Annotated in this window: 81 protein-coding genes and 1 riboswitch (1 of these 82 only partly in view); of the genes, 33 read left to right on the top strand and 48 right to left on the bottom strand. The window is 71.8% G+C overall.

Annotation, left to right across the window (positions count from 1 at the left end):
- From B9W62_RS12045 to B9W62_RS12025, 4 genes are all read left to right on the top strand, one after another.
- A protein-coding gene (locus B9W62_RS12045; protein ID WP_179235445.1) for a tetratricopeptide repeat protein crosses the window boundary here: on the top strand, positions 1 to 893 show its 3' portion. It extends 85 nt beyond the left edge of the window; 893 of the gene's 978 nt are visible here — the last part of the coding sequence; its start codon lies beyond the left edge, outside the window; its stop codon occupies positions 891 to 893.
- Between the two features lie 652 nt (positions 894 to 1,545).
- Positions 1,546 to 2,178 carry a DUF6230 family protein gene (locus B9W62_RS12035; RefSeq protein ID WP_087807176.1) on the top strand — a complete coding sequence of 211 codons (633 nt, stop codon included), beginning with the start codon at positions 1,546 to 1,548 and terminating at the stop codon, positions 2,176 to 2,178.
- 117 nt (positions 2,179 to 2,295) lie between these two features.
- Positions 2,296 to 2,949 (top strand): DUF6114 domain-containing protein, encoded by a 654-nt coding sequence (locus tag B9W62_RS12030; protein ID WP_087807175.1) that lies wholly within the window; start codon positions 2,296 to 2,298, stop codon positions 2,947 to 2,949.
- Positions 2,939 to 4,348, top strand: coding sequence for a hypothetical protein (locus tag B9W62_RS12025; protein WP_179235444.1), 1,410 nt, complete (start codon positions 2,939 to 2,941; stop codon positions 4,346 to 4,348). Before B9W62_RS12030 ends, B9W62_RS12025 begins: the two co-directional genes overlap by 11 nt.
- Positions 4,349 to 4,450: 102 nt before the next feature.
- On the opposite strand, the gene pyk is transcribed toward B9W62_RS12025, so the two are convergent.
- The 3 genes from pyk to pta all read right to left on the bottom strand — a co-directional run bounded on the left by pyk (position 4,451) and on the right by pta (position 9,269).
- Positions 4,451 to 5,881, bottom strand: coding sequence for a pyruvate kinase (pyk, locus tag B9W62_RS12020; RefSeq protein WP_087807174.1), 1,431 nt, complete (start codon positions 5,879 to 5,881; stop codon positions 4,451 to 4,453).
- 74 nt (positions 5,882 to 5,955) lie between these two features.
- Positions 5,956 to 7,179 carry an acetate kinase gene (locus tag B9W62_RS12015; RefSeq protein WP_087807173.1) on the bottom strand — a complete coding sequence of 408 codons (1,224 nt, stop codon included), beginning with the start codon at positions 7,177 to 7,179 and terminating at the stop codon, positions 5,956 to 5,958.
- Positions 7,176 to 9,269, bottom strand: coding sequence for a phosphate acetyltransferase (pta, locus tag B9W62_RS12010; RefSeq protein ID WP_087807172.1), 2,094 nt, complete (start codon positions 9,267 to 9,269; stop codon positions 7,176 to 7,178). Before pta ends, B9W62_RS12015 begins: the two co-directional genes overlap by 4 nt.
- Before the next feature lie 198 nt (positions 9,270 to 9,467).
- Here pta and B9W62_RS12005 point away from each other — a divergent pair, with 198 nt between their 5' ends.
- The gene (locus B9W62_RS12005; RefSeq protein ID WP_052840620.1) at positions 9,468 to 10,493 is read left to right on the top strand and encodes an ATP-dependent 6-phosphofructokinase; all 1,026 of its coding nucleotides are present in this window, start codon (positions 9,468 to 9,470) and stop codon (positions 10,491 to 10,493) included.
- Between the two features lie 35 nt (positions 10,494 to 10,528).
- Here B9W62_RS12005 and B9W62_RS12000 read toward each other — a convergent pair whose 3' ends face one another.
- From B9W62_RS12000 to B9W62_RS39580, 5 genes are all read right to left on the bottom strand, one after another.
- Positions 10,529 to 11,242 carry a helix-turn-helix domain-containing protein gene (locus B9W62_RS12000; protein ID WP_087807171.1) on the bottom strand — a complete coding sequence of 238 codons (714 nt, stop codon included), beginning with the start codon at positions 11,240 to 11,242 and terminating at the stop codon, positions 10,529 to 10,531.
- Between the two features lie 131 nt (positions 11,243 to 11,373).
- Positions 11,374 to 12,264 (bottom strand): carbohydrate ABC transporter permease, encoded by an 891-nt coding sequence (locus B9W62_RS11995; RefSeq protein ID WP_087807170.1) that lies wholly within the window; start codon positions 12,262 to 12,264, stop codon positions 11,374 to 11,376.
- A gap of 1 nt (position 12,265) precedes the next feature.
- Complete coding sequence (locus tag B9W62_RS11990) at positions 12,266 to 13,207, bottom strand: carbohydrate ABC transporter permease (protein WP_087807169.1); 942 nt, start codon at positions 13,205 to 13,207, stop codon at positions 12,266 to 12,268.
- Positions 13,204 to 14,580, bottom strand: coding sequence for an extracellular solute-binding protein (locus B9W62_RS11985; RefSeq protein WP_179235443.1), 1,377 nt, complete (start codon positions 14,578 to 14,580; stop codon positions 13,204 to 13,206). Before B9W62_RS11985 ends, B9W62_RS11990 begins: the two co-directional genes overlap by 4 nt.
- Positions 14,581 to 14,672: 92 nt before the next feature.
- Positions 14,673 to 14,882 carry a hypothetical protein gene (locus tag B9W62_RS39580; protein WP_107424199.1) on the bottom strand — a complete coding sequence of 70 codons (210 nt, stop codon included), beginning with the start codon at positions 14,880 to 14,882 and terminating at the stop codon, positions 14,673 to 14,675.
- Positions 14,883 to 15,075: 193 nt separating this feature from the next.
- On the opposite strand from B9W62_RS39580, the gene B9W62_RS11975 reads away from it, so the two are divergent.
- Entirely contained in the window at positions 15,076 to 15,615 is a 540-nt protein-coding gene (locus tag B9W62_RS11975) for a hypothetical protein (RefSeq protein WP_087807168.1), read from the top strand.
- Between the two features lie 22 nt (positions 15,616 to 15,637).
- On the opposite strand, the gene B9W62_RS11970 is transcribed toward B9W62_RS11975, so the two are convergent.
- A complete protein-coding gene (locus B9W62_RS11970) occupies positions 15,638 to 16,330 on the bottom strand; it encodes a response regulator (RefSeq protein ID WP_087807167.1) in 693 nt (230 codons plus the stop codon).
- Entirely contained in the window at positions 16,327 to 18,000 is a 1,674-nt protein-coding gene (locus B9W62_RS11965; protein ID WP_087807166.1) for a sensor histidine kinase, read from the bottom strand. Before B9W62_RS11965 ends, B9W62_RS11970 begins: the two co-directional genes overlap by 4 nt.
- A gap of 154 nt (positions 18,001 to 18,154) precedes the next feature.
- Here B9W62_RS11965 and B9W62_RS11960 point away from each other — a divergent pair, with 154 nt between their 5' ends.
- The 4 genes from B9W62_RS11960 to B9W62_RS11945 all read left to right on the top strand — a co-directional run bounded on the left by B9W62_RS11960 (position 18,155) and on the right by B9W62_RS11945 (position 22,848).
- The gene (locus B9W62_RS11960) at positions 18,155 to 19,555 is read left to right on the top strand and encodes a cation:dicarboxylate symporter family transporter (protein WP_087807165.1); all 1,401 of its coding nucleotides are present in this window, start codon (positions 18,155 to 18,157) and stop codon (positions 19,553 to 19,555) included.
- Positions 19,556 to 19,708: 153 nt separating this feature from the next.
- The gene (locus tag B9W62_RS11955; protein WP_087807164.1) at positions 19,709 to 20,107 is read left to right on the top strand and encodes a MerR family transcriptional regulator; all 399 of its coding nucleotides are present in this window, start codon (positions 19,709 to 19,711) and stop codon (positions 20,105 to 20,107) included.
- A gap of 11 nt (positions 20,108 to 20,118) precedes the next feature.
- Positions 20,119 to 20,433, top strand: a complete 315-nt coding sequence (locus tag B9W62_RS11950) for a thioredoxin (protein WP_087807163.1) — start codon at positions 20,119 to 20,121, stop codon at positions 20,431 to 20,433.
- 147 nt (positions 20,434 to 20,580) lie between these two features.
- Positions 20,581 to 22,848 (top strand): HelD family protein, encoded by a 2,268-nt coding sequence (locus B9W62_RS11945; RefSeq protein ID WP_087807162.1) that lies wholly within the window; start codon positions 20,581 to 20,583, stop codon positions 22,846 to 22,848.
- A 16-nt stretch (positions 22,849 to 22,864) separates the two neighbouring features.
- Here B9W62_RS11945 and glgB read toward each other — a convergent pair whose 3' ends face one another.
- The 4 genes from glgB to B9W62_RS11925 form a co-directional block, all read right to left on the bottom strand.
- On the bottom strand, positions 22,865 to 25,369 hold the full coding sequence (glgB, locus tag B9W62_RS11940; RefSeq protein ID WP_179235442.1) for a 1,4-alpha-glucan branching enzyme: 2,505 nt from the start codon (positions 25,367 to 25,369) through the stop codon (positions 22,865 to 22,867).
- 40 nt (positions 25,370 to 25,409) lie between these two features.
- The gene (locus B9W62_RS11935) at positions 25,410 to 26,804 is read right to left on the bottom strand and encodes a maltokinase N-terminal cap-like domain-containing protein (RefSeq protein ID WP_087807161.1); all 1,395 of its coding nucleotides are present in this window, start codon (positions 26,802 to 26,804) and stop codon (positions 25,410 to 25,412) included.
- Between the two features lie 96 nt (positions 26,805 to 26,900).
- Positions 26,901 to 28,601 carry a maltose alpha-D-glucosyltransferase gene (gene treS, locus B9W62_RS11930; protein WP_087807160.1) on the bottom strand — a complete coding sequence of 567 codons (1,701 nt, stop codon included), beginning with the start codon at positions 28,599 to 28,601 and terminating at the stop codon, positions 26,901 to 26,903.
- Positions 28,598 to 30,670, bottom strand: a complete 2,073-nt coding sequence (locus B9W62_RS11925) for an alpha-1,4-glucan--maltose-1-phosphate maltosyltransferase (protein ID WP_256976286.1) — start codon at positions 30,668 to 30,670, stop codon at positions 28,598 to 28,600. Before B9W62_RS11925 ends, treS begins: the two co-directional genes overlap by 4 nt.
- Positions 30,671 to 31,038: 368 nt before the next feature.
- Here B9W62_RS11925 and B9W62_RS11920 point away from each other — a divergent pair, with 368 nt between their 5' ends.
- On the top strand, positions 31,039 to 33,657 hold the full coding sequence (locus tag B9W62_RS11920) for a glycosyltransferase family 1 protein (RefSeq protein ID WP_087807159.1): 2,619 nt from the start codon (positions 31,039 to 31,041) through the stop codon (positions 33,655 to 33,657).
- Between the two features lie 40 nt (positions 33,658 to 33,697).
- On the opposite strand, the gene B9W62_RS11915 is transcribed toward B9W62_RS11920, so the two are convergent.
- From B9W62_RS11915 to B9W62_RS11885, 7 genes are all read right to left on the bottom strand, one after another.
- Entirely contained in the window at positions 33,698 to 34,207 is a 510-nt protein-coding gene (locus B9W62_RS11915; RefSeq protein ID WP_087807158.1) for a DUF1990 family protein, read from the bottom strand.
- 80 nt (positions 34,208 to 34,287) lie between these two features.
- A complete protein-coding gene (locus tag B9W62_RS11910; protein ID WP_087807157.1) occupies positions 34,288 to 35,937 on the bottom strand; it encodes a M4 family metallopeptidase in 1,650 nt (549 codons plus the stop codon).
- A gap of 322 nt (positions 35,938 to 36,259) precedes the next feature.
- Positions 36,260 to 38,314, bottom strand: a complete 2,055-nt coding sequence (locus B9W62_RS11905) for a M4 family metallopeptidase (protein ID WP_179235441.1) — start codon at positions 38,312 to 38,314, stop codon at positions 36,260 to 36,262.
- 293 nt (positions 38,315 to 38,607) lie between these two features.
- The gene (locus tag B9W62_RS11900; protein ID WP_087807155.1) at positions 38,608 to 40,359 is read right to left on the bottom strand and encodes an ABC transporter ATP-binding protein; all 1,752 of its coding nucleotides are present in this window, start codon (positions 40,357 to 40,359) and stop codon (positions 38,608 to 38,610) included.
- Positions 40,356 to 42,194 (bottom strand): ABC transporter ATP-binding protein, encoded by a 1,839-nt coding sequence (locus B9W62_RS11895; RefSeq protein WP_087807154.1) that lies wholly within the window; start codon positions 42,192 to 42,194, stop codon positions 40,356 to 40,358. Before B9W62_RS11895 ends, B9W62_RS11900 begins: the two co-directional genes overlap by 4 nt.
- Positions 42,191 to 44,071: an ABC transporter ATP-binding protein gene (locus B9W62_RS11890; protein ID WP_087807153.1), complete on the bottom strand. Its 1,881-nt coding sequence runs from the start codon at positions 44,069 to 44,071 to the stop codon at positions 42,191 to 42,193. Before B9W62_RS11890 ends, B9W62_RS11895 begins: the two co-directional genes overlap by 4 nt.
- Entirely contained in the window at positions 44,068 to 45,936 is a 1,869-nt protein-coding gene (locus tag B9W62_RS11885; RefSeq protein WP_087807152.1) for an ABC transporter ATP-binding protein, read from the bottom strand. Before B9W62_RS11885 ends, B9W62_RS11890 begins: the two co-directional genes overlap by 4 nt.
- Before the next feature lie 171 nt (positions 45,937 to 46,107).
- Between B9W62_RS11885 and B9W62_RS11880 the strand changes: the two genes are divergently transcribed.
- From B9W62_RS11880 to B9W62_RS11865, 4 genes are read left to right on the top strand one after another with little or no spacing between them, the layout of a single operon-like run.
- On the top strand, positions 46,108 to 47,010 hold the full coding sequence (locus tag B9W62_RS11880) for an ABC transporter ATP-binding protein (protein ID WP_179235440.1): 903 nt from the start codon (positions 46,108 to 46,110) through the stop codon (positions 47,008 to 47,010).
- A complete protein-coding gene (locus tag B9W62_RS11875; protein ID WP_087807150.1) occupies positions 47,007 to 47,756 on the top strand; it encodes an ABC transporter permease in 750 nt (249 codons plus the stop codon). The genes B9W62_RS11880 and B9W62_RS11875 overlap by 4 nt, the downstream gene beginning before the upstream one ends.
- A gap of 26 nt (positions 47,757 to 47,782) precedes the next feature.
- Complete coding sequence (locus B9W62_RS11870) at positions 47,783 to 49,036, top strand: sensor histidine kinase (RefSeq protein WP_256976285.1); 1,254 nt, start codon at positions 47,783 to 47,785, stop codon at positions 49,034 to 49,036.
- On the top strand, positions 49,026 to 49,745 hold the full coding sequence (locus tag B9W62_RS11865; protein WP_306426451.1) for a response regulator: 720 nt from the start codon (positions 49,026 to 49,028) through the stop codon (positions 49,743 to 49,745). The genes B9W62_RS11870 and B9W62_RS11865 overlap by 11 nt, the downstream gene beginning before the upstream one ends.
- Before the next feature lie 39 nt (positions 49,746 to 49,784).
- On the opposite strand, the gene glgX is transcribed toward B9W62_RS11865, so the two are convergent.
- Entirely contained in the window at positions 49,785 to 52,103 is a 2,319-nt protein-coding gene (glgX, locus tag B9W62_RS11860; RefSeq protein ID WP_087807148.1) for a glycogen debranching protein GlgX, read from the bottom strand.
- A gap of 155 nt (positions 52,104 to 52,258) precedes the next feature.
- Between glgX and B9W62_RS11855 the strand changes: the two genes are divergently transcribed.
- From B9W62_RS11855 to B9W62_RS11835, 5 genes are all read left to right on the top strand, one after another.
- On the top strand, positions 52,259 to 53,497 hold the full coding sequence (locus B9W62_RS11855; protein WP_087807147.1) for a L,D-transpeptidase: 1,239 nt from the start codon (positions 52,259 to 52,261) through the stop codon (positions 53,495 to 53,497).
- A gap of 154 nt (positions 53,498 to 53,651) precedes the next feature.
- Positions 53,652 to 54,854, top strand: coding sequence for a L,D-transpeptidase (locus B9W62_RS11850; RefSeq protein ID WP_087807146.1), 1,203 nt, complete (start codon positions 53,652 to 53,654; stop codon positions 54,852 to 54,854).
- Between the two features lie 56 nt (positions 54,855 to 54,910).
- On the top strand, positions 54,911 to 55,678 hold the full coding sequence (locus B9W62_RS11845) for an enoyl-CoA hydratase/isomerase family protein (RefSeq protein WP_087807145.1): 768 nt from the start codon (positions 54,911 to 54,913) through the stop codon (positions 55,676 to 55,678).
- Between the two features lie 305 nt (positions 55,679 to 55,983).
- Positions 55,984 to 56,487 (top strand): ATP-binding protein, encoded by a 504-nt coding sequence (locus B9W62_RS11840; protein ID WP_161378199.1) that lies wholly within the window; start codon positions 55,984 to 55,986, stop codon positions 56,485 to 56,487.
- Positions 56,488 to 56,584: 97 nt separating this feature from the next.
- Positions 56,585 to 57,199 (top strand): ADP-ribosyltransferase, encoded by a 615-nt coding sequence (locus B9W62_RS11835; RefSeq protein ID WP_087807143.1) that lies wholly within the window; start codon positions 56,585 to 56,587, stop codon positions 57,197 to 57,199.
- A gap of 16 nt (positions 57,200 to 57,215) precedes the next feature.
- Here B9W62_RS11835 and B9W62_RS11830 read toward each other — a convergent pair whose 3' ends face one another.
- Entirely contained in the window at positions 57,216 to 57,872 is a 657-nt protein-coding gene (locus B9W62_RS11830; RefSeq protein WP_087807142.1) for a GNAT family N-acetyltransferase, read from the bottom strand.
- A gap of 48 nt (positions 57,873 to 57,920) precedes the next feature.
- On the opposite strand from B9W62_RS11830, the gene B9W62_RS40685 reads away from it, so the two are divergent.
- The 3 genes from B9W62_RS40685 (at position 57,921) to B9W62_RS41210 (ending at position 59,195) form a co-directional block, all read left to right on the top strand.
- On the top strand, positions 57,921 to 58,061 hold the full coding sequence (locus tag B9W62_RS40685; protein ID WP_256976283.1) for a hypothetical protein: 141 nt from the start codon (positions 57,921 to 57,923) through the stop codon (positions 58,059 to 58,061).
- A gap of 48 nt (positions 58,062 to 58,109) precedes the next feature.
- Entirely contained in the window at positions 58,110 to 58,322 is a 213-nt protein-coding gene (locus B9W62_RS11825; protein WP_087807141.1) for an EF-hand domain-containing protein, read from the top strand.
- Positions 58,323 to 58,748: 426 nt separating this feature from the next.
- Positions 58,749 to 59,195 (top strand): endonuclease domain-containing protein, encoded by a 447-nt coding sequence (locus B9W62_RS41210; RefSeq protein ID WP_087807140.1) that lies wholly within the window; start codon positions 58,749 to 58,751, stop codon positions 59,193 to 59,195.
- A 5-nt stretch (positions 59,196 to 59,200) separates the two neighbouring features.
- Here B9W62_RS41210 and B9W62_RS11815 read toward each other — a convergent pair whose 3' ends face one another.
- Entirely contained in the window at positions 59,201 to 59,758 is a 558-nt protein-coding gene (locus tag B9W62_RS11815) for a glycoside hydrolase family 25 protein (RefSeq protein ID WP_087807139.1), read from the bottom strand.
- Between the two features lie 179 nt (positions 59,759 to 59,937).
- Between B9W62_RS11815 and B9W62_RS11810 the strand changes: the two genes are divergently transcribed.
- Positions 59,938 to 60,672, top strand: coding sequence for a D-Ala-D-Ala carboxypeptidase family metallohydrolase (locus B9W62_RS11810; protein WP_087807138.1), 735 nt, complete (start codon positions 59,938 to 59,940; stop codon positions 60,670 to 60,672).
- Between the two features lie 78 nt (positions 60,673 to 60,750).
- On the opposite strand, the gene B9W62_RS11805 is transcribed toward B9W62_RS11810, so the two are convergent.
- A complete protein-coding gene (locus B9W62_RS11805; RefSeq protein WP_087807137.1) occupies positions 60,751 to 62,169 on the bottom strand; it encodes an MFS transporter in 1,419 nt (472 codons plus the stop codon).
- A gap of 11 nt (positions 62,170 to 62,180) precedes the next feature.
- Positions 62,181 to 62,435 carry a hypothetical protein gene (locus B9W62_RS39930; RefSeq protein ID WP_143665459.1) on the bottom strand — a complete coding sequence of 85 codons (255 nt, stop codon included), beginning with the start codon at positions 62,433 to 62,435 and terminating at the stop codon, positions 62,181 to 62,183.
- Positions 62,436 to 62,621: 186 nt separating this feature from the next.
- Between B9W62_RS39930 and B9W62_RS11800 the strand changes: the two genes are divergently transcribed.
- Positions 62,622 to 65,612 (top strand): AfsR/SARP family transcriptional regulator, encoded by a 2,991-nt coding sequence (locus B9W62_RS11800; RefSeq protein WP_087807136.1) that lies wholly within the window; start codon positions 62,622 to 62,624, stop codon positions 65,610 to 65,612.
- A gap of 220 nt (positions 65,613 to 65,832) precedes the next feature.
- Here the strand turns inward: B9W62_RS11800 and B9W62_RS11795 are convergent, their stop codons facing one another.
- The 22 genes from B9W62_RS11795 to gcvT form a co-directional block, all read right to left on the bottom strand.
- The gene (locus B9W62_RS11795) at positions 65,833 to 67,572 is read right to left on the bottom strand and encodes an AfsR/SARP family transcriptional regulator (RefSeq protein WP_373433681.1); all 1,740 of its coding nucleotides are present in this window, start codon (positions 67,570 to 67,572) and stop codon (positions 65,833 to 65,835) included.
- A 282-nt stretch (positions 67,573 to 67,854) separates the two neighbouring features.
- Positions 67,855 to 70,698 (bottom strand): non-ribosomal peptide synthetase, encoded by a 2,844-nt coding sequence (locus B9W62_RS11790; protein WP_087807134.1) that lies wholly within the window; start codon positions 70,696 to 70,698, stop codon positions 67,855 to 67,857.
- Positions 70,695 to 81,641, bottom strand: a complete 10,947-nt coding sequence (locus tag B9W62_RS11785; protein WP_087807133.1) for a non-ribosomal peptide synthetase — start codon at positions 81,639 to 81,641, stop codon at positions 70,695 to 70,697. The genes B9W62_RS11790 and B9W62_RS11785 overlap by 4 nt, the downstream gene beginning before the upstream one ends.
- Positions 81,642 to 81,721: 80 nt before the next feature.
- Positions 81,722 to 81,937, bottom strand: coding sequence for an MbtH family protein (locus B9W62_RS11780; RefSeq protein ID WP_087807132.1), 216 nt, complete (start codon positions 81,935 to 81,937; stop codon positions 81,722 to 81,724).
- A gap of 264 nt (positions 81,938 to 82,201) precedes the next feature.
- Positions 82,202 to 84,691 (bottom strand): ABC transporter permease, encoded by a 2,490-nt coding sequence (locus tag B9W62_RS11775; RefSeq protein WP_179235438.1) that lies wholly within the window; start codon positions 84,689 to 84,691, stop codon positions 82,202 to 82,204.
- Positions 84,688 to 85,458, bottom strand: coding sequence for an ABC transporter ATP-binding protein (locus B9W62_RS11770; RefSeq protein ID WP_087807131.1), 771 nt, complete (start codon positions 85,456 to 85,458; stop codon positions 84,688 to 84,690). Before B9W62_RS11770 ends, B9W62_RS11775 begins: the two co-directional genes overlap by 4 nt.
- The gene (locus B9W62_RS11765) at positions 85,451 to 86,851 is read right to left on the bottom strand and encodes an MFS transporter (RefSeq protein WP_179235437.1); all 1,401 of its coding nucleotides are present in this window, start codon (positions 86,849 to 86,851) and stop codon (positions 85,451 to 85,453) included. The genes B9W62_RS11770 and B9W62_RS11765 overlap by 8 nt, the downstream gene beginning before the upstream one ends.
- On the bottom strand, positions 86,848 to 87,765 hold the full coding sequence (locus B9W62_RS11760) for an ornithine carbamoyltransferase (protein WP_087807129.1): 918 nt from the start codon (positions 87,763 to 87,765) through the stop codon (positions 86,848 to 86,850). The genes B9W62_RS11765 and B9W62_RS11760 overlap by 4 nt, the downstream gene beginning before the upstream one ends.
- A 22-nt stretch (positions 87,766 to 87,787) precedes the next feature.
- Positions 87,788 to 92,656 (bottom strand): non-ribosomal peptide synthetase, encoded by a 4,869-nt coding sequence (locus B9W62_RS11755; RefSeq protein ID WP_087807128.1) that lies wholly within the window; start codon positions 92,654 to 92,656, stop codon positions 87,788 to 87,790.
- 86 nt (positions 92,657 to 92,742) lie between these two features.
- Positions 92,743 to 93,765 carry a 2,3-diaminopropionate biosynthesis protein SbnB gene (sbnB, locus tag B9W62_RS11750; protein WP_087807127.1) on the bottom strand — a complete coding sequence of 341 codons (1,023 nt, stop codon included), beginning with the start codon at positions 93,763 to 93,765 and terminating at the stop codon, positions 92,743 to 92,745.
- Positions 93,759 to 94,772, bottom strand: coding sequence for a 2,3-diaminopropionate biosynthesis protein SbnA (gene sbnA, locus B9W62_RS11745; RefSeq protein ID WP_087807126.1), 1,014 nt, complete (start codon positions 94,770 to 94,772; stop codon positions 93,759 to 93,761). Before sbnA ends, sbnB begins: the two co-directional genes overlap by 7 nt.
- Positions 94,769 to 96,166: a condensation domain-containing protein gene (locus B9W62_RS11740; RefSeq protein WP_087807125.1), complete on the bottom strand. Its 1,398-nt coding sequence runs from the start codon at positions 96,164 to 96,166 to the stop codon at positions 94,769 to 94,771. The genes sbnA and B9W62_RS11740 overlap by 4 nt, the downstream gene beginning before the upstream one ends.
- 3 nt (positions 96,167 to 96,169) lie before the next feature.
- Positions 96,170 to 96,418, bottom strand: a complete 249-nt coding sequence (locus tag B9W62_RS11735) for an acyl carrier protein (RefSeq protein WP_087807124.1) — start codon at positions 96,416 to 96,418, stop codon at positions 96,170 to 96,172.
- 64 nt (positions 96,419 to 96,482) lie between these two features.
- A complete protein-coding gene (locus tag B9W62_RS11730; protein WP_087807123.1) occupies positions 96,483 to 97,439 on the bottom strand; it encodes a beta-ketoacyl-ACP synthase III in 957 nt (318 codons plus the stop codon).
- A 72-nt stretch (positions 97,440 to 97,511) separates the two neighbouring features.
- Entirely contained in the window at positions 97,512 to 98,486 is a 975-nt protein-coding gene (locus B9W62_RS11725; RefSeq protein ID WP_087807122.1) for a TauD/TfdA family dioxygenase, read from the bottom strand.
- 66 nt (positions 98,487 to 98,552) lie between these two features.
- Positions 98,553 to 99,488, bottom strand: coding sequence for a TauD/TfdA family dioxygenase (locus tag B9W62_RS11720; RefSeq protein ID WP_087807121.1), 936 nt, complete (start codon positions 99,486 to 99,488; stop codon positions 98,553 to 98,555).
- 51 nt (positions 99,489 to 99,539) lie between these two features.
- The gene (locus B9W62_RS11715; protein WP_218781986.1) at positions 99,540 to 100,307 is read right to left on the bottom strand and encodes a thioesterase II family protein; all 768 of its coding nucleotides are present in this window, start codon (positions 100,305 to 100,307) and stop codon (positions 99,540 to 99,542) included.
- On the bottom strand, positions 100,304 to 101,071 hold the full coding sequence (fabG, locus tag B9W62_RS11710) for a 3-oxoacyl-[acyl-carrier-protein] reductase (protein WP_087811861.1): 768 nt from the start codon (positions 101,069 to 101,071) through the stop codon (positions 100,304 to 100,306). The genes B9W62_RS11715 and fabG overlap by 4 nt, the downstream gene beginning before the upstream one ends.
- Positions 101,072 to 101,382: 311 nt before the next feature.
- The gene (locus tag B9W62_RS11705) at positions 101,383 to 102,750 is read right to left on the bottom strand and encodes an L-serine ammonia-lyase (RefSeq protein WP_087807120.1); all 1,368 of its coding nucleotides are present in this window, start codon (positions 102,748 to 102,750) and stop codon (positions 101,383 to 101,385) included.
- Positions 102,751 to 102,850: 100 nt separating this feature from the next.
- Positions 102,851 to 104,113 (bottom strand): serine hydroxymethyltransferase, encoded by a 1,263-nt coding sequence (glyA, locus tag B9W62_RS11700; protein ID WP_054102037.1) that lies wholly within the window; start codon positions 104,111 to 104,113, stop codon positions 102,851 to 102,853.
- Between the two features lie 14 nt (positions 104,114 to 104,127).
- Positions 104,128 to 104,505: a glycine cleavage system protein GcvH gene (gene gcvH / locus B9W62_RS11695; RefSeq protein WP_087807119.1), complete on the bottom strand. Its 378-nt coding sequence runs from the start codon at positions 104,503 to 104,505 to the stop codon at positions 104,128 to 104,130.
- A 108-nt stretch (positions 104,506 to 104,613) separates the two neighbouring features.
- The gene (gene gcvT / locus B9W62_RS11690; protein WP_087807118.1) at positions 104,614 to 105,747 is read right to left on the bottom strand and encodes a glycine cleavage system aminomethyltransferase GcvT; all 1,134 of its coding nucleotides are present in this window, start codon (positions 105,745 to 105,747) and stop codon (positions 104,614 to 104,616) included.
- Between the two features lie 155 nt (positions 105,748 to 105,902).
- A riboswitch (glycine riboswitch) is annotated at positions 105,903 to 105,996 on the bottom strand.
- Between the two features lie 178 nt (positions 105,997 to 106,174).
- Here gcvT and B9W62_RS11685 point away from each other — a divergent pair.
- The 8 genes from B9W62_RS11685 to B9W62_RS11650 form a co-directional block, all read left to right on the top strand.
- Positions 106,175 to 106,843, top strand: coding sequence for an AAA family ATPase (locus tag B9W62_RS11685; RefSeq protein ID WP_087807117.1), 669 nt, complete (start codon positions 106,175 to 106,177; stop codon positions 106,841 to 106,843).
- Between the two features lie 79 nt (positions 106,844 to 106,922).
- Positions 106,923 to 107,690, top strand: coding sequence for an enhanced serine sensitivity protein SseB (locus tag B9W62_RS11680; RefSeq protein ID WP_087807116.1), 768 nt, complete (start codon positions 106,923 to 106,925; stop codon positions 107,688 to 107,690).
- A 193-nt stretch (positions 107,691 to 107,883) separates the two neighbouring features.
- Positions 107,884 to 108,681, top strand: a complete 798-nt coding sequence (locus B9W62_RS11675) for an enhanced serine sensitivity protein SseB C-terminal domain-containing protein (RefSeq protein ID WP_087807115.1) — start codon at positions 107,884 to 107,886, stop codon at positions 108,679 to 108,681.
- A gap of 326 nt (positions 108,682 to 109,007) precedes the next feature.
- Positions 109,008 to 110,015, top strand: coding sequence for an ABC transporter permease (locus tag B9W62_RS11670; protein ID WP_087807114.1), 1,008 nt, complete (start codon positions 109,008 to 109,010; stop codon positions 110,013 to 110,015).
- Between the two features lie 71 nt (positions 110,016 to 110,086).
- Positions 110,087 to 111,889: an ABC transporter substrate-binding protein gene (locus B9W62_RS11665; protein WP_087807113.1), complete on the top strand. Its 1,803-nt coding sequence runs from the start codon at positions 110,087 to 110,089 to the stop codon at positions 111,887 to 111,889.
- 108 nt (positions 111,890 to 111,997) lie between these two features.
- Positions 111,998 to 112,996 carry an ABC transporter permease gene (locus B9W62_RS11660; protein WP_087807112.1) on the top strand — a complete coding sequence of 333 codons (999 nt, stop codon included), beginning with the start codon at positions 111,998 to 112,000 and terminating at the stop codon, positions 112,994 to 112,996.
- Positions 112,993 to 114,090, top strand: a complete 1,098-nt coding sequence (locus tag B9W62_RS11655; protein WP_087807111.1) for an ABC transporter ATP-binding protein — start codon at positions 112,993 to 112,995, stop codon at positions 114,088 to 114,090. The genes B9W62_RS11660 and B9W62_RS11655 overlap by 4 nt, the downstream gene beginning before the upstream one ends.
- A 23-nt stretch (positions 114,091 to 114,113) precedes the next feature.
- The coding region (locus B9W62_RS11650; RefSeq protein ID WP_256976282.1) for an ABC transporter ATP-binding protein at positions 114,114 to 115,343 on the top strand (1,230 nt) is incomplete at its 3' end.

Raw genomic sequence — 115,343 nt, 5'->3', positions numbered from 1 at the left:
AGGCGCGCGCCGAGGCGGCCCGGACCGGCGGCGCGGGCGCCGTCTCCCCGGCCGACCTCGTCATCGACGTCGACGAGGCCGGCTTCGAGAGCGAGGTTTTGCAGCGGTCCACCGAGGTCCCGGTCGTCATCGACTTCTGGGCCGAGTGGTGCGAGCCCTGCAAGCAGTTGAGCCCGGTCCTGGAGCGGCTCGCCGTCGAGTACAACGGGCGCTTCCTCCTCGCCAAGATCGACGTCGACGCCAACCAGATGCTCATGCAGCAGTTCGGCGTCCAGGGCATCCCCGCCGTGTTCGCGGTCGTCGCCGGACAGGCGCTGCCCCTCTTCCAGGGGGCCGCGGGCGAGCAGCAGATCCGCCAGACCCTGGACCAGCTGGTGCAGGTCGGCGAGGAGCGGTTCGGCCTGACCGGTCTCGTCGTCGACCCCGAGGCGGAGCCGGGCGCCGAGCGGCCCGCCGCCCCCGAGCGTCCGGCCGGTCCGCACGACGCGGCCCTCGATGCCGCCGTGCAGGCGATGGACGCGGGCGACCTGGGCGGTGCCGTCCAGGCCTACAAGAACGTGCTGGCCGAGGAGCCGGGTAACACGGAGGCCAAACTGGGCCTGGCCCAGGCCGAGTTGCTCCAGCGGGTGCAGGACGCCGATCCGCAGAAGGTCCGTCAGGAGGCGGCCGACAAGCCGGGCGACGCCCAGGCGCAGATCGCCGCCGCCGACCTGGACCTGGTGGGCGGCCACGTGGAGGACGCCTTCGGGCGCCTCATCGACACGGTGCGCGTCACGGCGGGCGACGACCGGGACGCCGTACGGCTGCGGCTGCTGGAGCTGTTCGAGGTGGTCGGCGCCGACGACCCGCGGGTGGCCGCGGCGCGCCGGGCGCTCGCCCGCGCCCTGTTCTAGGCCGCTTCCGGTCCGGCGCCCCCGATCGGTGGTCTAAACGCCGTGGACGTGTTGCGCGTGTGAAGGAGCTGTCGAAGAGGCGTCACTGCGGCCGCGCTTTGCCAAAACTTGGTAATCGCGGCCGCTGTTACTGCCAGTAAGTCAGTGGCGCCGATCTGTCGGACTCTGTCCATCGATCAATAGTTTTGTTCCGCCCTCAGGGCACACCCAGCGTCGCCGTTCGGGCCCGGTGCGTCGTCCCGCAGTCGCCCGCCCGCTACTAGCCAGTAACGAACCCCCTTGTGTCGACGGCGAGAATGCACCACGATCGGCGACGCTCGGTCCATTCCCGTACCCCGACAGCCGGTCGGGTGGCGGGGGTTCCTGGGTCCCCACCGAGCAGGGTCGGCGGCAGTGATGCCGGCCCTTGGGCAGGGGGGTCTTCGCTCATCCGGCGAAGCCTGTCCAGCAGGGTTGTGCGTGATGCGTGTCAGGCGCGACCAGTGGTTGTCGCTCGGGGGTGATCGCCGGTTATTCGGGCGCGTTGTACGTGCCGCCGAGTGCGGGCGCTCTCCTTCCCGAGGACGTAGCACTTCTCCCATCCCTGCCAGACCGGACCGCCGAACCGGCGGTCGGCCGAGGCCAGGAGATGTACGTCCGAGAAGGAGGAAATATGGAGTCCCAGGTGCGTGGCGGGACCAGATGGAAGCGGTTCGCTGTGGTGATGGTGCCCAGCGTCGCCGCCACGGCTGCGATAGGCGTCGCGCTCGCGCAGGGCGCTCTTGCCGCGTCGTTCAGCGTGTCGGGTCAGTCGTTCAAGGTGACGGCGGACCGCCTCGACGGCACCGGCTTTATGCAGTACGGCGCGATCGACTCGGGCTACACGCTGAAGGGCGAGAAGACGGCTCACCCCGTCGCGGTCTCGGCGTTCAAGTCCGCGCAGATCAAGAACATGTGCCAGTCCGTGGTCACCCCGGACATCCCGCTGATCGGTTCGGTCAGCCTCATGCTGAAGGCCGGCGGTGGCGACACCCCGGTCAAGGCGGAGAACCTGTACATCGACGTCGAGGACCTCGAGGCCGATGCCACGTTCCGCGGCATCGACATCGGTGTGGCCGCCAAGGACGCCAACAAGGGTCCCGGCATCAAGAAGGGCGACACCACCAACCCCTTCGGGTTCTCGCAGCAGGCCGACTCGGCCACGCTGACCGGTGTGAAGCAGACGGCGTGGGCGACCACCGCCGGAACCTTCAAGCTCAGCGGTCTGAAGATGTCGCTGTCCAAGGGTGTCAAGGAGTGCTACTAAGCACTCGCTGACGGGCGGGGGAGCCGGTGGCGCCCCCGCCCGTCCACTCTCCGGCCGCGCCTTCACACGCGGCCCGCATCTCCACCACAGCAAAGCCGTACCAGGGAGCTGTTTTCCATGAGCGCCGAGACTCCTGCCGCAGCCGGCCAGTTCACCCGCCGGAGGCTGCAGTTCCGTGCCTGGCGAGGCGCGCGGCCGTTCTGGGCCGGACTGTTCGTCGCGCTCGGCGGACTCCCCATCGCCTACTTCCCGTACGCGAACCTCCAGATCGGCCACCTGACGCTGGCGATGTCCACCACCGCGGGCGCCGGGTCCCTGATCATCGGCGTGCTGCTGATCGTCCTGGGCATCAGCCTGTGGTTCCAGAAGCACGTCCGGGTCTTCGCGGGCGTCGCGGCGATCCTGCTGGCGCTGGTGTCCCTCCCCGTGTCCAACCTCGGCGGATTCCTCATCGGCTTCCTGTTCGCGATGGTCGGCGGGGCCATGGCCGTGTCGTGGGTGCCGGGCGAGCCGCCGCGGGCCGAGCCGCCGCTGGAGGGCAAGGGCACGGACGGCGCGCCCGAGGGCGCGGTCCCCGGTACCGCGGCCGACGGCACCGCGTTCCCCGGCTTCCCGGAGCCCGGGACCCAGGCGTCCGGCCCCGCGGTGCCGGGACCGCGGGGCGGGCTGGACGACGGGGAACCCTCCCAGGCCTTCACGGCACCGGGGGCGCACGATCTGTCAGGAACGAGCCCGGCCAACGGGGCGAACGGGAGGCACAGTGCCGGCTGACGAGGTGACCCGCGGGACTGACGTGGAGTCGTCCCGTGTGAGAACCGGGCCGCGCCACGCGGCACCCAAGAAGCCGTTGTTCACCAGGTTCCACATGCCGGCCGGCAAGGCGATCGCCATCGCGGCGATGCCCACGGCCGTCCTCATGGGGATGGGGTTCACGCCGACGCTCGCCCTCGCCGACGGCAACGACGCGGCGCCGCCCTCCAACAGCCTGACGGCCGACGAGTACAAGGACTGCGTGGCGGCCCTGGAGGACGCCGAGAAGGACCCGTCCGAGTCGCCCACCCCCTCGCCCTCGGCGAGTGACGGGGCCGAGGACGGCAAGGACGACGCGAAGGAGCCCGACCCCTCGGCCTCCACCGGGGACACCGGCGCGGACGCGGGCGAGGACACCGGCTCGGACCAGGGCGACTCCTCTTCGTCGGATTCAGGTTCCGACGACAAGGGCGCCAAGGACGAGCAGGACGCCCCCGCCCCGAGCCCCTCCGCGTCGCAGAGCCAGGAGGCGTCCGGTCAGAGCGCCGCGGAGCCCTCGCCCTCCGAGTCGGAGGACAAGGGCGGGCTGCTGGACGGCCTCGGCGACGCCATCGAGGGCATCTTCACCGGCGGCAAGAAGGCCGAGGAGAGCCCGAGCCCCACGCCGACCCCGTCGGCGTCCGAGAGCGCGGGCGACGCGTCCGACGCGCTGAAGGACACGACCGACACGGTCACCGACACCGCGAAGGACACCGTCGAGGGCGCGACCGACACGGCGTCGAAGGCGGCCGAGGACACCAAGGAGACGGTGGACAAGGCGGCCGAGGCGGCCAAGGAGGCGGCTCAGAAGGCGAAGGAGGACGCGGCGAAGGCCGAGAAGGACGCCACCGCCACGCCCAGCCCCAGCGCCTCCGAGAGCGCCGACGAGGCCGCCAAGGACGCCGACGACTGCCCGGTCGCCACCGACGCGGAGGGCGGCGTCGACAACCCGCTGCCGCTGCCCGACGACCCGTGGTACCTCAACGCCAGCTCGCTGCTGCTGAAGGGCGCCTCCTACAAGGGCGTCGTCGAGGTGAGGACGGCCAACGGCACCACCAAGAAGGTGCTGAAGTACGTCATCTCCAACGGCACCGACATCGGCGACCTGCACCAGACGGTGAAGGACGAGCAGGCCGGCAAGACGTACCACGTGCAGGCGGCCGAGGGCTCCACGTCCACGATCCGCGACGGCGAGACGGTGATGTACACCGAGAGCATCTCCGGCAACCTGCTGGGGCTGATCCCGATCACCTTCGACCCGGAGCACCCGCCGCCGCTGGACATCCCGCTGATCTACTTCACCAAGGTGACGGTCGTGCAGGCCGGCCAGTTCGGCGGCACGCTCCACATCCCGGGGCTGCACCAGTACACGACCGACTGAGCGGGCCCGCGCGCTCCCTCGCTCGGAGCCGGAGAACGCACGAGGGCGCCCCCTGTCGCAGGGGGCGCCCTCGACGCCGTACGGCCGCCGGGTGCGGGGCGGTCAGCCGCGCCGCGTCTCGCCCAGGTGGAGGACCCGCACCATGTTGGTGGTGCCGGACACGCCGGGGGGCGAACCGGCGGTGATCACGACGGTGTCGCCGTCGCTGAACCGGCCGAGGCGGGCCGTCTCCTGGTCCACCAGGTCCACCATCTCGTCCGTGGTGTTCACGAACGGCACCACGTGCGGCTCCACTCCCCAGCTGAGCGCCAGCTGGTTGCGGGTGGACTCGTCGGTGGTGAAGGCGAGGATCGGCTGGGCCGCGCGATAGCGGGAGAGCCGGCGGGCGGTGTCGCCGGACTGGGTGAAGGCGACCAGGCCCTTGCCGCCCAGGAAGTCGGCGATCTCGGCGGCCGCACGGGCCACCGAACCGCCCTGCGTACGCGGCTTCTTGCCCGGCACCAGCGGCTGGAGGCCCTTGGAGAGCAGCTCCTGCTCGGCAGCCGTGACGATCTTCGACATCGTCTTGACGGTCTCGATCGGGTAGGCGCCCACGCTCGACTCGGCGGACAGCATGACCGCGTCGGCGCCGTCCAGGATCGCGTTGGCCACGTCGGAGGCCTCGGCGCGGGTCGGCCGGGAGTTGGTGATCATCGACTCCATCATCTGGGTCGCCACGATCACCGGCTTGGCGTTGCGCCGGCACAGCTCGATCAGGCGCTTCTGCACCATGGGGACCTTCTCGAGCGGGTACTCGACGGCCAGGTCGCCACGAGCGACCATCACGCCGTCGAACGCCATCACGACGTCCTCCATGTTGTCGACCGCCTGGGGCTTCTCCACCTTGGCGATCACCGGGACCCGGCGGCCCTCCTCGTCCATGACGCGGTGCACGTCGGCGACGTCCTTGGCGTCCCGGACGAAGGAGAGGGCGACCAGGTCGCAGCCCATGCGCAGCGCGAACCGGAGGTCCTCGACGTCCTTCTCGCTCAGCGCGGGGACGTTGACCGCCGCGCCGGGCAGGTTGATGCCCTTGTGGTCGGAGATGACACCGCCCTCGATGACGATCGTCTTCACCTGCGGACCGTCGACCTCGGTGACCTTCAGCTCGACGTTGCCGTCGTTGATGAGCACCTGGTCGCCCTTGGTGACGTCACCGGGCAGGCCCTTGTAGGTCGTGCCGCAGATCGTCCGGTCGCCCGGGACGTCCTCGGCGGTGATGGTGAACTCGTCACCGCGCACCAGCTCGACGGGACCCTCCGAGAAGGTCTCCAGGCGGATCTTCGGGCCCTGGAGGTCGGCGAGGACACCGATGGCGCGGCCGGTCTCCTTGGCGGCGGCCCGGACCCGGTCGTACCGCCCCTGGTGCTCGGCGTGGGTGCCGTGGCTGAAGTTGAAGCGGGCCACGTTCATGCCGGCTTCGATCAGCGTGACGAGCTGCTCGTGGGAGTCGACCGCGGGGCCGAGAGTACAGACGATTTTCGAACGGCGCATGGGTGCCATCCTATCGGTTTGTTTCGGCGCGGAATATTCCGTCTGGCGGAAAATACAAAAGGGCGGGATGCCGCTCAGGTGAGATTCGGATTCCCCGATTCATTTACCAGCGCGTAGGTCTGTGTCGCGATCTCCATTTCCTCGTCCGTCGGTACCACCGCCACCGCCACCCGCGCCCCCGCGGGCGAGATCAGCCGGGCCTCGTCGCCGCGTACGCCGTTCAGCTCGCCGTCGACGGCCAGGCCGAGCCCCTCCAGGCCCGCCACGGCCGCTTCCCGCACCGGCGCCGAGTTCTCCCCGACCCCGGCCGTGAACGCCACCGCGTCCACCCGTCCGAGAACGGCGTAATAGGCGCCGATGTACTTCTTCAGCCGGTGGATGTAGATGTCGAAGGCCAGCCCCGCCTGCTCGTCGCCCTCGTCCACCCGGCGGCGGATCTCCCGCATGTCGTTGTCACCGCACAGACCGAACAGGCCGCTCCTCTTGTTGAGGAGAGTGTCGATCTCGTCGGCGGACATTCCGCCAACACGCATCAAATGGAAGATGACGGCCGGGTCCATGTCTCCCGAGCGCGTACCCATCACGAGCCCCTCCAAAGGCGTCAGCCCCATGGAGGTGTCCACACACCGTCCGCCCCGCACCGCCGAGGCGGACGCCCCGTTGCCCAGGTGCAGCACGATCACGTTCACGTCCTCGGGTGCCCGGCCGAGCAGCCGCGCGGTCTCCCGGGAGACGTACGCGTGCGAGGTGCCGTGGAAGCCGTAGCGGCGGATGCGGTACCGGTCGGCGATCTTCGGGTCGATCGCGTAGCGCGCCGCGGACTCCGGCATCGTCGTGTGGAACGCGGTGTCGAAGACCGCCACCTGGGGCAGGTCGGGACGGAGCGCCTGCGCGGTGCGGATGCCGGTGAGGTTGGCCGGGTTGTGCAGCGGCGCGACCGGGATCAGCCGTTCGATCTCCGTGAGCACGTTCTCGTCGACGAGGGTGGGCTCGCTGAAGAACTCGCCGCCGTGCACCACCCGGTGCCCGATCGCGGCCAGCTCCGGGGAGTCCAGGCCCAGGCCGTCCCGGCCCAGCTCGGCGGCGACCGCCTTCAGGGCAGCCTCGTGGTCGGCGATCGGGCCCTCCTGCTCCCGGGTGTCGCCGGCGGCCACGAGGGTGTGCCGCAGCCGCGACGTCCGCTCGCCGATCCGCTCGACCAGCCCGGCCGCCAGCCGCTCTCCGTCGCGCATGTCGATCAGCTGGTACTTCACCGACGAGGAGCCGGAGTTGAGGACGAGGACACGCGTGGAGCTCACTGGGCGGACGCCTTCTCGGTCGGGGACTGCTGGGCCTGGATCGCCGTGATGGCGACGGTGTTGACGATGTCCTGCACGAGCGCGCCCCGGGACAGGTCGTTGACCGGCTTGCGCAGCCCCTGGAGCACCGGGCCGACCGCGATGGCACCGGCCGAGCGCTGCACCGCCTTGTACGTGTTGTTGCCGGTGTTCAGGTCGGGGAAGATCAGCACGCTTGCCTGACCGGCGACCGCCGAGCCGGGCAGCTTGGTCGCGGCCACCGACGGCTCCACCGCCGCGTCGTACTGGATCGGCCCCTCGATGCGCAGGTCGGGGCGGCGCGAGCGGACCAGCTCGGTGGCCTCGCGCACCTTGTCGACGTCCGCGCCCGAACCGGACGTGCCGGTCGAGTACGACAGCATCGCGATCCGCGGCTCCACCCCGAACTGCGCCGCCGTCGACGCCGACTGGGCGGCGATGTCGGCGAGCTGCGCCGCGTCCGGGTCCGGATTGACCGCGCAGTCGCCGTACACCAGCACCTTGTCGGCCAGGCACATGAAGAAGACGGAGGAGACGATGGCGGCGTCCGGCTTGGTCTTGATGATCTCGAAGGCCGGGCGGATGGTCGCCGCCGTCGAGTGCACGGACCCCGACACCATGCCGTCGGCGAAGCCTTCCTGCACCATCAGCGTGCCGAAGTAGTTCACGTCGGAGACCACGTCGTACGCCAGCTCCACGGTCACGCCCTTGTGGGCGCGCAGGGCCGCGTACTTCTCGGCGAAGGAGTCGCGCAGCTCGCTGGCGGCCGGGTCGATCAGCTCGGCCCCGGCCAGGTCGATGCCGAGGTCCGCGGCCTTCTTGCGGATCTGCTCGACCGGGCCGAGCAGCGTCAGCTCGCACACGCCCCGGCGCAGCAGCACCTCCGCCGCGTGCAGCACCCGCTCCTCGGTGCCCTCCGGCAGGACGACCCGGCGCAGGTCGGAGCGGGCCTGCTCCAGCAGCTTGTGCTCGAACATCATCGGCGTGACGCGGTCGCTGCTGGGTGCCGAGACCCGCCGGTTCAGCTCGGCGGTGTCGACGTACCGCTCGAAGAGGCCGAGGGCGGTCTCCGCCTTGCGCGGGGTGGCCGCGCCCAGCTTGCCCTCCAGGGAGAACAGCCGCTCGGCGGTGGGGAAGCTGTTGCCGGTGACCGAGAGCACCGGGGTGCCCGGGGCCAGCCGGGCGGCGAGGGTGAGGATGCCCTCGCCCGGCACCTCGTTCAGGGTCAGCAGCACGCCGGCTATCGGCGGGGTGCCGGCGCTGTGCGCGGCCAGCGTGCCGATCACCAGGTCGGCACGGTCGCCGGGGGTGATCACCAGGCAGCCCGGGGTCAGCGCGGCCAGCAGGTTGGGCAGCATCGCCCCGCCGAAGACGAAGTCCAGCGCGTCGCGGGCGAGCCCGGAGTCGTCGCCCAGGACCACCTCGGCACCCAGGGCGTGCGCGATCTGCGAGACCGTCGGCGCGGACAGGGCGGGCTCGTCCGGCACCACCCAGCACGGCACCGGCAGCCGGTGCGCGAGCCGCTCGGCGATCTCGTCCCGGTCCTCGCGCGCCACCCGGTTGGTCACCATGGCCAGCACGTCGCAGCCCAGGCCGTCGTAGGCGCGGAAGGCGTTGTGGGTCTCGGCCAGCACCGACTCGGCACTCTGCTTGCGGCCCCCGACCACGGGAAGCACCGAGGCGCCGAACTCGTTGGCGAGCCGCGCGTTCAGCGACAGCTCGTCCGGGAACTGGGTGTCGGCGTAGTCGGTGCCGAGCACCAGCACGACGTCGTAGTCCCGCGCGACCAGGTGGAACCGGTCGACCAGCGCGGACACCAGCTCGTCCACGCCCTGCTCGGCCTGGAGGAGGGAGGCCTCCTGGTAGTCCATGCCGTAGACCGTCGCCGGGTCCTGCGAGAGCCGGTAGCGGGAGCGCAGCAGCTCGAAGAGCCGGTCGGGCCCGTCGTGCACCAGGGGACGGAAGACGCCGACCCGGTCGACCTGCCGGGTCAGGAGTTCCATGACCCCCAGTTCGACGACCTGGCGGCCGTCGCCGCGGTCGATACCGGTCACGTACACGCTGCGCGTCACGCGTGCTCTCCGTTTCGTAGGGGTGTGCGTTTCGTCGGGCTGAGGGGGTGAGCTGAGGGGCGGGCGGAGGGTGGGCGGAACCCTCTTGACAGTACCTCCGGCGACGGTTAGGGCGCCCGTCAGCGTCCGCCGCCGCCCGGGCCGTGGAACAATTGGATCGGCTCACCGGTGTCAACAGCGAGCAGGAGACACAGCACGATGCGTATCGGAGTTCTCACCGCAGGCGGCGACTGCCCCGGCCTGAACGCAGTGATCCGGTCGGTCGTGCACCGAGCGGTCGACAACTACGGCGACGAGGTCATCGGCTTCGAGGACGGCTACGCCGGGCTGCTGGACGGCCGTTACCGCACCCTCGACCTCAACGCGGTCAGCGGCATCCTGGCCCGCGGCGGCACCATCCTCGGCTCCTCCCGCCTGGAGCGCGACCGGCTCCGCGAGGCCTGCGAGAACGCCTCGGACATGATCCAGAACTTCGGCATCGACGCCCTGATCCCGATCGGCGGCGAGGGCACGCTCACCGCGGCCCGGATGCTGTCCGACGCGGGCCTGCCGGTGGTCGGCGTGCCGAAGACCATCGACAACGACATCTCCTCCACCGACCGCACCTTCGGCTTCGACACCGCCGTCGGCGTGGCCACGGAGGCGATGGACCGCCTCAAGACCACCGCCGAGTCCCACCAGCGCGTGATGGTCGTCGAGGTCATGGGCCGGCACGCCGGCTGGATCGCCCTGGAGTCCGGCATGGCCGCCGGCGCCCACGGCATCTGCCTGCCCGAGCGCCCCTTCGACCCCGCCGACCTGGTCAAGATGGTCGAGGAGCGCTTCGCCCGCGGCAAGAAGTTCGCCGTCGTCTGCGTCGCCGAGGGCGCCCACCCCGCCGAGGGCTCCATGGACTACGGCAAGGGCGCCATCGACAAGTTCGGCCACGAGCGCTTCCAGGGCATCGGCACCGCGCTCGCCTTCGAACTGGAGCGCAGGCTCGGCAAGGAGGCCAAGCCGGTCATCCTCGGCCACGTCCAGCGCGGCGGCGTGCCCACCGCGTACGACCGCGTCCTCGCCACCCGCTTCGGCTGGCACGCGGTGGAGGCCGCGCACCGGGGCGACTTCGGCCGGATGACGGCGCTGCGCGGCACCGACGTCGTGATGGTGCCGCTGGCCGAGGCGGTCACCGAGCTGAAGACGGTCCCGAAGGACCGGATGGACGAGGCGGAGTCGGTCTTCTAGACACCGGACCCGCACTTCTGGACGTCTGACCCGCTCTACGGGTGCTTCTCGACCGCCGACCAGAAGTGGTCCACGATCCGGTCGAGGAAGTCCCGGCCCGCGGCGCTGGAGTCGGCCGCGCCGCCGCCCCAGCTGAGGGTGGCGGTCATCCGCCCCTGGTAGTCCTGGTGCAGCACCTGGAGGACGTTCTCCAGCACGCGCCGGTCCAGCGGCGCCAGCTTGGCGATCGGGCGCACACAGCCCTGCCAGCGCGTGGTCACCGCACTCGTCAGCAGGTCGGCCAGCTTCTCCTCACGCCCCGTGACGGTCACGAAGTCGGGCAGCGTGAGGCCGAGCACGTCGGCGAGCTGGGCCGACTGGCGGTCGGTGCCGCGCCAGTCGTCCGCCTCCTCCATCCGCAGGTACGCGGGGAGACCGAGCCCGACCGCACGGGCCACGTCCTCGGGTGCCAGGCCGCGGGCGACGCGGTGCTCGCGCAGGGACTGCGGCCGCCCGATCAGCTCACCGGGCGAGCACCACAGCACCCCGGCGAGCGCGGTCAGCTCCGCGCCCTCGGGAGCGGCAGCCCCCCGCTCCCAGGCGACGACGAGGTCGGGGGTGACGTACGGCAGCCCGTACGAGACCCGTATGCCGTGGGCGACGTGCTCGGGCCCCATGTTGAGGGCGGCACGCAGCCGACGGGCGGCGAGGGCGTTGAACGGGGGGCCCGACTGGCTCGGGCCGGGTGAGGGTCGGCGCACGCGCCACACCGTAGGGGTCCCGGGCGGCGCTGACTACGGGCTGTTCGGCCAGCGATACGGATTGTAGGAACGTACGGGAGCGCGTGATCCCGGGTGCGCCCCCATCCCCTACCCCCTACTCCCTGCCCCTGCCCCCGCCTCTACCCCTTCACCGCCCCGCCCAGCGCGAAGCCGCCGCCCAGCCGCCGGGAGATCAGCACGTACAGCAGCACGACCGGCGTCGAGTAGACGATCGAGAACGCCGCCAGCTGTCCGTACGCCACCATGCCCCGGTTGCCGAAGAAGTCGTTGATGCTGACCGAGGCGGGCATCTGGTCCGGGGAGAGCAGCAGCATGAAGGGGACGAAGAAGTTCCCCCACATCATCACGAACGAGAACACGGTCACCACGGCCACCCCGGGCCCCATCAGCGGCAGCACGATCCGCAGCAGCGACTGGAACGACGACGCCCCGTCCGTCCACGCCGCCTCCTCCAGCTCCTTCGGCACCCCGTCCATGAAGTTCTTCATCAGCCAGATCGCGAAGGGCAGCTGCGAGGCGGCGAAGAAGAAGATCGTCCCCTGCATGGTGTCGATCATGTTGACCCGTACGAACAGGGCGTAGACCGGCACCATGATCGCGGTGATGGGGAGGCTGGTCGCGAACAGGATGGTCAGCAGGAACGGCCGGTTCAGCCGCGACCGGAAGCGGGAGAGCGGATACGCCGCGAGCGCCGCGCACACCACCGTCAGCAGCGTCGCCCCGCCGCACAGGATCAGGCTGTTGAGCAGCGGGGTGAAGGTGATCTCCGGGGTGAGGATCGCGTCGAAATTGTCCAGCGTGACCCCGTCGGGCACCTTCACCCGCAGGCTCGCGTGCGGGTCCAGGGCGGACAGCACCACCCAGGCCAGCGGCAGCACGAAGGCCGCGGCCACCACCAGCAGCCCGGCGTCGGCGGCGGCGCGGCGCCGGTCGCGCCGCGCGGCGGGGGTCGTACGGCGGGCGGCCCGGGACGTTGGAGAAGCCGGGCGAGGCGCGAGGGTGTCCGTCATCTCAGACCTCCGTCCGCAGCAGGCGCAGGTACACGACCGAGAACAGCGAGCCGATCAGCAACAGCAGCAGCGCCACCGCCGTGCCGTACCCGATCAGGCTGTTCTGGAAGGCCTGCTCGTACATGAACAGCGGCAGCGTCTGGCTCTTGCCGCTCGGCCCGCCCCGCGTCATCACCCAGATCAGCCCGAAGACCGACAGGGTCTGGAGCGTGTTGAGCATGAGGTTGGTGCCGATGGAACGCCGGATCATCGGCAGCGTGATGTGCCACATCCGGCGCCAGCCGCTCGCGCCGTCGACCTCGGCGGCCTCGGTGACCTCCTTGGGGATCTCGTTCAGCGCGGCCGAGTACACCAGCATCGAGAAGGCCGTGCCCCGCCACACGTTGGCGAAGGACACCGCCAGGATCGGCAGCGTGAACAGCCAGTTCTGGGAGGGCAGGTGGAGCCAGTCCAGGATGGCGTTCAGGGTGCCCTCGCGCCGGAAGAAGGCGTAGAGCAGGAAGCCCGCCACCACCTCCGGCAGCACCCAGGCCGTGACAACGATGCCACCGGTGAGCGTGCGGACCGGCTTCGACGCCCGCTGCATCAGCGAGGCCAGGGCGAGCCCCAGCGTGTTCTGCCCGATCAGCGAGGACAGCACGGTGAACACCAGGGTCAGCCATACGGCGTTGAGGAACGCCTCGTCCTGGAAGGCGCGGGTGAAGTTGTCGAACCCGACGAAGGACTCCTGGGCCTGCCCGGTGAGCTGGAGGTCGGTGAAGGCGATGACGACGCAGTAGACGATCGGGCCGGCGAGGAAGAGCACCAGCAGGACGACGGCGGGGGAGACGGGCAGGGCGCGGAAGAGGGAGCGGCGAACGCTGCCGGACCGGGTGCCGGAGGCCGGAGGCGCGGGCGCCTTCCGCACCTTGGGTCCGGCGTGCTCCGGCGCGGTGGCCGTCACTTGCTCACCACCTGGTTGCCGGTCGCCTCCTTGAGCGCCTCGTCGTAGCCGCGCGCCGCCTCCTCGACCGACTTGTCACCGGTCGTCACACCCTCCATCGCCTCCTGGATGGCGACGGACACCTTCGGGTACGCCGGGTAGGCGGGCCGGTAGTGGGTGTCGGCGACGAGGTCGGTGAAGAACTTGATGCCGGGCTGGGCGTCGACGTAGGCGGGATCCTTCGCGACGTCCTCACGGACCGCGATGCCGGAGTTGGCGACGTACCACTTCTGGGCGTTGGCCTTGGTCTGCATCGTCTTGATGAACTCGAAGGCCAGGTCGGGGTTGCCGGCCTTGTCCGGGATGGACCAGGTCCACCCGCCGGACATGCTGACCCGGCCGGGAGCCTGCCCGTTCTGCGTGGGCATGGCGGCGAGGCCCAGCTCCTTCGACCACTCGGGCCACTCGTGCCCGCTGCCCTCCAGCCAGTCCTGCGGCAGCCAGGAGCCGTCGAGCGCGATCCCGAGCTTGCCCTGCGGCAGCAGCTCACCGCGGATCTTGGTGGAGAAGTTGGGGTCGAGCGCGTCGGAGACCTCGGGGCCGAGCTTCTCCTTGTACACGGTCTCGACGAAGGAGAGGGAGTCCTTGAACCCCTGCCCCGCCGTGATCCACTTCTTGCCGCCCTTGTCGTACAGCGGGTCGCCGCCGCCGTCCCCCGTGCCGTACAGCAGCATCTCGAAGCCCTGCATGGTGGCCATCTCGCCGGCGGGCTTGCCCGTGTAGACGTTGATCGGCGTGACGCCCGGCACCTTCTCCTTGATGGTGCGGGCGGCGTCGAGGACCTCGTCCCAGGTCTTCGGCTGCCAGTCGGCGGGCAGCCCGGCCTTGGCGAACACGTCCTTGCTGAACCACAGGCCCCGGGTGTCCGTCCCGTCCGGCACGCCGTACGTCTTGCCGTCCTCGCCCTTGGCCGCCGCCTTCGCGGTGTCGATGAACTGGTCCCAGTCCTTCCACTCGGCCAGGTAGTCGTCGAGCGGCTTCAGGTACCCGCTGGTGATGTCGGAGTTGATGAGGAAGGTGTCCTCGTAGACCAGGTCCGGCGCGGTCTTGGGGGAGCGGAGCATCTGCTGGAGCTTGGTGTAGTACTCCGAGTCCGGCGCCTTGATCGGCACCAGCTCGACCTTCTTCCCCGGGTTGGCCTTCTCGAACTGCTTCTTGATGTCGCCGAGGTAGGTGTCCATCACCTTGATGGAGTTGTCCGTCGACTGCTTGAAGGAGACCTTCACCGTGTCCGGATCACTGCCGGAGCCGCTTGAGCAGGCGGCGAGCGAGGTGGAGGCGAGCGCGGTGAGGGTGAACAGGGCGGTGAACCGGACGGTGGGACGCACGGGCATGACCTCCTACGGGCACACGACACTGTGGCCTGGACGGCTGCGTGGCGAACGTAAGAGGAATGGTCTAGTCAGGTCAATGAGTGTGCGCGGGATTACCCCTGGAGGAGGTGATCGGCCTTGCCGGCCTTGATCTCGCGGATGAGGGCGCGGAGGGCTCCGCCGGTGTCGGTGAGGTAGCGGCCCTCCTGCCCGGCGACGGCGATGTAGGCGTTGCCTCGGGGGTCGGAGCTGTCGGGCGCGAAGGAATGGATGGGGTCGCGCGAGTCCTCGGGACTGAGTGTGTGGCTCTGCCACCAGCCCATGTGCGTCCGGTACTTGGCGAGCCGGGCTTCGGAGTGAGTGAACTCGGCGCCTGCGCCTGCCGTTTCACGCCGGGAGACGGGGTGTGCGTGTCGCTGAGCGGCGTGTGTGGGCGGTGGTGCCTCGGGACGGGGCTGGGCGGTACGTGGGGTGTCGGGCATAGTCGTCTGCCATCACCTGAGAGAAGGGAACAGCGTGCCCGAACAGGACGTCACCGTAGGTCAGTTGCTGCTCGCCGAGTACGAGAGTGTGAAGGGTGAGCAGAAGGCGAGGATCGGTTTCCGGGACAACCTCCTCTACGTGACACTGGCCGTCGTGGCCGCCGTCATCGCCGCCACGGCGCAGGCGAAGCAGCCCTCGATGCTGCTGGCGTTGCCGCCGGTGTGCGTCGTGCTCGGGTGGACGTACCTCGTCAACGACGAGAAGATCACGGCGATCGGGCTCTACGTCCGGGACGATCTGGGCCCCCGGCTGGCCGAGCTCGCGGGAAGCGGCGGCGGTTTCACGACCTTCGGGTGGGAGGCGTACCACCGGAGGGACTCGCGGCGCCGGTCCCGCAAGGCGGTCCAGACCGTCATCGACCTGACGGCGTTCTGCGCGGTGCCGTTGGCGGCGCTGGTCGTCTTCTGGTCGAACGGGGACGCCGGTGGACTGCTCATCGGGCTCTCGGTCCTGGAGGCGCTTGTCCTGGCGGGGCTCGCCGCACAGATCCTCTGGTACGCGAAAGCGGCCTGAACGGACCCCCGGGCGGCGCGGCTCACCGCCCCCGCACCCACCGGTACACCAACTCCGGCCGCCCCACCTGCCCGTACTGCGGGCTCCGGCCCGCCCGGCCCGCGTCGACCAGGTGCTCCAGGTAACGCCGGGCCGTGATGCGGGAGATGCCCACCGCCTCGGCGACCCCGGCCGCCGTGAGGCCCTCGGACGAGCCGCGCAGGGCGCCCGTCACGCGTTCCAGGGTCGGGCCGCTCAGGCCCTTGGGCAGGGCCGCGGGGCCGGGGGCGCGGAGGGTGGCCAGGGCGCGGTCCACCTCGTCCTGGCCGCTGGCCTCCCCAGCGGTGCCGCGGAACTCCGCGTAGCGGACCAGGCGGTCGCGCAGGGTGGCGAAGGTGAAGGGCTTCAGGACGTACTGGACGACGCCCAGCGACACCCCCTCGCGCACCATCGTCAGGTCCCGTGCCGACGTCACCGCTATCACGTCCGTGTGGTGTCCCGCCGCGCGCAGTGACCGGGCGAGCTGGAGTCCGTGCACGTCCGGGAGGTGCAGGTCGAGCAGGAGCAGGTCCACCGGCGTGCGGTCCAGCATGCGGCGGGCCTCCGCACCGGTGTGCGCCTTGCCGACCGCGACGAACCCCGGGACCCGGCCGACGTACATCACGTGCGCGTCGGCGGCGACCGGGTCGTCCTCGACGACCAGGACGCGGATGGGGTGCGCGTCGGGGGTGCTCACTCCGCACCCCCGGTCCCCGGTCTGCTGCCCGTCACCGCCGCCGGGGCCGCTCCGCCGCCCCCGGCATCGCCCAGTGGCAGCCGGGCCTCGAAGCGGGCGCCGCCGCCCTCCGCCTCCGTGACGGTCAGGGTGCCGTCGTGCCGCCGTACCGCCTGCCGGACCAGGGCGAGACCCAGGCCGCGGCCGCCCTCGCCGGCCGGCTTGGTCGAGTAGCCCCGCTGGAAGACCAGGTCGGCGTGGGCCGGATCGACCCCGGCTCCGGTGTCCGACACGCGCAGTACCAACTCTGAGCCGCCGGCGCCGGAATCCTCCGTGTACGCCGCCACCGTCACCCGCGACGGCACCGCCCCCTGCGCCGCGTCCACCGCGTTGTCCACCAGGTTGCCCAGGATCGTCACCAGGTCCCGGGCGGGCAGCGACGGCGGCAGCAGTCCGTCGTCCAGTCGGCTGTCCTGCGACACCACCAGCTCCACTCCCCGCTCGTTGGCCTGCGCCGTCTTGCCCAGCAGCAGCGCCGCGAGCACCGGCTCGCTCACCGCCGCCACCACCTGGTCGGTGAGGGCCTGCGCCAGCTCCAGCTCCGCCGTCGCGAACTCCACGGCCTCCTCCGCCCGCCCCAGCTCGATCAGCGAGACGACCGTGTGCAGCCGGTTCGCCGCCTCGTGCGCCTGCGAGCGCAGCGCCTGCGTGAATCCGCGCTCCGAGTTCAGCTCGCCCGTCAGCGACTGCAACTCCGTCACGTCCCGCAGCGTCACCACCGTGCCACGGCGCTCACCACCGGAGACCGGCGAGGTGTTCACCACCAGCACCCGCTCCGCCGCCAGGTGCACCTCGTCCACCCGCGGCTCCGAGGCCAGCAGCGCCCCCGTCAGCTGCGAGGGCAGCCCCAGGTCCGCCACCGAGGCGCCGACCACGTCAGAGCGCACGCCCAGCAGCTCCCGTCCGCCGTCGTTGATCAGCGCGACACGGTACTGCCCGTCCAGCATCAGCAGCCCCTCCCGCACCGCGTGCAGCGCCGCCTGATGGTAGTCGTGCATCCGGCTCAGCTCGTCCGCGTTCATGCCGTGCGTGTGCCGGCGCAGCCGCGCGTTGATCACGTACGTGCCGACCGCACCGAGCAGCAGCGCCCCGGCCGCCACCCCCGACAGCGCCGTGAGCTGCTCCTGGGCCCGCTTGCTGATCTCCTCGACCTTGATCCCGGCGGAGACGAGACCGACGATGCGGCCGTCGTCCGTGATCGGGGTGACCGCCCGGACCGAGGGGCCGAGCGTGCCCGTGTAGGTCTCGGTGAAGGTCTGGCCCCGCTGCGCACGCTCGATGTGGCCCTGGAAGGGATGGCCGATTTGCCTCGGGTCGGGGTGGGTCCAGCGGATGCCCCCGAAATCCATGATCGTCACGAAGTCCACGTCCGTGTCCCGCATCACCCGCACCGCGTAGGGCTGGAGGCGCGCCGTCGGGTCCGGGGTGCGGATCGCCTCCGCCACGGACGGCGAGTCGGCGATCGCCAGCGACACCGCCCTGGCCTGGCGCCCGGCCGCCTCCTCCGCCTGCCCCCGGTCGCTGATGTAGCTGAACAGCGCGTACCCGACCACGACGACCGCTATGAGTACGGCCTGCATGGCGAAGAGCTGCCCCGCCAGGCTGCGGGGTCTCGGGACGCGGAGGTGCATGCCGCCAGTCTCTCTCCTGGCTGGATTGTGAACTAAATGAACGCAAGGGTGACCGCGCTCACACACCGGGAGATAGTCACCCCGTCCCCGCTACACACCCCCGGACGTGAGCCGCACGCCGGTGATGCCGACGACGTCGTCAAGGAGGGCCGCCGTGACCAGCAAAGCCGCTACGGCACCTGCCGCACCCAAAGCCAAGCGCGACCGCACGCACTATCTCTACATCGCCGTGATCATCGCGGTCGCCCTCGGTATCGCCGTCGGTCTGATCGCGCCGGACTTCGCCACCGAGCTGAAGCCGCTCGGCACCGGCTTCGTGAACCTGATCAAGATGATGATCTCGCCGATCATCTTCTGCACGATCGTGCTGGGCATCGGCTCGGTCCGCAAGGCCGCCAAGGTCGGCGCGGTCGGCGGTATCGCCCTGGGCTACTTCCTGGTGATGTCGCTGGTGGCGCTCGCCATCGGTCTGATCGTCGGCAACATCCTGGACCCGGGCACGGGCCTCGCGGTCACCGACGCCGTCAAGGAGACCGGCCAGGCACAGGTCGACGCGGAGGCCAAGGGCACCGTCGACTTCCTGATGGGCATCATCCCGACCACCATCGTCTCGGCGTTCACCGCGGGCGAGGTGCTCCAGACCCTGCTCATCGCCCTGCTCTGCGGCTTCGCGCTCCAGGCCATGGGCTCCGCCGGGCAGCCCGTCCTGCGCGGCATCGAGCACATCCAGCGGCTGGTCTTCCGCGTCCTGGCCATGATCATGTGGGCCGCCCCGATCGGTGCCTTCGGCGCCATCGCCGCCGTCACCGGCTCGGCCGGCGTCGACGCCCTCAAGAGCCTGGCCGTGCTGATGCTCGGCTTCTACGTGACCTGCGTCCTCTTCCTCTTCCTGGTGCTCGGCACGGTGCTGCGCGTCGTGGCCGGGATCAACGTCTTCTCGCTCTTCAAGTACCTGGGCCGCGAGTTCCTGCTGATCCTGTCCACCTCCTCCTCCGAGTCGGCGCTGCCGCGCCTCATCGCGAAGATGGAGCACCTGGGCGTCAGCAAGCCGGTGGTCGGCATCACCGTCCCGACCGGCTACTCGTTCAACCTCGACGGCACCATGATCTACATGACCATGGCCTCGCTGTTCATCTCGGACGCCATGGGTACGCCGATGTCGATCGGCGAGCAGATCCCGCTGCTGCTCTTCCTGCTGGTGGCCTCCAAGGGCGCCGCCGGTGTCTCCGGCGCAGGTCTCGCCACGCTGGCCGGCGGCCTCCAGTCGCACAAGCCCGCCCTGGTGGACGGCATCGGCCTGATCGTCGGCATCGACCGCTTCATGAGCGAGGCCCGCGCGCTGACCAACTTCGGGGGCAACGCCGTCGCCACCGTCCTCATCGGTACCTGGACCAAGGAGATCGACAAGGACCGGGTGAACGAGGTGCTCGCCGGCCGGGCCCCGTTCGACGAGAAGACGCTCCTGGACGACGGCCACGGCGCCGCCGACACGGACGGCGACGACACCCCGGACCTGCCCGAGCAGGGCGGCGAGAAGGAGCTGGCGCGGGCCTGACGCCCACCGGCTCGGGGTGCTCCCGCACACGCCGGGCGGCTGAGGTGCTCCCCCCGTTGCTCAGCCGCCCGGTCCCCCGAAGAAGCCCCGCGCCCTCCCCCCGGCGCGGGGCTTCTTGCCTTGACGTCCGCGTCAAGGCTTACGTTCGTCGGTATGCGAATCGGCGAGCTGGCCGCACGGGCCGGGACCACCACGCGGACGCTGCGGTACTACGAGGCACGGGGCCTGCTGCCCGCACGGCGGGGCGGCAACGGCTACCGGACCTACGACGAGGACGACCTGAGACTGCTGCGGCAGATCAGGACGCTCCAGGACTTCGGGTTCGACCTGGAGGAGACCCGCCCCTTCGTGGAGTGCCTGCGCGCCGGGCACCCCGAGGGCGACTCCTGCCCGGCGTCCCTGGTGGTCTACCGGCACAAGCTGGCCGAGCTGGACACGCTGATCGAGCAGCTCACGTCGGTGCGCGCGCAGGTCGCCGCGCAGCTGGCGCGGGCCGAGGCGGCGGCTCCGGGGGGTCCGGAGCCCAAGTGCGAACTGGGAGGACACGGATGAGTTCCAGTGGGGTGCCCGAGGTGACGGACGCGGATTTCGCGGCGGAGGTGATCGGTTCCGACCTGCCCGTGCTGGTGGAGTTCACCGCCGACTGGTGCCCGCCGTGCCGGCAGATGGCGCCGGTGCTCGGCGCCCTGGCCGAGGAGGAGGGCGACCGGCTGCGGGTGGTGCAGCTGAACGTCGACCGGAACCCGGCGACCACGAACGCGTACAAGGTGCTGTCGATGCCGACGTTCATCGTGTTCCGCGACGGTGAGCCGGTGAAGTCGATGGTGGGCTCCCGGCCCAAGCGGCGGCTCCTGGAGGAGCTGGCCGACGTGGTCTGACCGGCCCGGCACCCGGACGGGCACACGGACCGGCCGAGACGGAAAAAATCCCCCGAGCAATTGCGCTCGGGGGATTTCTCTGCGTATATTCGTTGATTCGTGACTTCAGGAAAAAGAGGTCGCGAAGAAGTTCAGTAGGCACAGTATATGCGGCCGGGAGTGGAATTGTCAAACACCGAATTTCCGGACAATGAATTGCTGCACGAGCAGGAATTCATCGACGGACTGTACGCGCGCGTGGACGCGCTGCGCGGCGACGCCGAGGACTCCGTGACCGACGCGCTCGCGCAGGGCAACACCCCGCAGCAGGCGCGCCTGGAGCGGGACATCCTGGTCGCCGAGCGCTCCGGGCTGCTCGCCGCGCTCAACGCGGTGGACGGCTCCCTCTGCTTCGGCCGGATCGACCTCACCTCCGGGCAGGGCCACCACATCGGCCGCATCGGCCTGCGCGCCGACGACGCCGAACGCACCCCCGTCCTCATCGACTGGCGGGCCGGTGTCGCCCGCCCCTTCTACCTGGCCACCGGCCACACCCCGATGGGGCTGCGCCGCCGCCGGCACATCACCAGCGAGGGCCGCACGGTCACCGCGCTGCACGACGAGATCCTCGACCTCGGCGACGAGACCCGCACCGGCCACGAGGACCCGTCCGGCGACGCCGTGCTGCTCGCCGCGCTGAACTCGGCGCGCACCGGCCGCATGGGCGACATCGTGCAGACCATCCAGGCCGACCAGGACCGCATCATCCGCGCCCCGCACCGCGGCGTCCTGGTCGTCGAGGGCGGCCCCGGCACCGGCAAGACCGCCGTCGCCCTGCACCGCGCCGCCTACCTCCTCTACGAGCACCGCGAACTGCTCGCCAAGCGCGCCGTCCTCATCGTCGGCCCCAACCCGGCCTTCCTCGGCTACATCGGCGAGGTGCTGCCCTCGCTGGGCGAGACCGGCGTGCTCCTCGCCACCGTCGGCGAGCTGTTCCCCGGGGTGAAGGCCACCGCCGCCGACACCCCCGAGGCGGCGGCCGTGAAGGGCCGGGCCGGCATGGCCGACGTGCTCGCCGAGGTGGTCCGCGACCGGCAGGCGCTGCCCGACCCGGTCATCGCGATCGAGCACGACCGCGAGATCCTCATGCTGGACGACGACCTGGTGAACGTCGCCCGCGAGCGCACCCGCGCCGCGAAGCTCCCGCACAACGCGTCCCGCGAGCACTTCGAGGGCCACATCCTCAACACCCTCACCGACATGGTCGCCGAGCGCATCGGCACCGACCCCTACGACGGCTCCAACCTCCTCGACCCGAGCGACATCACCCAGATCCGCGACGAACTCGCCGACAACCCCGAGGTCTGGTCCGCCATCGACCAGCTGTGGCCCCGGCTCACCCCGCACCGCCTGGTCGCCGACTTCCTCGCCGCCCCCGAGTCCTTCCTGCCCGCCGAGGACGCCGCCGCCGTCCGCCGCCCGGTCACCCGGCGCTGGACCGTCGCCGACGTGCCCCTGCTGGACGAGGCGGCCGAACTGCTCGGCGTGGACGACCGGATCGCCCGGACCCGCGCGGAACGCGAGCGCGAGGAGCAGATCGCGTACGCGCAGGGCGTGCTCGACGTGTCGTACGCGTCCCGCACCTACGAGTTCGAGGACAAGGACGAGGAGGACGCCGAGGTCCTGTCCGCGCACGACATCATCGACGCCGAGCGCTTCGCCGAACGCCAGGAGGAGGACGACCACCGCAGCGCCGCCGAACGCGCCGCGGCCGACCGCACCTGGGCGTTCGGGCACATCATCGTGGACGAGGCGCAGGAGCTGTCCCCGATGGCCTGGCGGCTGCTGATGCGGCGCTGCCCCACCCGCTCGATGACCCTGGTCGGCGACCCGGCGCAGACCGCGGAGGCGGCCGGCGTCGGCTCCTGGTCGAAGATCCTCGCCCCCTACGTCGAGGACCGCTGGGAGCACACCCGCCTGGGCGTCAACTACCGCACCCCGGCCGAGATCATGGACCTCGCGGCGGTCGTGGTCCGCGCCGAGGACCCGGAGTTCACGCCGCCGAGTTCGGTGCGCTCCACCGGCGTACGCCCCTGGGTCCGCGCGACCGGCGACCTCCCGGCCGCCGTGGCCGAGGCGGCCCGGGAGCTGACCCCCGACGAGGGCCGCCTCGCCGTCATCGCCCCGCGCGAGCTGCACCGGGTGCTCGCGCCGCGGCTCGACGGCGTGACCGCGGGCGCCGAGCCGGACCTCACCCACCGCGTCGTCCTGCTCGACCCGCGGCAGTCCAAGGGCCTGGAGTTCGACTCCGTCCTGGTCGTCGAACCGGGCCGCTACGGCACCAGCGACCTGTACGTCGCCCTCACCCGCGCCACCCAGCACCTCGGCGTCCTGCACAGCGAGCCGCTGCCGAAGGGGCTGGTGGGCGCGGACTGACCGACGGGCCGCCCGGTCAGGCCGGGCGCAGCCACACCGTCGCCAGGGGCGGCAGGGTCAGCCGGATGCTCGCCGGGCGGCCGTGCCACCCCTGGGGCTCCGGTTTGACCGGATCCGGGTTGACCACGTCGCCGCCGCCATAGCGGGCCGCGTCGGTGTTGAGCACCTCGTGCCAGGCCGGGACGTCGTCGGGGACGCCGAGGCGGTAGCCGGAGCGGACCACCGGGGCGAAGTTCGACACCGCGAGCAGCGGGGTGCCGTCGGCGTCCAGGCGCAGGAACGCCAGCACGTCGTCGTCGGCGGCGTCCCCGACCACCCAGGCGAACCCGGACGGGTGGGTGTCGCGCCGCCACAGCGCGGGCGTGCCCCGGTAGACGGTGTTCAGGTCCCGCACCAGGTCGCGCACGCCCCGGTGGTCCGCCGCCGCGCCGTACTCCGGGTCCAGCAGCCACCAGTCGGGGCCGTGCGCCTCCGACCACTCCGCGCCCTGCGCGAACTCCTGGCCCATGAAGAGGAGTTGCTTGCCGGGGTGGGCCCACATGTAGCCCAGGTACGCCCGCTCGTTGGCACGCTGCTGCCACCAGTCGCCGGGCATCTTCGACACCAGCGACTTCTTGCCGTGCACCACCTCGTCGTGGGATATCGGCAGCACGTAGTTCTCGCTGTACGCGTACACCATGGAGAAGGTCAGCTCGCCGTGGTGGTGGGCGCGGTGCACCGGCTCGCGGCTCATGTACTCCAGCGAGTCGTGCATCCACCCCATGTTCCACTTCAGCCCGAACCCCAGCCCGCCGAAGCCGCTCGGCCCCTTGTGGTGCGTGGCCCGCGTGACCCCGTCCCAGGCCGTCGACTCCTCCGCCACCGTCACGACGCCGGGCACCCGCCGGTACAGCGTCGCGTTCATCTCCTGGATGAACGCCACCGCGTCCAGGTTCTCCCGGCCGCCGTGCTCGTTCGGCGTCCACTGGCCCGGCTCGCGCGAGTAGTCCAGGTAGAGCATCGAGGCGACCGCGTCCACGCGCAGGCCGTCGATGTGGAACTCCTCGCACCAGTACACGGCGTTGGCGACCAGGAAGTTGCGCACCTCCCGGCGCCCGAAGTCGAACTCCAGCGTCCCCCAGTCCGGATGCGCCGCGCGCAGCGGGTCGGAGTGCTCGTACAGCGGGCGCCCGTCGAACTCGGCCAGCGCCCAGTCGTCGCGCGGGAAGTGCGCGGGCACCCAGTCCATCAGCACGCCGATCCCGGCCCGGTGCAGCCGGTCGATCAGGTACTTGAAGTCGTCGGGGTCGCCGAGCCGGGCCGTGGGCGCGTAGAAGCCGGTGACCTGGTAGCCCCAGGAACCGCCGAAGGGGTGCTCGGCGACCGGCATCAGCTCGACGTGGGTGAAGCCCAGGTCGGCGACGTAGGCCGGGAGCTGCTCCGCCAGCTCGCGGTAGGTCAGGCCGGGGCGCCAGGAGGGCAGGTGGACCTCGTACACGGACATCGGAGCCTCGTGCGCGGGCGCGTCCGCGCGGTGGGCCAGCCACTCCTGGTCGCCCCACGTGTAGTCCGAGGCGTGCACGACGGACGACGTGGCGGGAGGCACCTCCGTACGGCGGGCCAGCGGGTCGGCGCGGAAGGTGCGGGAGCCGTCGGGCCGGGTGATCTCGAACTTGTACAGCTCGCCCGCGCCGACACCAGGCAGGAACAGCTCCCACACCCCCGTCGAGCCGAGCGAGCGCATCGGGTGCCCGGTGCCGTCCCAGAAGTTGAAGCCGCCGGCCACCCGGACCCCGCGCGCGTTCGGCGCCCACACCGCGAACCGGGTGCCCGCCACCCCGTCGTGCGTCGCCGGGTGCGCGCCCAGCGCCCGCCACAGCTGCTCGTGCCGCCCCTCGCCGAGCAGGTGCAGGTCCAGCTCGCCCAGGGTGGGCAGGAAGCGGTAGGGGTCCTCGACCTCCTGTTCCGTCCCCTCGTAGGCCACGAGGAGCCGGTGCAGCGGTACCTCGCCCAGCGGCACGAGACCGGAGAAGAACCCGTCACCGTCGTCGTGCAGCTCGACCCGCAGCGTCCCGGACAGCACGGTCACCGCCAGGGCGTACGGCCGGAACGCGCGGAACGCGACCCCGCCGGGCACCCGGTGGGCGCCGAGCACCGCGTGCGGATCGTGGTGCGTGCCGGCGAGCAGCCGCTCCCGGTCACCGGCGTCCAGCGCGGGGGAGACGGCGACCTCGGCCCGGGGCGGGGCGGCGGCCTCCCGGGGCGCGGCCTGCTGCGTCGCGGTCCTCTCCGGGGCGGTCTTCGGCGTGCCCTTCTTCTTGGCTACGCCCTTCTGCGCGACGGCCTTCTGCGCGGCGCCCTTCTGCGCGACGGCTTTCTGGGCGGCGGCCTTCTTCGAGACGGCCTTCTTCGCGGCGGCCTTCTTCGAGACGGGCTTCTTCGCGACGGGCTTGTCGGCGGCCTTGGCCGTCTTCTTCCCGGCCGTCTTCTTCCCGGTCGTCTTCCTCGGTTCGGGGCCGCTGGACGAGGGGCGGGGGGTCACGGGTGGAGCCTCCTGGGCGAAGTGGGGGCGGGCGGGGGCGTCAGGCCGGCTCGGGTACGGACAGGCGGCGCACCGCCGCCAGGGGCACCGGGAGCCAGTCGGGACGGTGCCGGGCCTCGTACAGGACCTCGTAGACCGCCTTGTCCGTCTCGTAGGCGCGCAGCAGCACGGGATCGGTGCGCGGGTCCCGGCCGCCGCCCTCCGCGTACCCGGTGCAGTACGCGGCCCGGCAGGACTCGGCCCAGCCCGGCACGCGGACCTCGGCCGAGTGCGCGGCGTAGTCGAAGGAGCGCAGCATTCCCGCGACGTCCCGCACCACCGGCTGCGGCAGCCGGCGTTCGGCCAGGGGCTTCGCGGGCTCACCCTCGAAGTCGATCAGCGACCACTCGCCGTCGGGGGAGCGCAGGCACTGGCCGAGGTGCAGGTCGCCGTGGACGCGCTGGGCGGTCCAGGTGCGGCCCTCGGCGGCCAGGTCGGCCAGCGCAGTGAACGCCGTCCGCAGCGCGGGCGCGTACGACCGGAGCAGGGGCACGGCCCGCGCGGCCTCCTCCAGCCGCCCGTTCATGCCGTCGGCGAGCTGCCGCACCTGGGCCTGGCCGAGGGTGGCGGTCGGCAGCGCGCGGGCCAGCGCGGTGTGCACCTCGGCGGTGGCCCGCCCGAGCGCCCGTGCCTCGGCGGTGAAGTCCTCGCCCTTGGCCAGCTCGCGCAGCGCCAGCTCCCAGCCGTCGGTCGCGCCCTGAAGATAGGGCTGGAGCACGCCCAGCACCCAGGACCGCCCGGCCAGGTCGGCCACCATCCACCCCGCCGGTGCCGGTACCCGGGGGCAGCCCGCGCGGGCCAGGGCCAGCGGCAGCTCCAGGTCGGGGTTGACGCCGGGCACGATCCGCCGCAGCAACTTGAGGATGAACGTATCTCCGTACACGACCGAGGAGTTCGACTGCTCGGCGGTCATCAGCCGCGGTACCAGACCGGCGCGTATGTCGTCCTGCGGTGCCCGCTCGAAGCGCAGGCCCCCGATGCGGGCCCGGGTGCGCAGTGCCTCCAGCAGCACCTCGGCGGGGCGGGTGTCGTACAGGGCGTCGTAGGCGGTGCGTCCGGCCGCCGGGCCCTCGGCCACATGCCCGATCAGCGCGGGCGCGAGCCGGGGCGGCAGTGCCTCGCGGGTGCCTATCAGGAGCTGGTAGCAGTCGCCGGGCTCCTCGGCGGCGCCACCGGCCGGCGTGTACCGCTGGTGGGCGCGGACCAGCACGTGGTGCAGGCCGAGGCGGGAGTCGGCCGGAAGCAGTTCGGTGGCCGCGACCAGCGAGAAGCCGGTGACCGGGCGCCCCTTGCCGGCGAACCAGCGCTGCCGCGGCAGCCACTCCCGCAGCAGTGGATCAAGTGACGCAAGGAGGCCGGGCGGGCTCGTACCGGTGCGTATGACGGCTTCCGACATGTCGTCGCGTCCTTTCCCCGGATCGTCGGGGTGGTTACTGATGCGTGCCCCGGGCGGAGCGGCGGAAACCGCGCCGCCCGGGGACGGGGCCGGTATCTAGACGGCGTCCTTGCGCAGCCGGAACCAGTAGAAGCCGTGACCGCCCAGGGTCAGCAGGTACGGCAGGTCACCGACCGCCGGGAAGCGGACCCCGCCGAACAGCTCGACGGGATGACGCCCGCCGAAGGCACTGAGGTCCAGCTCCGTGGGCTGCGCGAACCGGGAGAAGTTGTGGACGCACAGCACCAGGTCGTCCCCGTACTCCCGCAGGAAGGCGAGGACGGCGGGGTTGGAGGAGGGCAGCTCGGTGTAGGTGCCGAGGCCGAAGGCCACGTTCTGCTTGCGGATCTCGATCATGCGGCGGGTCCAGTGCAGCAGCGAGGACGGCGACGCCATGGACGCCTCGACGTTCGTCACCTGGAAGCCGTAGACCGGGTCCATGATCGTGGGCAGGAAGAGGCGCCCCGGGTCGGACGACGAGAAGCCCGCGTTGCGGTCGGGCGTCCACTGCATGGGGGTGCGGACGGCGTCGCGGTCGCCGAGCCAGATGTTGTCGCCCATGCCGATCTCGTCGCCGTAGTAGAGGATCGGCGAGCCGGGCAGGGACAGCAGCAGGGCCGTGAACAGCTCGATCTGGTTGCGGTCGTTGTCGAGGAGCGGGGCCAGGCGCCGACGGATGCCGATGTTGGCGCGCATCCGCGGGTCCTTGGCGTACTCCGCGTACATGTAGTCGCGTTCCTCGTCGGTGACCATTTCCAGGGTCAGCTCGTCGTGGTTGCGCAGGAAGATGCCCCACTGGCAGCCGGACGGGATGGCCGGGGTCTTGGCGAGGATCTCGGATACCGGGTAGCGCGACTCCCTCCTGACCGCCATGAAGATGCGCGGCATGACCGGGAAGTGGAAGGCCATGTGGCACTCGTCGCCGCCCGCGGCGTAGTCGCCGAAGTAGTCGACCACGTCCTCCGGCCACTGATTGGCCTCCGCCAGCACCACCGTGTCCGGGTACTGCGCGTCGATCTCCTTGCGCACCCGCTTCAGGAAGTCGTGGGTGGCCGGGAGGTTCTCGCAGTTGGTGCCCTCCTCCTGGTAGAGGTACGGCACCGCGTCCAGCCGGAACCCGTCGATGCCCAGGTCCAGCCAGAACTTCAGCGCGGAGATCATCTCCTCCTGCACGGCCGGGTTCTCGTAGTTGAGGTCCGGCTGGTGGGAGAAGAACCGGTGCCAGTAGTACTGCTTGCGCACCGGGTCGTAGGTCCAGTTGGACGCCTCGGTGTCGACGAAGATGATCCGCGCGTCCTGGAACTGCTTGTCGTCGTCGGCCCAGACGTAGTAGTCGCCGTAGGGGCCGTCGGGGTTGGTGCGGGACTCCTGGAACCACGGGTGCTGGTCGCTGGTGTGGTTCATGACGAAGTCGATGATCACGCGCATGCCCCGCTGGTGGGCCGCGTCGACGAACTCCACGAAGTCGGCGAGGTCGCCGAACTCGGGCAGCACGGCCGTGTAGTCGGAGACGTCGTAGCCGCCGTCGCGCAGGGGCGACTTGAAGAAGGGCGGGAGCCAGAGGCAGTCCACGCCCAGCCATTGCAGGTAGTCCAGCTTGGCGGTGAGGCCCTTGAGGTCACCGACGCCGTCGCCGTTGCTGTCCTGGAAGGAGCGGACGAGGACCTCGTAGAAGACGGCTCGTTTGAACCAGTCCGGGTCCCGGTCCTTGGCAGGGGTGTCCTCGAAGGTGTCCGGCACGGGCTCGTTGACGATCATGTGGTGGGTGACCCTCCGATCTGCGGGTGGGACGGTCGCAGAACCGTGCAGACGTGCGCGGGCGTACGGCCCGGCTCCAGGCGCACATAGTTGGCCCTGCCCCAGTGGTAGGTCTCGCCGGTCAGCTCGTCGCGGACCGGCACCGACTCGTGCCAGTCCAGGCCGAGTTGCGGCATGTCCAACGAGACCGTCGCCTCCTGGGTGTGGCGGGGGTCGAGGTTCACGACCACCAGAACCGTGTTCGACCCCTGCCGCTTCGAGTAGGCGATCACCTCCTCCTTGTCCGTGGGGTGGAAGTGCAGATCGCGCAGTTGGTGAAGCGCCGGGCTCTCGCGCCGGATGGTGTTGAGGCGGGTGATGAGGGGGGCGATGGTGGTGCCCTCGCGGGCGGCGCGGGTCCAGTCGCGGGGGGTGAGCTGGTACTTCTCCGAGTCGAGGTATTCCTCGCTGCCGTCGCGCAGGGGGGTGTTCTCGCAGAGTTCGTAGCCGCTGTAGATGCCCCAGGTGGGGGAGAGGGTGGCGGCGAGGACGGCGCGGACCTCGAAGGCGGGGCGGCCGCCGTGCTGGAGGTAGGCGTGCAGGATGTCGGGGGTGTTGGTGAACAGGTTGGGCCGCATGTAGGCGGCGGCCTCCCCGGACAGTTCGGTGAGGTACTCGGTGAGTTCCTGTTTGGTGTTGCGCCAGGTGAAGTAGGTGTAGGACTGCTGGAAGCCGATCTGGGCGAGGGTGGCCATCATGGCGGGGCGGGTGAAGGCCTCGGCCAGGAAGATGACGTCGGGGTCGGTGCCGTTGATCTCGGCGATGACGCGTTCCCAGAAGGCGACGGGTTTGGTGTGGGGGTTGTCGACGCGGAAGATGCGCACGCCGTGGTCCATCCAGTGGCGCAGGATGCGGACGGTTTCGGCGTGGAGGCCGTCGGGGTCGGTGTCGAAGGCGACGGGGTAGATGTCCTGGTACTTCTTGGGCGGGTTCTCGGCGTGGGCGATCGAACCGTCGGGGCGGTGGTGGAACCAGTCGGGGTGTTTGTGGACCCAGGGGTGGTCGGGGGAGCACTGGAGGGCGAAGTCGAGGGCGATCTCCAGGCCGAGGTTCGCGGCTTCCCGTACGAAGTGGTCGAAGTCGTCGAGGGTGCCCAGGGCGGGGTGGATGCTGTCGTGGCCGCCTTCGGGGGAGCCGATGGCCCAGGGGACGCCGACGTCGTCGGCGGTGGCGGTGAGGGTGTTGTTGCGGCCTTTGCGGTGGGTGGTGCCGATGGGGTGGATCGGGGGGAGGTAGACGACGTCGAAGCCCATGGCGGCGATCGCGGGGAGGCGGCGGGCGGCGGTGCGGAAGGTGCCGTGCGGGGTGTCGGGGGTGCCTTCGGAGCGGGGGAAGAACTCGTACCAGGCGCCGTACAGGGCGCGTTCCCGCTCGACCAGCAGGGGCAGCGGCTCGGAGGAGGTGACCAGGTCCCGCAGGGGGTGGCGGGCCAGGACCGCGTCCACCTCCGGCGTCAACGCCGCCGCCAGCCGGGACGCGGTCGGCCGGTCCTCGTCCCGCAGCGCGTCGACGGCGGCCAGCAGCTCGCGCCGGTCCTCGCTCCCCGGTACCTCGGCGGCGGCCCGCTCGTACAGCCGGGCGCCCTCCTCCAGGACCAGTTCCGTGTCCATCCCCGCCGGGATCTTGATCCGCGCCGTGTGCCGCCAGGTGGTGACCGGATCGCTCCACGCCTCCACGGTGTACGACCACAGTCCCGTCCCGCCCGCGGTGACGGTGGCGCCCCAGCGGTCGGTGCCCGGGGCCAGCTCCCGCATCGGCGTCCAGGGACCCGGCCGGCCCCGCGGATCTCGTAGGACGACGTTGGCGGCCACCGCGTCGTGCCCCTCGCGGAACACGGTGGCGGAGACCTCGAACGACTCGCCGGTGACGGCCTTGGCCGGTCTGCGCCCCCGCTGGACGACCGGACGGACGTCCAGGACGGGGATGCGCCCGACGACCGTGGCGCTCCGCGCGGGGGACGGGCCGGCAGCCGGGGATGCCGGGGGTGCCGGAGAGGCGGGGGATGCTGACGTGTGGTGCGTGGCGGGCATGACCGCTCCTGTCCGCGTCAACTGGGTGGGCGGATGACTCTGGGGAGGTGGGTCCTGCGAGGTGCGTGCGGGGCGTACCGCAGGAGCCTTCCCACACTCTTCCGGTGGGCAATCCGGCACTTTGTTAACTACTCGCGCGTATGTCGACAACGCGGCACACACGGCGATCTGACCGTCGCTTTCCCGGATGCCGCTCCCGCAATCAGCGTTCGTCGCGACATGTGCAGCTTTCCGTGCGGGCCGAAGTGCCACAAGAAGGCCGAGGGGGAAAGATCCGGCCATATCGACACGCCGAGGGTGTCAGGTCTGTCCGGCGGATCAGGGCGAAGGCCCCAACAAGGGACACATCGCGCGGTAACGTCGTCCGGGTGAAGGCGATCCGTCGACTGACCGTCCGTCCCGTTCTCCCCGACCCCCTCCGGCCGCTCAGTGATCTGGCCCGCAATCTGCGCTGGTCCTGGCACCCGGAGACCCGCGACCTCTTCCAGTCCGTCGACCCCGAGTGCTGGACCGCGTCCGGCCGCGACCCGGTACGGCTGCTCGGCACCGTGCCGCCCGCGCGCCTCGCGGAGCTGGCCGGGGACCGGCGCTTCCTGCGCCGGCTCACCGCGGCGGCCGACGACCTCGACCACTACCTGAGCGGTGACCGCTGGTACCAGGCCCAGCCGGGCCGACTCCCGGCCGCCGTGGCCTACTTCTCGCCCGAGTTCGGCATCACCGCCGCACTGCCCCAGTACTCCGGCGGCCTCGGCATCCTGGCCGGCGACCACCTCAAGGCGGCCAGCGACCTGGGGGTGCCGCTCGTCGGCGTGGGCCTGCTCTACCGCCACGGCTACTTCCGCCAGTCCCTCTCCCGGGACGGCTGGCAGCAGGAGCACTACCCCGTCCTCGACCCCCACGAGCTGCCGCTGGCCCCCCTCAAGGAGCGCGACGGCACCGCGGCGCACATCGCCCTGGCGCTGCCCGGCGGCCGGGAGTTGCGGGCCCGGATCTGGCTGGCCCAGGTCGGCCGGGTGCCGCTGCTGCTGCTCGACTCCGACGTCGAGGAGAACGACCTCGGCGAACGCGGCGTCACCGACCGGCTCTACGGCGGCGGCAGCGAGCACCGGCTCCTCCAGGAGATGCTGCTCGGCATAGGAGGTGTCCGGGCGGTGCGCACGTACTGCCGGCTCACCGGCCACGCCGCGCCGGAGGTGTTCCACACCAACGAGGGCCACGCCGGCTTCCTCGGTCTGGAACGCATCGCCGAACTGTGCGACGAGGGGCTGGAGTTCGGTGCCGCCCTGGAGGCGGTGCGGGCCGGCACCGTCTTCACCACCCACACCCCCGTCCCGGCCGGTATCGACCGCTTCGACCGGGAGCTGGTCGCCCGCCACTTCGGCCCCGACTCCGAACTCCCGCGCATCGACGTCGAACGCGTCCTCAGGCTGGGCATGGAGACCTACCCCGGGGGCGAGCCGAACCTGTTCAACATGGCCGTGATGGGCCTGCGGCTGGCCCAGCGCGCCAACGGGGTCTCCCTGCTGCACGGCGGGGTCAGCCGGGGGATGTTCGCCGGACTCTGGCCCGGCTTCGACGCCGAGGAGGTGCCGATCACCTCCGTCACCAACGGCGTGCACGCCCCGACCTGGGTGGCCCCCGAGGTGTTCCGGCTCGGCGCCCGGCAGATCGGCGTGCAGCGGGCCGAGGACGCGCTGGCCGTCGGCGGCTCGGACCGCTGGGACTCGGTCGCCGACATCCCCGACCAGGACATCTGGGAGCTGCGCCGCACCCTGCGCGCCCAGCTCGTCGAGGAGGTGCGCGAGCGGCTGCGCGCCTCCTGGCGGCAGCGGGGCGCCGGGACGGCCGAGCTGGGCTGGATCGACGACGCCCTGGACCCGGACGTGCTCACCATCGGCTTCGCGCGGCGGGTCCCGTCGTACAAGCGGCTCACGCTGATGCTGCGCGACCGGGACCGGCTGATGGACCTGCTGCTCCACCCCGAGCGGCCGATCCAGATCGTCGTCGCGGGCAAGGCGCACCCGGCCGACGACGGCGGGAAGCGGCTGGTGCAGGAGCTGGTGCGGTTCACGGACGACCCGCGGGTGCGGCACCGCATCGTGTTCCTGCCGGACTACGGCATGGCGATGGCGCAGAAGCTCTACCCCGGCTGCGACATCTGGCTGAACAACCCGCTGCGGCCGCTGGAGGCGTGCGGCACCTCCGGGATGAAGGCGGCGCTCAACGGCTGCCTCAACCTGTCGGTCCTCGACGGCTGGTGGGACGAGTGGTACCAGCCGGACTTCGGCTGGGCGATCCCCACCGCCGACGGCGCGGGCACCGACCCGGACCGGCGCGACGCCATAGAGGCCAACGCCCTCTACGACCTGCTGGAGCAGCGGATCACCCCGCGCTTCTACGAGCGGGGCGCGAGCGGGCTGCCCGACCGGTGGCTGGAGATGGTGCGCCGGACCCTCAGCCTGCTCGGCCCGAAGGTGCTGGCCGGCCGCATGGTCCGCGAGTACGTCGAGCGGCTGTACGCCCCGGCCGCCGAGGCGCACCGCGCGATGGACCCGGACTCCGCGCGCGGGCTCGCCGAGTGGAAGGCGCGGGTGCGGGCGGCCTGGCCGGGGGTGAGCGTCGACCACGTGGAGACGTCCGCCGCCACCGCCGCCGCCGAACTCGGCGCCACGCTCGCGCTGCGGGTGCGGGTGCGCCTCGGCGACCTCGCGCCGGAGGACGTGGAGGTGCAGGCGGTCTCCGGCCGGGTGGACTCCGAGGACCGGATCACCGACGCGGCGAAGGTGCCGCTGAAACCGGTGGGCGGCCCCGACCTGGAGGGCCGCTGGGTGTACGAGGGCCCGCTCGCCCTGGACCGCACCGGTCCGTTCGGCTACACGGTCCGGGTGCTGCCCGCGCACCGGCTGCTGGCGTCCGGCACGGAGACCGGTCTGGTCGCCGTGCCCTCGGGCGACCTGGTGGAGGCGGCGGGCCTGCTGATGCGGTGAGCGCCGGGGCGGCGGCCGGGTGGCGGGCGACGAGGAGGGCTCAGTCCTCCTCGTCGCCGCCGCTCAGCCGCCGCAGTACGGTGCCGCACCGGCGGGCGTAGGCGTGCTGGAAGGCACGGGCCGCCGGTCCGCCGGCCTTGGCGTACCACTTGGCGGGGCGGCTGAAGGCGGACACCGTCAGCCACACGGTGCCGTCGCCGGTGCGGTCCACCACGAACGCCTCCTCGCCGGACTCCGGGTGGCCGGGCAGCGTGCCGTAGGCCCAGCCGGCCCGGCGCGGCTCCTCCAGGGTCCACACCACCCGGCAGGGCGCCTTGATCATGCCGGCGAGGGTGACGGTGACGTCCACGCCGGGCGCGGCGCGCTCCGCGCTCGCGTCGATGCCGACGCCCATCTCGCGGTGCATCTCCCAGGTGAGCACGGCCTCGACCGCCCGCCGGAAGACCGGTTCGCCCTCCCCGAGGCGGGTGCGTACGTGCATGGGGCGGAAGCCGGGCGGGCAGTGGCCCTGCTCGCGGGTGGCGCCGACGTCGTCGTACGTGAAGGACATGGGTCCCAAGGGTAGGGCGGCACCCGGGAACCGCTGGTTCCGGGTGCCGCCCCGCCGTGTTGTGCCGGTGTGTCCCGCGGTCAGCTCACGTTGATCGCGGTCCAGGCCGCGCCCACCGTCTTGTACTCGGTGCTGTCGGCGCCGTACAGGTCGGACGCCGCGCTCAGGGTCGCCGCGCGGGCGTCGGCGTAGTCGGTCGTCGAGGTCATGTACTCGGTCAGCGCCTTGTACCAGATGTGCAGGGCCTTGTCGCGGCCGATGCCCGTGACGGTGGAGCCGTCGTGGGTCGGGGAGTCGTAGTCCACCCCGTCGACCGTGCGTGCCCCGCTGCCCTCCGCCAGCAGGAAGAAGAAGTGGTTGGCGGGACCGGACGAGTAGTGCACGTCGACGCCGCCGAGACCGGAGTCCCAGTAGTCCTTGGAGGCGCCGTCCTTGCTGGGCTCGTCCATGTAGCGCAGCGGGGTGCCGTCCCCGTTGATGTCGATCTCCTCGCCGATGAGGTAGTCGCCCTTGTCGGCGGAGTTGTTCGCGAAGTACTCCACGCCGGTGCCGAAGATGTCGCTGGTCGCCTCGTTGAGTCCGCCGGACTCGCCGCTGTACTCGAGGCCCGCGGTGTTGGAGGTGACGCCGTGGCTCATCTCGTGCCCGGCCACGTCCAGCGAGGTCAGCGGGTTGGTGTTGCCCGTGCCGTCGCCGTACGTCATGCAGAAGCAGCTGTCCGACCAGAAGGCGTTGACGTAGTTGCTGCCGTAGTGGACGCGGGAGTAGGCCGCCTTGCCGTCGTTCCTGATGCCGCTGCGGCCGAAGCTCTCCTTGTAGAAGTCCCAGGTGACCTGCGCGCCGTAGGCGGCGTCGACGGCGGCGGTCTGGTCCTGCGGGTCGCTGGAGGCGGCGCCGGTGCCCCAGGTGTCGTCGGCGTCGGTGAAGAGGGTGCCGGTGCCGGAGGTCTTGCGGGCCAGGTTGTACGTCTTGTGGCCGCCGCGCCCGGTGTCGTACAGCTGGTACGACGAGCCCGACTTGGTGGTGCCCAGTTCGACCGTGCCCGAGTAGAGGCTCTTGCCGGAGCCGTTCTCGATGCCCTGGTACTCGTACAGCTTGGCGCCGGTGGCGGCGTCGGTGATGACGTGCAGTTCGTTCGGGGTGCCGTCGTCCTGGAGGCCGCCGACCACGGTCTCGTAGGCGAGGACGGGCCTGCCCTCGGCGGCCCAGATCACCTTGCGGGGCGCGGAGTCGGCCGCGGTCCTCGACGACCCGGCGTCCTCGGCGGCGGACAGCGCCTGCTGCTCGGCCTTGGCCGCCTTCACCTTCGGGGTGACGGTGGCCACCTTGATGGCGGCCTTGGTCGCCTTGGTGACGCCTCTGGTGGCGCCGGACTCCGAGCGGTGCACGACGAGGTCGCCGCCGAGGACGGGCAGGCCGTCGTAGGTGCGCTCGTAGCGGGTGTGCACGGAGCCGTCGCGGTCCTTGACCACGTCCTTGACGACCAGTTTCTCCTTGGCGCCGAGGCCGATCTGCCGGGCGGTGCCGGCCGCGTCGGCCTGCTGCTCCTGTATGAGCGCGCCGCGGGCGGAGGCCGACAGCAGGACGGGGGCGCCGGGCAGTGCCGACGGCGCGGTGCTGTCCGCGGCGGCGTTGCCCGCGGTCAGGCCGGTGGTGAGCATCGCTCCGGCGGCGACCGCGGTGGCGAGGGCCAGGGTGGTGCGCTTGTGGCGCGCGAAGAGGGAAGACACACAAGCTCCTTCGGTGGGGGGTACCGGACGGCGTGGGGTGTCCGGCCGGTTACTGCGAAGTGGTGCTGTGGGTGACGGAAGACTGACATCGAAGGCGCGTACATGTCAGGAGGACGTGATGATGTTGGCCGAAAATCGCTGTCCGGGTGTCTGTTGCGGGAATGTGAAGGCCGTGTGACCTCGGTCAAGCCGCAACAAGGCAGGCGTAAGTGCTTGGCAAAAAACGGCAGTCGGGGCGACATGGAGAGGGCGCCGCCCCGGAGGATTCGAACCTCCGGAACGGCGCCCTGTCGTGGGGTGGCGCACCCGCGGGCCGGCCGGCCTACGGGAAGGTGAGCCGCCAGGCGTCGATGTAGCCGGTGTCCGCCGGGCCCTGGTCCTGGACGCGCAGCTTCCAGGTGCCGTTGGCCGATTCGGAGGAGGCGTTGACCGTGTACGTCTCGTGCACGTCCGCCGCCGGGTCGTAGCCGCTGTTCTTCAGGCGGTACGTCGACCCGTCGGGCGCGACCAGGTCGATCTGGAGGTCACCGCGCCAGGTGTGCTCGATGTCCACGCCCACCTGAAGGTTGCTCGGCGCCTTGCCCGTGCGTCCGGAGACGGTGAGGGACGAGGTCACCGCGGACCCGTAGTCGGGGATGTTCACGTTCGTGGTGCTCTCGAACGTGGTGCCCTCGCCGGGCTCCTCGCCGCCGGGCCGCGAGCCGACGTTGATGCCCGCCCACGCGTTCGCCACCGCGGTGTACTCGGCGCTGTCGGTGCCGTACAGCTCACCGGCGGCCGCGAGGGTGCCGGTGCGGGCGCCCGCGTAGTTGGTGGTCGAGGTGAACTTGGTGGTCAGCGCGCGGAACCAGATCTTCTCCGCCTTGGCGCGGCCGATGCCGGTGACCGGGAGGCCGTCCGAGGTGGGCGAGTCGTAGGAGACACCGTTGATGGTCTTGGTGCCGCTGCCCTCGCTCAGCAGGTAGAAGAAGTGGTTGGCCGGGCCCGACGAGTAGTGGACGTCCACCCCGCCGATCCCCGAGTACCAGTAGTCCTTGGAGGCGCCGTCCTTGCTGGGCTCGTCCATGTAGCGCAGCGGGGTGCCGTCGCCGTTGATGTCGATCTCCTCGCCGATGAGGTAGTCACCGACGTCGGAGGAGTTGTTGGCGTAGAACTCGACCGCGGTCGCGAAGATGTCGGACGTGGCCTCGTTCAGACCGCCGGACTCGCCGCTGTAGTTGAGGCCCGCGGTGACGGAGGTGACGCCGTGGCTCATCTCGTGCGCGGCCACGTCGATGGACGTCAGCGGGTTGGCGTTGCCCGAGCCGTCGCCGTACGTCATGCAGAAGCAGCTGTCCTGCCAGAAGGCGTTGACGTAGTTGTTGCCGTAGTGGACCCGGGAGTAGGCGCCCACGCCGTCGCCGCGGATGCCGGAGCGGCCGTGCACGTTCTTGTAGTAGTCCCAGGTCAGCGCGGCGCCGTAGTGGGCGTCGGCGCCGGCGGTCTCCGCGTTGGAGGCGCTGCCGTTGCCCCACACGTCGTCGGAGCCGGAGAAGAGCGTCCCGGTGCCGGAGGTGCCGCGGTTGAGGTTGTACGTCTTGTGGTTGCCGCGGGCCGTGTCGGTCAGCGTGTACGACGACCCCGACTGCGCGGTGCCCAGCGTGACCGTGCCGCTGTACAGGGTGTTGCCGGTGCCGTTCTCGACGGCCTGGTACTCGTACAGCTTGGCGCCGGTGGCGGCGTCGGTGACGACGTGCAGCTCGTTCGGGGTGCCGTCCTCCTGGAGGCCGCCCACGACCGTCTCGTACGCCAGGACGGGGGTGCCGTTCGCCGCCCAGATCACCTTGCGCGGGGCGCGGTCGGCGTCCGGCTGCTCGGCCCCGGCGGCCTTCGCGGCCGACACCGCCTGCGACTCGGCCTTCGCGGCGGAGATCTTCGGCGTGACGGTCGCGGGCCTGATCGCCTTCGCGGCGGCCTTCACGACCTGCTCCGTCTTCCCCGCCTCACTGGACACCACGAGGTCGCCGCCGAGGACGGGCAGGCCGTCATAGGTGCGCTCGTAGCGGGTGTGCAGGGTGCCGTCGCGGTCCTTGAGCACGTCCCGGACGACCAGCTTCTCCTTGGCGCCCAGACCCAGCTCGTCGGCCGTCTTCGCCTTGGCGGCGTCGGCGTCGCGGATCAGCTCGGCGCGCTGGGACGGGCTGAGCTTGACCAGCTCGTTGCCCTTGGCCGGCGACGGGTCGGGGGCCGCCGTGGCGGTGCCGGACTGGACCGCCGTGGCGATCAGCGCGGCGACACCGGCCAGCGCGACGGCCGCGGCGCGCCGGTGCGTGGCGCGGCGGGAGGAGGCGGGGGAGGTGGTGTGGGAGGTGCGTCTGTGGGGAGTACTGCTGCTCAACACTGACTCCTTCTGCGCGGCCGCGGGTCGCGCGGCCAGGGGAGACCGGCCGGCGGGTGGCCGACCGGGCGGAACTGTGCGGTACGCAGAAACCACGTGCTACGAGCCGGCCGCCGCACAGCACTCGTGGGGAAGCAGTGGGGGCGCTGTGAAGGGCCGACGGAAGACTGGCAGGAGAAAGCGCTACTTGTCAGGGGCGCGTCACTAAGTTGGCTGGAAATGGTTCGTTGACCGGGCGTTCACGTTCGATAAACGGAATCGTTGCCGTGCCGGTCCCGTTACTGTCCGGCCAGTCAGTAACCGGAGGCCGGTTCCCCGTGCCAGGAACCCCACAGGGCCGCGTACGCCCCGCCCGCCGCCACCAGCGCGTCGTGCGTGCCCAGCTCGGTCACCAGACCGTCCTCCATCACCGCGACCCGGTCGGCGTCGTGCGCGGTGTGCAGGCGGTGCGCGATGGCGATGACCGTACGGCCCTTGAGCACCGCGGCCAGCGCCTGCTCCGTGTGCCGGGCCGTCGTCGGGTCCAGCAGGGCGGTCGCCTCGTCCAGGATCAGGGTGTGCGGGTCGGCCAGCACCACCCGGGCCAGGGCCAGTTGCTGGGCCTGCGAACCGTCCGGGGAATGGCCCTTCGCACCCAGCTCGGCACCGAGGCCCCCGGGCAGCTCCCGCACCCACCCCTCGGCGCCCACCGCGGCGAGCGCCGCCCACAACTCCTCGTCCCCGGCGGTGGGTTCGGCGATCAGGAGGTTGTCGCGGACGGTGCCAAGGAACACGTGGTGCTCCTGGGTGACCAGCACCACCTGACGCCGCAGCCGCTCCGGACCCAGGGCGACCACGGGCACCCCGCCCACCGTCACCGAGCCCCGGGTCGGCGCGTCGACGCCCGCCAGCAGCCGGCTCAGGGTGGTCTTGCCCGCCCCCGACGGCCCCACGACCGCCAGCCGTTCCCCCGGCCGCACGGTCAGGTCCACCCCGCGCAGCACCTCCCCGCCCCGGTCGTAGGCGTACCGCACCCCGGACACGTCGATGCGGTCGTCCACGGGCACCGCCGACTCGTCCGCCGTCGCCCGCGGGGCCCGCGCCAGTCCTTCCACCCGGGCGAAGGAGGCGGAACCGGCCTGCAACTGCTCGACCCGCATCAGCACCTCGTCGAGCGGTCCCGCCAGCTGCTGGAGATACACGGCGCAGGACACCACCGCGCCGAGGCTCGCCGAACCGTGCGCGTGCAGGACCCCGCCGAGCAGCAGCACGCCCGCCACGGGAAGGACGTAGGAGACGTCGACCGCCGGGAAGAACACACTGCGCAGGAACAGCGTCCGGAACCGGGTGCGCCGCGAGACCTCCAGCGCCCCGCGGTTCGTCGCGACGCGCCGCTCGGCCAGCCCGAACGCCTCGACCGTACGGGCGCCGGACACCGTGGCCGCCAGACTCTCCGCGACGTCCGAGTTGGCCGCGCCCTCGGCCAGGTAGGCCGCCCGCGCCCGGCGCAGGTACCAGCGCAGCGCCAGCCAGGCCGGCGTCAGCCCCAGCACCCCGACCAGGCCGAGCAGCGGGTCGAGCACGAACACCGCACCCGTGAGGAACAGCGCCTGCACCGCGTTGACCAGCAGCTCGGGACCGGCGTCGCGCAGCGTCGTGCCGACCGCGGTCACGTCCGCCGTACCGCGCGTCGTCAGGTCCCCGGTCCCCGCCCGCTCCACCACGGACGCGGGCAGCGCCAGCGCCCGCTCCACGTACCGCTCGCGCACCCGGGCCAGCGTCCGCTCCCCGAACCGGTGCCCCACGTACCGCGCCCAGCGGGCCAGCAGCAACTGCGCCAGCGAGCACAGCAGGATGGCGAGGGCCATCCGGTCCACGGCGTCCACCCCGCCCCCGCCGCGCACCTCGTCGACGATCCGGCCCAGCAGCCACGGACCGGCGAGACCGGCCAGCGCGGCTAGGGCGTTGAGACCCAGGACGACCGCGAAGGACCTCCGGTCGGTGCGCACGAGGTCGACCGCGGCCCGGCGGACGTCGGCGCCCTCGGCGACGGGCAGCTGTGTCATCGGGCCGGTTCCCCTTCTTCGGCGCCCTCGGTGTCCCCGGCGCCCTCGTCGTCCCGCGCGACCAGGGCGCGGTACCCCGGTTCGGTGTCCAGGAGTTCGCGGTGCGTGCCGGTGGCCGCGACCTTGCCGTCGACCAGGTGGTGCACGACGTCCGCGCGGTCGAGGAGCAGCGGTGAGGTGGCGGCGAGGACGGTGGTGCGGCCCCGGCGGGCCTGCTTGAGGCGGTCGGCCACGGTGGCTTCCGTGTGGGCGTCCAGGGCGGAGGTGGGTTCCGCGGCGAGGAGGATCTCGGGGTCGGTCAGGAGGGCGCGGGCCAGGCGGATGCGTTGGCGTTGTCCGCCGGACAGGTCGCGGGCCTGGGCCGCGACCGGGGTTTTCAGTCCGTCTGGGAGGGCGCGGATGATGTCTTCGGCGGCGGCCGCGTGGATGGCCTGGGTGAGGTGCGCCGACTCATCCGCCCGGGTGGGTGGTTGTGCGTCTGCGGGTGCGTTGTGGCTTGTCGCGCCCACGCGGCGGAGCCGCACATCGACACTGCCCGCGCCCCTGGCCGGCGTGTCCTCATCGCCTATGACAGCGCTCAGGGGGCCCGCGAAGAGGTCGGCCTCCGGGTCGGCGACCAGGATGCGCGACCGTACCTGTGTCAGCGGGATGTCGGCCAGGGGGATGTCTCCCCAGGTCGCGTCTGACGGGGTGTAGCGGCCCAGGCGGTCCAGGATCTCGGTGGCGTCGGACGGGCGGGAGGCGACCAGGGCGGTCAGGCGGCCGGGGGTGATCCGTACGCCCGAGGACGGGTCGTACAGCACCGAGGGTTCCGCGGGGGCGTCCCGGGTGCCTTCGTCCGGGGCCGGTTCCAGGCGCAGGAAGGCGACGACGCGGCGGGCGGCCACCACACCGCGGCTGAGCTGGTGGCCCATCTCGATGAGGAACGCCACCGGCCAGCCCAGCGCGACGACATAGCCGTACACCGAGACCAGCTCACCCACGCTGATGTGGCCCTGCGCGGCCTGGCGGGCGCCCAGCCAGGTCACCAGGGCCAGGAACAGCATCGGGAGCCCCACACCGAGGGCCTGGATCCAGCTGGTCACCGCGCCGACCCGGTAGCCCTGCTCGCGCAGCCGGCCCGAGTCCCGGTGGAAGGCGTCCGCGACCAGGCCCTTGCCGCCCAGCCCGTTCAGCACCCGCAGCCCGCCCGCGAGGTCGCCGATCCGCGCGGTCAGCACGGACTGCCGCTCGCGGTACTCGGCCTCCCTGCCCTGAAGCCGTCCCATGAGCGGGCCGAGGAGCACCCCGAGCACCGGCACCCCGAGCAGCACCACCAGGGCGAGCCGGGTCGACACCGACAGCATCAGCCCGCCGACCGCCGCGTAGGCGACGATCGCGCCGACGCCCGGTCCCACGGCCGTCAGGGAGGTGCTGATGGTCTGCACGTCGCCCACCCCGATGGTGACGACCTCACCGGTCCCCACCTGCCCGCGCAGCGTCGCGCCGAGCCGGGTGGCGTGCCCGACGACCACCTTGACCGTGCGGAAGTTGGCGTCCATCCGCACCTTCGTCATGGTGCGGTGCCGCAGCACGCCCAGCCACGCGTTGACCCCGCCGACGGCGACCATGGCGCCGGTCCAGCCCGCCAGCGCGCCCATGTCACCGGGCTCCAGGCCGTGGTCGACGGCGCGGGCCATCAGATACGGCGTCGCCGCCAGCAGCACCATCCAGACACTGGCCAGCACCGCCCCCGCCAGGCACCGGGGCCACTGCCGCCGCACCAGCCAGCCCAGGTACCGCCAGCCGCCCCGGCGGTCCGGAGTACCCGGGTCCTCGTACGCGTCGATCCTCACGCCAGACTGTCCCGCCACGCCCGGTGCAGATCCGCGAACCGGCCCGTACCGGCGATCAGTTCGTCCGGGGCGCCGTCCTCGACGATCCGGCCGTGCTCCATCACCAGCACCCGGTCGGCGATCTCCACCGTGGACAGCCGGTGCGCGATGACCACCGCCGTACGCCCCTTCAGCACCGTCGCCATCGCCCGCTGCACCGCCCGCTCCCCGGGGATGTCCAGCGAACTGGTCGCCTCGTCCAGGATCAGCACCGCCGGGTCCGCGAGCAGCGCCCGCGCGAACGCCACGAGCTGGCGCTGGCCGGCCGAGATACGGCCGCCCCGCTTGCGCACGTCCGTGTCGTAGCCGTCCGGCAGCGCGGCGATGAAGTCGTGGGCGCCGATCGCCTTCGCGGCCCGCTCGATCTCCTCCCGGGTCGCCTCCGGCCGGCCGATCGCGATGTTGTCGGCGACCGTGCCGGAGAACAGGAACGCCTCCTGCGTCACCATCACCACCCCGCGCCGCAGCTCCGGCACGGCCAGCTCGCGCAGGTCGGTGCCGTCCAGCAGGACCCGCCCGGCGGAGGGGTCGTAGAACCGGGCGAGCAGCTTGGCCAGCGTCGACTTGCCCGCACCGGTCGAGCCCACCACGGCGACCGTCTGCCCGGCCGGGAGCGTCAGCTCGAAGCGCGGCAGCACCTCGCCGCCGGTGCGGTAGCCGAAGCTCACCGCGTCGAAGACGACCTCGCGGCCGGGGTGCGCCGACTCCAGCGGCGGCAGCTCCTTCGGCGCGGCCGGCTCCGGCACCGACGGCGTCTGGGCCAGCAGCCCGGCGATCTTCTCCAGCGACGCGGCCGCCGACTGGTACGAGTTCAGGAACATGCCCAGCCGGTCGATCGGGTCGTACAGCCGGCGCAGGTACAGCACCGCCGCCGCCAGCACACCGAGCGCCAGCGTGCCGTCGGCGACCCGGTAGGCGCCCCACAGCACGATGCCCGCGACGGCCGTGTTGGCGACCAGGCGGGAACCCACCACGTAACGCGCCATCTCCAGCAGCGCGTCGCCGTTGGTCCGCTCGTGCCGGTGGTTCAGCACCGCGAAGTCGGCGTCGTTGGCGGCCTCCCGGCGGAAGGCGCGCACCGGCCGGATGCCGTTCATCGTCTCCACGAACTTCACGATCACCGCCGCGATCGCCGTGGACCGCTTCCGGTACACCCGCCCCGCGCGCCGCTGGTAGAGCCGCACCAGCGCGTACAGCGGCACGAACGACGCCACCGCCACGGCGCCCAGGCCCCAGTCCAGCCAGAGCAGCAGCGCGGCGATGTAGACGAAGGACAGGATGACCGTCACCAGCTCCTGGAGCCCCTCGTCGAGCAGCTCGCGCAGGGACTCCACGTCCGTGGTGGAACGGGAGATGAGGCGGCCCGAGGTGTAGCGCTCGTGGAAGTCGACGCTCAGCGCCTGCGCGTGCCGGAAGATACGGCCGCGCAGGTCGAGCAGCACGTCCTGGCTGACCCGGGCCGCCGCCGCGATGAAGGCGTACTGGAGACCGCCCGCCGCCAGCGCGCACAGCAGGTACCCGGCGCCGACCGCGACCAGCGGGCCGTGGTCGTCGTCCCGCAGCGCCGGCACGGCGTGGTCGATGGCGTACGCCACCAGCAGCGGACCCGCCTGCACGGCCGCCTGCTGGAGCAGCAGGAGGAAGACGGTGAGGGCGACGCGGGCCTTCATGGGAACCAGCAGGGAGCGCAGCAGGGCGCCGGTCGCGCCCGGCGGGCTGGGCAGGACGTCCTGGTCGAAGCCGTCGTCGGCGGTGCCGGCCGCCGCCCCGGCCGGGTCCCCGGGCCGCGGGTCCCGTGGCTGTTCCCGGTCCGGCGCGGTGGCCGTGGGCGCGGTCATCGGCCGTCCCCTTCCTGGGTTCCCCCGGCGTTCCCGGACCCGTCGAGCCCGGACATCAGATGGGCGTACTCGGGGCTGGTGCGCAGCAGTTCGTGATGGGTGCCGACGGCGGCGATGCGGCCCTCGGACAGCAGGGCGACGCGGTCGGCGAGCAGGACGGTGGAGGGGCGGTGGGCCACGATCAGCGCGGTGGTGTCCGCGAGGACCTGCCGCAGGGCGGCCTCCACGGCGGCCTCCGTGTGCACGTCCAGCGCGGACAGCGGGTCGTCCAGGACGAGGAACCTCGGTCTGCCGACCACCGCCCGCGCGAGCGCGAGGCGCTGACGCTGGCCGCCGGAGAGGCTCAGGCCCTGCTCGCCGACCTCGGTGCCGGTGCCCTGGGGGAGCGCGTGCGCGAAGTCGGCCTGCGCGACGGCGAGGGCCCGGTCCAGCTCCTCGTCGCCGGCGCCCGCACCGGCGCCCATCAGCACGTTCTCACCGACGGTGGCCGAGAAGAGGGTCGGCTCCTCGAAGGCCACGGCGACCATCGCGCGCAGCTCCTCGCGGGACAGGGCGGTGATGTCCTCGCCGTCCAGCGTGATCCGGCCCTCGGTCACCTCGTGCAGGCGCGGCACGAGCGCGGTCAGCGTCGTCTTGCCGCTGCCGGTGGCACCGACCAGGGCCATGGACTCGCCGGAACGGATGTGCAGGTCGACGTCCGTCAGGAGGGGCGGGGAGCCGGGGGCGGCGTCGGGATAGCGGAACCGCACGTGCTCGAACCGCAGCCCGCCCCCGCGCTCCCCGCCGCCCCGCACCGGCGCCGGGTCACCGGCGCGACCCCGCGTTTCGACCTCCGCGTCCATCACCTCGAAGTACCGGTCCGTGGCCGTCGCCGCCTCCTGGCTCATCGCCAGCAGGAAGCCGATGGACTCCACCGGCCACCGCAGGGCCAGCGCCGTGGACAGGAACGCCACCAGCGTCCCCGCCGACAGCGCCCCGTCGGCCACCTGCACCGACCCGACCACCAGCGCCGCCCCGATCGCCACCTCGGGCAGCGTCACGATGACCGCCCAGATGGCGGCCAGCAGCCGCGCCTTGCGCAGCTCCGTGCCGCGCAGCGTGTGGGAAAGCTCGTGGAAGGCACGGGCCTGGCTGCGGTGGCGGCCGAAGCCCTTGATGATCCGGATGCCGAGCACGCTCTCCTCGACCACGGTCGTCAGATCCCCGACCTGGTCCTGTGCGCGCCGCGCCACCGCCGAGTACTTCTTCTCGAAGATCCCGCAAGTGATCATCACCGGGATGGCGGGCCCCAGGACGACCAGCCCCAGCGTCCAGTCCTGGACCAGCATGATGCCCACGCCGATCAGGATCGTCACGCCGTTGACCAGCAGGAACGTCAGCGGAAAGGCGAGGAACATGCGGAGCAGCATCAGATCGGTCGTCCCGCGCGACAGCAACTGCCCCGAGGCCCAGCGATCGTGGAAGGCCACCGGCAGCCGTTGCAGATGCCGGTAGAGATCCGCCCGCATGCCCGCCTCGACGCCCGCCAGCGGCCTGGCCACCAGCCAACGCCGCAACCCGAACAGCAGCGCCTCCGCCAGCCCGAGGAGCAGCAGGTACAGCGCTCCGAGCCACACGCCCGCCGGATCGCGGTCGGCGACCGGTCCGTCCACCATCCACTTCAGGACGAGCGGGATCACCAGCCCCACGCAGGAGGCGAGGATCGCTATCACCGCGGCCGTCCCCAACCGCGCGCGCACCGGCCGTACATAGGGCCACAGCCGCAGCAGGGCACGTACGGTGGAACGCTTCTCGGCGGCGTCCGGTGCGGGGTCCGGGGCGGCGTCCGGGGCGAGATCCGTGGCGGGGGCAGGTTTCGTGGGCATCAGCAGCGAGCCTACGGTTTGCCACTGACAGTGCCCACCGAGTTTTCCGGCCCGCCCGGGGTCGTACGGAAGCCCCGCCGGGGTCGTACCGGCGCATCCACCGATCGGCTGATGCGCCTTCGAGCGCGTCGGCCGATGTGCCGGACCGGGGCCGGCCGGGACGCTGGTGCCATGCCCGTCATCGAAGTCACCGACCTGCACAAGTCCTACGGCGGCCGTCCCGTCGTCGACGGTGTGTCCTTCTGTGTCGAGGAGGGCGAGATCTTCGGCGTCCTCGGCCCCAACGGCGCCGGCAAGACCACCACCGTGGAGTGCGTCGAGGGACTGCGCGTCCCCGACGCGGGCCGGGTCCGGGTCACCGGCCTCGACCCCGTCGCCGACCACCGGCGGGTCGCCGAGGTCCTCGGCGCCCAGCTCCAGCAGAGCGAGATCCAGCCCAAGCTCACCGTCCGCGAGGCCCTCGAGCTGTACGCCGCCTTCTACCCGAAACCGGCCGACTGGCGTCCGCTCGCCGAGCGGCTCGACCTCGGCCCGATGCTGAACACCCGCTTCGCCAGGCTCTCCGGCGGCCAGAAGCAGCGCCTGTTCATCGCGCTCGCGCTGGTCGGCGACCCCCGCGTCGTCGTCCTGGACGAGCTGACCACCGGCCTCGACCCGCGCGCCCGCCGGGAGACCTGGCAGCTGATCGAGGACATCCGCGCGGGCGGCGTCACCGTGCTGCTGGTCACGCACTTCATGGAGGAGGCCCAGCGGCTGTGCGACCGGGTCGCGGTGATCGACCGGGGCCGCATCGCCGCGCTGGACACCCCGGCCGGACTGATCCGGCGCTCGGCGGGCGGCACCGTCATCAGCTTCACCCCGTCCGCGCCGCTGGACGAGGCGGACCTGCGGGCGCTGCCGGAACTCGCCTCCGCCGAGTACCGGGACGGCCGCGTCACCCTGTCCGGCACCGACGAGACCGTCAACGCCGTCATCACCCTGCTCGCCCGCACCCGCGTCACCGCCCACCAGCTCCGGGTCACCGACACCACGCTGGACGACGCCTTCCTGGACCTCACGGAGGCCACCGCATGACCACCGACGTCTTCGACACCGCGGTCCTGAGGACCGAGCTGCGCCTGTTCCGCCGCGAACCCGGCGCCCTGTTCTGGATGCTGGTGTTCCCGACCCTGCTGCTGGTGATCCTCGGCTCCATCCCCTCCTTCCGCGAGGCCGACCCCTCCTTCGACGGACTGCGCCCGGTCGACGCCTACGTACCGGTGGCCGTCCTGCTCGGACTGACCGTCGGCGGTCTCCAGGGCATGCCGCAGGTGCTCACCGGCTACCGGGAGCGCGGCATCCTGCGCCGGATGTCCGCCACCCCGGTGCGTCCGGCGGCGCTGCTGTCCGCGCAGATGGTGGTGTGCGGCGCGGGCGCCCTGGTCTCGGCGCTGCTCGCGCTCGCGGTCGGACGGCTCGCCTTCGGCGTGGGCCTGCCCGAGCAGCCCCTCGGCTACCTCCTGGCGCTGCTGCTCGCGGTGGCGGCCGCGCTCTCCCTGGGCGCCGTGCTCTCGGCGCTCTCCCGCACCACGAAGATCGCCGGTGCGCTCGGGTCGGCCGCGCTCTTCCCGGCGATGTTCTGCGCGGGGGTGTGGCTGCCGGTGCAGGCCATGCCGGACCTGCTGGCCCGCGTCGTCGGCTGGACCCCCTTCGGCGCGGCCGCGCAGGCCCTCAACGAGGCCGCCGCCGGAGACTGGCCCGGCTGGTCCCACCTGGCGGTGCTGGTGGCCTGGACGGTGCTGCTCACGTCGGCGGCCACGCGCTGGTTCCGCTGGGACTGAACGTGCCGATGGACGACACTGGCCCGATGACCGAAGCAGGCACCGTCGAGCGCCAGTGGACGGCGTTCCACCAGTGGGGGCCGTACGGCCTGCTCGCCGTCGGCACGGCCGTCGCCGCGGCCGCCTCCGACCTGGTCGGCATGACCGCGCCCGAGTGGTACCTGGCGGCCGCCCTGATCGCGGTCGCGGTCGGCGCGCAGCTGTGGTGGACGAGAACGGCCCGCAGCCGCCCCGGGCCGAACCTGGTGAGCGGGTGCCTCTACTTCGTGCGCTGCGCCGTCGCCTTCGTGCTGGCCTGGCTCAACCCGCTCTTCGGCTTCTACGCCTACGCCGGCTACTTCGGCGGGGACCGGCTCCTGACGCCCCGGCTGCTCAAGGCGGGGCTCTTCCTGACGGCCGTGACGATCGCGGGCTCGCAGTCGGGCGGGATGCCGCCGGACGACTCCACGGGGTGGATGCTGTTCGGCGCGATCCTCGCGGTCAACGTCGTGCTCCTCGTGGTGTTCGCCCGCCTCGCCGAGACGGAGGAGGCCCGCAGCCGCGCCCGGGTCCGGACCATCGCCGAACTGGAGCGCACCAACACCGCGCTCCAGCAGGCCCTCGACGAGAATGCCGCCCTTCACGCCCAGCTCCTCGTCCAGGCCCGGGAGGCCGGCGTCGCCGACGAACGCAGACGGCTGGCCGCCGAGATCCACGACACCCTCGCCCAGGGCCTGACCGGCATCATCGCCCAGCTCCAGGTCGTGGCGGCCGCCCCCGACCAGGACCTCGGCCGTGAGCACCTGGACCGGGCCCTCGCCCTGGCCCGGCACAGCCTCGGCGAGGCCCGTCGCTCCGTGCACAACCTGTCGCCGGTCGCGCTGGCCGACGACGGACTGCCCGACGCGCTGGAGAAGACGGTGGCCCAGTGGGGCGAAAGCACCGGCGTCCAGGCCCGGTTCACCGTCACCGGCACCGCCGAGCACCTCCACGACGAGGTCGCCGCCACGCTCCTGCGCATCGCCCAGGAGGCCCTGTCCAACACGGCCCGGCACGCCGCCGCCGACCGGGTCGGCGTCACCCTCTCCTACATGGGCGACGAGGTCACCCTCGACATCCGCGACGACGGCCGGGGCTTCGACCCGCTCACCCCGCGCGCGTGCAGCCCCGGCGGCGGCTTCGGCCTCGACGGCATGCGGGCCCGCGCCGAGCGCATCGCCGGTTCGCTCACGGTGGAGGCGGAACCGGGGCACGGCACGGCCGTCTCGGCTCGCGTACCGTTGGTCCGCCATGACCGATGACGCCACGACCGACGAGACCAGGACCGGCGAGAGCAGGACCGGCGAGACCGGGACCGGCGAGACCACGACCGGCGACGCCGTGATCTCGCTGCTCGTCGTCGACGACCACCCCGTCGTCCGCGACGGTCTGCGCGGCATGTTCGAGTCCGCGCCCGGTTTCCGGGTCCTCGGCGAGGCGGCGGGCGGCGCCGAGGCGCTGGAACGTGCCGCCGTGCTCGACCCCGACGTGATCCTCATGGACCTGCGGATGCCGGGCGGTTCGGGCGTGGACGCCATCCGGGAGCTGACCCGGCGCGGCGCCCGCGCGAAGGTCCTCGTCCTCACCACGTACGACACCGACTCCGACACCCTGCCCGCGATCGAGGCCGGCGCGACGGGCTACCTCCTCAAGGACGCCCCCCGCGACGACCTGTTCACCGCGGTGCGCGCGGCGGCCCAGGGGCGCACCGTCCTCTCCCCGGCGATCGCCTCCCGGCTGGTCTCCGCGGTCCGCGCCCCGAGGACCCCCGGCGGCGAACCCCTCTCCGCCCGCGAGCGTGAGGTGCTCGCCCTGGTGGCGCGCGGCACCTCCAACAAGGAGATCGCGCGGGAGCTGTTCATCAGCGAGGCGACCGTGAAGACCCACCTCACCCACCTCTACGCCAAGCTCGGCGTGAAGGACCGCGCGGCGGCGGTCGCGACGGCGTACGACCGGGGCATCCTCGGCTGACCGGACCGCGCCGCCGGGCCGTGGGGAAGGCCCGGGCCCTCACCCCGCCCGCAGCAGCAGCACCGTCCGGGCCGCGACCGTGATCGGCGCCCCCGCCGGATGCACCGCGCCCGGTGCCTCGTCCTGCTCCTCCCGGCCGGTGTCGACGACCACCTCGTACCGCTCCGCCCACGGGGCGCCCGGCAGGACGAAGCCGGCCGGCTCCTCGCCCGCGTGCAGGACGGCCAGGAAGCTGTCGTCGGTGATCGGGTCGCCGCGCTCGTCGCGGCCGGGGATGTCCCGCCCGGACAGGTACATGCCCAGCGTGGCGGCGGGGGCGTACCAGTCCCGCTCCGTCATCTCGGTGCCGCCCGCGGTGAACCAGGCCAGGTCGCGCAGGCCGTCCGCGGAGTGCGGCCGACCGGAGAAGAAGGCACGGCGGCGCAGCACCGGGTGGCGGTGGCGCAGGGCGATCAGCCGGGAGGCCAGCGCGAACAGGGGGGCCCACTGCGGGTCCTCCCGCAGGCTCCAGTCCACCCAGCTCGTCTCGTTGTCCTGGCAGTAGGCGTTGTTGCTGCCGCGCTGGGTGCGGCCCATCTCGTCGCCCGCGACCAGCATCGGCACCCCGGTCGACAGCAGCAGTGTGGTCAGCAGGTTGCGCAGCTGGCGCCGCCGCAGCGCGCGCACCTCCGCGTCGTCCGTCTCGCCCTCCGCGCCGCAGTTCCAGGACCGGTTGTCGTCCGTGCCGTCCCGGTTGCCCTCGCCGTTGGCCTCGTTGTGCTTGCGGTCGTACGACACGAGGTCCCGCAGCGTGAAGCCGTCGTGCGCGGTGACGAAGTTGACCGAGGCGTACGGCCGCCGCCCGCCCCACGCGTACAGGTCGCTGGAGCCCGACAGGCGGTATCCCATCTCCCGTACGTCCGGCAGCGCGTGCCGCCAGAAGTCCCGCACCGCGTCGCGGTAGCGGTCGTTCCACTCGGTCCACAACGGCGGGAAGGCACCCACCTGGTAGCCGCCCGAGCCCACGTCCCACGGCTCGGCGATCAGCTTCACCCGGCGCAGCACCGGGTCCTGCCCGATCACCGCGAGGAAGGGGGAGAGCATGTCGACGTCGTGCATCGAGCGGGCCAGCGCCGCCGCCAGGTCGAAGCGGAAGCCGTCCACGCCCATCTCGGTGACCCAGTAGCGCAGCGAGTCGGTGATCAGGCGCAGCACGTGCGGCTGGACCACGTGCAGGGTGTTGCCGCAGCCGGTGTAGTCGGCGTACCGGCGGGCGTCGGGCTGGAGGCGGTAGTAGCCGCGGTTGTCGATGCCCTTCAGGGAGAGCGTCGGGCCCAGCTCGCCCGCCTCCGCCGTGTGGTTGTAGACCACGTCGAGGATCACCTCGATGCCGGCCGCGTGCAGCGCGCGCACCATCCGCTTGAACTCGCCCACCTGTTCACCGGTGGTGCCGGAGGCGGCGTAGGCGGCGTGCGGCGCGAAGTAGCCGACCGAGTTGTAGCCCCAGTAGTTCCTCAGCCCGCGCTCCAGCAGATGGCTCTCGTGCGCGAACTGGTGCACCGGCAGCAGCTCCACCGCCGTCACGCCCAGCCGCGTCAGGTGCTCGATCGCCGCCGGGTGCGCGAGCCCCGCGTAGGTGCCGCGCAGCTCGGGCGGGATGTCCGGATGGAGCTTGGTGAAGCCGCGCACGTGCAGCTCGTAGATGACCGAGTCCGCCCACGGCGTCTTGGGCCGCCGGTCGTACGTCCATTCGTCGTCGGTGGCGTCGTCGTGGACCACGACGCCCTTGGGGACGTACGGCGCCGAGTCGCGGTCGTCGCGCACGGTGTCCGCGACCCGCTGCTCCGGCCAGTCGCGCACGTGCCCGTACACCTCGGGCGGCAGCGCGCCGTAATCGTTGCCCTCGGCGCCGTCCACGGCGCGGGCGTACGGGTCGAGGAGCAACTTCGCCGGGTTCCAGCGGGCGCCGGTCCACGGGTCCCAGCGGCCGTGCACCCGATAGCCGTAGCGCTGCCCCGGACGGACGCCCGGTACGAAGCCGTGCCAGATCTCGTGCGTCAGCTCGGTCAGCCGCACCCGGCTCTCCCGCGCACCGGGACCCGGCCCGTCGAACAGGCACAGCTCCACCGCCTCCGCCCCGCCCGCCCACAGCGCGAAGTTGGTCCCCGCCACCTGGTCGGCGCCGGTCCGGAACCGGGCGCCCAGCGGCACCGGCGTGCCCGGCCGGGCCGGCACGGCGGACGGCGGCGCGGTGCGGCGCGCGCCGTTGACCACGCCGGCGGGGAGTCCGTCCGCGGCGGCCCGCCCCTTCGCGAGGCCCCGCCCGTCCGCGGCGGCCCGCTCCCCGGGCACCGCCTCCTGCTCGGCTGCGCTGGACACCTGTCAGCCTCCCACGGCTCGTGGAATGACGTCCGGCAGGAGGGCGTGCGGCGTCCCGGCCGCTGCTCCCCGTCGCGTCGTCCTCCCCACAGTTCTGCCCACCGGGTGGCTCGCACTCACGTTTCCCCAGGGCCGACCGGTCGTTACGGGTGGATGTGAGGCACGTACACGGGCGCGCACGGCGCGCGGGCGCCGCTCTGGCCGCCCTACTGACATGGGCAGGACTGCTGGCCGGGGCCGCCGGATGCACCTCGGACGGCGGCGGCATCGGCTCCGGCATCGGCGAGATGTTCGGCAAGCGACCCGCCGCCGAGGACGTCATCCGCGTCACCCCGGACGACGGCAGCAAGGCCGTCAAGCCGGACGGGAAGCTGTCGGTGCGGGTGCCCGACGGACGCCTGGAGTCGGTGCGGGTCGTCAGGTCGCAGGACGCGCAGGAGACCCCGGTGCCCGGCCGGATCTCCGAGGACGGCCTGAGCTGGCGGCCCGATGACGACCGGCTCGCCCTCGCCGCCAAGTACACCGTCGACGCCGTCGCCCTGGACGGCGGCGGACACCGCTCGGCCCGGCACACCACGTTCACCACCGAGGTCCCCGAGGAACGCTTCATCGCCTACGTCGCCCCCGAGCACCGCTCGGTCGTCGGCACCGGCATGATCGTCTCGCTGGAGTTCAACCGCGAGCTCACCGACCGCGCCGCCGTCGAACGCGCCGTCACCGTCACCGCGGAGCCCGCCACCGAGATCCGCCCCCACTGGTTCGGCAAGGACCGCCTGGACTTCCGGCCCAAGGAGTACTGGAAGCCCGGCACCGAGGTCACCGTCGACCTGGACCTGCGCGACGTCGAGGGCGCCAAGGGGGTCTACGGGCTCCAGCACAAGAAGGTCTCCTTCACCGTCGGCCGCAGCCAGGTCTCCCGCGTCGACGCCGTCGAGCGGACCATGGAGGTGCGCCGCGACGGCACCCTGCTGGCCACCGTGCCGATCACCGCGGGGGCGCCGACGACCCCCACCTACAACGGCCGGATGGTGATCACCGAGATGCTCGAGGTCACCCGCATGAACAGCCGCACGGTCGGCTTCGGCGGCGAGTACGACATCCCCGACGTCCCGCACGCCATCCGCCTGACCAGCTCCGGCACCTTCCTGCACGGCAACTACTGGGCGCCCGCCGACACCTTCGGCCGGGCCAACGTCAGCCACGGCTGCGTCGGACTGCGCGACGACAAGGGCGGCGGCTCCGACACCCCGGCGGGCTGGTTCTTCGACCGCAGCCTCGTCGGCGACGTCGTCGAGGTGGTCCGCAGCAAGGACAAGACCGTGGCCCCCGACAACGGCCTGGGTGGCTGGAACATGAAGTGGAAGCAATGGAAGGCGGGCAGCGCGGTGAAGTGACCCGGCCGCGTCGCGCGGCCCCCTCCCGCCAACTCGGTACGGAACGGTGACAATTCACCTGTCCCGCAACCCCCTGGCCTGCGGTTACGATGCGCCGGTGCGCGCGGGCGCACAGGGGTGCGGGCCGGACCGGGCCCGGCGAGGGGAGACAAGGGTGAACGTGCGTCCGATAGCGGGGGCGGTACTCGGGCTGCTGATGCTGACCGTCACCGCGTGCGGTGGCAGCGGTTCGGGCTCGGGGGCCGGGGACGGCAACGGGGAGAAGGCCAAGGACGCCACCGCGGCACAGAGCAAGCAGTCCGAGGCCGTGGTCACCATCGCCCCCGCCAACGGGGCCAAGGCCGTCGACACCAGCGGCGCCCTGAAGGTCGGCGCCGCGAAGGGCAGGCTCACCGAGGTCGTCGTCAAGGACGGCAAGGGCGCGAAGGTCGACGGGAAGATATCCGGGGACGGCGCCACCTGGACGCCGTCCACCCACCTGGCCGCCGCCACCACCTACAGCGTGCACGCGGTCGCCAAGGACTCCGAGGGCCGCACCGCCGCCGAGGACTCCCGCTTCACCACCCTGACCCCGAAGAACACCTTCGTCGGCACCTTCACGCCGGAGGACGGCTCGAAGGTCGGCGTGGGCATGCCGTTCTCGATCCGCTTCACCCGGGGCATCACCAACCCGGAGGACGTCGAGAAGGCCATCACCGTCAAGACCGAGCCGGCCGTCGAGGTCGAGGGCCACTGGTTCGGCAACGACCGCCTCGACTTCCGCCCCGAGAAGTACTGGAAGGCCGGCACCAAGGTCACCGTCGACCTCAACCTCGACGGCGTCGAGGGCCGCGACGACGTCTACGGCGAGCAGGCCAAGACCGTCTCCTTCACCGTCGGCCGCAGCCAGGTCTCCGTCGTGGACGCCAAGAAGCACACGATGAAGGTCGTGCGGGACGGCAAGACCGTCAAGACCATCCCCGTCACCACCGGCGCGCCCGGCTACGAGACCTGGAACGGCCAGATGGTCATCACCGAGCGGCTTGCGGTGACCCGCATGAACGGCGAGACCGTCGGCTACGGCGGCGAGTACGACATCAAGGACGTCCCGCACGCCATGCGCCTGTCCACCTCCGGCACCTTCATCCACGGCAACTACTGGGGCGGCGACGCCTTCGGCAACCGCAACGCCAGCCACGGCTGCATCGGCCTGCGCGACGTGCGCGGCGGCTGGGACGAAGGGGCGCCGGCCCGCTGGTTCTTCGAGAACTCGATCATCGGCGACGTGGTCGTGGTCAAGAACTCCGAGGACGCCACCATCGCCCCCGACAACGGCCTCAACGGCTGGAACATGTCCTGGGAGAAGTGGAAGGCCTGAGGGGAAGGCGCGGGGGCGACTGCCACGGCGAGTGAACGCCCGCTAACCTGCGGAGCATGACCGTACATCTCGAAGTCGCGGACGGCGTCGGTACACTGCGCCTGGACCGCCCGCCCATGAACGCGCTGGACGTCGCCACCCAGGACCGTTTGAAGGAGCTGGCCGAGGAGGTCACCCGGCGCGAGGACGTGCGCGCCGTGGTGATCCACGGCGGCGAGAAGGTGTTCGCGGCGGGCGCGGACATCAAGGAGATGCAGGTGATGGACCACGCGGCGATGATCGCGCGGTCCCGCGCCCTGCAAGACTCCTTCACCGCGGTGGCCCGCATCCCCAAGCCGGTGGTCGCGGCCGTCACCGGCTACGCGCTGGGCGGCGGCTGCGAACTCGCCCTCTGCGCCGACTTCCGCATCGCGGGGGAGAACGCCAAGCTGGGCCAGCCCGAGATCCTGCTCGGGCTGATCCCCGGCGCGGGCGGCACCCAGCGGCTGTCCCGGCTCGTCGGCCCCTCCAAGGCCAAGGACCTGATCTTCACCGGCCGCCAGGTGAAGGCCGACGAGGCGCTCGCGCTCGGCCTGGTGGACCGGGTGGTCCCGGCCGCCGAGGTCTACGAGCAGGCGCACGCCTGGGCCGCACGGCTCGCCAAGGGCCCCGCCATCGCCCTGCGCGCGGCGAAGGAGGCGATCGACACGGGTCTGGAGACGGACATCGAGACCGGCCTCGCCGTCGAGCGCAACTGGTTCGCGGGCCTGTTCGCCACCGAGGACCGCGAGCGCGGGATGCGCAGCTTCGTGGAAGAGGGCCCCGGCAAGGCGAAGTTCCTCTGACACCTGCCGCACGGGACGCATGTCGCACCCGAAGTCGGCGTCTCCCTCTTGCAATTGACGCGTTGTCTGATCCGGGTCCCTCGATGGGGCGGTTTATGGCAGCCTTAACGCACCATTAAGCGCGCCTTGTCGAGGGAGTCCGTCGCTTGTCTCCGGCCGAGCCGTTCGCCCAGGTCAGTGGGGCTGTTTCCGGTCCCGAACTGCCTGCGGCATATGCCGATGGACCGTCGCCCGGCCCGGCGGCCACGGGGGCGTATTCCCCGGGAACGGCCCCGGAGGCCCCCGAGGGCGGCCATGATGGGGGCATGGCGGGGCTGGATGGTACGGAACTGCCGCGGGGAGCCGGACGTGCGACCGCGGCGCGCTGGTCGCCGGCGGTCGAGGACGAGCGCGCACTCAAGGCGCTGGAGCTGTTCGGCAACCCTACGGAGCGCGAGGTTCCGTTACCCTCCCGTCCCGAGTCCGCCGCCACCGCCCGCCGCCTGGCCCAGGTCGTCGCCCTGCGCCAGTGGCAACTGGGCCCCAAGGTCACGGAGGACGCCGTCCTGCTCGTCTCCGAGCTGGTCGGCAACGCCGTACGCCACACCGGCGCCCGGGTCTTCGGCCTCCACATGCGCCGCCGCCCCGGCTGGATCCGGGTCGAGGTCCGCGACCCCTCCCGCGGGCTGCCCTGTCTGATGCCGGTGCAGGAGACGGACATCAGCGGGCGCGGCCTCTTCCTCGTCGACAAGCTCTCCGACCGGTGGGGCGTGGACCTGCTGCCGCGCGGGAAGACCACCTGGTTCGAGATGCGGGTCGTGGACCGCTGAGCGTCCATCTGCCGCTGGAGGCAAGCCGGTTCGCCGGACACGCCACCTAAGGGTGAGAATCCGGAACGCTCCCCTCCATAACCGGGATCGTATCCGCATGATCACCACTCGTCTGCGCCGGCGGACCGCCGCCGCCGTCCTGTCGCTCTCCGCGGTCCTCGCCACCACCGCCGCCACCGCCCCCGGAGCCGCCCCGGCCCCGGCGGCCGCCCCCGCCAAAGCCGCCCCGGCCTGCCCCCAGTTCGACGACAAGACCAAGGCCGCCGCCGACCGCGGCGTCGACGTCGACCGCATCACCCCCGAGCCGGTCTGGCGCACCACCTGCGGCACCCTCTACCGCAGCGACAGCCGCGGCCCGCAGGTCGTCTTCGAGGAGGGCTTCCACGCCAAGGACGTCCAGAACGGCCAGTACGACGTCGAGAAGTACGTCCTGGTCAACCAGCCCTCGCCGTACGTCTCGACCAGCTACGACCACGACCTCTACAAGACCTGGTACAAGTCCGGCTACAACTACTACATCGACGCCCCCGGCGGCATCGACGTCAACAAGACCATCGGCGACACCCACAAGTGGGCCGACCAGGTCGAGGTCGCCTTCCCCGGCGGCATCCAGCGGAAGTACATCATCGGCGTCTGCCCGGTCGACCGGCAGACCAAGACCGAGATCATGAGCGACTGCGAGAGCAACCCGCACTACCAGCCCTGGCACTGACCCCGACCGCCCCGGCTCAGGGGCGCAGGAACAGCGCCTCCGACCCCACCGGCCGGTAACCCGCCGCCTGGAACGCCCGCAGACTGCGGGCGTTCCCCGCCGAAACCTGCGCCCACACCACCTCACCCCCGGCCAGCTGCCGCGCCGCCGTCACCAGCCGCCGCCCCAGCCCCCGGTGCCGGGCGCCCTCCGCCACCTCCACGGCCACCTCCAGCCGCCCGCCGACCCCGCGGCCCAGCACCAGCACCCCGCCGTCCGCCGACCACACCCGCACCCCGTCGCGCCGCCGCCGGGCCGCGACCACGCGGGGATGCCCCGGATCGGCGACCTCCGTCAGCGCGACCTCCGGGCACCCCGGGAGTGGGGCACCGGTCAGCAGCACGTCGATCGTGTCCGTCGCACGTCCCGTGCGCTGCGCGAACGCCGTCAGGAACCGGGCGCGCATCGTCGCGGCTGGGGGTCCCCCCTCTGGGGGAGGGTCGCACTCCAGCGACGCCAGGGTCTTGCGCACCCACCCCTCGTCCTCGTCGGTGAAGACCACCGAGTGCGCCGTGAAGGCGATGACCCCCGCGTCCCGGCCGCCGGGCTGCGGCACGACGCTCGTCCCGCCGTCCGCCGGGGGGAACACCCCCCGCGCCGCCGCGTCCAGAATCTCCCGCAGGCTCTCCGCCACACCGCGCTCCTCGAGTCTCCACCCACTGGAAGGCACACACTCCCAGACGTGACCGACGACGGCACCGACCCCATGACCATCGGCGAACCGGCCGCCATCGGCGATCGTGCACGGCCTGAGCCGCCCTCCGCCCACGAGGAGCAGTTCAGGTGGGTGGTCGCCGCACTGGGCGCTCGGCCGGCCGGTTAATCTGACCTGCGTCAGATGGACCCAATGCACGCAACGAGGGGCGGACCGGTGGCCGACATCGAGGAAGCACGCAAGCAGTTCGAGCGGATCGACACGGACGGTGACGGCCTCATCACCGCGGCCGAGTTCAAGACCGCGCTCGCCCAGGGCGGCGACTGGAACGTCACCGAGTCGGTGGCCGAGGCGGTCATCGCCGGCCGCGACCTCGACGGCGACAAGCAGCTGTCGTTCGACGAGTTCTGGGCCCACCTGAACAAGTGACGGCACGGTGAAGGGGCGCCCGCCGGTCACCCGGGACGGGCGCCTTCTTCGTGCGTCGTGGCTATGGCGTTACACGTGTTCGGATCTCTCGTTACTCCGGTGAAGAGCCGATTGAGTGCGAGTGGGTGGGGACCGATGCAGGTGTGTCGTGCTGAGGGGGACGGGTGGGCATGTGGTCGGTCCTCTGTCCGATATCCGCTGACGCAGGGCTTGTGCAAGACGCACTATGCGCAGCTTCGAAGGCGCGGCATCATGGCGCCGATCAACCTTCAGCGGGCCTCGGCGGAAAGTCGAACATGCGACTTCCGTGGGTGCGAGAGGGCGGTGTCCGCCAGGCGACTCTGCAGCGGGCACTATCAGCAACAGCGGAGCGGGCAACCGCTTGCGCCGTTGAAGAAGAAGAGGTGAAACGGGGCCATTCGGGAGATGGTCCAACTCGGAGCCATCCAGTGTCTCCACTGTCGCCAGTGCAAACCGCTGTCAGAGTTCTCGAAGCTCAATGTCTCAGGTGACCCACGACCGTATTGCAAGCCGTGCAACGCGGAACGTGTTCGCCTGCGGCACTACAACGTGACCAGGGAGTTCGTTGAGCAACTACTTCTGATCCAGGAGGGGAAGTGTGCCATCTGTGGCGATCCGGCGCCGGCTGAAGTGACGATGCACATCGATCACGACCATGCGTGTTGCCCTGTCGGGCGCAGTTGTGGCGCCTGCGTACGGGGCTTGCTCTGCAACCGATGCAACTATCACGGACTGGGCTGGTACGAGGCCCTGCCGCCCCAGCTCCGCACGTTCGGCTTGCTGAATAGTTACTTGTCACTTCCCCCGGCGAGGCGGCTGCGGATGGAAGTGACGCCACCCGCAGCTGCATAGGTGCATCAAGCGCCTTCGGCCCATGCCTTGAGGGTCGACTTGCTCTCGAAGGCGGCGACATTCTGGTCCAGCGGGTCGTCCGTGTACTGGTGGAAGCGCCACTTGGCCTGGATGCGCGGCTTGCCGGCCGAGACGTAGTCGGCGATCCACAGGCCATCGCCCGCATACGACGTGGTGTCCACGGTCAGCCAGTAGTTTCTGTTCGCATAGAGAATGACCCGGTTGTCCGGCCGCAGCGTCTTCAGCTTGCGAATGAAGCTGTCCTTCTCGGCGTTGCTTGCATGGGTGCCCTCTCCTGTCGTCTCCCAGTCGACGGCGAGGATGTCGCCCTTGCGGTCGGGGGCCTTGGAGACGAAGTACTCGGCCTGGGCGGTGAGGTTGCCCGGCCACAGGAAGTGGTAGAAGCCGACGACGAGTCCGGCGTCGCGGGCCCGCTCGGTCTGGGCCGCGAGTTTGGGGTTGACGTACGAACGGCCCTCCGTCGCCTTCACGAAGACGAAGGAGAGGCCGTCCGTGTCGTAGCTGGAGGACTGGTACGCGCTGACGTCGATGCCACGCAGCATGGGGCCTCCCTGAAAGGCTGTGGGGGGACGGGAGTTGGTTATTCCCCACGATGGCACGGGTGATCCGCGTCGGAGGCGGAAACGTCGACTTCCCTTCGCACGGGCGCCATTGACGCGCGTAGCACGGTGCCGCACGCTGGGCTCCGGTTCACGGACGACTCGACGGTCGGGAGGCCGGGATGTTCAGACGCGTGTCACGTCTCCTTCTCTCATTTGTCATGCTCATGGCTGGCGCGGTGGTCGGGGTGGGCGCCACCGCCGGCGCCGCGCACGCCGACTCCTGCTACACCTGGAACCGCACCCTGTCCCAGGGGTCCTCCGGCAGCGACGTGACGCAGCTCCAGATCCGCGTCGCGGGCTGGGTCACCTCCGGCGAACGGCTCTCCTACGACGGCCAGTACGGCGCCCGGACCGCCGCCGCGGTCAAGAAGTTCCAGGCCGCCTACGGCCTGGGCGCGGACGGCGTCGCCGGCCCGGCGACCTTCAGCAAGATCTACGCGCTCCAGGACGCGGACTGCACGCCCGTCCACTTCACCTACGCGGAACTCAACAAGTGCAACTCGGACTGGTCGGGCGGCGCGGTCTCCGCCGCCACCGCCAAGGCCAACGCGCTGAAGACCATGTGGAAGCTGGAGGCGATGCGGCACGCCCTCGGCGACGTGCCGATCACGATCTCCAGCGGTTTCCGCTCCCGCGCCTGCAACAGCGCGGTCGGCGGTTCGGCCACCAGCCGCCACCTCTACGGCGACGCCGCCGACCTCACCGGCTCGCCCAGCTTCTGCCGGCTCGCCCAGCAGTCCAGGACCCACGGCTTCTCGGAGATCCTCGGCCCGGGCTACCCCGGCCACAACGACCACACCCACGTGGCCTTCGACCCGTCGCCGTACTGGTCGGCCCCCAACTGCGGCATCTGAGCCGCCGGTGACCGTACGCCGGGCTCACAGGCGCCCGGCGTACGGCGCGGGCGGGGATCAAGGGGCGGACCCGGAGGCTCAGGAGGCGACCGCGCCCGCCCGGGGGCTCTCCCGGTCGTCCTCGGCGGAGCCGGGCTCGCCCTCGTCCAGGGAGACGTCCTTGGTCTCCTTGCCGAGCAGCAGGGCGGTCAGCGTCAGCACGGCCATCGCGGAGAGGTAGACGCCGACCAGCCACGGCGACCCGTCACCGGCCTCCCACAGCGCCACCGCTATGAACGGGGCGACGGCCGCGCCGAGGATCGAGCTGACGTTGTACGAGATACCGGATCCGGTGTAGCGCACACTCGTCGGGAACAGCTCCGGCAGCAGCGCGCCCATCGGGCCGAAGGTCATGCCCATCAGCGTGAAGCCGAGCACCAGCCACAGCACCACACCGAGCGTGCCCAGGCCGATCAGCGGCACCCAGACCAGGCCGAAGACCACGATCGCGGCGGTGATCCAGACCAGGGTGGTGCGGCGCCCGTACTTGTCGGCGAGCGGGCCGGAGACCAGGGTGAACACGGCGAAGAACAGCACGCCGAAGATCATCATCAGGACGAACGTGGTGTAGCTGTACCCGAGCCCCGGCACGTCGGCGTCCTTCGCGGCACGGCCGTAGCTGAGCGAGAACGTGGTCATCAGGTAGAAGAGCACGTACGTCGCCAGCATGATGAAGGTGCCGAGGACCAGTTGCCTCCAGTGGCCCTGGACCACGGTGGCCAGCGGGAGCTTGTGCACCTGGCCGGCCTCCCGGGTCTTGGCGAACACCGCCGACTCCACGAGCCGCGAGCGCACCCACAGGCCGATCGCGACCATCACGGCGGAGAACAGGAACGGGATGCGCCAGCCCCAGCTCGCGAAGGCCTCGGACGGCTGCGTGGGGTCGGCGCCGGCGTCGGAGGGCAGCAGCGCCCCGATGATCAGGAACAGGCCGTTGCCGATGATGAAGCCGAGCGGGGCGCCCAGCTGCGGGAAGGTCCCGTACAGGGCGCGCTTGCCGCGGGGCGCGTTCTCGGTCGCGACCAGCGCGGCCCCGCTCCACTCGCCGCCGAGCGCGAAGCCCTGCGCGAGCCGCATCAGCACGAGCAGCGCGGTGGCGAGCCAGCCGGCCTGCGCGTAGGTCGGCAGGGCGCCGATGAGGAAGGTGGCGACGCCCATGGTGAGCAGCGAGACGACCAGCGTCTTCTTGCGGCCGAGCCGGTCACCGAGGTGTCCGAAGAAGACGGCGCCGATCGGCCGGGCGACCATCGCGGCGCCGAAGACCGCGAACGACGACAGCAGTGCCGTGGTGGGGTCGCTGCTCGGGAAGAAGAGCTTCGGGAAGACGAGGACGGCCGCGGTCGCGTAGATGTAGAAGTCGTAGAACTCGATCGTCGTGCCCATGAGGCTGGCGACGAGAACCCGCGACCGGGGGTTGACGGGTGTCTGGGCTGCTGGGCCGGAGGCCGGTGCGGGCATGGCTCGGTCTTTCACGTGCGAAACATGGGCCCTGCAACGATCTCAGCCGTCTTGTTTTTCGGAAAGCGGATGTCACGATGTGAGACGCCCGCCTCCTTCCTCCTCCCGGCCGCACAGGCGCCGGCGGCCCGGAACGGTGCGAAGCCGGCAAGGGGATGCCCGCCCGGCGGCTCGGAGAAATGGCGAAGCCGGGGGTCCGGGAAATGGGCGGCGGGATCCCGGCACTCCCGGCCGTATGCCAAAAGCTGAGCGATACTCAGCTTCATTCCCGCAACGTCCGGAAGCGGCGATTTTCCGCAAATCCTGTTTCGTTACTGCCGGTTAGCGACCTTCTACCGGGCAGTAGCTCCATCCGTCGTCGTATCGTGTGCTCCGGGGGCGAGTCGTCGAATTCCGATGGCGACAGGGACACCGCTGCCACCCGTCCGCTGTCTACGGGGATCAAGGGGAGCATGGAGAAGCGGCTGGAGTTCCGAATCCTGGGGCCACCAGAAGTACGCGTCGGTGATGTCCAGGTGCCGCTGGGCGGACCACGGCACCGAACGATTCTCACCCTTTTGCTCCTGACCCCGGGCCGGGTCGTCCCGGTCGACGCGCTGATCGAGTCGGTGTGGAACGAGCGCCCGCCCGCCACGGCGCGCACCCAGATCTCCATCTGCATCGCGGCATTGCGCAAGGCGTTCAAGAACGCGGGCTGTGCCGAGGAGGTCATCGTCACGGTCCACCCCGGGTACCTCCTGCGGATGGGCCGTCACACCCTGGACATGGCCGAGTTCACCGAGCTGATCACCCTGGCCGAGGCGGCGGTGCGCGAGGACCGGCTGCCGGAGGCGTCCCGCGCCTACGCGGACGCACTGCGGCTGTGGCGCGGCCGTCCGCTCGTCGGCGTCGGCGGTCTGCGCGTGGAGGACGAGGCGCAGCGGCTGGAGGAGCTGCGCCTCAACGCCTTCGAGGACGCCACCGCCGTACGCCTGCAACTGGGCGACCATCAGCGGGTTCTGCCGGACCTCGCGGCGATGGTCCGGCGCCACCCGCTGCGCGAGCGCGCCCGCCACCAGCTGATCACCGCGCAGTACCGTTCCGGCCGGCGGGCCGAGGCGCTGGAGACCTTCCAGGAAGGGCGACGGGCGCTGCTGGAGGAGCTGGGCATCGAGCCCGGCCCCGCCCTGACCGAACTGCGCGACGCGATCCTTCAGGACGAGCGGTCGCTGGCGGTGCCCGACCCCGAGGACGACCAGGTGCCTCGGCCGAGCCCGGTCGGCGACCCGCTGGAACTCCCGCCCGGCGTGCCCAGGCTGGCCGGCCGGAAGGCGGAACTGGCCCTGCTGGGCGAGCTGCTGGACACCGGCGGCGGCACCCGCGGCCCGGCCACCGGACTGATCACCGGCGTCGCCGGAGTCGGCAAGACCGGACTCGCCATCCACTGGGCACACAGCGTCGCCGGCCTCTTTCCCGACGGCCAGCTCTTCGCCGACCTCCACGGCTACGACGAGCAGTTGGAGCCCACCACCGCCGACGAGGTCCTCAGCCGCTTCCTGCGGTCCCTGTCCGTGCCCGCGGGCCAGATACCCGCCGAGCCGGAGGAGCGGGCCGCGCTCTACCGGAGCCTGCTCGCCGACCGCCGGGTGCTCGTCGTACTGGACAACGTGCGCAGCTACGCCCAGGTGCGCCCGCTGCTGCCGAGCGGCGACGGCTGCTGTGTACTGGTCACCGGACGCGAGCAGCTGCCGGAGCTGGTGGCCTGGCCGCCGCGCGCCTGGGTGCGGCTCGGGCCGCTCTCCACCTACGAGGCGGTCGAGCTGCTGGGCGGCATCGTCGGCGAGGAGCGCGTCGCCGCCGAACCGGTCGCCGCCGCCACCCTCGCCGAGCTGTGCGACCTGCTGCCGCTGGCGCTGCGCATCGCCGGAGCCCGGCTCGCCTCGAAAGCCCACTGGACCGTCGAGCACCTGGTGCGCCGGCTCAGCGACGAGCGGATGAGGCTGGACGAACTGAGCCAGGGCGAGTCGCAGGTGCGGGCCAGCTTCGCGCTGACCTACCGGGGGCTGGCCGAACAGACCGCGCGCCTGTACCGAAGACTCGGTCTGCTGGACGTGCCGGACTTCTCCTCCTGGGTGGCCGCCGTCCTGCTCGACACCGACCTCTACACCGGGGAACGGCTCATAGAGGAGCTGGTCGACGCGCAGTTCCTCGACGTGATCGGCCAGGACCTGTCCGGGCACACGCGCTACCGGTTCCAGAACCTGCTGCGGCTGTTCGCGAGGGAACGCGCGCAGGAGGAGAGCGCCGAGGAGCGGCGCGCCGTGCTGGACCGGGTGTTCCGTACCTACCTGTTCCTGGCGGCCGACGCCCACCGGCGGTCCTTCGGCGGGGACTTCAGCATCATCCACGGCGCCTCGGTCCCGCACCGGCTGCCGCCGGAGGCGGCCGACCACCTGCTGGCCCGGCCGCTGGACTGGCTGGAGGCCGAGCGGCTCTCGCTGAGCGCGGTCGTCACCCGGGCGGCGGACGCCGGCATGGACGAGTTCGCCTGGGACCTCACCCTCTGCCTCCTTGTGCTCTTCGAGACCCGCAACTACCTCGACGACTGGCGCGAGTGCGCCGAGCGCTCCCTGACGGCGGCCCGCGCCGCGGGCAACGCGCGCGGCGAGGCCGCGATGCTGCACGCTCTCGGCGCGCTGGACATGCGTCAGCGGGACTTCACCACGGCGTACGGCCTGTTCACCCGGGCACGGGAGCTGCACAAACGGGCGGGGGAGGAACACGGCGGGGCCCTGGTGCTGCGGAACATGGCGATGATCGACGAGATGCGCGGCGAACTGGACACCGCCATGCGGTACAGCACCGAGGCGCTGGAGGTCTTCCGCACGGTCGGCGACCGCTCCTCGGAGGCCCACGTGCTGAACAACATGGCGCAGATCTGCCTGGACCGGGACGACATCGACGAGGCGCTGCGGCTGAGCGAGGAGTCGGTACGGGTCTCGGCCGCGATCGGCGAGGGCGGCGCCCGCAGCCTGGCACTGGGCACCCACCGGCTGGCCCGTGTGCACCTGGCCCGCCGGGAGTACGACCTCGCCGAGGAGGCCCTGCTCCGGGTCATCCACATCGTGCGGGGCCGGCTGGACATGCTGGGGCTGGCCCACGGGCTGCTGGCGCTCGGCGAGGCCCGGATGGGCGCCGGACGGTGGGAGCAGGCGCGGATCACGCTGCGGCAGGCGCTGGAGACGGCGACCCTGGTGGACAGCGCGCTCGTCGAGGGACGCATCAAACTCGCGCTCGGCACGGCCGGTCTGCAATGCGGCGATTTCCAGGAGGCGCGGCGCAATCTCCTCGGAGCATTGGCCAATTTCGAACGTATCGGTGTCGACGCGTGGACACGGAGGGCCCGGGCCGCGATCGCCGAACTGCCCGAGCAGAGAGGGCCCACGGGGAAACAGGGAGGATAATCCGTTCGATAACGAGGGGAAAACCGAGTGCATTAGCGTGTGCTCCAGGAATTCGACCGTCACTTTCGGTACATGGGGGGAATACAATGGACGTCCGCATCACTCACCGGCACGCCGCTTCGGCCACCGGCTCCGACGACGAGAGCTGGCACTGAGCCCACGGCAGCGGCCCCGCCCCGAGCAAGGCTCGGGGCGGGGCCGCTGCCGTGTCCGGCTCGTTTCACCGGCCGGCCGGCGACCTCGTACCGGTGTGGGGCGAGGCCGGCAGGCCGGCGGCGAAAAGCACCACCAGTTCGTGGAAGCGGTAGAAGGGCCGACCCATCAGGTCGACGCCGCACAGGTCGAGCAGCGCACCATCCACGAGTTGCTCCAGCCACTGTTCCGCGGTCGCTTCCGTCGTGCCCAGCACCCCGGCCGCCCGGTGCGCGGGAAAGGGCTCGGCGCCCATACCGGCCAGCCGTACCAGGGCCGACCGCGCGGGCGACGGCAGGGCGTGCAGCGACGTCAGCAGGGCCGCGCCGACGTCCATGCCGCCGTAGGAGAGTTCCCGCAGCCGGTTCTCCGGGGCCGCCATGCGCTGGGCGAGGCGGGCCACCGGCCAGAACGGGCGGGCGAGGAGACGGCTCCCGGCGATACGCAGCGCCAGCGGCAGCCCGCCGCAGTGGCCGAGCAGTTCCCGCGTGGCGTCGGGCTCCGCGGCCAGCCGGGCCCGGCCCGTGACGCCGGCCAGCAGCTCGAGGGAGGCGGGGGCACCGAGCGGCGCGAGTGCCGTGGTGCGGGCGCCGGTGACCTGGGTGAGTCTGGTCCGGCCGGTGATCAGCACCACGACGCCCTGGAGGCCCGCCAGCAACGGGTCGAGCAGCCGTCCCTCGGCCGCGTCGTCCAGCACCACCAGCAGTTGACGGCCCGCGGTACGGGCGCGGAGCAGCCGCACGAGGTCCTCGCACTGCCTGCGGTCGCCCTGCCCGCCCGCGTCCGGTGCAGGCGTGTCACTCTCCTCCAGCGGCTCCCCGAGGTCGCGCAGCAGCGCGGCGAGGACGTCGTCCGGCCGGCGGGGGCGGCCGTTCGCCTCCGACAGCTCGACCAGGAGCCGGCCGTCGGGAAAGTCCCCGGCCGCCGCGTGCGCGACGTGCACGGCCAGGGCGGTCTTGCCCACGCCGGCCATGCCGGTGATCAGGAGACGGCGCGGCCCCCGTCCGGTGACCGACTCCGCCAGCTGGGTGCGCAGCGTCCGGATCTCGGCCTCCCGGCCGGCGAGTTCCCCGGCGGACGGCGGCAGCGTGCAGGGGGCGACGGGAACGGCCGGCTCCTGACGCGCGGGCCGGGTGTCGCCGCCGGGGCCCGGCCCCCGGGTGCCCTTGAGGACGGCCGCGTAGGTCGCGCCGAGCGCCTCGCCGGGGTCGATGCCGAGCTGGTCGGCGAGGAGGCCGCGGCCCTCGTAGTAGCTCCGCAGGGCGTCGCTCTGCCGGCCACTGCGGTAGAGGGCGGTCATCAGCTGGGCCCGCAGCTTCTCGCGCAGCGGGTGCTGGGCGACCAGACCGGTGAGTTCGGCGGTGAGCTGCTCGTGCCGGCCCAGCGCGAGGTCGGCCTCGATGCGGTTCTCCAGGGTGTGCATCCGGGCCTCGTCCAGCTGCGGCAGCTCCGCGTCGGCGAGGTGCTCGGTGACGTTGGCGAGGGCGGGGCCGCGCCAGTGCCCGAGGGCCTCGGCGAGCAGCGCCCCCGCCTCCTGGTGGCGACGCTGCGCCAGCGCCGCCCGGCCGAGCCGGTCCAGCCGTTCGAACTCCAGCAGGTCCACGGCACTGTCGGGGGCCTGGAGCAGATAGCCGGGCGGTCTGCGCTCGATGCGCACCTCGTCGCCGAGGAGCTTGCGCAGCCGCGACATGTACGTGTAGATCTGGGCGCCGGACGTGGCCGGCGGTTCCCACCCCCACAGCAGGAAGTTGAGTCTGCTGTCCGACACGACGCGACCCTTCGCGAGCAGCAGGGCCGCCAGTACCGTGTGAACCTTGGATCCGGAGAGCGGAATGTGTAGTCCGCCCCTGTGTGCTTCCACTGGGCCGAGGACTCGAAAGTCCATGCGACATCCCCCGTCTGGCATGTGCGATCGATGTATCGCCACGAAGCTATGCGGGAGCCCTATTCTCGTGTTATTCGTTCGGTAACACCACGGCACACGACCGTAACGTCCGGGAACGAACGGTCGGGAACCGGCCACTCTCGCCGCCGGCCGGTCCCCCACCGGTCAGTCGTCGTCGACCGTCAGCTCACGGCCCAGGGACGCGGCGACCGCCTTGTGCACGTGCTTGCCGTCCTCGCCGTTGGTCAGCACGACGCAGCCGGTCCCGGAACGCAGCCGCAGCGAGACCAGCGCGCGGAACCCGGCGGTCTGCCCGCCGTGGCCGAACTCCGCCTCTCCCATGGACCCGTCGACGACCGTGCCCAGGCCGTAGAAACTGCCGGGGAACGCCTCGGTGAGCATCTGCGTGGCGAGCGCGGCCGGCAGCAGGTCGGAGCAGCCCAGATGGGCCTGGCGGATCTCCGCGGCCAGCTGGGCGAGGTCGGTGGCGGTGGACCACAGCCCGCTGCCGGCCCGTACCGGCCGCACCCGGAAGCCGTCGAGCAGCGGCCCGCCGTGCCGGTCGTGCCCCGCCGCCCAGTCGTCCCGGGCGTCCAGCCCGTCGGCGGGTGGCGTGAAAGAGCTGTCCGCCATGGCGAGCGGTGCGAAGACCAACTCCTGCGCCAGGTCCGCGAAGTCCTGCCCGGTGACGTCGCACAGGAGCCGTTCGGCCAGCGCCCACTGGCTGCCGGCCTTGCGGAACAGCGTGCCCGGTTCGTGCTCGGCGGTCACGTCGTCGAGCACGGTGTCGAGCTTCGGCATCGGCTCACCGGGCCGCCACCAGGTGGCCGCCGCACTGGAGAAGCCCGCCGTGTTCGACAGCAGGTGGCGCAGGGTCACGGCGGTTCCGCCGGCGGTGCGGGGCACGCGCCGCCCGCTCAGGTACCGGTCCAGGTCCGTGTCGAGGTCGAGGACGCCGCGGGCGACGAGACGCAGCGCGGCGAACGCGGTGACCTGCTTGCTGATGGACCCGGCCTGGAAGCGGGTACGCAGCGTCACCGGGAGCCCGGTCTCCGCGGACCGCTCCCCGTACACCTGCACACCCACCAGGCGCCCGCCCCGCAGCAGGGCCACGGCGGCACCCGGCACCCGGTGCGCGGCCATGGTCCGGGTCAGGTCGACGGGCCCGCCCGCCGAAGCCGTCGACGTCATGGCCGATTCCACGCCCTCTCGAGTCTCGTCCGCTCCGGCCCCCTCGGCCGCAGCGCCGTCGAGGGCCCGCGCCAGGTCCTCCACGGTCTCGCTGTCCAGCAGCATCCGCAGGGTCAGGGCCAGCCCGGCCCGTCGCGCGGCGGCCATCACGTGCACGATCCGCATGGAGTCGGCGCCCAGGTCCTGCAACCGGTCCCGTACGCCGACGTCGGTCACGCCCAACACCTGCGCGCAGATCTCCACCAGCTGCCGCTCGGTGGCGTCGCGGGGCGCCACGTAGGCGCGGTCCCCGGCGAGCGCCGCGCGGCCGGGGACGGGCAGCGCCGCCCGGTCGACCTTGCCGGCCGGATTCAGCGGCAGCGCCGGCAGCGGGACCACGGCCGCGGGCACCATGTACCCGGGCAGGGCGGCGGCCAGCCGGTCCCGCAGCGCCGCCGGGTCCGGCTGCGCACCGTCCGCCCCGACCACGTACGCCGCCAGCCACTTCTCGCCCTGGTCGTCGTCGCGGGCCACCACGGCGGCGTCGTGCACGTCCGGTCCGCCGCGCAGCACCTCCTCGATCTCGCCGAGCTCGATGCGGAAGCCACGGATCTTGACCTGGTCGTCGAGGCGCCCGAGACACTCCAGCTGCCCGTCGGACCGGAACCTGGCCAGGTCCCCGGTGCGGTACATGCGGGAGCCGGGCGGGCCGCCGTACGGCTCCGGCAGGAACCGCTCCGCGGTGAGCCCCGGTCGGCCCACATAGCCGCGGGCCACTCCGGCGCCCGCGATGTACAGCTCGCCGGCCACCCCGATGGGCACCGGCCGCAACCCCGAGTCGAGCACGTAGGCCCGGTAGTTGGGCAGCGGCCGGCCGATCGGCACCGACTCGGCGTCCGGCGCCAGGTCGGTGCCGGTGCACCAGACGGTGGCCTCCGTGGGCCCGTACAGGTTGCTCAGCCGGTCGACACGCCCCACGAGGTTCCGCGCCAGCCCGGGCGGGCATTCCTCCCCGGTGGTGACCGCGACGACCGGCAACCGGTCCATCCCCGCGGCCAGCAGCAGCTTCCAGCCGGCCGGGGTGGCCTGCACATGGGTGATCCCCGCGCTCTCCACCAGCCGCAGCTGCGCCACCGGGTCGTGGGCCTCCGCGTCGTCGGCGAGCACCACCCGGCCGCCGGTGACCAGGGGGAGGTACAGCTCGGCGGTCGACACGTCGAAGGCGAGCGAGGTGATGGCCAGCCAGCGGTGCTCCGGCCCCGAACGGTGCCATCGCCGCATCGAGAACAACATGTTCAGCAGCGCGTACTGGCCGATCTGCACGCCCTTGGGGCGCCCCGTGGAGCCGGAGGTGAACAAGGTGTACGCCAGCCGGTGGGTGCGCGCGGGATCGTCCGGGTCGCGGTCGGCGGACCGGTCGGGCGGCGTCGCGGGACAGGCCGCGATCCGCTCGCGCTCCGCGTCCAGGTCGACGGTCCGGCCCTCCTGCCCGGGGCCGAGCAGCGCGGCGCTCCCGCCGTGCGTCACCGTCAGCCGCGCGCCCGCCGTCTCGCGCATGTAGCGCAGCCGCTCGGCGGGGAGCGCGGTGTCCAACGGAAGGTGCGACCCGCCCGCCTTCCAGATGCCGAGCAGGGCCGGCAGCGTGTCGGTGCTCCGCCGCAGCAGTACCCCGACCACCGACTCGGGCCCCACCCCGGCCTCCCGCAGCCGGTGGGCGATCCGGTTGGCCCGCTCGTCGAGCTGCCGGTAGGTGACGGTGTCCCCGCCCACCTGTACGGCGACGGCGTCGGGGGTGGCCGCGGCCTGCTCCTCGATCACCTCGTGGACGTAGCGTCTCATCCCCACTCCACCTCGGTGTCGTTGAAGTCGTCCAGTACCTGGGCCAGTTCCGTGACGGACAGCAGCGAGGCGCGCACGTCGCCGTCCGGGTCGGTGGCCATGGCGTCCAGTACCGCCCGGTACATACCGGCCACTCGCTCGGCGTTCGCCCGGTCGAGCCCGGTGCTCACCGCGCGCAGCACCAGGCGGCCCGGCACATTGGCCACGGACAGCGTGAACTCGTTCGAGCTGTCGCCCGCACCGGCCTGCACATCGACCGCGCTGCCGGCGGTCTGGTGGAAGTCCTGGTAGCGGTACATCACGTCGAACAACCGCCGCCCACTCGCCAGTTGCTGAACGGCGGGCAGCGGGTACCGCCGGTGCGGATACACCTCGGCCTCCCGGTCGAAGACCTGACGCACCAGCTCCCGCCAGGTGCGCGCGGAACGGTCGTGCGCGAAGGGCAGGGTGTTCAGGTACATACCGAAGACGCGTTCGCTGCCCGGTGCCTCGGGGCGGGCGCTGTAGACCACGCCGGTGTGGAAGGCGTCCTCGCCGGTGACGGTGGCGAGCACCCTCAGGTGGGTGGCGAGCAGGACCGCCTTGAACGAGGTGTCGGTGGACCGGGCCAGCTCGCGCAGCGCCGGCTCGATGTCGCGGAAGTCCACGGACAGCTTGAAGTCCTCCCGCGGAGCGCCGTTCCCCGCGCCCCACTCCTGAGGCAGCCGGCACGGCGCGTACTCGTCGACGACGCCCTGCCAGTACGACCGGTCCTCCTCGGAGGCGAGGGACTGCTGCTCGGCGGCGACGAAATCGGCGTAACGCACGGCCACCGGCTCGGGTTCACCGGGCGTCTCGCCGGCCGCGTACGCCTGGTACAGGTCGATGACCTCCCGCAGCAGCGACTGCTGGCTCCAGCCCTCCGTGATGGCGTGGCAGTGGGTGAAGCCAAGGTGCCACGCCTCGTCCGACTCGACCAACGCGGCGAACCGCAGCAGCGGCGGCCGGTCCAGGTCGAACAGCGCGGCCCGCTCGGCGGCGATGTGCTCCTGCCGTGCCGCGAGGAACCCCTCGGCGTCCGTACCGCGCAGGTCCCGCACCACGACCTCCGGTTCGGCGACCGGATGCACCAGCTGCAACGGCACCGAGAAGCCCTCGAGGTCGAAGGAGGTCCGCAGCATCTCGTGCCGTTCCACCACGGTACGCGCCGCGCGCCGCAGGGCCTCGGCGTCGAAGGGGCGTCCGTCGTTGATCCGGAACGTCGCCGTGTTGTGGTACTTGTGCAGACCGTCGCCCGCGAGCATCTCGACCAGCATGCCGAGCTGCACCTTGGCGACCGGGTAGGCGTCGGTGATTCCGTCGGGGAGGCGGTCGCGGTCTTCGTCGCCGATGAGGGCGAACGGTTCGACGGGTTGGTGGGTGTCGGTGGTGTCGCCGCTGTTGGTGAGGGTGGCGGCGAGGTTGGCGACGGTGCGGTGCTGGAAGACGTCGCGTACGGCGGCTTCGAAGCCTTCGGCGCGTAGGGCGCCGACGAGGGCGATGGCCTTGATGGAGTGTCCGCCGAGGTCGAAGAAGTTGTCCTCGACACCGACTCGTTCGACGCCGAGTACCTTGCTCCAGACCGCGGCGATGCGTTCTTCGGCGGGGGTGCGGGGGGCGACGTAGGTGTCGGTGGCGGTGTCGTCGGGGGTGGGCAGGGCGCGGCGGTCGAGTTTGCCGTTGGCGGTCAGGGGGATCGCGTCGATCTGGATGTAGAGGGACGGGATCATGTACTCGGGGAGGGCGTCGGTGAGGTCGGGGGCCTGGCCGACGATGTAGGCGATCAGGCGCTGGTCGTGCTCGGAGACGATGACGGCCGCGTCGGTGATGCCGGGTTGGGCGACGAGTGCGGCGCGTACTTCGCCGAGTTCGATGCGGTAGCCGCGGATCTTGACCTGGTCGTCGATGCGGCCGAGGAATTCGACGGCTCCGTCGTGGCGCCAGCGGGCGAGGTCTCCGGTGCGGTAGATCCGGCTGCCCGCCGGACCGTATACGTCCGGGATGAACTTGTCGGCGGTGCGGGCCGGGTCGCCCACGTAGCCGCGAGCTACGCCGGCGCCGCCGACGAACAGCTCACCGACCGCGCCCACCGGCACCGGACGGAGGTGGGTGTCGAGGATGCGCATGGTCATGTTGGGCAGGGGCCGGCCGATGGGTACGACGCCGTCGAAGGCTTCCAGGAGCGGGAAGACGCAGGTGCCGACGGTGGTCTCGGTGGGCCCGTATTCGTTGAGGACCGCTCCGTCGCCGAGGGTCTGGCGCCAGCGTTCGACGAGGGTGCCGGGGAGTGCTTCGCCGGCGACGACGATCTTGTCGGCGAGTGTGGTGATCTCGTCGTCGTTGACCTGGCTCGAGAGGATGTCGAGGTGGCCGGGGGTGAGTTTGATGAAGGAGAAGGGTCCTGCCTTGGTCAGGGCCTGTCCGAGGTCGGTGAGTTCGCCGTGGTGGAGCCAGGTGCGTTGTCCGGCGGCGAGGGGTGCCCACAGGTTGGGGACGACGAGGTCGAAGGCGACGGAGGAGAAGACGGGTGCGCCGCCGGTGCCTGCGGAGGCCAGTTCGCGTACGGCCCAGTCGATGTGGTTGATCAGGTTGCGGTGGGTGACCTGGACGCCCTTGGGGCGGCCTGTGGAGCCGGAGGTGAACACGGTGTAGGCGACCGTGTCCAGGTCCAGGGGCACGTCGGGGGCCGACTGGGGCAGGTGCGAGAGGTCGTCCTCGACCCGCACGACGGGTACGTCGAACCGGTCGGCGTATGCGGCGGAGGTGAGCGCCGTCTGCACGCCGGCGTCCGTGACCATGCCGGTGATGCGTCCGGCCGGGAGGACGGGGTCCATGGGCACGTAGCCGGCTCCCGCGCGCCAGACCGCCAGGAGTGCCACGATCAGGTCGGCCGAGCGGTCCAGCAGGACCGCCACTGACGACTCAGGCCCCACGCCGGTTTCACGCAGCCGGTGGGCGAGGCGGTTGGCGCGGGCGTCCAGCTCCGCGTACGACACCGTCTCACCGTCGGACTCGACGGCCACCGCGTCCGGGTGCCGCTCGACCTGCTCGGCGATCAGCTCCGGTACGGAGCGCGTGGCGACCGGTGCCCCGGAGTCGTTCCAGGTGGTCAGTACCCGCTCGCGTTCACCCGCCGGCAGGAAGGTCTCGCGGGCGTCGCCGTCCACGTCGGCGGCCATGGACTCCAGCACCGCCCGGTACATCGCCGCCAGCCGGTCCACCGCCGCCCGGCCGAGGACCGCCGGGTCGGCGGTGAGCAGCAGTCCGCTGCCCCGGGCGGCGACGGCCAGGCCGAACTCGGTGGCGCCCTCGCCGTCCCCGGAGTCCGCGTCGACGAGCTCGCTGTCGGCCTGGGCGTCGGAGAGGTCGAGGTAGCTGAAGCGGACGTCGAGAAGGCGCGTACCGTCGCCCATCTCCCGCTGCATCACCGGCATGGGGAAGCGGCGGTGCGGCCACAGCTCGGTCTCCCGGTCGAAGACCTGGTGGATGAGTTCGGCCCAGGTCCGGGCACCGCGCCGGTGGGCGAAGGGCACCGTGTTGAGGTACATGCCGTAGACCCGCTCGGCGCCCTCGAGCTCGGGCCGGCCACTGGAGACGAGGCCGGTGCAGAAGGACTCCTCGGCCGTGAGCTGGCTCATCACCTTGAGGTGCGCCGCGTGCAGGACCGCCTTGAGCGAGGTGCTCGTGGTACGTGCCGCGGACCGCAGTGCCGGGGTGAGGTCGGAGAGCGGCACCTTCACGGTCACCGCCCGGTCGCCGGGCTCGGCGTCGCCCCAGCCGGCCGGCAGTTCGAACTTGGCGTGGTCGGCGAGGAGTCCCTGCCAGTAGGAGCGGTCCTCGTCGGAGGCGAGGGACGCCTGCTCCGCGGCGACGAAGTCCGCGTACCGGACGCCGGGCACCGTGACCTCGCGCAGTTCCTCGCCGGCGCGCAGGCGCAGGTAGCCCTCGACGATGTCGCTGAGGAGGGTGCGGTGGCTCCAGCCTTCCGTGATCGGGTGGCAGACGCTGACCGACAGCCACCATGCCTCGTCGGACTCGACCAGCGCCGAGACGCGGAGCAGCGGGGCCCGGTCGAGCTGGAAGGCGGTGGCCCGCTCGGTGATGATGTGGGCCCGGCGCGCCTCGGCCTGCTGCTCGAAGCTCTTGCCACGCAGGTCGAGCACGGTGACGGGGAGTTCGGCCGTCGCGTGGATCAACTGGAGGGGCACCGAGAACGTGTCGAGGTCGAAGGACGCCCTCAGCATCTCGTGCCGCTCCACCACGGCCCGTCCGGCGCGGCGGAGGGCGTCCACGTCGAAGGGACGGCCGTCCTTGATCCGGAACGTCGTCGTGTTGTGGTACTTGTTCCGCCCGTCGTCGGCGAGCATTTCCACCAGCATGCCGAGCTGGACCTGTGCCAGCGGGTAGGCGTCGGTGATTCCGTCGGGGAGGCGGTCGCGGTCTTCGTCGCCGATGAGGGCGAACGGTTCGACGGGTTGGTGGGTGTCGGTGGTGTCGCCGCTGTTGGTGAGGGTGGCGGCGAGGTTGGCGACGGTGCGGTGCTGGAAGACGTCGCGTACGGCGGCTTCGAAGCCTTCGGCGCGTAGGGCGCCGACCAGGGCGATGGCCTTGATGGAGTGTCCGCCGAGGTCGAAGAAGTTGTCCTCGACACCGACTCGTTCGACGCCGAGTACCTTGCTCCAGATCGCGGCGATGTGCTCTTCGGCGGGGGTGCGGGGGGCGACGTAGGTGTCGGTGGCCGTCTGGTCCGGGTCGGGCAGGGCGCGGCGGTCGAGCTTGCCGTTGGCGGTCAGGGGGATCGCGTCCACCTGGACGAAGACGGACGGGATCATGTACTCGGGCAGGGCGTCGGTGAGGTTGGGTGTTTCGCCGACTATGTAGGCGATCAGGCGCTGGTCGTGCTCGGAGACGATGACGGCGGCGTCGGTGATGCCGGGTTGGGCGATGAGTGCGGCGCGTACTTCGCCGAGTTCGATGCGGTAGCCGCGGATCTTGACCTGGTCGTCGATGCGGCCGAGGAATTCGACGGCTCCGTCGTGGCGCCAGCGGGCGAGGTCCCCGGTGCGGTAGATCCGGCTGCCCGCCGGGCCGTATACGTCCGGGATGAACTTGTCGGCGGTGCGGGCCGGGTCGCCCACGTAACCGCGGGCCACACCGGCGCCGCCGACGAAGAGTTCGCCCACGGCGCCTACGGGGACGGGCTGGAGGTGGGTGTCGAGGATGTGCATGGTCATGTTGGGCAGGGGCCGGCCGATGGGCACGACGCCGTCGAAGGCTTCCAGGAGCGGGAAGACGCAGGTGCCGACGGTGGTCTCGGTGGGTCCGTATTCGTTGAGGACCTTTTCGTCGCCGAGGGTCTGGCGCCAGCGTTCGACGAGGGTGCCGGGGAGTGCTTCTCCGGCGACGACGATCTTGCCGGCGAGGGTGGTGATCTCGTCGTCCGTGAGCTGGCCGGAGAGGATGTCGAGGTGGCCGGGGGTGAGTTTGATGAAGGAGAAGGGGCCTGCGTCTGTCAGTGCGGAGCCCAGTTCGGTGAGTTCGCCGTGGTGGAGCCAGGTGCGTTGTCCGGCGGCGAGGGGTGCCCAGAGGTTGGGGACGACGAGGTCGAAGGCGACGGAGGAGAAGACGGGTGCGCCGCCGGTGCCTGCGGAGGACAGTTCGCGTACGGCCCAGTCGATGTGGTTGATCAGGTTGCGGTGGGTGACCTGGACGCCCTTGGGTCGGCCTGTGGAGCCGGAGGTGAACACGGTGTAGGCGACCGTGTCCAGGTCCACTGGCACGTCGGGGGCCGACTGGGGCAGGTGCGAGAGGTCGTCCTCGACCCGTACGACGGGTACGTCGAACCGGTCGGCGTATGCGGCGGAGGTGACCGCCACCTGCACGCCGGCGTCCGTGACCATGGACGTGATCCGGCCTGCGGGCAGTACGGGGTCCATGGGCACGTAACCCGCTCCCGCTCGCCACACGGCGAGCAGCGCCGTCACGAGGTCGGTCGACCGGTCCAGCAGGACCGCCACTGACGACTCGGGTCCCACGCCCGCTTCACGCAGCCGGTGGGCGAGACGGTTGGCGCGGGCGTCCAGCTCCGCATACGACACCGCCTCACCGTCGGACTCGACGGCCACCGCGTCCGGGCCCAGCGCCACCTGGTCCGCGATCAACTCCGGCACGGACCGTTGCGGAACCGCCACCCCAGAGTTGTTCCAGGTGGTCAGTACCCGCTCGCGTTCACCCGCCGGCAGGAAGGTCTCGCGGGCGTCGCCGTCCACGTCGGCGGCCATCGACTCCAGCACCGCCCGGTACATCGCCGCCAGCCGGTCCACCGCCGCCCGGCCGAAGTGGTGCCGGTGGCCGGTGATCACCATGAACCCGGCGCGGGTGGAGACGCCGAGCGGGAACTCGGTGGGGCTGTCGTCGATCGTGGCCGGGTAGTCGACGAGATCCTGGTCGACCTGACGGAAGTTCTGGTAGCTGAACCGGACGTTGACGAGGCGTGCGCCGGCGGCGAGTTCGCGCTGCATGGCGCCGAGGGGGTAGCGGCGGTGCGGCCAGACCTGGATCTCCTGGTCGAAGACCTGGCGCACCAGCTCGCGCCAGGTGCGGGCGCCGCGCCGGTGGGCGAACGGCAGCGGGTTGAGGTACACGCCGTAGACGCGTTCCGCGCCGGCCGCCTCCGGGCGGGCGTTGGTGACGAGGCCGGTGAAGAACGCCTCTTCGGGGGTGAGCTGGCTCATCACCTTGAGGTGCGCGGCGTGCAGCACGCTCTTGATCGGCACCTTGGCCTGGGTGGCGAGGGTGCGCAGGCCGGTCTCCAGGTCGTGGTAGGGGACCCAGGAGCGGTTGAGGCCGCGGGGGGTGGTGGCCGGGTCGTCGCCGAGGCCGGCGGGGATCTCGAAGGGCGTGTGCTCGTCGAGGACGCCCTTCCAGTAGGCACGGTCCTCGTCGGCGGCCAGGGACTCCAGTTCGGCGGCGACGAAGTCCGCGTACCGGATGTCGGGGGTGTCCGGGTCCGGAAGGGGCTCGCCGGCGCGCAGGGCGTGGTAGGTGGTGACGAGTTCCATCAGGAGGGAGTGGTGGCTCCAGCCTTCGAGGACGGCATGGCACTCGGTGAGGGTGAGCCACCATGAGCCGTCGTCGCAGGCGTGCCCGGTGAAGCGGATCAGCGGGGCGCGGGTGAGGTCGAAGAGCCGGGTGCGCTCCTCGGCCATGTAGGCGCGCAGCGACGCTTCGACGGCGTCGGCGTCCAGTCCGGTGAGGTCCCGCGCGGCGACGGGTGAGGTCACGTCGGTGGCGGGGTGCACGAGCTGGAGCGGGACGGAGTAGCCCTCGACGGCGAAACTGGACCGCAGGATCTCGTGGCGGGCCAGGACGGTGTCGACGGTGCGCTGGAGGACGTCCGGGTCGAGGGGGCGTTCGTCGAGAATCCGGAAGCAGGTGGAATTGTGGTAGTGGTTGCGGCCGTCGTCGGCGAGCATCTCCACGACCATGCCGAGCTGCACCTGAGCCAGCGGGTAGGCGTCCACCAGCCCCTCGGGGAGGCGGCCGCGGTCGTCCTCGCCGAGCAGGGCGAAGGGTGCGACGGGCTGCCGGGGGGCGGCGGGCGCGGGGCGGCCGGTGATGAAGGCGACGAGTTCGGCGGGCGTCCGGTGCTCGAAGACGTCGCGGACGGTGACGTCGTACTCGCTGCCTCGCAGGGCGCCGACCAGGGCGACGGCGCGCAGCGAGTCGCCGCCCAGGTCGAAGAAGTTGTCCTCGACGCCGACGGTCTCCACCCCGAGGACGTCACGCCAGACGGCGACCATCTCCTCCTCGGCCGGTGTGCGCGGCGCCACGTGCACGGCGTCCACGCCGAGGGCGCCGCGGTCGGGGGCCGGGAGTGCGGCCTGGTCGAGCTTGCCGTTGACGGTGAGCGGGATGCGGCCGACGACGAGGAACGCGGCCGGGATCATGTAGTCGGGCAGTGTGCGGGCGAGCAGGGCGCGCAGTTCGCTGGGCGCGGCGACGGCGTCGCCGGTGAGCACGACGTAGGCGATGAGGCGGCGGTCGCCCGGGGTGTCCTCGCGGGCGACGACCACGGCGTCGCGGACCCGCGGATGCGTGGTGAGCGCGGCCTTGATCTCGCCGAGTTCGATGCGGTGACCGCGGATCTTGACCTGGTGGTCGATGCGGCCCAGGTAGTCGAGGCTGCCGTCGGGGCGCCGGGAGGCGAGGTCGCCGCTGCGGTAGAGGCGGGTGCCGGGGGTGCCGTGGGGGTCGGGCACGAAGCGTTCCGCGGTGAGGGCGGGTCGGCCCAGGTACATGAGGGCGACGCCGGGGCCGCCGACGTGGATCTCGCCGGGCACACCGACGGGCACGAGTTCGCCGTGCGGGCCGAGCAGGTGGACCTGGAGGTCGCGCAGCGGCACACCGACCGGGTTGCCGGTCTCGGCGTCCAGGTCGTCCTCGGTGACGAGGTGGAACGTGGTGTGCACGCAGGTCTCGGTGATGCCGTACAGGTTGGCGATGGCGGTGACGTCGAGGCCGCGGCGCTCCACCCAGGGTCGCAGAGCGGGGATGTCGAGCCGTTCGCCGCCGAACGAGACAACGCGCACGGCGAGTTCGTCGATGAGGGGGTGGCCTTCGGCGGCCAGGGAGACCAGGCTGCGGAAGGCGGACGGGGTCTGGTTGAGGACCGTGACCCGCTCGGCGGCCAGCAGGCGCAGGAAGTCCTCCGGGGACCGGGAGACGTCCGGCGGTACGACGACGAGCCGGCCGCCGTGGGCGAGGGCGCCCCAGATCTCCCACACCGACATGTCGAAGGCGTACGAGTGGAACAGCGTCCACACGTCGTGCTCGTCGAAGCCGAAGTGCTCCTCGGTGGCGGTGAACAGGCGCAGCACGTTGGTGTGGCTGAGACCGACACCCTTGGGACGGCCGGTGGAGCCGGAGGTGTAGATCGTGTAGATCAGGTCGCCGGGGGTGGCGCCGGAGTCCGGGTCGTGTCCCGGGGCGGCGGCCAGCGCGGCGGCCTCCCCGGGGTCGTCGAGGACCACGAGCCGGCCCTCGGCGGCGTCGCGCAGGTGGGCGGTGTGCCCGGCGGAGGTGACGACGAGGTCGGCGCCCGCGTCGCGAAGGGTGTAGGCGATGCGATCGGTGGGGTGCTCGGGGTCCAGGGGCAGGTAGCCGGCGCCGGACTTGAGGACGCCGAGCAGGGCGGGCACCAGGTGCGGGCCGCGGTCGAGGGCGACGGCGACGAGGCGGCCGGGTGCGGCGCCGAGGGAGCGCAGGTGGTGGGCGATGCGGTTGGCGCGGGTGTTCAGCTCGGCGTAGGTGAGGCGCTCGGTGCCGCAGACCACGGCGACGGCGTCGGGGGTGGCGGCGGCGCGTTCCTCGACGAGCTGGTGGACGCAGCGGGTGGGCGCGTCGAAGGTGCGGACCTCGGGCAGCAGTACCGCGAGGTCGGCGTCGTCGAGCATCTCCAGGCGGGACAGGGGCCGGTCGGGGTCGGCCGCGGCGGACGCCAGGAGCCGCTCCAGGTGCCGGGCGATGCGCTCGACGGTCGTCCGCTCGTAGAGGGCGGTGCTGTACTCCAGGGTGCCGGTGACGGAGCCGTCGTCGGCCTCGCGGAGCTGGAGGGTGAGGTCGAAGCGGGAGACCCGGGAGGTGGCGGTCAGGGACTCGGTGTCGACGCCGGGCAGCGAGAAACCGGTGGTGCGTTCGCGGTGCATGGTGAACGCGACCTGGCACAGCGGGGTGCGGGACATGTCCCGTGCCGGGGCCAGCTCGTCGACGAGCCGGGCGAAGGGGTACTCCTGGTGGTCGAAGGCGTCCAGGACGGTCTCCCGGGCACCGGTGAGCAGCTGCCGGAACGTCGGGTCGCCCTGCCACCGGCCGCGCAGCACCAGGGTGTTGATCCCGTAGCCGATGAGCCCTTCCAGCTCGGGCCGGTCACGGCCGGAGACCACCGTGCCCACGGCGATGTCGTCACGGCCGGTGTAGCGGGAGAGCAGGCCCTGGTAGCCGGCCAGGAGGGTGTGGAAGAGCGTGGCTCCGTGCTCGGCGCCCAGGTCGCGCAGCGTGCCGGCCAGCGGGGCCGGCAGGTGGACGGGGACCGCGTCTCCGGCGTAGGACCGGGTGGAGGGGCGCCGGTGGTCGGTCGGCACCTCCAGCGGGGTGAGGCCGGCGAGCCGGTCCCGCCAGTGGTCGAGCTGCCGGTCGAGTTCCCCGGAGCCGAGGCGGCGGCGCTGCCAGGCCGCGTAGTCGGCGTACTGCACGGGCAGCGGGGCGAGCGGTGAGGGCTCGTCGCGGCCGAACGCCTCGTAGAGCGCGGCCAGTTCGCCGAGGAACAGTCCCACGGACCACTCGTCGCAGGCCACGTGGTGGAAGACGACGACCAGCAGGTGGTCGTCCTCCGCCACGCGGATCAGCCGCGCCCGCAGCGGGGCGCCGTCGGCCAGGTCGAACGGGCGGCCCGGTTCGGCCTCGGCCAGCAGCCGGGCCCGCTCCTCGCGCTCCGCGAGGGCGCCGGTGCCGGTGAGGTCGTCGACGGGGAGGTCGAACGGGCCGGGAGGGTCGATCAGCTGGACCGGCTCGGTGCCGTCTAGGGCGTAGCGGGTGCGCAGGATCTCGTGGCGGGCCACCAGTTCCTCGAAGCCCCGGCGCAGCGCCTCGGCGGACAGCCGCCCGCGCAGCCGCAGCGCCACGGGGACGCTGTACTCCCAGCTGTCCGGGTCGAGCCGGCTCAGGAACCACATCTGCTGCTGCCCGTGGGAGAGCGCGAGGCGGCCGTCGCGGTCGACGGGGGTGACGGCGGTCCGCCGGCCGCCGCGGCCCCCGGCGAGCCTGGCCCGCACCAGCTCCTCACGCCTGCTGTCGGCCGATCCGCCGTCGCCCGCCGTTCCAGTGCTGTCGACCTGTCCGCCCGTGCGGACTTCGCCCGTGGTCATACTGAGCGCCCCTCCCGACCTTCGTTGCGTACGACGTGTCTCGTGTGGTGCCGCGTGATGCTGGGTGCTGTGCGGCGCGCTCAGGCGCCGGCCTGCTCCATACGCCGGCGCAGACTGGCCGGCCGCAGGTCCGTCCAGACCTCCTCGATCCGCTGGAGGCAGTCCTGGCGGGAGCCCTCGGTGCCCTCGGTGCGCCAGCCGTCCGGCAGTTCCCGGCCCGCGTCCCAGATCGAGTACTGCTCCTCGTCGTTCAGGACGACCCGGTAGGTGCGGTGGTCGGTCTGCTCGTCAGCCATGACGGTGTCCCTTCGGTGGTCGGATGCTCGCCCAGCGTCCGACGCCGACCTATACCGGGACTCTTATCGGCTCTCTTTTGTCCCGGCGGGCGGGACGGCCCGCGCCCGGGAGGACGGCCGGAGGCCAGGAGAACGTCCCAGGCCCCGGAAGACGGCACGAAGACGGCACACGGCCCGGTCCCGGCGGGGGTCCGGGACCGGGCCGTGTGGTCCGGGGTGGTGCGGGCAGGCAGTACCGGGTGTGTACCGGACGTGCCGGGTGTCCTACTCGCGGTCTCCGATCAGCTGCACGGCGCGGGCCCGCAGCGCCGCACCGACGGGCAGGACGGTGCCGAGCAGCGCCAGCAGGGTGGAGACCACCGCGACGCCCGCGACGATCGCGAAGGGAACGACGATCGGCGTGGTGCCGAAGAGCTGGAGCAGGGCTCCCCACAGTCCGGCCAGGTTGACGGCGGTCGCGGCCAGCGCCAGCACCACACCGATCGCGGACACGAGAAGCGACTCGGCGACGAAGAACCGCAGCACCTGCCGGGGCGTGGCGCCCGCGGCCCGCAGGACCGCGAGGTCGCGCCGGCGGTCCGCGGTGGCCATCAGCAGCGTGTTGAGGATGGCGATGAAGCAGAACATCATGATGATCACCGCGGTGGAGCGCTGCCGGACCTCGTTCAGGTGCCGGGCGTAGGCGGCCTCGGAGGCGACCAGTTCGTCCCGGGACATGAAGGTCGCGCCGCTGCCCTCGACCGCTTCGCGGATGGCCGCGGTCGCGGGCGCCCGGTCGGTGCCCTCGTCCAGCGTGATGTACGCGCGCCGGGCCAGGCCGTCGCGTGCGAACAGCGCGGTGTCGGCGAACCGCGGCGGCAGGTAGGCCACGTCCTCCCCGCGCAGCGCCTCGTACACGGCGGCCACCTTCAGCTTCTGGGTGCTGCCGTCGGCCATCAGCACGGTCTGGGTGGAGCCGAGGTCCATGTGCCACAGGTCGGCGACGGCCATGCTGTTCTCGTCGAGGTCGTCGAGGGAGCCCTCGACGACCTTCAGGTCCATGGTCCGCTTCAGCGCCTCGGGGTCGACGACCAGGCCGTCGTTCTCGTCGTAGCGGTCCTCGTCCTTCCAGTAGACCGTGGTGAGCAGCGGCGCGGCGATCTTCACGCCGGGCACCTCGGCGACCCGGTCGACCACCTCGGTGCTGATGCCGGGCGTGTCGTCGGGGGCGAGGGCGTAGTCGGAGACGATCCGGTTCTGGAGGCCGCTGTCCCGGGCCGCGCCCAGCGAGTCGGTGGCGGCGAGCAGGGAGAAGGCGAGGCCTACGGTGAGCAGCACCGGCGCGGCCGTCGCCGCGGTCCGGCGGCGGGCGGTCAGCGCGCTCTGCCGGACCAGCATCGCGGTGGGGCCGGTCGCCCGCCGCCACGGCCACATCAGCAGCCGGGCCAGCGGACCGACGGCCATCGGGGCGAGGACGGCCGCCGCCAGTACCGGCACCATCAGCGAGACCACGTACACCGTGGGCGAGAGGACCGTCACCGGGGAGCCGGTGGCGATCCAGGCGGTCCAGCCGACGCCGCCGAGCAGGGCCACGGCACCGAGCAGGGCGCGGCCGGGGGTGACGCCCGTGTCGTCCACGGCGGCCTCCCGCAGCGCTTCGACGGGCTGGACGGAGCCGGCCCGGCGGGCCGCCGCGGCCGCACCGCCGACCGACACCAGCAGCCCCACCAGGAAGGCGGCGGCCAGCGGCGCGAGCACGGTCCAGTGCAGGGACGGGGTGACGGTGAACCAGTCGGGCGACACACCCATGGAGATCAGCATGTCGGCGAGGAGCTGAGCCCCGAACAGGCCGAGGACCGTGCCCACGGCGGCGGCGAGGCCGCCGACCAGGAGGGCCTCGTTGCGGACCATCTTCCGCACCTGCTTCGGGGTGGCGCCGATCGCGCGGAGCAGGGCGACCTCCCTGCGGCGCTGGACGACCGCGAAGGCGAAGGTGGACGCCACCACGAAGATCGCGGTGGTCCCGGCGACGCTCGCCATCACCGGCACCAGCGTGATCGTGTTGTCCAGGGTCTCGCGGTCCTCGGCCTCGCTGGCGTCCGCCTTGTGCCGGTCCTGGCCGGTGAGGACGTCGGCCCGCTCGCCGACGGCCTCCCGGACCGCGTCCGCGGAGCCGAGTGCGACCAGCGAGTCGATCCGCGGGGAGAGCCGCGCGGCCTCCGCCTCGGAGAAGAAGACGGCGTCCTCGTAGCCGACGGGGCCGACGGTGCCGCTGACGGTGTACGTCCGCACGGTGGACGCCGTCAGTACGGTCACCTCGTCACCGGTGCGGGCCTGGTCGGAGGGGACCACGACCTGCCCGTCCGACGTCGGCGCGGCACCGTCGGTGAGGCGGTAGCCGCCGAAGCGGGCCACCGGCCAGGGGTGTCCGACCTGGTCCTCGGGGCCGCCGCGCAGCTGTGCGTAGAAGGCGCGGTCGACCACGGTCTCGCCGGTCGCGGCGACGCGGTCGCGCAGCTCGGTGCTCAGGCCGCGGGCCGCCTCGGGGGAGCGGACGCCGAGGTCGTGGTGGGCCGGGTCCCAGCCGTCCGACTGCGGGCGTACGACGGTGCCGGCGCCGGCGAAGCGCTCCACCGGACGGTCGGGCAGGTCGAACGCCGTCGTCACCAGCAGCCCCATGGCCGCGACCTGCGCCACCCCCAGGACCAGGGCGACCACCGTGCCGAGGAAGGAGACCCAGCGCGCTCGCAGGGTCTGGAAGGCCACCCGGATCACGACGACACCCCCAGGTGCGTCATGCGCGCGGCGATGTCCTCGGCGGTCGGCTGGACCAGCTCGCCGACGAGACCGCCGTCGGCGAGGAACAGGACGCGGTCCGCGTAGGCGGCGACGTTCGGGTCGTGGGTGACCATCACGATGGTGGTGGTCACCCGGCCCGCGCCGCCCGGGGCGTCCGGGGCGGCGCCGCCCGGTCCGGCCAGCGCGCGCAGGGTGGCGAGGAGTTCACGTCCCGTGGACAGGTCGAGGGCGCCGGTCGGCTCGTCCGCGAAGAGCACGGCGGGCCGGGCCACCAGGGCACGCGCGATGGCCACCCGCTGCTGCTGGCCGCCCGACAGCTGGCTGGGCCGGCTGCCGGCCTTCTTCTCCAGGCCGACCTGGGCCAGCGCCTGCCGGACCGCGCCGCGCGGGGGCCTGCGCCCCGCCAGCCGCATCGGCAGCGCCACGTTCTGCTCGGCCGTCAGCGAGGGCAGCAGGTTGAAGGACTGGAAGATGAACCCGGTGGAGGCGCGGCGGAGTTCGGTGAGCCGGGTCTCGTTCAGACCCGAGGTGTCCTGGCCGTCGATGAACACCCGGCCCGAGGTGGGCCGGTCGAGCCCGGCCGCGCACTGGAGCAGGGTGGACTTGCCGGACCCGGAGGGCCCCATGATCGCGGTGAAGCTGCCCCGGGAGAAGGACAGGCTGGTGTCGCGCAAGGCGCTCACGGCACTGTCGCCGGACCCGTAGGTCTTGGTGAGCGACTCCAGCCGCACTGCGTCATCCATCGGTTCTCCGCGCTTCGTGATTGAGGGGATCGGCCGGCGTCCCGTCCGGGACGGAGGCCGGCGCGGGCGCGTCCGGGGCCGGCAGCGCCGCCGGCTCCGACGGGGAGTGGCCCGCGCCGAGTGGTTCCATGCTGTCCGCGCGGTCCTCGAGGGCCGCGCCGGGCCTGCTGAACACGACGGCGGCCACCAGGGCCAGCACCGCCATCACCGCCGACAGCACCACGACGGTGTGGCGGCTGCCGACCGCCTCCAGCAGGTATCCCGTACCGAGCGCGCCGAGCGAACTCGCCCCGGACACCAGGAGCATGACGACACTGCCCACCCGCCCCTGCATGTCGTTGGGTGTGATGCGCACCTGGTAAGACATGCCGGAGACCGTAACAGTGGCTCCTATAAACGACGTTATGAAGAACAATGCGCCAAGTGCCAGTGCTTGCCGGAAAAACACCGCTGTGGGCATGACCACGGCCCACGCGGTGTGCGCGAGGACCATGATCTGCCGCATGGCCAGCCGCCGGTTCAGCCAGCCGCCGGACAGCGCCCCGCACAGGCCGCCCATCCCGCCCCCCGCCATGATCAGCCCGATGGTGCCGGCGGCTCCGCCGTCCTCCCTGATCACCACGGCCACGGTCAGGATCAGCCCCTGGAACACCAGGTTGCTGACCGAGATGATCAGCAGCGCCGCCCTGAAGTAGGCCCGCCCCCATACCCACTTGAGCCCGGCCGCGACCTCGGGCCGCATCCGGCGCCGGGCACCCGGCCGGCGGGGCGGCTGCCGCTCGCCCCGCAGCTTCACCAGCGTCACCAGCGAACCCACGTAGAGCGTCACGCTGGTCAGGAACGGCACCCACGCCGACAGACCGAACATCGCCCCGCTCGCGGGGTGCCCGACGAAGTTGACGCCGCGGGAACGCGCCTCATTGGTGGCCATCGCCGCGCCCAGCTGCCGCGACGGCACCACGTTGCGCACCATGGCCCGTTCCGACAGCTGGTAGAAGACGGTCATGCTGCTCTGCACGAACGCCACCAGGGCGATGTGCCACACCCACACCGTGTCTCCCAGCAGGGAGACGGCGACCGTCGCCACCGCGACCATCCGCACCACGACGCACGTCATCATGACGCGCCGCCGGTTCAACCGGTCCACCAGGACCCCGGCCGGCAACTGCACGAGCAGCGCCGGCAGCAGACCCGCGAACCCGACGACGCCCGCCGCGCTCCCCGACCTGGTGTGCCAGAGCACCAGCAGGGTGAAGGCCATCCCGGAGCACCGCTCCGCCATCACCGACATCGCCGAACCGGTCCACAGCAGCCGGAAGTCCCGGTAGCTGCGCAGCGACGGCAGCTTGTGCCTGCCCCCTCCGGCGGGGCGGTCTTTGCGCAGTCGTCTCATGAACGGACGGCCCGGCACCATTCGAGGACCGCCATCGCGCTGTGCAGCTTGTGCGTGGCCTGGGTGAACGCCAGGCTCGCCGGACCGTCCAGCACCTCCGCGGTGACCTCCTCGCCCCGGTGCGCCGGCAGGTCGTGGAGGAACACCGCGTCCGGGCTGCTCTCCCACAGGGCGCCGGACACCTGGAACGGGGCGAACACCGTGCGCCAGTCGGCGTCCGGCTTGCTGGTTCCGGTGGTCTGCCAGCGGGTGGTGTACACGACGTCGAACCCGGTGGGCAGGGCCGTCATGTCGTGCTGCTCGGACAGCTTCGCCCCGCTGCGCGCCGCCTGCTCGCCGGCGGTGGCCAGGACGTCCGCCGCCAGACCGTACCCGGGCGGGGTGCGCAGCTCCAGTTCGGTGCCCGGGAAGCGGGTCAGGGCCAGCGCGAGCGCGGCGGCACTGTTGTTGCCCTCGCCCACGTACAGCACCCGCAGACCCTCGACGCGGCCGAAGTGACAGTACAGGGTGGTGAGATCGGTGAGCCCCTGCGTCGGGTGCTCCTCGGCGGTCATCGCGTTCACCACCGACATCGGCCCGGCCGCCGCCCAGGTGCGCAGTTCCGCCGTCGCGTCCGACGTCCTGGCCACCAGCATGTCCAGCATGCCGGAGAGCACCCGGCCGGTGTCCTCGGTGGTCTCCCCGGTGTTCAGCTGGAGGTCGGCGGGCCCGAAGGTCACCGTCTGCGCGCCGAGCCGCAGCGCCCCCGTGGTGAAGGCGGTACGGGTGCGGGTCGAGGTGCGCCGGAAGTAGACGCCGACCACCTCGCCCCGCAGCGGATCGGCGACCGCCCCGGCGGCGAACTCCGCCCCGCGGGCGACCAGCGTGCGCAGATCGTCGTCGGTCAGATCGGTCAGTGAGATGAGGTGACGCATGCGGACGTCCTTCGTTCCTCGGTCAGTGGGATTCGGCGAGCTGCGCGTCGATCTCGGCCCGGACGCGGTCCTCGATCTCCACGGCGATCTGCGCGATGGTCGGCTGCTCGAAGACGACCCGGATCGGCAGGTCGAGGTCGAAGTCCTGCTGCAACCGCGAGACCAGGCGTACGGCAAGGATCGAATGCCCTCCGACGTCGAAGAAGCCGTCGTGCACGCCGGCGGTCTTGCCGAGCAGATCGGCCCAGATCGCGGCGATGCGTTCTTCGGCGGGAGTGCGAGGGGCGACGTAAGTGTCGGTGGCGGTGTCGTCGGGGTCGGGCAGGGCGCGGCGGTCGAGCTTGCCGTTGGCCGTCAGGGGGATCGCGTCCACCTGGACGAAGACGGACGGGATCATGTACTCGGGCAGGGCGTCGGTGAGGTCGGGTGTCTCGCCGACGATGTAGGCGATCAGGCGCTGGTCCTGCTCGGAGACGATGACGGCGGCGTCGGTGATGCCGGGTTGGGCGACGAGTGCGGCGCGTACTTCGCCGAGTTCGATGCGGTAGCCGCGGATCTTGACCTGGTCGTCGATGCGGCCGAGGAACTCGACGGCTCCGTCGTGGCGCCAGCGGGCGAGGTCCCCGGTGCGGTACATCCGGCTGCCCGCGGGGCCGTACGGGTCGGGAAGGAAGCGGCTCGCCGTGCGGGCCGAGTCCCCGGCATAGCCCCGGGCCACGCCCGCGCCGCCGACGAACAGCTCACCGACCGCGCCCACCGGCACCGGACGGAGGTGGGTGTCGAGGATGTGCATGGTCATGTTGGGCAGGGGCCGGCCGATGGGCACGACGCCGTCGAAGGCTTCCAGGAGCGGGAAGACGCAGGTGCCGACGGTGGTCTCGGTGGGTCCGTATTCGTTGAGGACCTTTTCGTCGCCGAGGGTCTGGCGCCAGCGTTCGACGAGGGTGCCGGGGAGTGCTTCTCCGGCGACGACGATCTTGCCGGCGAGGGTGGTGATCTCGTCGTCCGTGAGCTGGCCGGAGAGGATGTCGAGGTGGCCGGGGGTGAGTTTGATGAAGGAGAAGGGGCCTGCGTCTGTCAGTGCGGAGCCCAGTTCGGTGAGTTCGCCGTGGTGGAGCCAGGTGCGTTGTCCGGCGGCGAGGGGTGCCCAGAGGTTGGGGACGACGAGGTCGAAGGCGACGGAGGAGAAGACGGGTGCGCCGCCGGTGCCTGCGGAGGACAGTTCGCGTACGGCCCAGTCGATGTGGTTGATCAGGTTGCGGTGGGTGACCTGGACGCCCTTGGGTCGGCCTGTGGAGCCGGAGGTGAACACGGTGTAGGCGACCGTGTCCAGGTCCACTGGCACGTCGGGGGCCGACTGGGGCAGGTGCGAGAGGTCGTCCTCGACCCGTACGACGGGTACGTCGAACCGGTCGGCGTATGCGGCGGAGGTGACCGCCGTCTGCACGCCGGCGTCCGTGACCATGGACGTGATCCGGCCTGCGGGCAGTACGGGGTCCATGGGCACGTAACCCGCTCCCGCTCGCCACACCGCCAGCAGGCCCACGATCAGGTCGGCCGAGCGGTCCAGCAGGACCGCCACTGACGACTCGGGTCCCACGCCGGTTTCACGCAGCCGGTGGGCGAGACGGTTCGCGCGGGCGTCCAGTTCGACGTACGTCACCGTGGTGCCGTCCGATTCCACGGCCACCGCGTCCGGGTGCCGCTCGACCTGCTCGGCGATCAGCTCCGGCACGGACCGCTGCGGCACCGCCACCCCGGTGTCGTTCCAGAGGCGGAGCAGCCGGTGTTCGTGGACGGTGGTGAGGTCGATCGCGGAGAGCGGGGTGCCCGGGGCGTCGACGACGGCCTGGACGAGGCGGACGAAGTGGTCGGCCATGCGTTCCACCGTCGTGTGCTCGAAGAGCGAGGTCGCGTACTCGAAGGCCCCGGTGAGGGACCCGTCGGAGTGCCGCCAGACGAACAGGGTGAGGTCGGTCTTGGCCACCCGCCAGGCCCCCTGGAAGGCGTCCATGAGGACACCGTCGGCGGCCACCATGGTCGCGCCCTCGTCCTGGAGGTCGAAGGCCACCTGGTAGAGCGGGGTGCGGGACAGGTCCCGGACCGGCTGGAGCTCGTCCACCAGCCGCTCGAAGGGCAGTTCCTGGTGGGCGAAGCCGGAGAGCACGGTGTCCTTGGTGCGGGCGAGCAGTTCGGCGAAGGTCGGGTCGCCGGTCAGGTCGCAGCGCAGCACGAGGGAGTTCAGGAAGAAGCCCACGGTGTCCTGGGTCTCCGGGCGCAGCCGGCCGGTCACCGGGCTGCCGACGCCGAAGTCGTCCTGACCGCTGTAGCGGGCCAGCAGCGCCGCGAACGCGGCGAGCAGGGCGGCGTACGGAGTGGCCCCGTGCTGCCGGCCGATGCCGCTGAGGGCGTCCGCGAGACCGGCGGGCACGGAGAACCGTACGCCCTGGCCGTGTCCGTCGCGGTTGGCCGGGCGGGGCCGGTCCGTGCGCAGCTGGAGTTCGGGCATGCCGCGCAGTGCGGACTTCCAGTAGTCGAGTTCGCGGTCCAGGACGGCGTCGTCGGAACGGGCCGCCTGCCAGGCCGCGTAGTCGCCGTACTGCACGACGGGTGCGGGCAGCGCGTGCGGGCGGTTCCGCGCGGCCGCGGCGCACAGCTCGCGGATCTCCCGCTCCAGCACGACCGTCGACCAGCCGTCGCTGGCGATGTGGTGGACGGTGACGAGCAGGACGGGGCCGCCGAGCGGGACCCGCACCAGCATGGCGCGCCACAGCGGTCCGTCGGTCAGGTCGAAGCCGCGGCGGAACTGTTCGTCGAAGAGCCGCTCCAGCTGGCCCTCGCCGGCGTCCTCGACGCGGAGTTCGACGGGCCGTGCGTCGACGACGACCTGGCGGGGTTCCTCGCCCTGGAGGACGTAGCGGGTGCGCAGGGCCTCGTGGCGCTGCTCCAGGGTGTCGAGGGCGGTGCGGACGGTGGCCTCGGTGGTCCCGGCGGGCAGCCGCAGGAACAGCGGGGCGACCCACTCGGGGCTGCCGGGGTGCATGCGGTCCAGGAACCACAGGCGGTGCTGGCCGAAGGAGAGCGGCAGCGGCACACCGCGGTCCACCGGCACCACCTCGGGCACGGAGGGCCGGGACTCCTCGATGAGGCGGGCCTGCGCCTCCACGGTGGACGCGCCGAACAGACCGCGCAGCTGGACGTCGTCGCCGGACGCCTTGGTGAGGGCGACGGCGAGGCGGGTCAGGACGAGGGAGGAGCCGCCGAGCGCGAAGAAGTCGTCGTGCACGCCGACGTCCTCCACCTGGAGAAGCTGCTCCCACACGTCGGCGACGAGCCGTTCCGCGGGGGTGCGGGGCGCCACCGACGCGGGTGCGTCCCCGGGCGCGGCGGTCTCCCGGGCCGTCGGGTCGGGCAGGGCGGACCGGTCCACCTTGCCGTTGGCCGTCAGCGGGAAGGCGTCCATGGGCACGAACTGGGCGGGGATCATCGGCTCGGGCAGCCGGCGCCGCAGGAAGCCGCGCAGTTCGTCGCGCGGGATGCGGCGGCCCGCCACCAGGTGGGCCACGAGCCGGGTGCCCGTGGCGGCGGTGTACGCCCCGACGACGGCCCCGCGCACATCGGGGTGGGCGTGGAGAGCGGCCTCGACCTCGGCCGGTTCGATGCGGACGCCGTTGACCTTCACCTGGTGGTCGACGCGGCCCAGGTAGGCGAGGCTGCCGTCGGAGCGCCAGCGGGCCAGGTCGCCGGTGCGGTACATGCGGCCGCCGTCGCCGCCGTGCGGGTCGGGCAGGAAGCGCTCCGCGGTCTGCGCCGGGCGCCCGGCGTAGCCGCGGGCGAGGCCGGTGCCGGCGGCGTACACCTCGCCGACGACGCCGATGGGCACGGGGTCGAAGTCCTCGTCCAGCACGTAGACGCGCAGTCCGTCGAGGGGACGGCCGATGGGCACGGCCTCCGTGTGGAGCGCCGGGTCGAACTCCTGGGCGGTGACGTCGACGGAGCACTCGGTGGGCCCGTACGTGTTCCACACCGTGGCGCCGGTCGGCTCGCTCAGGCGGCGGCACAGCTCGGCGTCGAGGGCCTCGCCCGCCGAGAACACCATCCGCAGCCCGGTGCACTGGGCCCAGCCGGGGTCGTCGGTGAGCAGCCGCAGCACCGACGGGACGCCCTGCAACACGGTGACGCGCTGCTCGGCGAGGGTGCGCACCAGCAGCGCCGGGTCGGACTCGGCGCCCGGCGGCGCCATCACCACGGTGCCGCCCGCGACGAGCGGCGCGAACAGCTCCAGGGCGGCGGCGTCGAAGGTGAGGACCGTCTTCATCACCATCCGGTCGTCCGCGCCGAGCCCCTGCCGCGTCACCGTCCAGGACACCCGGTTGGCGATGCCGGCGTGCTCCACCAGCACCCCCTTGGGGCGGCCGGTGGAGCCGGACGTGTAGGTGAGGTAGGCGGCGTTCGCGGGGTCGGCGGCGGGTGGCTCCGGAGCGGTGTCCGGCTGGGCGTCGAGACCCGTCTCCCGGGCGTCCAGGAGCAGCACGGCGCTGTCGTCCAGCCCCGCGGGCGCCGTGCCGCGCGCCGCCAGGACCAGCCGGGCGCCGCTGTCCTCGACCATCCACGCGGTCCGCTCCGCGGGGTGGGCGGTGTCCAGCGGGACGTAGGCGGCGCCCGCCTTCCACACGCCGAGGAGTACGGCGGGCAGGTCGCGCCGGCGGGGGAGACTGACCGCGACCCGGTCCTCCGGGACGACGCCCCGGTCCCTCAGCAGCCGCGCGACGTGGTTCGCGTGCCGGTCCAGCTGCTCGTACGTCAGCGTCCCCTGTGCGTCGTCGACCGCGATGGCGTGGGGGGTACGGGCGGCTTGACGGGAGATCAGTTCGTGCAGCGGGACAGACATCTCTTCTCCAGAGGTGTTGATCAGGTGCGGGTCTGCGGTGCGGGGACGGCCCCTCCGTCAGGACCGTCCCTACGGCGTACGGCGCGCTACGGCGTACGACCGGGCAGGAAGCCCTCGACGAAGGTGCCGGTGCCGCGCGCGCGTGCTTCGTCGCGGACGAAGCGGGCCAGCGCCAGGTCCAGCACGCCCAGGCCGAACGGGGAGAACACCACCGGCCTGCCGTCCCGGGGCACGGGTGCGGCGGTGCCCTTCAGCAGCGCGCCGATGGAGGCGTGGATGAAGTCCCGGCCGCCGGTGTGCTCCTCGGCCAGGTGCGGTGAGGTCTTCTCGCGGCACACGTGGTCGGGGTCGTCGACGACGTTGTGCGAGCCGAGGACCGCGGGCACGGTCAGGTCCCGCAGCGAGACGTGCAGGACGACGGTGCCGGGCGGGCAGGCGTCGAGACCGGTGTGCGGGGTGGCGGCGGTGGTCGCGAAGGACACCAGGTCGTGTGCGGCCAGCGCCTCGTCGAGGCTGTCGCAGTGCCGTACCCGGGCGCCGGGCAGCAGCCGGGCGTGATCGGCGGTGAAGCGGGCGGCGCGCGCCGGGTCCGCGTCGTACACGGCGAGCGAGTCGAGGTGCGGGTGGACGACCGCGAGGAAGCGCAGCACCTCGCGGTTGATGACGCCGGTGCCGACGAGGGTGACGCCGGTGGGCCGGCGCCCGTCGAGCAGGAGCCGCGAGGCGAGGGCGGCGGAGGCGGCGGTGCGCCGGGCGGAGATGAGGGAACCCTCGATCAGGGCCTCGGGGTGCCCGGTCTCCAGGGAGTTCAGCAGGATCGCGGCGCTGGCGCGCTCGTGGCCGCCCGCGACGTTGCCCGGGAAGGACGAGATCCACTTCATGCCGGCGACCTCACCGCCCGGTGCCGTGTCGCCGGCCGCGGTGCCGAGATAGCCGGGGAGGCCGATGATGCGGTCGCGGGGCCGGTCGGGAAAGCGCAGGAAGACGGAGTGCGGCAGTACGGTGCGCCCCTCGTCGTGGCGCTCGTAGGCATCGGCGACGAGGTCGACGATCTCCTTCTCGCGTCCGGTCAGGAGCCCGGCCACTTGCCCGTGTTTGATGATCAGCATGCGCCCACCGCCATGTAGAGATCGGGTTCCTGCCACAGATGGGAGACCTCTCCGAAGTGGGCGCGCACCCAGTCGTCGGAGTAGATCGAGTCGAGGTACCGGTCGCCCCGGTCGGGGAAGACCAGCACGACGTTGCGGCCGGCCGGGATGCGGGCCGCGAACTTGCCGAGCGCGGCGGTGACCGCGCCCGAGGAGCCGCCGGCGAGGATGGCCTCGCGGTTGGTGAGGGTGCGGCAGCCGACCACGCAGTCCAGGTCGGAGACGTGCACCACCTCGTCGGCCAGCGTCGGGTCGAAGAGGGCGGGCCGCACGGCTGCCCCGTGACCGGGCAGCAGCCGCGGCCCGGACGCCCCGCCGAACAGCACGCTGCCCAGTGCGTCCACGCCCACCAGGGTGGTGGGCAGGCGGTGTTCGCGGATGTAGCGGGCGCAGCCGGTGAGGGTGCCGCCGGTGCCCGTGGAGCAGAAGAGGTAGTCGACGCGGCCGTCCAGGGCCTCGGCGATCTCCCGCATGGTCCGCTCGTGCGCCAGCGGGTTGAGGGGATTGGCGTACTGGTTGGGCCAGTAGGCGCCGGGGACGGTCGCGACGAGTTCCCGTACCCGCTTGATGCGTGCCGGCAGGTAGGCGCGCGTCTCGGGGTCGACCTCGGTGACCAGGTCGACGGTGACGCCGTAGGCCCGCAGGATCGCCAGATTCTGCTCGGTGGTCTTCGGGTCGACGACGCAGATGAAGTCGATGCCGAAGTAGCGGCAGATCTGCGCCATGCCGATGGCGAGGTTGCCGGAGCTGGACTCCACCACCGTGGAGCGGCCCGGCACCAGGTCACCGCCGCGGATGCGGCCCAGCAGCATGGAGAGCGCGGACCGGTCCTTGACACTGCCTCCGGGGTTGAACGCCTCCAGTTTGGCGAAGACGCGGGAGCCGAACCGGGGCAGCAGGCCGGTGAGTTCCACCAGAGGCGTGTCGCCGACGCCGTCGAGGATGCCGTTGAGCACGGGAGCGCTCATGAGGCGGCACCGGGGTGGCCGCCGAGGGCGAGCAGGGCCCGCTTGTCGTCGCCGTCGGTGAGCCGGATGCGGCCCAGGGGGCGGTCCGCGTCGTCGACGGCGGCCGTGAGGAACCGTACGTACTGGTCGAACAGCCGCTCCATGGTAGCCCGTTCGAACAGGGCCGTGTCGTAGCGCAGGGCGATCGTGAGGCCCCGGGCGTCACGGGTGACCTCCAGCGACACGTCGCACTGGCCCTCCAAGTGCGGGATCTCCAGATAGGTGACGGTGAGGCCGCCCACCCGCATCGGCACTCCGGCGGCGGCGGCCTCCATGCCGCCGTCGAAACGCTCGGTGGAGACCATCGTCATGGCGATCCGGTACAGCGGCCCGCCGTCACCCGCGTTCCGGGCGACCAGCGGGAACGGATAGGAGGCGCGTGCGGTGGCCTGCCGGATCCGCTCCGCGGCACGGTCGACGACCTCGCCCAGCGTGGCGTCCCCGCTGATCTCCGCGCGCACCAGCACCGGGTTGACGTAGTAGCCGACGACCTCGCGGGCCGCGGAGCGGCGCACCGACGCCGGGCAGGCGACGAGGAAGTCCCGCATGCCCGTCCAGCGGTTCACCAGGCCCTGGAGCGCGCCGAGCGCCACCGCGAACTGGGAGACCTCACGGTCGGCCGCGGTGCGCCGGATGCCCTCCGCCAGCGCGTCGGGCAGCCTGCGCACCAGGCTCGTGCCCTTGCTCGCCGGTACGTCGGGACGGGGCCGGTCGGTGGGCAGTTCGGCGGCCTGCGAGCCGGCGCACTGCGCCCGCCAGAAGTCGGCCTGGAGGGCGCCGCGCGAGGAGTCCAGCAGGGTGCGCTCGGCCGCCACGAAGTGGTCGAAGTCGGTGGCCGGCGGCTCCAGTCGCGGCTCCCGGCCCTCGGCGAGCTCCGCGTAGGCGGCGAGCAGGTCGCGCCAGAGCGTCCACTGGGAAAGGGCGTCGGTGGCGATGTGGTGGGTGACGACGAGGGCCACGGCGTCCTCGGCACGCCGCAGCAGCACGGCGCGGAAGGGGCCTTCGTCGGTCAGGCGGAACGGCGCGGCGACCTCCGCGTCCACCCTCCGGCGCAGCTCCTCGTCGTCGGCTCCGCGCACGTCGCGGACCGTGAGGCGGCCGGTCTCGCCGGGCGGCAGGACCCGGCGGCGCGGTCCGTGCTCGGTGTCCGCGTACACCGAGCGGAGCATGGGGTGCCGCTCGGTGACCGCGTCGACGGCCCGTGCCAGGATCTCGGGGTCGGGCGCCGGCTCCATGCGGACACCTCCCGCGAGGTGGTAGGTGGAGCTGTCGGGGGCCAGACTGTGCAGCAGCCACAGTCCTTCCTGGCCCACCGAGAGGGGCAGCGTCCCGTCCCCGGGGTCCGTGTGGGCCATGGCTCAGACTCCCGCCTTGTACGCCATGAGGAAGTCCGCGACGTCACTGACCCTCAGCAGGTCACCGACCTTGTCGTCGGGCACCGACAGACCGAAGTTTTTTTCGACGGCCGCCAGCAGGTCGATGCGGGTCAGGGAGTCCAGGCCGAGGTTCTCGAAGCTGGCGTCGGCGGTGACCTCGCCCGCCTCCAGGTCCGGGGCGGTGCGCAGGGTGAGGTTGATGATCTCGACGACGATTTCGTCTCTGGTCATGGTCGTTCCTTCTCTGTGTGGAGTGGGCTTGCGCAAGGGCGGGTCGTGGAACGCCGGGCCGCCGTCAGGGCAGGTCGACGACCTGGCCGGCGTAGGTCAGGCCGGCGCCGAAACCGAGCAGCAGGACCTTGTCGCCGGGGGTGGCACGGCCGCTGTCCTTGAGGCGGCTGAGCGCCAGCGGCACGCTGGCCGCCGAGGTGTTGCCGGTGTCGACGACGTCGTTGACGACGCGGTCCTGCGGCAGTCCCAGGTTGTCCGTCAGGGTGCGGATGATCCGGTTGTTGGCCTGGTGCGGCACGAACCAGGCGATGTCCTCCAGGGCGACACCGGCCGCGGCGCACGCCCGGTGGGCCACGTCCGGCATGGTGGCGGTCGACCACTTGTAGACCAGGGGGCCGTTCATGGTGACGTACTCGCGGCCGTCGGCCTTCTCCGTGATGCCGAGCACCTCGTGCCGCGCCCCGTCGCTGCCCCACACCGCCGGGCCGATGCCGGCCGTCTCGGAGCGGGACACCACGGCGGCGCCGGCGCCGTCACCGAAGATGACGAAGGTGTCCGGGTCGTTCGGGTCGATCCACTCGCTGGTCCGCTCGGCGCCGATGACCAGCGCGTGCCGCGCCTCGCCGAGCCGTACCGCGTTGGAGGCCATGGCCAGGGAGTAGGTGAAGCCGGCGCAGACCGCGTTCAGGTCGTAGGCACCGGAGTTGGGCAGGCCGATGCGGCTGGCGACCTCGGGCGCCACCCCGGGCATGCGGACGCGGCGGGTGGCGCTGGCCACGATGGTGAGGTCCACCTCGGCCGGGTCGATGTCGGCCTCGACCACCGCCTTCTCCCCGGCCGCCGCGGCCATCGCGGCGATGGTCTCCTGCTCGTCCGCGTGGTGGCGGGTCCGGATGCCGGTGCGGCTCTCGATCCACTCCGGGGAGACGGTGGTCCGCTGCGACAGTTCCTCGTTGGACACGAGGCGGCTGGGCCGGTAGACCGCGAGGGCGGCTATGCGTGATCCGTGTGTGGTGAGCATCTCTCTTCCCAACTGCGGGTCAGGTGGACGGGCTTGTGTGATGCGGACCGCGACGTGCCTGGGTGCGGACGCTCAGGACTCGGACGGCTCCGCCATGGCCACGGCGATTCGCCGGGGCCCGGTGAACGGCTCGCGGGCGTGCGCGGCGAGCATGTTGTCGACGATCAGTACGTCGTCGCGCTGCCAGTCGAAGCGGACGGACGCCCCGCGGTAGCAGCCGCGCAGGTGGTCGAGCACGTCGTCGGGGATGGTGCCGCCGTCGCCGTAGAACGTGTGCGTGGGCAGGTCTTCGTCGTCGAAGATCGCGCGCAGACCCGCGCCGACCTCCTCGGGCAGCGTGCTGGTGTGGAAGAACGTGGCGTGGTTGAACCACACCTCCTCGCCGCTCGTCGGGTGCCGGTGCACCGCGCGCCGTACCGCGGTGGTGCGCAGCCCTCCGTCGGGCCGCCACTCGGCCTCGATGCGCCGCTCGGCGCAGTACGCGACCACGGCGTCCCGGTCGGAGGTGTTGAACGCCTCCTGCCAGGGCACGCCGAACCCGGTGTGGAAGTTGCGCACCACCTGCCAGCCGCGTGCCTCGAACTCGGCCCGCACCTGCGGGTCGACCGCGGCCAGCACCCGCCGGATGTCGGCCAGCGGCGTCGCGCCCAGCGTGGTGGGCGGCTCCACGCAGTAGAAGTACAGCGTGCGCGGCCACACCGCCTGGTACGAGTTCTCGTTGTGCAGGAAGATCTCCTCCGCCGGCGGGTAGTCCGTCGACGTGTAGACCTGGCCCTTGATGGTGGAGCGGGGCGAGGAGCGTTCGGCGTAGGCCAGCGGGGGCGTGCCGGAGAAGGCGCGCACCGTCTGGTCGAAGCCGTCGACGCCGCCCACGTCGAAGCCGCGCAGGAGCAGCGAGCCGCGCTGGGCGAGCAGCGCGCGCAGTTCGGCGCGGTGCTCGGTGAGGTAGGCGTGGATGCCGGTGCCGGGGGCGTTCGGCCGGCCCAGGCCGGGCACGGTTCCGGTGCCCAGCCAGCCGGCGGGGGTCTCTTCCGAGGTGATGGTCATGGTCAACTCGCTTGGTCGTCGCGGTGTCCGGGACCGGGAGGGCCCGGGCTCGGGGACCGTGGGCGGTCAGTCGGACATCGCGACCAGCACCCGGCGGTCGCCCGTGTAGGGGCGCCGGCCGTGCGCCAGCAGCAGGTTGTCGATGAGCAGCAGGTCGCCGGCGTGCCAGTCGACGTCGACCGCGTGCTCCAGGCCCCGGTCGCGGATCTGCGCCACGTACTCGGCGGGGATGGGACTGCCGTCGGCGAAGGTCACCGACTGCGGCAGCTCGTCCTCGGAAAGGATCTGCGCGAGTTCCTTCGCGGTGTCGTCACCGAGGCCGGCCGGGTGCCACTGGTCGGACTGGTTGAACCAGACCTCGGTGCCGGTCACCGGGTGGACGGTGGTGGCGGGGCGCAGCGACTCGACGCGCAGGCTGCCGTCGCGCCGCCAGGTCCACTCGGCGCCCGCGCCCTTCAGGAACGCCTCCACCTCGGCCCGGTCGGTCGTCTCGAAGGTGTCCTGCCAGCTCTTGCCGAGGCCGTAGCCGTCGTGCAGGTTCTGGAGGTAGCGCACCCCGCCCGCGAAGGCGTCCCGGACCTCGGGGTCCAGCGAGCGGAGCCAGAGCGCCGCGTCCAGCACGGGGGTGGCGCCGCCTCCGCCGGGGGTGATCTGGCAGAAGAACGCCAGCCGGGCGGGCCAGGCGTGGGCGTAGCTCATCTCGTTGTGCATCGAGATGGTGTACTCCTGCGGGTACTCCGTCGAGGTGTACACGTTGCCCCCGACCTTGGTGCGCGGCGAGTTGCCGTGCACGTAGGCCAGCCGGTTCGGCAGCAGCCGGTCCAACACCGGGTCCAGGGTGTCGGGCGTGATGCCGAAACCGCGGAACACCAGCGCCTTCTCCCGCGTCAGCGCACCGGTCAGCCCCCCTTCCAGGGCGTCCACCCGCCGCAGCAGCTCCTCGGGGCCGCCGCCCTCGGCCGCCTTGATCTCCGTCGGTGCCCATGCCGCGGTACTCGCCATGTCACCTCTCCTCTCACTGTCGTGTCGGTGCGGTGTGTACGGGACGCCGGCTCAGGCCGGCCGGGGTACCGGGAGCCGCTCCAGCCGCCGCGCGATGTCCGCGGTCAGCTCGGCCTCCCGGGGCGCGAGGTAGAAGTGGTCGCCGGCGAAGGAGCGCACGGCGAAGTCGCCGTCGGTCAGCTCCGACCAGGCCTCGACCCCCGGCCGGGTGACACCCGGGTCGCGGTCGCCGAGGTACGCCACCATCGGCGCCCGCAGCACCGGCGGCCGCTTCCTGTCGTACGTCTCGATGAGCCGGTAGTCCGCCCGCAGCACCGGCAGCAGCAGCTCCCGCAGCTCCGGTACGGCGTAGGCGTCACCGCCGAGGGTGCCCAGCCGGGTGACCCCGGCCACCAGCACGTCGTCCGCCGCCCGGTGCAGCGCGGTCGGCCTGGTGACGTGCGGCGCGGTCCGGCCGGAGAGCAGCAGCAGGGCCGGTCCTGGGCCGTCGGACGCAGGGCCCTCCAGGCGTACCGCGACCTCGTAGGCCACCGCCGCGCCCATGCTGTGGCCGAAGAGGACCAGCGGCAGGTCGCGGTGGAGCGCGAGCGCCTCGGAGATCGGGCCGGCCAGTTCGTCCATCGTCTCGACGCAGGGCTCGTTCATCCGCTCCTGGCGGCCCGGGTAGCGCACCGCGAGGAGTTCGACGTCGGCGGGCAGCCGGGACGCCCAGCCGTGGAAGAGCCGGGCGTTGCCCCCGGCGTGCGGGAAGCACACCAGGCGCACGCGCGGCGCGACCGCCCCCCGGTAGTGACGGAACCAGATCCCCGGACCGGTCACAGCGCCATGCCGCCGTCGATCCGCACCACCTGGCCGGTGATGTACGCGGCCTGCGGCGAGACCAGGTAGGAGACGAGGGAGGCGACCTCGTCGGGGGTGCCGAAGCGCGCCAGCGGGATGCGGCCGATGGCGTCCTTGGCCACCGACTCGGGGACGCCGGCGACCATCTCGGTGTCGATGAATCCCGGGGCGACCGCGTTGGCCCGGACGCCGTACCGGCCGAATTCCTTGGCCAGAGCCTGGGTGAGGCCGATGATGCCGGCCTTCGACGCCGAGTAGTTGGTCTGCCCGGCGTTGCCGACCACGCCGGCCACCGAGGACAGCGTGACCACGGTGCCCTCGCGGCGGCGGATCATCGACCTGACCACCGAGCGCAGCAGGTTGTAGGTCCCGTCCAGGTTGGTGCGCAGCACGGAGTCCCACTCGTCGTCCTGCATCAGCGCCAGCGGCCGGTCGCGGGTGATGCCGGCGGACGTCACGACCGCCGTCACCGGCCCGAGTTCCGACTCGACGTCGGCGACGAAGGCCCGCACCCCGGCCCGGTCGGCGACGTCCACGCGGCGGGTCAGCACCCGGCGGCCCGCGGCCCGGATCTCCTTGGCGACCTGTTCGGCCGCGCTCTCGTCGGACCGATAGCAGATCGCGACGTCGAAACCGTCGTGCGCGAGCCGGGTGGCCACCGCCCGCCCGATTCCCCGTGACCCTCCGGTCACCAGCGCGATCTGCCCGGACTGCTCCGGCTTCTCTGCCCCAAGTTCCGGCATCTTGCCCCCCATCCGTTCGGATGGGTCGAGCGTGTGTTCGCGAGCTATATCTGGCCTATACGGCACCCTGCATCCGGCCCCGTCCCGCGCCCCGCGTACGCCGGGGGCTGGCTCGGCGGCCGGCGGAGAGGCGGGTGTCCCGTGCGAGGCCGGCCCACGGCACCCGGCCGGTCGTCGGCGGCCGACCGCGTGCGCGTGCCCGGTGGCCCGTCAGGTGCGGTGCCGGCGAGCGGGGCGCAGCCGCGGCGCGTGGGCAGGAAAGGCCCTGACAGCGCCGAACGTTACGAACTCGCCGGTCAGGGCCCATCCGCCTAACACTCGATGATGTTCACCGCGAGCCCGCCCCGGGCCGTCTCCTTGTACTTGACCGACATGTCGGCGCCGGTCTCCTTCATCGTCTTGATGACCTTGTCGAGGGAGACCTTGTGGGAGCCGTCGCCGCGCATCGCCATCCGGGCCGCCGTGACCGCCTTGACCGCGGCCATGCCGTTGCGCTCGATGCAGGGGATCTGGACCAGGCCGCCGACCGGGTCGCAGGTGAGGCCGAGGTTGTGCTCCATGCCGATCTCGGCGGCGTTCTCCACCTGCTCCGGGGAGCCGCCGAGCACCTCGGCGAGGGCGCCGGCCGCCATCGAGCAGGCGGAGCCGACCTCGCCCTGGCAGCCGACCTCGGCGCCGGAGATGGAGGCGTTCTCCTTGAAGAGCATGCCGATGGCACCGGCCGCGAGGAGGAAGCGGACCACGCCGTCCTCGTCGGCGCCGGGCACGAAGTTCACGTAGTAGTGCAGGACCGCCGGGATGATGCCGGCCGCGCCGTTGGTGGGGGCGGTCACGACCCGGCCGCCGGCCGCGTTCTCCTCGTTCACGGCCATGGCGTAGAGGGTGATCCACTCCATGGCCAGGGCCAGCGGGTCGCCCTCGGAGCGCAGCTTGCGCGCGGTGTTCGCGGCGCGGCGGCGGACCTTCAGACCGCCCGGCAGGATGCCCTCGCGGGTCATGCCGCGGTCCACGCAGGCCCGCATCACGCGCCAGATCTCCAGCAGGCCCTCGCGGATCTCGTCCTCGTCGCGCCAGGCCCGCTCGTTCTCCAGCATCAGCGCGGAGATGGACAGGCCCGTCTCGCGGGCCAGGCGCAGCAGCTCGTCGCCGGTGCGGAAGGGGTACTTCAGGACGGTGTCGTCCAGGACTATGCGGTCCGCGCCCACCGCGTCCTCGTCGACGACGAAGCCGCCGCCGACCGAGTAGTAGGTCTTGGTCAGCACCTCGGTGCCGTCGGCGCCGTACGCCCACAGGGTCATGCCGTTGGCGTGGTAGGGGAGGGCCTTGCGGCGGTGCAGGACCATGTCGTCGTCGTAGGCGAAGGCGATCTCGTGCTCGCCGAGGAGGCGGATGCGGCCCGCGGCCTTGATCTTCTCGACGCGGTCGTCGGCCGTCTCCACGTCCACCGTGCGCGGCGAGTCGCCCTCCAGGCCGAGCAGCACCGCCTTGGGCGTGCCGTGGCCGTGGCCGGTGGCGCCGAGCGAGCCGTACAGCTCGGCCCGGACCGAGGCGACGGAGTCCAGCAGCTCCTCGTTGCGCAGGCGGCGGGCGAACATGCGGGCCGCGCGCATCGGGCCGACCGTGTGCGAGCTCGACGGGCCGATGCCGATCGAGAACAGGTCGAAGACCGAGATGGCCACGGGGACTCCTCAGAACGGGGGTGGTGCGGAGGGGGTGCCGAGGGGCGGGGCGCCCGGCCGCTTGTGGCGGATGCGGCGTCCCACCCCTCGGGTGCGGTGTCTACTTGTTCAGACCCGGGTACAGCGGGTGCTTGTCGGCCAGGGCCTTCACCCGGGCCTTGAGCGCCTCGGCGTCGTAGGACGGCTTCAGCGCCTCGGCGATCACGTCCGCGACCTCGGCGAAGTCCTCGGCGGTGAAGCCGCGGGTCGCCAGGGCCGGCGTACCGATGCGCAGACCGGAGGTCACCATCGGCGGGCGCGGGTCGTTCGGGACGGCGTTGCGGTTGACCGTGATGCCGACCTCGTGGAGGCGGTCCTCGGCCTGCTGCCCGTCCAGCTCGGAGTCGCGCAGGTCGACCAGGACCAGGTGGACGTCCGTGCCGCCGGTCAGGACGGAGACGCCCGCGGCCTTCGCGTCGTCCCGCACCAGGCGCTCGGCCAGGATGCGGGCACCCTCCAGCGTACGGCCCTGGCGCTCCTTGAAGTCCTCGCTCGCGGCGACCTTGAAGGCGACGGCCTTCGCGGCGACCACGTGCTCCAGCGGGCCACCCTGCTGACCGGGGAAGACGGCGGAGTTGATCTTCTTGGCCAGCTCGGCCGTGGAGAGGATCACACCGCCGCGCGGGCCGCCCAGCGTCTTGTGGGTGGTGGTGGTCACCACGTGCGCGTGCGGGACCGGGTTCGGGTGCAGGCCCGCCGCGACCAGGCCGGCGAAGTGCGCCATGTCGACCATCAGGTACGCGCCGACCTCGTCCGCGACCTTGCGGAACGCGGCGAAGTCCAGCTGACGCGGGTAGGCCGACCAGCCGGCCACGATCAGCTTCGGCTTGGTCTCCTTGGCCAGGCGCTCCACCTCGGCCATGTCGACCTGGCCGTCGTCGCCGACGTGGTAGGGGACGACGTTGTAGAGCTTGCCGGAGAAGTTGATCTTCATGCCGTGGGTCAGGTGCCCGCCGTGGGCGAGGTTCAGACCCATGATCGTGTCGCCGGGCTTGAGCAGCGCGAACATCGCGGCCGCGTTGGCCTGGGCGCCCGAGTGCGGCTGCACGTTGGCGTGCTCGGCGCCGAAGAGCGCCTTGACCCGGTCGATGGCGATCTGCTCGACCACGTCGACGTGCTCGCAGCCGCCGTAGTAGCGGCGGCCGGGGTAGCCCTCGGCGTACTTGTTGGTGAGGACCGAGCCCTGGGCCTCCATGACCGCGACCGGGGCGAAGTTCTCCGAGGCGATCATCTCGAGGGTGGACTGCTGGCGGTCCAGCTCGGCGTCGACGGCGGCGGCGACGTCGGGGTCCAGCTCGTGCAGGGGTGTGTTCAGAAGCGACATGCGGTCGGGACTCCTCAGCCGGCGGTGAAGGCGGTGTACTCGTCGGCGGAGAGCAGGTCGGCCGGCTCGTCCGTGATCCGCACCTTGAACAGCCAGCCGCCCTCGAAGGGGGCGCTGTTCACCAGCGACGGGTCGTTGACGACGTCCTCGTTGACCGCGGTGACCTCACCGGAGACGGGGGAGTACAGGTCGGAGACGGACTTGGTCGACTCCAGTTCGCCGCAGGTCTCGCCCGCGGTCACCGAGTCGCCGACCTCGGGAAGCTGCACGAAGACGACGTCACCGAGCGCGTTGGCCGCGTGCTCCGTGATGCCGACCGTCGAGGCGCCGTCCTCGGCGCCCGACAGCCACTCGTGCTCCTTGCTGTAGCGCAGCTGCTGGGGGTTGCTCATGGCCTGAATTCTCCTGTACGCGAGGAAGTGGCTGGTGAAGGGGGTGGTGGGGCGGGGGTGCGCCCGGTGCGACGCGGGGGGCTGCCGGGGAGGGCCGCCGCCCAGTGTCTACTTCTGGCGCTTGTAGAACGGCAGCGCCACGACCTCGTACGGCTCGTGGCTGCCCCGGATGTCCACGCCGACGCCCTCGGTGCCGGGAGCCGCGTGCGCGGGGTCGACGTACGCCATGGCGATCGGCTTGCCCAGCGTCGGGGACGGGGCGCCGGAGGTGACCTCGCCGATCACTTCGCCGCCGGCGACGACCGGGTACCCGGCGCGCGGCACCCGGCGGCCCTCGGCGACCAGGCCGACCAGGACGCGGGGCGGGTTCTGCTCCGCCCGGGAAGCGGCCTCGGTCAGCGCGGCGCGCCCGACGAAGTCGCCCTCCTTCTCGAACTTCACCACCCGGCCCAGACCGGCGTCGAACGGCGTCAGCGCGGTCGACAGCTCGTTGCCGTACAGCGGCATGCCCGCCTCCAGGCGGAGCGTGTCCCGGCAGGACAGGCCGCACGCGATCAGCCCGGCGCCCTCACCCGCCTTGGTCAGCGCCTGCCACAGCTCGACGGCGTGCTCCGGCTTCACGAACAGCTCGAAGCCGTCCTCGCCGGTGTAACCGGTGCGCGCGATCAGCGCCGGGACGCCGGCGACCGTGCCGGGCAGACCGGCGTAGTACTTCAGGCCGTCCAGGTCGGCGTCGGTGAGCGACGCGAGGATGCCCGGGGACTCGGGGCCCTGCACGGCGAGCAGCGCGTAGGCGTCCCGGTCGTCGCGCACCTCGGCGTCGAAGCCGGCCGCCCGCTCGGTCAGCGCGTCCAGCACGACCTGGGCGTTGGAGGCGTTGGCGACCACCATGTACTGAGAAGACGCGGCCTCGGTCCCACCGAGCCGGTAGACGATCAGGTCGTCCAGGATGCCGCCGTCCTCGCGGCAGATCATGGTGTAGCGGGCCCTGCCCGGCTTCACGCTGCCGATGTTGCCGACCAGCGCGAAGTTCAGCAGCTCGGCCGCCTGCGGCCCGCTGACGGTGATCTCACCCATGTGCGAGAGGTCGAAGAGACCGGCGCGGGTGCGCACCGCGACGTGCTCCTCGCGCTCGGAGCCGTAGCGCAGGGGCATGTCCCAGCCGGCGAAGTCGGTCATCGTCGCGCCCAGGGCGCGATGCGTGGCATCGAGCGCGGTACGGCGCAGTTCGGTACTGCTCATCGGTCGGTCGTCTCCCAGGACAGGACGGGGCGAGGTCGGTCCTCCCCATCTGTCATCGGAACCTGAGAGGTTCGCCGCGGCCACCGGAGTACGGCGATCAGGGCTTGCACCTTGGGTGGGACCGCCGTCGGGGGCGGTCCGCTTTTCAGATGTGCCTCGCCCGCGCGGTAACGGGGCCTGAGAGATTCAAGGGAGGGACTTGCTCCTTCGGCGCCCCGGCGCGGCCGGGGACTCTCCCGCGCGGATTCAAACGGCCGGTATGCAGTTGGCGCCGCCATCATTGCACGCCTGGCTCATCCGTGGGCAGAGCTGTTCTTGTAACCGGCTTGTGGCAGTAAGCGAACGAAAACGCGAGACCCGCGCATTACCTTCTCTTTACACTCGACGGGGAGGTACTCGTGTACCGCCCCAGGGGAGGACGATCACGGTGAACAGGACCACGGCGTACGCCACGACCTCGGGACTCGCGCTGCCCAAGCAGCCCGCCGCCCCGGCCCCCGAGGCATGCGCCCCACTGCCCGCACCCGTCGTCCGCGACCTGAGGGACCGCGACGGCCGCAGCCCGCACGCCCTGCTCTTCGGACCCCGGGACCTGGTGGTGATCACCGGTCTGCCCGGCAGCGGCAAGTCCACGCTGATGCGGCGCACCGTGCGCGGCGCTCGCATCGACTCCCAGGACACCCGCGACCGCTGGGACCAGCGCATGCCGCGTCTCCTGCCGTACGCGCTCTACCGCCCCCTCGTCCGCCTCGCCCACTACGCGGGGCTGCGCCGCGCGCTGCGCTCCGGCGAGGGCGTCGTCGTGCACGACTGCGGCACCCAGGCCTGGGTGCGCGGCTGGCTGGCCCGCGAGGCCCGCCGCCGGAAGGGCACCCTGCACCTGCTGCTCCTCGACGTCGCTCCCGGCGAGGCCCTGGCCGGCCAGCGCGAGCGCGGCCGGGGCGTCTCGCGGTACGCGTTCCTGCGGCACCGCACCGCCAACTCCCGCCTGCTGCGCGCGGTGACCGACGGCACCCTGCCCGCCGGCTGTACCTCGGCGGTCGTCCTGGACCGGGCGGCGGCCGACACCCTCCGCCGGATCGCCTTCACGGGGTGACGCACGGTAGGGCACCGGGATCGAACGGGTTAGCCTTTCAGCCACGAACGGCGGTACCAGGCAGGCGGTAGGTAGGCAGATGGACTTCCCGGCACAGGCGCACCCCCACCCGCACGGCGGGTGGCCAGGCAACGAGCTGGAGGAGGTGCTGTCCGCATCCCTCGGCATCGCCTCGGCCGGTGGCCGGATCGTGGAGGTCCTCGGCCGCAGCTTCCTGTGGATACCCCTGCCGAACGGCGGCGGCCCGCACAGCGGCCCGCTCGACCTGCCCTCGCTGGAGATCGACGGCCAGGCCTACGTGCCGGTGTTCAGCTCCGAGGAGCAGTTGCGCCAGGTCGCCGGGGCGCACATGGCGTACACCATCGCCCCCGCCGCGGACTTCGCCCGCGGCCTGCCCCCGCAGGTCGGCATCGCGGTGAACCCGGAGGGCGTGGTCGGCATCCCGCTGCCGCCGCCCGCCGTGGCCGAGCTGTGCCGGGCCGGGCGCACCCCGCTGGACGGGCCCTCCTCCGGCGGCCGGGTCCGCCTCTTCGAGCCGGACTGGCAGGACGACCCGGTGGACTTCCTGGCCGCGGCCTCCGCCGAGTTCGCCGCCACCGGCGTCGTACGCAGCGCGCGCCGCTGCCTGGCCGCCGTGGAGACCGCCGACCCGGTCCTGTTCGTCGGCGTCGAACTCACCCACTGGGAGGGCGACGCCCGCGCCCTCCCGCTGGACGCCCTGGGCCGAGCCCTCGCCAAGTCCCCCCTGAAATGGGAGGTCAACCTGATCCTCCTGGAGGCGGCCCAGGACCCGGTCTGCGACTGGATGCGGGAAAGGGTCAGGCCCTTCTACGACCGGGACTTGTAGACGCCGGTCAGGTGAGCGCCCCGAAAGGGGCGCGGGGCGGTGACATGTGCGGCTCCGCCGCGCGGGCGCGACGGGCCACGACGCACCCGCTGCCGCAAGACGACAGCACACCCCGAGCTGGAAGGCTCCCCGCACCCGGCGGAGCCTTAAGCTGGTCCCGACACCGGGGGAACTTCTCGAAGGGGCGATACGCGTGAGCGCCAGCGGCACCACGACCGGACAGGTCGAGCACATGCTGCGCCAGGTGACGCCCGGGCGCTACGACGCCTACGAGGCCCTGCTGCGCGCCCTCGCCACCCCCGCCTCAGGCCAGGTCTGGATGCTGCTGTGGCACGGACAGGCCGGCTCCCCGGACGCCCAGTACGGGAGCATGGAGGTCGCCGGCTACGGCTACGCACCCTGCGTGACCTCCGCCCAGGAGCTGTCCGCCAGTGGCTGGAACCGGTCGTACGAGGTGGTCGACGGCCTGGAGGTGGCCCGCGCCCTCTACCCGGACCACTACGGCCTGTGGCTCAACCCGCACGCCCCCGGCGGCGGCGTCGGCATTCCCTGGCTCGACCTGCGCCGCATCGCCTCCGGCCTGGACCGTCAGCCCGCCGGCCCGCTGCGCCTGTCCGAACCGGCCATCGAGATCCCGCAGTTCTACGCCCTGCTCGCGCAGAACGCCCACCGCACCCCGGCGGTCCGCGCGCTGCGCCGCGCCTGGGTGCAGCCGGCGCTCGGGGCGCCGTACCTCGCCATCGGCCTGGACGTGTACGACACCTCCCCGCCGGCCGTCGACGCGGTGCGCGCGATGATGCAGCAGTCCGTCGGCGCGGTGCCGGACGGGCTGCCGGTGTCGACGGTGGCGATGACCGACGCCCACGACCCGGTCGCCCTGTGGCTGCGGGCCAACGCGCGCCCGTTCTACGACCGCGAGGCCCACGCGGCCGCCCCCGCCCAGGCACCCGCGGGCGGGTACGGATACCCTCCGGCCGGTAGCCGGTACTGACGGTCGCGGGCTCTCGCGGGCCCCGCCGAACACGGTCGGCAGAGGCGATCTTCGCGCGTAGATGACGACGCAAAGCCCCCCTTTGTCGCCGATGTCCCAACTTGCCCGCGTCCGACCCCCGTTACCCACTGTCCGGATAACGGAACACCTCAAACAGCATCACGGTTGCGCATCCATTCCCCGTCAAGTCTGGCTACAGATCGCCAATGCATTGAAGACTCCCGCAACAAGGGGTGGATGCTCGCCTCTTTGTACGACGGACTGATCACGCCGCTACAGCGGCAAGTGCGGGCCGGCTACCGCCGGTTGAGAGGGGTCCCTGCCAGATGACGGCACCATTGCACGAGCCGACCGCGGAAGCGGCCCCGAGTGCGGCAGAGGAAGCGGCGGTCGCCGGCGCCGAGGCCAAGTCGGTACAAGGGCGCTCCCTGGGCCGGATCGCCTGGGAGCGCCTGAAGAAGGACCGGCTGGCCCTCGCGGGCGGCATCGTGGTGCTGGTCCTCATCCTGGTCGCCGTCTTCGCGCCGCTGATCACCTCCCTGTACGGGCAGGAGCCCAACGCGTACAACGAGGACATGATCGACCCGCTCTTCGGCACGCCCACGGGCTCGCTGGGCGGCGTCAGCGGCGACCACTGGCTCGGCGTGGAGCCGGTCAACGGCCGCGACATCTTCGCCCGCATCGTCCACGGCGCCCGGATCTCGCTGCTCGTCGGCTTCCTGTCCGCCATGGTCGCCGTGGTCATCGGCACCGTCCTGGGGGTGCTCGCCGGCTTCTTCGGCGGCTGGGTCGACTCCCTCATCAGCCGGATCATGGACGGCCTGCTGGCCTTCCCGCAGCTCCTGTTCATCATCGCGCTGGTCTCCGTGATGCCGGACTCGATGCTGGGGCTGAGCGGCACGGGCGTGCGCCTGCTCATGATGATCGTGGTCATCGGCTTCTTCGGCTGGCCCTACATCGGCCGCGTGGTCCGCGGCCAGACCCTCTCCATGCGTGAACGGGAGTACGTCGAGGCGGCCAGGTCGCTGGGGGCCGGACGGTTCTACATCCTGTTCAAGGAACTGCTGCCCAACCTGGTGGCGCCGATCATCGTCTACACCACGATGATGATCCCCACCAACATCCTCACCGAGGCGGCGCTCAGCTTCCTGGGTGTGGGCGTCAAGCCGCCCACGTCGTCGTGGGGGCAGATGCTCTCGAGCGCGATCGACTACTACAAGTCGGACCCCATGTACATGGTGGTCCCCGGTGTGGCGATCTTCATCACCGTTCTTGCCTTCAACCTCTTCGGTGACGGCGTGCGCGACGCGCTGGACCCGAAGGGCTCCCGCTGACCCTGCCGTACCGCAAAGCGACCCGTGGCACCTGCACGGGGTCTCTCATCTAATCCGGAGGATCCGAGATCGTGACTACCCAACGCACCTCAGGGCGGCGCAAGCAGGCTTTGGCCGCTGCCGCAGTGGTCGCCGCGCTGCTGACCACGGCGGCGTGCGGCGGCGGCGACGACGACAGCGGCAGCGGCGGTTCGAAGAACGGCGCGGCCGGCTTCGACGCGGCCAACAACAAGGTCGCCCAGGCCTCCGAGGCCAAGAAGGGCGGCACGCTGAAGTTCGCGAGCACGCAGGACGCCGACTCGTGGGACACCACGCGCGGCTACTACGGCTTCATGTGGAACTTCTCCCGCTACTACAGCCGCCAGCTCGTCACCAACAAGACGGAGCCGGGCAAGACCGGCGCCGAGGTCGCCCCCGACCTCGCCACCGACGTCGCCAAGGTCTCGGACGACGGCAAGACTTACACGTACACCCTGCGTGACGGCGTCACCTGGGAGGACGGCAAGCCGATCACCTCCAAGGACGTCAAGTACGGCATCGAGCGCGTCTGGGCGCAGGACGTGCTGTCCGGCGGTCCGACGTACCTCAAGGAGGTGCTCGACCCCAAGGACGAGTACAAGGGCCCGTACAAGGACACGTCCAAGGACAAGCTCGGTCTGAAGGCGATCGAGACGCCGGACGACAAGACCATCGTCTTCAAGCTCCCGCAGGCCAACTCGGACTTCGAGGAGATGCTCGCGCTGACCTCGGCGTCCCCGGTCCGCCAGGACAAGGACACCAAGTCCAAGTACGGCCTCCACCCGTTCTCCTCGGGTCCGTACAAGTTCGAGTCCTACAACCCCGGCAAGGACCTGACCCTGGTCCGCAACGCCGAGTGGAAGCAGAGCTCGGACCCGGTCCGCAAGGCGTACCCGGACAAGATCACGATCAAGTTCTTCACCAACGCCAACGACCTGGACGCCCGCCTGATCGCCGGCGACTACGACATCGACCTGGCCCAGACCGGTCTGTCGCCGCAGGGTCGTACCACGGCGCTGAAGGAGCACAAGGAGAACCTGGACAACCCGGTCTCGGGTTACATCCGGTACGCCGCGTTCCCGCAGAACGTGAAGCCGTTCGACAACATCCACTGCCGCAAGGCCGTGCTCTACGGGGCCGACCACGTCTCCCTTCAGACCGCGCGCGGCGGCCCGGTCGCCGGCGGTGACATCGGCACCAACATGCTGCCGCCCGCCGTCCCGGGCTCCGAGGGTCAGAAGTACGACCCGTACGAGATGGCCGGTGCCAACAAGAAGGGCAACGTCGAGAAGGCCAAGGAAGAGCTGAAGGCCTGCGGCCAGCCGAACGGCTTCAAGACCACCATCGCGGTCCGCAACAACAAGCCGGTCGAGGTCGCCACCGCCGAGTCCCTCCAGGCCTCGCTCCAGAAGGTCGGCATCAAGGTCGAGATCGACCAGTACGACGGCTCGCAGTACGCCAGCGTCATCGGCAGCCCCTCGAACGTGAAGAAGAAGGGCTACGGCATCATCATCATGGGCTGGGGCCCGGACTTCCCGTCCGTGCAGGGCTACGGTCTGCCGCTGTGGCACAGCGACTACATCCTCGACAGCGCGAACAACAACTTCGCGATGATCGACGACCCGAAGATCGACGGTCTCTTCGCCGACTACCTGACCGCGAAGGACGACGCGGGCAAGCAGAAGATCGCCACGGAGATCAACCACAAGGTGATGGAGGGCGGCTACTACCTGCCCTTCGTCTTCGAGAAGTTCATCAACTGGCGCTCCAGCAACATCGCGAACGTGTACACCACCGACGCCTACAGCGGTATGTACGACTTCGTGAACATCGGCCTGAAGAACCCCAAGAAGTAACCGGTACACCCGCCGTACGGCACGAAAGGCAGGTGAAGGCCGGCGCGGCGTGACCGCGGGCCGCCGGAAGACCTCCGGCGGCCCGCGGGACGCAGCGGGCCGCAACCCGTGCTCGCTTACCTCATCAGGCGGCTGTTCGCCGCCGCAGTGATGCTCGTGGTCATCATCCTGGTGGTCTTCTGCATCTTCTTCCTCGTCCCCAAGTGGGCCGGGGTCGACATCGCCCTGAACTTCGTCGGCAAGCAGGCGGACCCCGCCGCCGTCGAAGGTGTGCGGCAGAAGCTGGGTCTGGGCGACCCGGTCTTCGTCCAGGCCTGGGAGTTCTTCAAGGGCATCTTCGCGGGCCGCACCTACGCGGCCGGCGGCGACGTGACCCACTGCTCCGCGCCCTGCTTCGGCTACTCCTTCAAGACCGAGCAGTCGGTCTGGCCGGTCCTGACCGAGCGTTTCCCGGTGACCCTGGCTCTCGCGCTCGGCGCCGCCGTGCTGTGGCTGATCTTCGGCGTGGCCGCCGGCGTGCTCTCCGCCCTCAAGCGCGGCACGCTGTGGGACCGCGGCGCGATGGTCGTCGCCCTGGCGGGTGTCTCCCTCCCCATCTACTTCACCGGTCTGCTCAGCCTGGCGATCTTCTCCTACGGACTCGGCTGGATCGACGGTGAGTTCGTACCGCTCGAGGAGAGCTTCAGCGGATGGCTCGGCGGCATGATCCTGCCCTGGATCACGCTGGCCTTCCTCTACGCCGCGATGTACGCCCGGATCACCCGCGCCACCATGCTGGAGATCCTCGGCGAGGACTACATCCGCACCGCGCGGGCCAAGGGCCTCAAGGAACAGGTCGTCATCAGCAAGCACGCGATGCGCTCGACCCTGACCCCGCTGCTCACCATGCTCGGCATGGACCTCGGCGCCCTGATGGGCGGCGCGATCCTGACCGAGACCACGTTCAGCCTCCCCGGCCTCGGCCAGAAGGTGCTGGACGCAATCCAGAACCACGACCTGCCCTTTATCCTGGGGGTCGTCCTGATCACTTCTCTCGCGGTGCTGATCGCCAACCTCGTGGTGGACGTCCTGTACGCCGTGATCGACCCCCGAGTGAGGCTCGCATGACCGAACTGAGCAAGAGCGGGGCCGCGGTGGGCGAGCCCGCCGGCACCTCGCCCGCGCCGACCGCCTTCCTGGAAGTACGCGACCTCAAGGTCCACTTCCCGACCGACGACGGCATGGTCAAGTCCGTCGACGGGCTCTCCTTCCAGCTGGAGAAGGGCAAGACCCTCGGCATCGTGGGCGAGTCCGGCTCCGGCAAGTCGGTGACCTCGCTCGGCATCATGGGCCTGCACACCGCCGGCCAGTACGGCAAGCGCAAGGCGCAGATATCGGGTGAGATCTGGCTGGACGGCACCGAGCTGCTGTCCGCCGACCCCGACTACGTGCGCAAGCTGCGCGGCCGCGAGATGGCGATGATCTTCCAGGATCCGCTGTCCGCGCTGCACCCGTACTACACGATCGGCCAGCAGATCGTGGAGGCGTACCGCATCCACCACAAGGTGGACAAGAAGACCGCGAAGCGCCGCGCGGTGGAGATGCTCGACCGCGTCGGCATCCCGCAGCCCGACAAGCGGGTGGACAGCTACCCGCACGAGTTCTCCGGCGGTATGCGCCAGCGCGCGATGATCGCGATGTCGCTGGTGAACAACCCCGAGCTGCTCATCGCGGACGAGCCGACCACCGCCCTGGACGTCACCGTCCAGGCGCAGATCCTCGACCTCATCCGCGACCTCCAGAAGGAGTTCGGCTCCGCCGTCATCGTCATCACCCACGACCTGGGCGTCGTCGCCGAGCTGGCCGACGACCTCCTGGTGATGTACGGCGGCCGGTGCGTCGAGCGCGGTCCGGCGGAGAAGGTGTTCTACGAGCCCCGGCACCCCTACACCTGGGGCCTGCTCGGCTCGATGCCGCGGCTCGACCGCGACCAGCAGGAACGCCTCATCCCGGTCAAGGGTTCACCGCCCTCCCTCATCAACCTCCCGTCCGGCTGCGCCTTCAACCCGCGCTGCCCGTACGCCGACGTGCCCAAGGACGACGTCACCCGCACGGTCCGTCCCGAGCTGACCGAGGTCGGCAGCAAGCACTGGGCCGCCTGCCACATGTCGCAGGAGCAGCGGGAGCGTATCTGGACCGAAGAGATTGCGCCGAAGCTGTGAGCGACCAGGCAGAGGACAAAGCGGTGACCATCCCCGCACAGACCAGCGGCACCACCCTCACCAAGGACGCCGCTCCCGGCGAGACCCTGCTGAAGGTCACCGGCCTGCAAAAGCACTTCCCGATCAAGAAGGGCCTGTTGCAGCGCCAGGTCGGCGCGGTCCGCGCCGTCGACGGCATCGACTTCGAGGTCCGGGCCGGCGAGACGCTGGGCGTCGTGGGCGAGTCCGGCTGCGGCAAGTCGACCATGGGCCGCCTGATCACCCGGCTGCTGGAGCCGACCGCGGGCAAGGTCGAGTTCCAGGGCAAGGACATCACCCACCTCGGGGTCGGCGGCATGCGTCCGCTGCGCCGCGACGTGCAGATGATCTTCCAGGACCCGTACTCCTCGCTGAACCCGCGCCACACCATCGGCACGATCGTCAGCGCCCCGTTCAAGCTCCAGGGCGTGCAGCCCGAGGGCGGGGTCAAGAAGGAGGTCCAGCGGCTGCTGTCGGTGGTCGGCCTCAACCCCGAGCACTACAACCGCTACCCGCACGAGTTCTCCGGCGGCCAGCGCCAGCGCATCGGCATCGCCCGCGCGCTCGCGCTCAACCCGAAGCTGGTCGTGGCCGACGAGCCGGTCTCCGCGCTCGACGTGTCGATCCAGGCCCAGGTCGTCAACCTGCTCGACGACCTCCAGCAGGAGCTGGGCCTGACGTACGTGATCATCGCGCACGACCTGTCTGTCGTCCGGCACGTCTCGGACCGGATCGCGGTGATGTACCTCGGCAAGATCATGGAGCTGGCCGACCGCGACCTGCTCTACAAGTCGCCGATGCACCCGTACACCAAGGCGCTGATGTCGGCCGTCCCGATCCCGGACCCGGCGCGGCGCGGCGCGAAGAGCGAGCGCATCCTGCTCAAGGGCGACGTGCCCTCGCCGATCGCCCCGCCGAGCGGCTGCCGCTTCCACACCCGGTGCTGGAAGGCGACGCAGATCTGCACGACCACCGAGCCGCCGCTCAAGGAGCTGCGGCCGGGGCAGCAGGTGGCCTGCCACCACCCGGAGAACTTCGAGGACCAGGCCCCGCAGGACGTCGTCCTGCTCACCGCCGCCAAGGAGGCGGCGGAGCTGGTGTCGGAGGACGCGCTGGCCGAGTCGGCGGCGACCTCGGCGGCGGTGGCCGCGGAGGTCGAGGCGACCGAGACGTCGAAGACCACCGAGGCGTCGAAGACCGCCGAGGCGTCGAAGACTGCCGAGACGTCCAAGACC

The organism is Streptomyces sp. CS113 (assembly GCF_002188365.1).
Lineage (GTDB): Bacteria > Actinomycetota > Actinomycetes > Streptomycetales > Streptomycetaceae > Streptomyces > Streptomyces tendae.
The sequence above is the reverse complement of the archived record's forward strand: the minus strand, read 5'-3'. Positions and strand labels throughout refer to the sequence as shown.

What these genes read in the sequence shown, in the direction of transcription:
- B9W62_RS12035 (WP_087807176.1), top strand. Translation starts at nt 1,546, where the DNA reads ATGGAGTCCCAGGTGCGTGGCGGGACCAGATGGAAGCGGTTCGCTGTG.
- B9W62_RS12030 (WP_087807175.1), top strand. Translation starts at nt 2,296, where the DNA reads ATGAGCGCCGAGACTCCTGCCGCAGCCGGCCAGTTCACCCGCCGGAGG.
- pyk (WP_087807174.1), bottom strand. Translation starts at nt 5,881, where the DNA reads ATGCGCCGTTCGAAAATCGTCTGTACTCTCGGCCCCGCGGTCGACTCC.
- B9W62_RS12005 (WP_052840620.1), top strand. Translation starts at nt 9,468, where the DNA reads ATGCGTATCGGAGTTCTCACCGCAGGCGGCGACTGCCCCGGCCTGAAC.
- B9W62_RS11995 (WP_087807170.1), bottom strand. Translation starts at nt 12,264, where the DNA reads ATGACGGACACCCTCGCGCCTCGCCCGGCTTCTCCAACGTCCCGGGCC.
- B9W62_RS11985 (WP_179235443.1), bottom strand. Translation starts at nt 14,580, where the DNA reads ATGCCCGTGCGTCCCACCGTCCGGTTCACCGCCCTGTTCACCCTCACC.
- B9W62_RS39580 (WP_107424199.1), bottom strand. Translation starts at nt 14,882, where the DNA reads ATGGGCTGGTGGCAGAGCCACACACTCAGTCCCGAGGACTCGCGCGAC.
- B9W62_RS11965 (WP_087807166.1), bottom strand. Translation starts at nt 18,000, where the DNA reads ATGCACCTCCGCGTCCCGAGACCCCGCAGCCTGGCGGGGCAGCTCTTC.
- B9W62_RS11955 (WP_087807164.1), top strand. Translation starts at nt 19,709, where the DNA reads ATGCGAATCGGCGAGCTGGCCGCACGGGCCGGGACCACCACGCGGACG.
- B9W62_RS11945 (WP_087807162.1), top strand. Translation starts at nt 20,581, where the DNA reads ATGCGGCCGGGAGTGGAATTGTCAAACACCGAATTTCCGGACAATGAA.
- B9W62_RS11935 (WP_087807161.1), bottom strand. Translation starts at nt 26,804, where the DNA reads ATGTCGGAAGCCGTCATACGCACCGGTACGAGCCCGCCCGGCCTCCTT.
- treS (WP_087807160.1), bottom strand. Translation starts at nt 28,601, where the DNA reads ATGATCGTCAACGAGCCCGTGCCGGACACCTTCGAGGACACCCCTGCC.
- B9W62_RS11925 (WP_256976286.1), bottom strand. Translation starts at nt 30,670, where the DNA reads ATGCCCGCCACGCACCACACGTCAGCATCCCCCGCCTCTCCGGCACCC.
- B9W62_RS11915 (WP_087807158.1), bottom strand. Translation starts at nt 34,207, where the DNA reads ATGTCCTTCACGTACGACGACGTCGGCGCCACCCGCGAGCAGGGCCAC.
- B9W62_RS11900 (WP_087807155.1), bottom strand. Translation starts at nt 40,359, where the DNA reads ATGACACAGCTGCCCGTCGCCGAGGGCGCCGACGTCCGCCGGGCCGCG.
- B9W62_RS11890 (WP_087807153.1), bottom strand. Translation starts at nt 44,071, where the DNA reads ATGACCGCGCCCACGGCCACCGCGCCGGACCGGGAACAGCCACGGGAC.
- B9W62_RS11885 (WP_087807152.1), bottom strand. Translation starts at nt 45,936, where the DNA reads ATGCCCACGAAACCTGCCCCCGCCACGGATCTCGCCCCGGACGCCGCC.
- B9W62_RS11880 (WP_179235440.1), top strand. Translation starts at nt 46,108, where the DNA reads ATGCCCGTCATCGAAGTCACCGACCTGCACAAGTCCTACGGCGGCCGT.
- B9W62_RS11875 (WP_087807150.1), top strand. Translation starts at nt 47,007, where the DNA reads ATGACCACCGACGTCTTCGACACCGCGGTCCTGAGGACCGAGCTGCGC.
- B9W62_RS11870 (WP_256976285.1), top strand. Translation starts at nt 47,783, where the DNA reads ATGACCGAAGCAGGCACCGTCGAGCGCCAGTGGACGGCGTTCCACCAG.
- B9W62_RS11865 (WP_306426451.1), top strand. Translation starts at nt 49,026, where the DNA reads ATGACCGATGACGCCACGACCGACGAGACCAGGACCGGCGAGAGCAGG.
- B9W62_RS11845 (WP_087807145.1), top strand. Translation starts at nt 54,911, where the DNA reads ATGACCGTACATCTCGAAGTCGCGGACGGCGTCGGTACACTGCGCCTG.
- B9W62_RS11840 (WP_161378199.1), top strand. Translation starts at nt 55,984, where the DNA reads ATGGCGGGGCTGGATGGTACGGAACTGCCGCGGGGAGCCGGACGTGCG.
- B9W62_RS11835 (WP_087807143.1), top strand. Translation starts at nt 56,585, where the DNA reads ATGATCACCACTCGTCTGCGCCGGCGGACCGCCGCCGCCGTCCTGTCG.
- B9W62_RS41210 (WP_087807140.1), top strand. Translation starts at nt 58,749, where the DNA reads ATGGTCCAACTCGGAGCCATCCAGTGTCTCCACTGTCGCCAGTGCAAA.
- B9W62_RS11815 (WP_087807139.1), bottom strand. Translation starts at nt 59,758, where the DNA reads ATGCTGCGTGGCATCGACGTCAGCGCGTACCAGTCCTCCAGCTACGAC.
- B9W62_RS11810 (WP_087807138.1), top strand. Translation starts at nt 59,938, where the DNA reads ATGTTCAGACGCGTGTCACGTCTCCTTCTCTCATTTGTCATGCTCATG.
- B9W62_RS11805 (WP_087807137.1), bottom strand. Translation starts at nt 62,169, where the DNA reads ATGCCCGCACCGGCCTCCGGCCCAGCAGCCCAGACACCCGTCAACCCC.
- B9W62_RS39930 (WP_143665459.1), bottom strand. Translation starts at nt 62,435, where the DNA reads ATGAAGCTGAGTATCGCTCAGCTTTTGGCATACGGCCGGGAGTGCCGG.
- B9W62_RS11800 (WP_087807136.1), top strand. Translation starts at nt 62,622, where the DNA reads ATGGAGAAGCGGCTGGAGTTCCGAATCCTGGGGCCACCAGAAGTACGC.
- B9W62_RS11790 (WP_087807134.1), bottom strand. Translation starts at nt 70,698, where the DNA reads ATGAGACGCTACGTCCACGAGGTGATCGAGGAGCAGGCCGCGGCCACC.
- B9W62_RS11785 (WP_087807133.1), bottom strand. Translation starts at nt 81,641, where the DNA reads ATGACCACGGGCGAAGTCCGCACGGGCGGACAGGTCGACAGCACTGGA.
- B9W62_RS11780 (WP_087807132.1), bottom strand. Translation starts at nt 81,937, where the DNA reads ATGGCTGACGAGCAGACCGACCACCGCACCTACCGGGTCGTCCTGAAC.
- B9W62_RS11770 (WP_087807131.1), bottom strand. Translation starts at nt 85,458, where the DNA reads ATGGATGACGCAGTGCGGCTGGAGTCGCTCACCAAGACCTACGGGTCC.
- B9W62_RS11765 (WP_179235437.1), bottom strand. Translation starts at nt 86,851, where the DNA reads ATGAGACGACTGCGCAAAGACCGCCCCGCCGGAGGGGGCAGGCACAAG.
- B9W62_RS11760 (WP_087807129.1), bottom strand. Translation starts at nt 87,765, where the DNA reads ATGCGTCACCTCATCTCACTGACCGATCTGACCGACGACGATCTGCGC.
- B9W62_RS11755 (WP_087807128.1), bottom strand. Translation starts at nt 92,656, where the DNA reads ATGTCTGTCCCGCTGCACGAACTGATCTCCCGTCAAGCCGCCCGTACC.
- sbnB (WP_087807127.1), bottom strand. Translation starts at nt 93,765, where the DNA reads ATGCTGATCATCAAACACGGGCAAGTGGCCGGGCTCCTGACCGGACGC.
- sbnA (WP_087807126.1), bottom strand. Translation starts at nt 94,772, where the DNA reads ATGAGCGCTCCCGTGCTCAACGGCATCCTCGACGGCGTCGGCGACACG.
- B9W62_RS11740 (WP_087807125.1), bottom strand. Translation starts at nt 96,166, where the DNA reads ATGGCCCACACGGACCCCGGGGACGGGACGCTGCCCCTCTCGGTGGGC.
- B9W62_RS11735 (WP_087807124.1), bottom strand. Translation starts at nt 96,418, where the DNA reads ATGACCAGAGACGAAATCGTCGTCGAGATCATCAACCTCACCCTGCGC.
- B9W62_RS11730 (WP_087807123.1), bottom strand. Translation starts at nt 97,439, where the DNA reads ATGCTCACCACACACGGATCACGCATAGCCGCCCTCGCGGTCTACCGG.
- B9W62_RS11725 (WP_087807122.1), bottom strand. Translation starts at nt 98,486, where the DNA reads ATGACCATCACCTCGGAAGAGACCCCCGCCGGCTGGCTGGGCACCGGA.
- B9W62_RS11720 (WP_087807121.1), bottom strand. Translation starts at nt 99,488, where the DNA reads ATGGCGAGTACCGCGGCATGGGCACCGACGGAGATCAAGGCGGCCGAG.
- fabG (WP_087811861.1), bottom strand. Translation starts at nt 101,071, where the DNA reads ATGCCGGAACTTGGGGCAGAGAAGCCGGAGCAGTCCGGGCAGATCGCG.
- glyA (WP_054102037.1), bottom strand. Translation starts at nt 104,113, where the DNA reads ATGTCGCTTCTGAACACACCCCTGCACGAGCTGGACCCCGACGTCGCC.
- gcvH (WP_087807119.1), bottom strand. Translation starts at nt 104,505, where the DNA reads ATGAGCAACCCCCAGCAGCTGCGCTACAGCAAGGAGCACGAGTGGCTG.
- gcvT (WP_087807118.1), bottom strand. Translation starts at nt 105,747, where the DNA reads ATGAGCAGTACCGAACTGCGCCGTACCGCGCTCGATGCCACGCATCGC.
- B9W62_RS11680 (WP_087807116.1), top strand. Translation starts at nt 106,923, where the DNA reads ATGGACTTCCCGGCACAGGCGCACCCCCACCCGCACGGCGGGTGGCCA.
- B9W62_RS11670 (WP_087807114.1), top strand. Translation starts at nt 109,008, where the DNA reads ATGACGGCACCATTGCACGAGCCGACCGCGGAAGCGGCCCCGAGTGCG.
- B9W62_RS11655 (WP_087807111.1), top strand. Translation starts at nt 112,993, where the DNA reads ATGACCGAACTGAGCAAGAGCGGGGCCGCGGTGGGCGAGCCCGCCGGC.